The following is a 112,373-nucleotide window of genomic DNA, read 5'->3' on the forward strand; positions in this document are numbered from 1 at the left end:
CGGCCGCCTTCGCGGATAGCGAAGCGCAGCTTTTCTTCCATCGCGATCGGAACGATCAGCTCGACGTCAACGGTGACGTTGTCGCCAGGCATAACCATTTCCGTGCCTTCCGGAAGCGTAACGATGCCCGTTACGTCCGTCGTGCGGAAGTAGAACTGCGGACGGTAGTTCGTGAAGAACGGCGTATGACGGCCGCCTTCTTCCTTCGTCAGGATGTAGGCTTCTGCCTTGAACTTCTTGTGCGGCTTGACCGAACCCGGCTTGCACAGGATCTGGCCACGCTCGACGCCGTCACGGTTAACACCGCGAACCAGCGCACCGATGTTGTCGCCAGCCTGGCCCTGGTCGAGCAGCTTGCGGAACATTTCAACGCCGGTAACAGTCGTCTTCGAGGTCGGACGGATGCCGACGATCTCGACTTCTTCGCCAACCTTGACGATACCGCGCTCAACGCGACCCGTCACAACCGTACCACGGCCCGAGATCGAGAACACGTCTTCGATCGGCATCAGGAACGGCTGGTCGATCGGACGCTCAGGCGTCGGGATGTAGGCGTCAACAGCAGCCATCAGCTCGCGGATCGCGTCTTCACCGATCTTCTTGTCAGAATCTTCAAGAGCAGCAAGCGCCGAACCCTTGATGATCGGGATATCGTCGCCCGGGAAGTCGTAGGACGACAGAAGTTCGCGAACTTCCAGTTCAACGAGCTCGAGAAGCTCGGCGTCGTCAACCTGGTCGACCTTGTTGAGGAACACGACGATTGCCGGAACGCCAACCTGGCGGGCAAGCAGGATGTGCTCGCGGGTCTGCGGCATCGGGCCGTCAGCTGCAGAGCAAACCAGGATCGCGCCGTCCATCTGGGCAGCACCGGTGATCATGTTCTTCACGTAGTCGGCGTGGCCGGGGCAGTCGACGTGCGCGTAGTGACGGGCAGGCGTCTCGTATTCAACGTGTGCCGTCGAGATCGTGATACCACGAGCCTTTTCTTCCGGAGCCGCGTCGATCTGGTCATACGCCTTGAACTCGCCGAAGAACTTCGTGATTGCTGCCGTCAGCGACGTCTTGCCATGGTCAACGTGACCGATCGTGCCAATGTTGACGTGCGGCTTATTGCGCTCGAACTTGCTCTTTGCCATGTGAATTGCTTCCTGTGAACGTGAAGTAGTTTCCCCGGCGCACCGGTTTGGTGTCGCCGTTTAAGGCTTTGTAAGCGAATGCGCAAGACTTAATTATGAAAGCGTCTTCGCGCGCGCCTTAAGCGTGCCTTGAGGCCTGCATATGGTATCTGGTTTGCGACATTTAAACCCTCGTGGGGTGAGGCAGACGTCGGCCGGGAGAGCCCCATCCGTCAGTATGGCTGATCACTAAACAAGATATTTCTATCACAACTTCTTTACCTGCACCGGCATGATGGCTTAAGTGCATTCCATCGCCGGGGGGAGACGGGCGATGGAATCCGGCGCTGGCGCGCCATCCCATGCCATATCTCGATCCGTCGCCTTTCCCTCGCGACCTCTCTATCCGTTTCAGGACTATCCCATGGAAATCTTCACAGCCGCCGGTTTCACGGCATTTTTACAGGTCATAGCAATCGACCTCGTTCTGGCGGGCGACAATGCCATCGTCATCGGCCTTGCCGCCGCCGGCCTGCCCGCTCATCTTCGCCGCAAGGCGATCCTGGTCGGCATCATCGCCGCCACGGTCCTGCGCATCGGTTTTGCCGCTATCACCGTCCAGCTTCTTGCCATTGTCGGCCTGCAATTGTTCGGCGGACTGCTGCTCGCCTGGGTGTGCTGGAAGATGTGGACGGAACTGCGTGAGGCCGCAGGTTCCATCGAAGACGAGGTGACCGACGAAGAGGCCGACCTGACCAAGGGTCACAAGACCTTCTTCCAGGCCGCGACCCAGATCGTCATCGCCGACGTCTCCATGTCGCTGGACAACGTCCTTGCCGTCGCCGGTGCTGCGCAGGAACACGTGACGGTGCTGATCATCGGCCTCGTCGTGTCTATCGCGCTGATGGGCCTCGCCGCCAACTTCGTCGCCAAGCTCCTGCACCGCTATCGCTGGATTTCCTACCTCGGCCTCATGGTCATCATCTATGTGGCGCTCAACATGCTCTACCACGGCACGCTCGAGGTTCTGCCCTATATCCAGGCCCATCTCGGCTGACACCGCCGGTCAAAACGCTGTTGCACAAGGCCCGGAAACGCCAGTTTCCGGGCCTTTTTCGTAACCTGTGACCGTCAAATCCTCCACCCGGTTTTGCCGTTGCAGAATAGGAAGAATCAATCGCCGCACTTGCTGCAACATCAGGAGAAGACAGGGAAATCGTGAATTCTCGCCGGTGGATTCTGACAATTGAGGTCAGCCACGGGCAAGCCTAGGGAGCTAGTCAATAAGTCATAATAATAAAAAGAAAGGTAAAGCTGCCAATGGCTTATGACTGGAGCGGCGGTCGTACCCGCCGCCTTCGCAGGGTGAGGCTCGGTGTTGTCGCCAGCTCTCTTATCCTGCTGGCGCTTCTTGCGTCGCTCGTTCTTGGCTGAACGCGCCGCGCGCGCACTCCCACGCTGACCGGCGGCATGGCAAGGTTTTCAAGAACCGCCCTGCCGCCGCTCCTTTGGGGGGAAAGTCCAGCGCTCAGGATTTCTTTATCTCCACGCAATGAACCGGCTTTTTCATCTCCGGGTCCGCCATCAGGTTGTAAAGATCCGCCGCATCACCCTTCGACCACCAGACATAAATACCGCCCTGATATTTGGCGCCCGAGCCCGAAATGACATTTGCGGCGACTGTCACGCCATCCTTCAACCCCAGCCGCACGAGGCTGACCTCGCCAGCATTGAAATAGACGGCCTCCACCTTGTCGGCGGCGCATTGATAGACGGTCTCCACCTTTTCGACCGTCGTGTCCTTCGGAAGCGGAATCACCAGGTCTTCAGCCATGACGCCGGTGGCGAGCGATACGGAGAAGGCTGCAACAGATATCGCGGCAACGGTTTTATTCATGATGATCCTTTCCTGATGTCACCGGATCATACGGTCATGCCAGCAAAGCCGAAATGGGGCCGCCGCCTCGCGCCTATCAAATTTTCGGGAAACCCGGCCTCGCAAACATGCGGCAGATCAACGCCGCACCGGACCATGCGGCACTTTCATTCCGTCCGGCAAGCCGGGGCAAAACCTATCGAAACAGCCAATAAACGACGCCAAGGATCACCGTCCACATCAGCAGCGATATGGCCAGCACCGTGAGATAGTTTCGAAATCGTCTGGTCATCCGCCCACATTGCCGGCGAGCCGTCATCAGACAGCCGTATCCGTTGAATTGCTGGATGCGGATCAAGCCGCAGGGTCAATTCGTTCTATCAAGAGATTGAATCTCAAGCCATTCGCAGTTTTTACCCGTCCTAAAACGTGGTTGCCCGTCTAGGGAGTTTCACCCCATCGAGAAACAGGTCCATCCGCGAACAGGTCCTGATCGCGGATGGGACGTCATATCCTCACATGCCGGCGACGGCAGCAAAGGGCCATGGGCGAGGAGGCACAGGCAAAGACGATGCGGGACAGTCGATCGCGACCGAGACCACACGCGTTATCCGAATCTATCTCGGATAACGCGCCAATACCGAAGCAGCGGTCATCGACTCGCCGCCCTGCCTCAGCTCTTCAGGGCGGTGTTGCACAGGCTCCAGTAACCGCCGCCCTTCTGGATCCATTTCAGATCGCCGAGCGTGCCGTCACTCTTGTTCTTGTGGTAGGAGTCGACGCAGGTTTTCAGGCGGGCCTTGCCGGGCGTCTCGCTTGAATATTTCTTATCGACAGCGCTCGGGAAAGCGACGCCCTTCGGGGCTTTTATCGTCGCTTTTTCGGGTTCTTTTTCGGTGGTGGCCGCGACCTGCTTGTCGTCGGCCGCATCCTCAGCGGCCGCCTCGCTGCCGCAGAACTTGGCGCGATAGTCGTTCCACTTGACGTCCTTGGCGGACCCGTCGGCTTTCGCCGCCTGATATTTCACGCTGCACTCCTTCATGGTGAGTGCGGCTGCGGGGGAGACGAACGCCGCCGATGCCAGCAGCGCAAAGGATGAGAGAATGACAACCCTATTAAACATTGAAGACTCCCGTGTGCATGATTGCCGGCCGACTATCTGACCGGATTTTCCGCTTGTCAACGAGCAGTGCGGTAAGGACGGAAACTCAGGTCAACGGGCACGGCACTTGCTCACCGGGCGCACCATATTCGTCGTCAAGCCGGCAAAGCGCCGTCATTTTCAACGCCCGTCGCAGGAACCGGGTGCACCCGCAGCACCCAGCCTCAAGAATCACGTGTTCGTGTGAAGTCAATCCTTCACCGGAACGAATTTCCTAAGTCTTCGTTAGCATACCGAACGAATAACGAGGATTTATCGATGTTGAGGATGCCGAAGACTATCTCCGCGCTCGCTCTTGGCGTCGCAATATCTGCCGCTTTTGTCGTGCCCGCCCATGCTTTCAGCCTCATACAGCCGGCCTATGAGACACAGCAACAGGCGCAGACCTCAGACCAGCGGGGTTATCCTGCCTCAGCCTTTGCGGCAGGAAAAGGCGAAGACGCCACGCCTAACGGTTACGCCCTGTCGCAGGCCGAGATCAACCATGTAAAATGGTGTGCGACGCGTTACACATCCTACCATCCCACCGACAACAGCTATATGGCGGCTGGCGGCACACGGATGCAATGTCTCTCGCCCTATTGATTCGGCTGCGGCCCGGGCCGCGCCGTTTCCGACAAGATAAAATTTACCTTAAATTCTACCGATTTGAACCATTCCCCCAACTGGCCGTTTGAGCCGCGTGCCAGCGGGGAAAATGCGATGTTGTGGAATCTGGAAAAGCTTGAGCAGGAGCGACTTGACCTGATCGAGGTCATTACAGCCTTGCGTCGCGTGGAGCGCCTGTCGCAAACGGATCGCACCTCGATCTTTGATGAAATCACGGCGCATATGGCAAGGCTGAGCGAACTGGATGCGGAGAAACTGCGAATCCAGTCAGCGCTCGATGTAGTCTGAACGCTCGCCACGCCAACCGGCTTATCGCCTCGGCGTCCCCCAATTCGGCGTCTGCTGATCACTCGTCTTCCGGAATAAACCCGCCGATCTGGCGTTTCCAAAGGCGCGCAAACAGCCCGCCCTGCTCAACCAGTTCCTCCGGCCTGCCCTCTTCGATAATCCGGCCTTGATCCAGCACGATGATCCGGTCCATTCGTGCAATGGTCGACAGGCGGTGCGCGATGGCGATCACCGTCTTGCCCTCCATCACGAGATTAAGCTTGTCCTGAATGGCGGCTTCTGACTCGCTATCAAGGGCGGAGGTGGCTTCATCGAGGATCAGGATAGGCGCGTCTTTCAACAGCACGCGCGCAATGGCGACCCGCTGCCGCTGCCCGCCGGAAAGCTTGATGCCACGGTCTCCGACAAAAGCGAGATATCCTTTTCGCCCCTCGCTATCGGCGAGATCGGCAATGAAGGCATCCGCCTTCGCCACTTTCGCCACCTGCTCCACCTCCTCCCGCGTCGCTTCTGGCCGCCCGTAGCGGATATTGTCGCCAACCGACCGGTGCAGCAACGCCACATCCTGTGCAATCACCCCGATATTGCGGCGCAGGCTCATCTGCGTGACCTCGCGAATATCCTGACCGTCGATGCGGATGGCGCCATCCTGAATGTCGTAGAACCGCAGGAGCAGATTGACCAGCGTCGTTTTTCCAGCACCTGACAGACCCACAAGGCCGACCCTCTCTCCCGCGCGGACCTTAAGCGACAGATCATCGATCACCGGTCTGCCGGACTTGTAGGCAAAGCGGATGTGGTCGAAATCAATGTCTCCACGCGCGACATTCAGTTCAGCCGCGCCGGCCCTGTCGGTAATGGTCGGCGGCGTCGTCATGACAGGCATGGCGTCCTTGATGGTGCCGATCGCCTGAAATATCTGCTGGCCCATCTGCAGGAAGGTGAATGTGTGCCCTGACAGCCGCTGCAATATATAGACCGCGCCGACGAATTCTCCGACCGTGATGAAGCCCTTCACCAGACCGGAAAACCCCACCGACAGGATTGCCAGCCACAACGCCATGTTAAGCGCAACCACGACCAGCTCAGACGCGCGGTAGACACGCTGCTCCCTGTGCTGCGTCTGCACCGCCTTCATCAGAATGCGGCGGATTGCGCCCGCCTCGCTGTCTTCGGCTGCAAATTGCTTGATCATCTGCATGTTGCTGTAGAGATCGGTGATCGCCCCCGAGACAAGGCTCTTTTGTTTCGCCGACCGGCGTGACCGTTCCGTGAAGACGGGAGCCAGTTTGACGGCGAGAACCACATTCAGCACGATCCAGATGAACACCGGCAGCGCCAGCTGCCAGGACAGGGCGGCAAGAAGCGCAAGGGAGCCGATCATTTGCAGCAGAAAACGCGGTCCGGTCTGGAATGCGTTGATGATCTGCTGCTGAACGGCTGACGAGACCTGCGAAAGCCGCGAGGCGACCTGCCCGGCATAAAGCTCATGGAAAAACGCCAGATCCTGCCGCTCCACGGCCTTGTGGCCCTGCCACTGGATGGCCGCCGGCATCGCGATGCCAAGCGTGTGCGAATTGAGTGTGTTGAGAAGAAACGATGCCACTGGCATCGCGGGAAAGATCAACAGCCCAAGAACGGTCAGCAGCGGCCATTCATTGCGCAGGAAAGCCTCCGCACCCTGCGCCGTCACGCCATCGACGATCACGGACAATCCCCAGATGATCGACAGGTTGATGGCCTCCACCGCCATGGACGACAGGGCAAGAGCAATGAGGACGCCGCGAAACATCGCAATGAAATGCAGCAGCACCGCGACGGGGCCTTTCGACGGCAGCGGCCGGAAGGGAATGTCGAGCGGCTGTATCAGCGTTTCGAAAGGGCGAAAAATCGTATCTGAAATCGACATGGGCCTCTCGGATCGCAGTTTGGCATCGACGGGGAGGAATCAGCTACGCGTCCGGCATGGAACCATGACCGGCCCTTGACCTCAATTGTAAAGAATAGCTGGTGCGCGCCTTGGCGCGCGCCCTGAACATGGCGTGAAATGAAAGGTTCGCACGATCGCGCCGATCATCGGCAGGTCGAATCAGCGAAAATGATTGCGGGTGAACATGCCTGCAATGGAGAGCAGACAAGGCAAAACGGCGCAAAATCAACGTTTAACGGTGTCTTCGATTTTCAAGGGCGAACACAGCGCCTCTTTTAGTGTTTCGACCTTAACTGGGCATCAGAAGGTAATGTCCGACACCCCAGACCTCCCCACCCTGATGCCCGAACAGCCCGGCGGTTGCGAGGAAGAAAAGTCGCCAGCGGCGTTCCCACAGTCGCGCGTCGTTTCCGTAAACGCGCTTCAGGATCGGCCGGACACGGTCAATCTCCCGGTCAAAATTCGCCAGCCAATCAAGAGCTGTCCGTCGATAATGTAGACCGGACCATCGCCAGTCCTGTTCTACAGTGAAAATCTTCCCAAAACGATGGGGAAGATCGAAGGCAGGCATGATACCGCCGGTGAAGAAATGCCGGGCGATCCAGTCTGCCGGATTATTGTGGTCAAAACGGTAGGATCGGTCACGGTGGTTGAAGACGTGCAGGAAGAACCTGCCTTCCGGCTGCAGCCAGGAACGAACCCGCTCGAATAACATCTGCCAGTTCGACATGTGCTCGAACATCTCCACCGACACGACACGATCGAAACGATTGCCTGTCGTGAAATCATTCATGTCGGCGGTTACCACCGAAAGGTTGGAGAAGCCGCGCTCCCGGGCGCAGCCGATTATGTAGTCACGCTGCGATGCTGAGTTCGAAACGGATGTGATCCGCGCATTGGGAAATCGGCCCGCCATATACAGGGAAAGCGAACCCCAACCGCAGCCGAGTTCCAGAATATCCATGCCATCAAGCAGCCCGGCATGGGCCACTGTCTCGGAAAGCGCCACGGTCTCGGCTTCATCCAGCGTCGTCGTGGCGTCGGGATAATAACAGCAGGAATATTTGCGCTGCGCTCCGAGAACCAGCGAGAAAAACTCCGCTGGGACTTCGTAATGTTGTCTGTTCGCCTCGTCGGTGTGGCTGGCGATGGGAAACGTCGCCATATCCCTCGCAAAGGCCAATTCGGCATCATCGGAAATATTTGCAAGCCGCCGTTTCGTTCGTACACAGAGCATATCTATACCTGCCAGTGTGACCGCGTCAGTGAGCGGCGCGCGTTCTGCGGCATTGATGGCGAAGGCGAGCATATTCATGGCGTTTCCTCGTTCTTGCGCGGCCCCGGAAAGAAGGCGTTGACGCGGCGTTGCAGGACGCGGAACCTCTCTCCGCGCGATTTCAACATGTGCTCTTCAAGCGGCGGAATGCCGGAGACGTGGACGAGCAGCCAGTACATCATGATGGGTGCAACAAGCGACGCCCAGGACAAGACCTGCTCCTGAACGGCGAGCAGCGGGAAACTGCACCAGAAAAGCCATTCGAAGAAATAATTGGGATGGCGGGAATAACGCCAAAGGCCGGTTTCACAGACGCCGGTTTTTGCTTCCGGCGTTTTCCTGAATTTTGAAAGCTGTGCATCCGAGAGCGCTTCACCAGCCAGTGCGGCAAAAGCGACCGCCGTGGCGAAAATATCGATGAGACGCGGAAAACCCTGGCCGTTGCCGGCAGCGAGATAAACCGCAAGAACGAGCACGAAAGCGGCAATGGCCTGTATCTGGAGGAAGATGAAAAGTCTGAGAGGGGCTGCGCTGCCCCATTGCCTGATGAGCTTTGCATAACGGGGATCTTCTCCGCCGCCCTGCGTGCGCATGCCTATATGCCCGGCAAGTCGCAACGACCAGACGACGACAAGGGAAAATACGACCGCGCGTCGCCAGCCTTCTCCTTCCGCGAATAAAACTGCCAAAACTCCGCCAAACCCGACACTCGCCGACCAGACGGTGTCGATCCAGCCGCTCGAACCGGTTGCTCTTTGCAGCGCCCACGCACCTGCCATCAGAAGCGACATGAGAACGGCAAGCGTCAGGATCACAGACAACATCACTACTTCGCTCACGGTTTGAACAGATGGAGACCGGGTTTCGTGATGGCAAATACGACCGAACCGGCAAAAGAGTTTCAGATTTCGGAAAAGACTCCAAAAAAACACCCGCCGCTGAAACTTATTCGCCCCCTGCCTCGTATCTGCGCTGTCCCACGGCAAATTTCTGTAATGCGATGGCGAGGATAGATGACCGACACGGAAACGAGACAAAAAGATAGGCGGCACCGCATCGCAATTGTGGGAACGGGAATTTCCGGCCTGTCAGCAGCGTGGCTTTTGTCGAAACAACACGATGTCACGGTCTTTGAGGCGGCTGATCGCGTCGGCGGCCACAGCAACACGGTGACATTCGATACGGATAAAGGACCGGCTCATGTCGATACCGGGTTCATTGTCTATAACGAGTGGACCTATCCCAATCTCACCGCGCTTTTTCGAACGCTTGACGTACAGACCGCAGCGTCGAACATGTCTTTTGCCGTTTCTCTCGACAATGGCGACTTTGAATATTCCGGTGGAACCGGTCTTGGCCTGCTGGCACAGAAGAGAAATGTGCTCAGACCACGTTTCTGGGCGATGCTTGCGGACCTCCTTCGGTTTTACCGCAATGCCCCTCGCGACCTGCATTTGATGGGCAATATATCGCTCGACGAATATCTCACGCACAACCGGTACGGATCGGCGTTCCGCGACGATCATCTTTACCCCATGGCGGCAGCCATATGGTCTACGCCGGCCATGGAGGTCGGCCGTTATCCGGCTGCGCATTTTATCAAATTCTGCCGCAATCACGGCCTGCTGTTGCTGCGCGATCGGCCGGTCTGGCGCACCGTTGTCGGTGGCTCGCGCGAATATGTGAAACGCATCACAGCGCCATTTGCGGATCGAATTCGCCTCTCGACACCGGTGACACGCATTCGCCGCCTTCCGCGCGGCGTCGAACTCACCACGGGGGACGGAGAAACTGCCCGCTTCGACGACGTGTTGATGGCAACCCATGCAGATCAGACGCTGGACATGCTCACGGACGCCTCGCCCGCTGAACAGCGCATCCTCGGCGCCTTTGGCTACACGAAAAACCGCGCCGTGCTTCACACCGACAGCAGTTTCATGCCCCGTCGCCGCGCCGCCTGGTCAAGCTGGAACTATGTTGCCGATACGCGCATTAAGGCGGGCCAGCCAAGCATCACATACTGGATGAACAGGCTTCAGCCGCTGGGAGAAACCCCGGACACTTTCGTAACGCTGAACCCGGTCCGGGAACCGGATCAAGGAAAGATCATCGCCGAGGAAACCTATCACCATCCCGTTTTCGACGCCGGCACAGAGCAGATGCGTCAGGAGCTTTGGGCTTTGCAGGGCCTGCGAAACACCTGGTTCTGCGGCGCTTATTTCGGATCGGGTTTTCACGAGGACGGGCTTCAGGCCGGGCTTGCGGTTGCCGAAGATTTAGGCGGGGTGACACGGCCATGGAAGGTTGCCGACGATAGCGGCCGGATCATTCGCCTGGATTTGAAAACCATTGCGACGGACACGACACTCATGGAGGCGACAGCATGACGTCTCCCTTCACGTCAGCGCTTTTTCCGGGCAATGTGACCCATGCGCGCTTCAAGCCGAAAATCCACAAACTGGCCTACCGGATTTATTCGCTGCTTCTCGATCTCGATGAACTTGAGACGCTCGACCGGAAATTGCGGTTTTTTTCCGTGGACCGCTTCAACCTCTTCTCATTTCATCGCAGGGACCGTGGCGACGGCAGCGCGATTGGTCTGCGCCGGCAGATAGAGACGGCGATGACGGCGGCGGGTATCGCCGTGGATGGAGGGCCTATTCGCCTTCTCACCATGCCGCGCCTGCTCGGCTGGGCTTTCAACCCTCTGAGCGTGTTCTTCTGCTATGGGCGCGACACGTCGCTGAAAGCCATCCTCTGGGAGGTGGATAACACCTTCGGGCAACGGCATTCCTATCTGATCCCGGTGGAGGCCGGCAAAGAGACCGAGATCGTCCAGCGATGCGACAAGGCTTTCTATGTCTCGCCCTTCATGGACATGGACCTACGTTATGTTTTTCGCGTCGTCCCGCCAGGTGACAGGCTGAAGATCGTCATCGAAACTTTCGACGATGACGGCGTGGTCCTGACGGCCCGCCATCTTGCCCGGCGCGTCGAGCTGACCGATCGCGCTCTGCTCAAAGCCTTCGTCACCATCCCGTTCCTGACGCTCAAGGTCGTTCTCGGCATTCACTGGGAAGCCCTTAAAATCTGGCTGAAAGGCGTGCGGCTCAAAAAACGTCCGCCGCCGCCCGCCGAGCCCGTCTCATTCGTTCATCCTTCATCATCGCAAATCGAGGCCAGAATTCATGACCCCGTTTGAAAATCTCTCTGAATTATCGACGCAGGGCACTCGCCTCAACGGTCGTGCCGGCATGGGCACATGGCTCATCAGCCGGATGCTGAACAATATCGAGCGCGGCCGGCTGCGCGTAACCCTTCCTGGCGGTGGAAACATCGAAAAATCGGGCGATTCGGAAGGTAACGAAGCCATTCTCGTGCTGCATAACTGGCGGGCCATCCGCAGGCTGCTCGTCAACGGCGATATCGGCTTTGCGGAAGGCTTCATCGAAAATGACTGGTCCACGCCTGACCTGACGGCGCTCATCCGTTTCGCTGCTCAAAATCGCGAGGCATTTGCAAGGTCGATGCGCGGCAGCCTGCCCATGCGTCTCATCAACCGGCTTGCACACGGGCTGAATGCCAATACCAGACGCGGCAGCCGCCGCAATATCGAGGCGCATTACGATCTCGGCAACGAGTTCTACCGGCAATGGCTCGATCCCACGATGCTCTATTCCTCGGCGATTTTCGACGAAACCACCACCAGCCTTGAGGCCGCGCAACGCAAGAAACTCGAGCGCATTGCGGAGAAGCTGCAGCTGACCGGAAATAACAACGTACTCGAAATCGGCTGCGGCTGGGGTGCGCTCGCCATCCATCTCGCCACGCAGCACAATACGAACGTGACCGGCATCACCATTTCCCCCTCCCAGTTGCGCTGGGCAGAAAATGCGGCGGAGAAAGAAAACAAGGCGGGCCGGATCGATCTCAGGCTGCAGGATTACCGCGACGTACAGGGTCAATTCGACAATATCGTCTCGGTGGAAATGTTTGAAGCTGTCGGCGAAGCCTATTGGCCAAGCTATTTCGAAACGCTGAAACGCTGCCTGAAACCCGGCGGCCGTGCGGTGCTGCAAATTATCTCCATTGAAGAAAGCCGCTTCGACACCTATCGGCGCAAGGCCGATTTCATTCAGAAATACATCTTCCCGGGCGGTTTTCTACCCTCCGATTCCGCGCTTGAAAAAGCCATGGGACAAGCCGGCCTGAAACTCACGGAGACGGAGCTTTTCGGCCAGTCCTATGCGCTCACACTGTCGGAATGGCGCCAGCGTTTTCACGCCCGATGGCAAACGATTTCCCTGCTTGGCTTCGATGAGTGCTTCCGGCGGCTGTGGGACTATTACCTCTGCTACTGCGAAGCGGGTTTTGCCGAGGGAACCATAAATGTCGGCCTATACACGATAGAACACGGATGAGGCGGGGCGAACAAGCGGAGAAAGACAATGAAAATCAGCAGATTGGCAATTGTACCCGCCCTCTTCCCGACGCTGGCAGGCCTCGGTGCGGCAGCAGGCGAGATTGACGGAAACTGGGCGCGTGGCGACGGCAAGGCGAAAGTGCTGATCGCGCCGTGCGGCGAGAAAATATGCGCCACGAACACGTGGATCAAACCCGGCACCGCAAAAGAAAAGACCGGTGATCGCCTGATCATGGACATCAAGCAGAGCGATGCGGGCAGCTATTCCGGCACCGCCTTCGACCCGCAACGGGAAAAATCCTACAAGATAACGGTGACGGTCGCGGGCAATAACATGACCACGAAAGGCTGCATCGTCGCCGGCCTGCTGTGCAAGGGCATAAGCTGGACCAGGATCGACTAGCGCATACTCAAATCGCTTCTCTTTATTCTCGTCATCCCGAAAAAACGTCGCCTGATCAAAGGCAAAGGAAAACACCGATGAAGACATACCTCGCCGCTTATTCCTTCACCCTCATCGCATTTCTGGTGATCGATTTCATCTGGCTGAGCACCATGGCGTCGCGTCTTTACCGGCCAGCCATCGGCGATCTTCTGGCGGAAAATTTCCGCCTTGCTCCTGCAATCGTCTTTTATCTCATCTACGCCGCCGGCCTCACTTTTCTCGCCGTTCGTCCGGCTCTGATTTCGGGCGAATGGACCACGGCTCTGCTTTATGGCGCAGCGGTCGGCTTCATGGCCTATGCTACCTATGATCTGACCAATCAGGCCACGCTGAAGAACTGGTCCACCACCCTGACTGTTGCCGATCTACTGTGGGGAACCTTCGTCTCCGCGGCAGCGGCCATCATCGGTTATCTCGTCACGGTCCGCCTCATCGGCCCGCTTGAAAACTCGGCGGGTCTGTCATGACACTTGTCATAACCTGCGGCTTGCGCCCGACGCTCAAAGGGAGTGCATGTAGCGAACGCCCCAAGCATCTCTTGTCTTCTTCCGAAAGACGGCCCTATAAAGGAAGGACAGCAAGGAAGGTTCGAATGCAGGGCAAAGAGATCGCAACGCTTATCAACCGCGTCGGCATGGGTGATCGTTCAGCATTCGTCTCGCTTTACCAGGCAACAAGCCCGAAGCTTTTTGCGATCTGCCTGAAAATCCTGCGGGACAGAATGGAAGCCGAAGAGGCGCTGCAGGAAATCTATATCAAGGTCTGGCAGCGCGCCCGAACATTTGCCGTAAGCGCCGGCAAACCGGCGACATGGCTTGCCACCATCGCCCGCAACCACGCGATAGACACCATCCGCGCGCGTAAACCCGCAGGCGATGACATTGACGAGGCCTATGATCTCGTGGATGAGAGCATCCGCGATCCCGAGCAGCAGGTCGTTCTGGTGGATGAAGGCCGCAGGATCGATGACTGCATGCGGGAACTTGAGACTGTGCATGCACAGGCGGTACGTCGCGCCTATGTCGAAGGTTTGAGCTATCTTGAACTCGCCGACGAATTGCGCGTGCCTTTGAACACGGTCAGAACCTGGCTCCGGCGCAGTCTTCTCAAACTCAGAGAGTGCATGCAGCGATGACAACGGGCGACCAGAGTGGCGGAATGCACGCGCGCGACGAAATCCTCGCCGGCGAATATGTGCTGGGCGTTCTGCCGCTCGAAAAGCGCCGCGAGGTGGAAAGGCGCATCCAGGACGAGGAAGCCTTCGCGCAACTCGTGCAGCGCTGGGAAACGGAGTTTTCCGACTTCAACGCCGAGTATCAGGAACAGACACCGAGCCCGACTGTCCTTACCCGCATCGAAGAGCGCCTGTTTGGCAGCAGGGCTGTCAATACCAATGGCAGTCTCTGGAACTCCGCGTCTTTCTGGCGCTGGATATCAGTCGCCACCAGCGCAGCCGCCGTCGCTGCCGTGGTCTATGCTGCGTTCCCCGACCAACGGCCGGGCACCACCCCGCTTGTGGCCGAGCTTGCGACAACCGACAGTCAGGTCAATCTCCTCGCATCCTACGATGCGGAATCGGGCCGGATGCGTATCGTGCCAGTCGCAACCGGCAAGACGGACGAAAAATCATTGGAATTGTGGCTCGTTATGGATGGCGGCAAGACCCGCTCGCTTGGCGTTTTCCAGCCCGGCACGAACGGCGACCTCATCATTCCCGCCGACATGCGCGGCACCATAACGGACGGCACGACCTTTGCAATCAGCGTGGAACCCTTCGGGGGCTCGCCAACGGGTCAGGCAACCGGTCCGGTGATCGCCGTCGGCACCGCGCGGCATCTGTGAGGTTTCAAACCGGTATTTAGCACCGCTTGAGAGAAGCCTTTTCGCCACTCTCATCACTGGCGCTGATGAGGACGGAAGATCAATCCTTACCGCTTCTCATGCCAGGTCATCGTAAAAGAGTTTGGCAAGAGCGTGCCCGAGAAACCCACCAGGCGGGGCCGAAAACAGAACAAATCAGACTCACGGCCCGACTGAATCCGCACACGAGAGGGACGAACGCCGCAAAATCAGTATTTGTTGAGCGCCATTGATTTTGTTGGAAAGGTCGCTGGAGCGGGTAGCGGGAATCGAACCCGCGTATTCAGCTTGGAAGGCTGCTGCTCTACCATTGAGCTATACCCGCGGCGGCGATTTCGATCCGTGCAGAATGGTGGAGGGAGTTGGATTTGAACCAACGTAGGCGTAGCCAACGGATTTACAGTCCGTCCCCTTTAACCACTCGGGCATCCCTCCAGCTTTCTGCTAGGATCGAGCGACCAAGCTCTTCAGATTTCGCTGCGGCGAAGCGCCATTGCGTCGTCTGTGGCGCGTATATGACGGCCTCGTTCGTTTCTGTCAACACGCCCTTTCACGAATTTTCGGGAAAAAATTCAAACCTCTTTACAGCCCTGTGGATTATCGCGGGGGCTGGTGCGCGGCTTCCGGCGGAGATATAAGGCGCCATGAGCAAAGACGATCCCAATAATAAATCCACCCGCGACACGCACTACGCCAACCTGCGCCGTGCCGTGCGCGACGCCAAGCGCGAGCGCGGCGAAATTCCGACCCCGCAGCAGCCGAAGCGCCGCAACCGCGGCGCCGATGACTGGAAGCCGCCGCAGCTTGCGCCAGATCAGGTGCATCTTTACGGCCTTCATACCGTGCGCGCGGCCCTTGCCAATCCCGAACGGCAGATCGTCAAGCTCTCCGTCACCCAGAACGCCTTTGCGCGACTGGATATTGGTGAGGCGGATGCGCAGCCTTTTCCGGTGGAGATGGTCTCCCCTCAGGATATCGACCGGGTGCTCGGCCCCGAGGCCATCCATCAGGGCGTGATGCTGGAAACAAGGCCGCTGCCGGTCAAGAGACTTGGCGCGCTGAAGGACAGCCCGCTCATCCTCGTGCTCGATCAGGTCACCGATCCGCACAATGTCGGCGCCATCATGCGCTCGGCAGTCGCCTTCAACGCCGGCGCGGTTATCACCACCATGCGCCACAGCCCGACCGAATCAGGCGTGCTGGCAAAATCGGCTTCCGGCGCGCTGGAACTCATTCCCTATATCCAGATCACCAATCTGGCCGATGCGCTGGGCGAGCTCCACAAGCTCGGCTTCTTCTCCGTCGGCCTGGATTCTGAAGGCCCCGCCCCCATCGAACAGACTTTTAGCGGTGAAAAAATCGCGCTGGTTCTGGGCGCCGAAGGCAAGGGGCTGCGCCAGAAGACGCGCGAAACCGTCTCGGCGCTCGCCCGTCTCGACATGCCGGGCGAGATCAAATCGCTCAACGTTTCGAATGCGGCGGCCATCGCTCTTTATGCAACGCAGCAATTTCTGGGCAAAGCGTCGTCCTGACGCTTTGCCTTCCTTGCGAAATGGCAAAGCGCAACGCATGCTGCGCCTTTGTCATTCGCATGGAGCAAATCTCAACATGACCAACCCGACCATCAAACCGACCGGCGAGCTGACGCTCAGAACACTCGCCATGCCGGCCGACGCCAATCCGGCCGGTGATATTTTCGGCGGCTGGGTCATGTCACAGATGGACTTGGCGAGCGGCATCCGCGCCGCGGAACGCTCCCGCTGTCGTGTGGTCACGGCGGCGGTCAAGGAAATGGCCTTCGAACTGCCGGTGAAGATCGGCGACACGCTGTCCATCTATACCGATATCGCCCGCGTTGGCCGCACCTCCATCACGCTCACGGTGGAAGCCTGGGCGCAGCGGTCGCGTTATGACAAGCTGGAGAAAGTCACCGCCGGAACCTTCATCATGGTGGCGATGGACGAAAACGGACAACCCACGCCCATTCCCGCAGCGGAATAATCGCGTTGCGGCACTGGGATTCAGTGCCGCTCTCGGCTCCCTGTTGTCTCCCCCGTCGTCATTGTGTCGCGGTGACATCTCGCCGCAAATATGACATTCCAATTCCATGGGATTCATTCGCAGGATCATGCAGGACAGGAGTTCGGCTGGCGCCATCGCCATGCTGGCGGTTCTGCTTTTCCTTTTGCAGGGTCTCGCCAATGGCCTGACCAGCGGCAATATGGCGATGGCCGCGCTGGCGGCGGATGACATCATCTGTTCCAGCCATATGCCTGAAGGCGGCTCGGATAAACAGGACCCGGCGGGCAAGATCGCCGATGACTGCTGCGGCACGCTCTGCCGTCTGGCCTCGGCCACAGTCGCCGCTCTTCCGGTTATTCCCGTCGAAGGCGCGGACAACATTCTCCCTGCGGTCGAAGTCGCCTTTCAGAATTTCGACGCAGTGTTACCGCCATCACCGCCCAATCTGGAATCGCGCCCACGCGCGCCGCCCTTCGCTCCGCAGCGCTAGAACATTGTCCGGCCAGCCGGAAAATCAATTCTCTTGCGGAGACATCCATGTCCGTTACGACCTCTTTCGAGGGCGAGCGTGCGCCTGCGCATTCCTCGTCCGCCAATCTTTACCGCGCCGTGTGGCGTTGGCATTTTTATGCCGGTCTCCTCGTTCTGCCCTTCATGATATCGCTCGCCGTCACCGGCGCGCTTTATCTCTTCCGGGACGAATTCGACAACCTCATCCATTCGGACCTGAAACGCATCGAGGTGGTGCAAAACGCGCCAAAAACCCTGCCCTCCGAGATCGTGGCCGCAGCGCTCGCGGCCGTTCCCGGCACCGCCGTCAAATACACGACACCGACCGATCCGGGCGCTTCGACGGAAATCACCGTCAATACGGCAGATGGAAAGCGGGCCGTCTACGTCAACCCCTACACTGCTGAGGTGGTCGGCTCCCTGCCGGATCGAGGCACAATCATGTGGACGATCCGTTATCTCCACAGCCTGAAATACTTCGGCGCCTATGCCCGCTATCTGATCGAGATCGCCGCCGGCTGGTCCATTCTTCTCGTCGCCACCGGCGTCTATCTCTGGTGGCCGCGAAAGCAGACAGGCGGTGTCGTGACCGTGCGCGGCACCCCGGAAAAGCGGGTCTTCTGGCGCGACACCCATGCCGTCACCGGCATTTTCGTCGGCTTTTTCATCGTCTTTCTTGCGGTCACCGGCATGCCCTGGTCGGGTGTATGGGGTGCGAAGGTCAATGAATGGGCGAATGGCAGCAACTTCGGATATCCGGCGGGCATCCGCACCGATGTTCCGATGTCCGGAGACCATCTCGATCATGTGGCGAAGACAAGCTGGTCGCTGGAGCAGGCAAAAATACCGGAATCCACCACCGCCTCCGAAGGCCAGCCGATCGGAATCGACGAGGCGATCGCACGTTTCGACGCACTCGGCCTTGCCGCCGGTTATACCGTCGCCCTGCCGGGAAAACCGACCGGCGTCTATAGCGGCTCGGTCTATCCCGATGATCTCGGTCAACAGCGCGTTGTGCACCTTGATCAATATAGCGGAGAGCCGTTGATCGACATGAGCTACGCCGATTACGGCCCGCTTGGCAAGGCGCTGGAATGGGGCATCAATGTACATCTGGGCCAGCAATATGGCCTCGCCAACCAGATCGTGCTTCTGGCGGCCTGTATCGGCATTGTGCTGCTTGCCGTGTCCGCCGGCGTCATGTGGTGGAAACGCCGTCCGAAAGGGTCGCTTGGGGTCCCACCCCTGCCGCAGGAAAAACGCGTGCTTCGCGGCCTGCTCGTCATGCTCGCCATCGGCGGCGTCATTTTCCCGCTGGTGGGCGCGAGCCTGCTGGTCATGCTCGTGCTGGACCTGATCATACAGTCCCGTCAGAAACGGCGCACAATCTGAAAACGGAAACAGCCGGGCGAAAATCCCGGCTGTTTCCCTGTCATCGGTGAGGCGTCAAGAGACTGGCCTCAGAACATCGTATTATTGTTCGCCGCCGTTTCCGGAACGGGCTGGATCACGTCCCAGTGCTCGGTGATCTTGCCGTCGGTGACGCGGAAGATATCGACGATGGCCGTACCGCGATCGCCGTCTTTTTCGGTCGAATGAATGTGCAGATAGACGAGATCGCCATCCGTGGCGCTGCGCACGATGCGCGCCTTCGACTGCGGGTTTTCCTTGAAGTGGCCGGTGAAATAATCCACGAACGGCTTCTTGCCATCCGGCACCATGGGGTTGTGCTGCTTGTAGCTGTCGACAATGACGGCAGCCCCCTTTTCCACTTCATGCTTGTTGAAGACGGTATCGTAAAACTCGATCACCAGTTTGCGGTTGGCCTCTTCCCGGGCGAGATCGCGCGTTGCGGTTTGCGCCAAAACCGGTGCGGCCATCAGCGCGGGTGCAAGGGCAAGGGTGGCGATGGCAAGACGACGTGTCACGAAATTCATGGGCGATACCTCTCAATAACCGACGGTGAAACGCTGGCGGGAATGCTGCGGCTTCTCGATTTCATCGACAAGCGCAATCGCATAGTCTTCGAAGGAAATGCGGCTGCCCTCACCATTGCTGAGGAGATTATCCTTGCCGATGCGGAACTTGCCCGTTCTTTCACCCGGTACGAATTCGGCGGATGGCGACAGGAAGGTCCAGTCGAGCTGCTTTTCCTGCTTCAGCAGGTCCAGGAACTCCGCACCCTTGGTGGCTTCGGCCTTGTAGGCGGCCGGGAAATCCGGCAGGTCGACCACGCGCTGGCCCGGTGCGATTTCAAGGCTGCCGGCGCCGCCGACCACGAGATAACGCTGAACGCCGGAGGCCCGCACGGCCTCGATCAGCGTTGCGGGATCGCTGGCGGTGAAATGGACCGAGCTGATCACGGCATTGTGACACTTCAGCAGGTCAGAAAGCCCCGCCTGATCAAAAACATCGCCCTTCTTTGCCACCACACCAGGCAGGCTGGCGATCTTTTCGGGATTGCGGGCTATCGCCGTCACCGGATGCCCCCGGTCGGAAAGTTCCTTCAGAATACGGGACCCGGCATTGCCGGAAGCGCCGATGAGCGCGATTTTAGCCATGGCTTCTTTCCTTTATCACTGACGTTAACGGTCTAAATTATAGACCGCAAAGAAGAGCTATGGTATCGCAGCCTTAGCCGCAAGAAGTCAGCGGCGGCTGATCTGGTCACATGGCGATGACCTGCAGGGGTAAAACGGGTAAGGGGATAAGGACATGGCGGATACGCAAACGAAAGAAGTTTTTGCCTTCGATCAGCCCTGCCCCATCCGCGACGTGCTGGACCGCATCGGCGATCAATGGAGCCTTTTGGTTCTCGAAGCCCTGCAGGGCGGCGTGCTGCGCTTTAACGAACTAAACCGCAGGATCGACGACATTTCCAAGCAGATGCTGTCGCGCACGCTGAAGCGGCTGGAAGAGGATGGCTTCATCCGCCGCACGCTTTATGCCGAGGTGCCGCCGCGCGTGGAATATGAACTGACCAATCTCGGCCGCTCGTTTCTCGTGCCGATGCAATTGCTGGTGCAATGGGCGGACGAAAACCACGTCCGCATCTGCAAGGCCCGCCTGCAATATTCCGAAAACGACAATCGCAGCTGACTGGAAGCAAGGCATCCAGAGCATTTCCAGTAAAAGTGCGTAGCGGTTTTACGTCCGGATAATGCGATAAACAAAGAGATGGAGCACGTCCGACGCTTCCGTTAAACCGGACGTGCCCTAGCCCAGCCGGTAAATCTTGCAGACCAGCCCTTCCGGCTGGCGATAGGTCGTGAAGCCCATGGCGTCGTAATAACCCTGCCCGAGCATGTTGTCCGCGCCGATGCTGGCATCGATATTCTTGAGGCCCCGCGCCTCTGCCGCCCTTCGTGTTGCCGCGAAGAGGGCGGATCCTACTCCTCTTCGCGCCGCCTGCGGGCTGACATGGGTGCCGATGATGCCCCAGCCTTCCGCCACGCCATAGGGATTGTCCGTCCGCGCACAACGCAGCGACTGGAACCCCAGAATGCGCCCGTCATCGTCCTCGGCGACCGAACATTCGATACGATCGGCGTGCTGGATATAATTCTCCAGCACCGCCGTAATATCCGTCGGCGCTTTTCGGAGGCCGGCCGAGAATATCTCGTTCTGGACCGCCGCCATTCCCATCGCATCGTCAACTCTTGCAGGCCGTATTTTCATCGATACATCACCTCATACCCGTTGCGACTGGTTTCGGGCCGGCAAAGCGCCGGTGTCTTTCGTTTGTCTTCAGGAGCGGAAAATGAAGGAAGCGCCGAAAGCGATCAGCGCAAAACCGATCACGTGATTGATGGTGATGCTTTCCTTCAGCCAGAAAATCGAAAACAGCGCGAAGACCGCGAGCGTGATGACTTCCTGAATGGTCTTGAGCTGCGCGGTGGAATAAACCTCCGAGCCTATGCGGTTCGCGGGAACGGCCAGCACATATTCGAAGAACGCGATACCCCAGCTGGCGACAATAGCCAGGAAAAGCGCGCTGCCCTTGTGCTTGAGGTGGCCATACCAGGCGAAGGTCATGAAAATATTGGAGGCGATAAGCATCAGGACAGGCCAGATGTGGGCAGGGCTGATTGAGAACGGCATGATGGGTCCTGAAAAAAGGGAGGGATGTCATGAAATGCAGTATAAAAAGCAGTCTGAAGGTAAACGTCATTCTGCCCGTATGGATTTGCTCTAGCGCATCCGCCCGAAAACCGGAATCGATTTTCTGCAGATTTTAGCAAAGCTGTTTTCAGCCGCTACGCAACGCATCCGGCCGAATTTTGTTCCGTACGCTTCGTTTCCTTTTTGTACTCATTTTTTCGCGGCATCCCCTTCACTTTGTGCGTGACTCCCTCCATATTTCGCCCATGGCCAGATCACCGAAAAACTCCACCTCCTCGCCCTCAGGCTTCGAGGAAGCTCCGCAATCGTCATTCGAAGGCGCGCCGCTCAGCGGCAGCGTCTCCGATTGGGTGAAGCAGCTCGAGGCGGAAGCGGAGGCATCCTCCGTGGAAACCCAGCGCGAAATCGCCTCGAAGGCGGGCAAGCACCGCAAGAAGATCGAGATCGAAGCGCGCAAGGACGCGGAGAAGGCCGCCTCGAAGACGGCCAAGAACACCACGGCCTCCAAGACCGCGCGCGGTGTTTCCATCGGCGCATCGAGCGATCCGAAAACCCGCGCCGCCGCCGGCCTCAATCCGGTCGCCGGTATGGACGTATCGCTGGAGGATGCCGCCAACCTCGCGCCGGGCGCCGTCACCGCAACGGTGGACGCGCTGTCGAAGCTGATCGAGAGCGGCAATCCGCTGTTCAAGGACGGCAAGCTCTGGACGCCGCACCGCCCGGCCCGTCCGCCGAAATCGGAAGGCGGCGTTGCCATCCGCATGGACTCGGAGTACCAGCCCGCCGGCGACCAGCCGACGGCCATCAACGACCTCGTGGAAGGCATCAATTCCGGCGAGCGCAGCCAGGTCCTGCTCGGCGTCACCGGCTCCGGCAAGACCTTCACCATGGCCAAGGTAATTGAGGCGACGCAGCGCCCGGCTGTCATTCTCGCGCCTAACAAGACGCTGGCCGCGCAGCTCTATTCGGAGTTCAAGAACTTCTTCCCCGACAATGCGGTGGAATATTTCGTCTCTTACTACGATTATTACCAGCCGGAAGCCTATGTGCCGCGCTCCGACACCTTCATCGAGAAGGAATCCTCGATCAACGAACAGATCGACCGGATGCGCCACTCCGCCACTCGCTCGCTTTTGGAACGCGACGACTGCATCATCGTCGCCTCGGTTTCCTGCATCTACGGTATCGGTTCGGTGGAGACCTACACCGCCATGACCTTCCAGATGCAGGTGGGCGACCGGCTGGACCAGCGCCAGCTTCTGGCCGACCTCGTGGCCCAGCAATACAAGCGCCGCGACATGGATTTCCAGCGCGGCTCGTTCCGCGTGCGCGGTGACACCATCGAAATCTTCCCTGCCCACCTTGAAGATGCCGCCTGGCGTATCTCGATGTTCGGCGACGAGATCGATTCCATCACCGAATTCGACCCGCTGACCGGCCAGAAAACCGGCGACCTGCAATCCGTCAAGATCTACGCCAATTCGCACTATGTTACCCCGCGCCCGACGCTGAACGGCGCGATCAAGTCGATCAAGGAAGAGCTGAAGGTCCGCCTCGCCGAACTGGAAAAGGCCGGACGCCTGCTGGAAGCCCAGCGGCTGGAGCAGCGCACCCGCTATGACGTGGAAATGCTGGAGGCGACCGGCTCCTGCGCCGGCATCGAGAACTATTCGCGTTATCTCACTGGCCGCAATCCCGGCGAGCCGCCGCCGACGCTGTTCGAATATATCCCTGATAACGCACTGCTGTTCATCGACGAAAGCCACGTCTCCGTCAGCCAGATCGGCGGCATGTATCGCGGCGACTTCCGGCGCAAGGCGACGCTGGCCGAATACGGCTTCCGCCTGCCCTCCTGCATGGATAACCGCCCGCTGCGCTTCGAGGAATGGGATGCGATGCGCCCGCTGACGGTGGCGGTTTCGGCCACCCCCGGCTCGTGGGAGATGGAACAGGCCGGCGGCGTCTTTGCCGAACAGGTCATCCGCCCGACCGGCCTTATCGACCCGCCGGTGGAAGTGCGTTCCGCCCGCAGTCAGGTGGACGATGTTCTCGGCGAAATCCGCGAGACCGCCGCCAAGGGTTACCGCACGCTCTGCACCGTGCTGACCAAGCGCATGGCCGAGGACCTGACCGAATATCTGCACGAACAGGGCGTTCGCGTGCGTTACATGCACTCGGATATCGACACGCTGGAACGCATCGAGATTATCCGCGACCTGCGCCTCGGTGCTTTCGACGTGCTTGTTGGCATCAACCTTCTGCGCGAAGGTCTCGATATTCCCGAATGTGGTTTTGTGGCGATCCTCGATGCCGACAAGGAAGGCTTCCTGCGCTCCGAAACCTCACTGATCCAGACAATCGGCCGCGCCGCCCGTAACGTCGACGGCAAGGTCATCCTTTACGCCGACAACATCACCGGCTCGATGAAGCGGGCGATGGAGGAAACCTCCCGCCGCCGCGAAAAGCAGATGGCCTATAACGCCGAACACGGCATCACGCCGGAATCGGTCAAGGCGAAAATCTCGGATATTCTTGATTCTGTTTATGAGCGCGACCACGTAAGGGCCGATATATCAGGCGCTTCCGGCAAAGGCTTCGCCGATGGCGGCCATCTGGTCGGCAACAATCTGCAGGCCCATCTCAACGCGCTGGAAAAATCCATGCGCGATGCCGCCGCCGATCTCGACTTCGAAAAGGCCGCCCGCCTGCGCGACGAAATCAAACGTCTCAAGGCCGCCGAACTCGCCACCATGGACGACCCCATGGCGAAGGAAGAGGCCCGCGCCATCGAAGGCGGCGGAAAAAACAACAGACGCAGCCACTTGTCGATCTCCCCGCCTGAGGGGGAGACATCCGGCAGGACGGAGGCGGGCGCCGCGCCGAACGAAAGCGGCAAATCCCTTTTCACCAAACCCTCACTGGATGAAATGGGCCCCGGCTCAGATGCGGGAAAACCGCTGTTCCGCAGGAACACGCTGGACGAGATGACCGTGGGCAGAACCGAAAAGCCCGTGCGCAGCGCAGTACCAGACAAGCCCGAGACCGAATCCGGCAAACGCTTCTCACCGCTCATGGAAGGCCAGCCGGAGCGTGCTACCGATGATCCGCGACCACTGGTGCGCGGCAAGATCGGCGCGGGGTCCTATGAAGACGCCGGCGAGCAGAAGCGCAAAAGCCGGACGAAGGGCAAGACGGGCCGACCGGGGCGCTAACGCGCCCCGGCAACGGCGATCAGTTTTCGCACTGTCTGATCCGCGCCGCGACCTGGCCCGCACCAAACACTTTCGTCAGATCCGCATCCACGGTCATGGCAATGTAGTCTTCATTTTCCGCAGGCTTGATGTAAGTCGAGAAATAGACCGGGCCGGTCGGGAGAACGCCTGTGACACAGGCGCGCAATATCTCGATCTCCGTACTCCCCCTGATGCGCGGCCCCTCGATGCGGGAAAGGCGCACCTTCTCCTGCAATGTTGCAAGCCTTGAAACCTCCTCAGGCTTTATTCTCCACACGCTTGTGGCGGTTCCCTCCCGCTTTTCCGCGTGGAACTGCGCGCGGGCGGCGGCGTCCTTATCCTCGATCAACGCAAACGGCTCGACAGTCTCGCCCTTTACGCCGTCTGTAACGCTGCGAATAATCATCACCGCATCACCGGAACCCAATGACAGATGGGCAGGAAGCTGCAGCCCTACACGCACATGCTCGAAATTCATCGTCAGAAAGTCGAGCCGCATCAGCTTGGGAATACTCGAGATGGGCGTGGTCATGCAGCCGGTAAGGAGAAAAAGTAAAATAAGCGAGCGTGTGAAACGCGATAATATCAATGTCACCATGTTTTAAATCCAAAATTATCAAATGTGCGCAATGGCCTTGGCGGGAACAATCCTTCCCGGACCTGAGACCGTCATACCGGTCCGCAGATGTGAGGGAATGACATTGCAGCAGCGTTACGTCTTCCGGAACTCACGGTTCCCTTGAACGTTGACCGCCCTTATGGAATGGCAAGCAGTATGGAGACACGGCATGCATCTCAGAAATCTGGCGCTCTCATACCTTTTCCTCTCCTGCGCCCCGAGCTTTGCCGGCCAGATCGAGGATGCCACCTTCCACAGCGCGGCCCTCAACGCGCCGCTTCCCGTCAACATCTACCGCCCGGATGGCGCTCCACCGGAAAACGGCTGGCCGGTGCTCTACCTCCTGCACGGCCATGATGGTGACCAGAATAGCTGGCGCGATCTCGGCAATATCGAAAAGACGCTCGATACGCTCATCGAGGCCGGCGCCATACGCCCGCTTGTCGTCGTCATGCCTGGTGTCAAGAACAGCTGGTATGTGGATTCCACCGCCGTGGGCGGTCCCGGCGATTACGAAACCGCCCTGACCGGCGATCTGCGCCACCAGATCGAAAAAACACTGCCGGTGCGGAAAGATCGGGAAGGCCGCGCCATTGCCGGCCTCTCCATGGGCGGCTTCGGCGCCCTGCATCTCGCCTATGGCCACGAGGACCTCTATGGCGCCGTCGCCAGCCTGTCGGGCGCCATCTGGCAGAATGTCCCCGCCTCCGATCTCGACAAGACACCCGCCGAACTCAGGCTCATTCAGGACAGCGCCTTTTTTCACCGGGTCGACCGCACCACCGTCACAAGCGGCATCGTGCTGCCCTCAACCGGCGATCATTTCTCCGGCGCCTTCGGCACGCCTTTCGATGCAAGGCTCTTTAACGAAAAGAACGTCTTCACCCTCGTGGCGCAGCATGTCGCCGAAAGTCAGGATCTGCCCGCCACCTATCTGACCGTTGGCGACGATGACGGCTTCTTCCTCTGGCGCGGCGCAATCGCCCTGCATGAGACGCTGCAGGCCGACAAGCGCAAATCCGAACTGCGGGTCACCGACGGCGATCACGTCTGGTCGGTATGGAAAGTTTCGATCATCGATGCACTGAAGTTTATCGATGGGGAGTGGGACAAGGCCGCAGACATAGCCCGGGACTGAGGCATCGCCCTCCCACCACCGGTTTCATCACTTTCCGGCCCGTTTCTTCCCGCTTGCCACCGCCACATTCAACGCCACCGCCGCCCGGATCAGCGCCGCCAGCGCCTTCTCATCCACGACATCTCCCTCGTGAAAATCGATCGCCCGCCGGGTATTGCCCTCCAGACTTGAATTGAACAGCCCCGCGGGGTCCTCCAGCGAAGCGCCCTTCGCAAATGTCATCTTCACGGCGCTTTTGTAGGTTTCGCCCGTGCAGAGAATGCCTGCGTGTGACCAGACCGGCACGCCGCGCCATTTCACTTCTTCGATAACATCGGGATCCGCCTTCCCGATCACCGCACGGATATGCGCAAGCGTGTCGCCGCGCCAGTCGCCCAGCTCTGCAATTTTCCGGTCGATGACCTCGGATGCCGCAGCCTCTTCCGCCGCTTTCTCCGTCACAGTTTTTGCCATTATACCCTCCCGATTTCGCCGCTCCGCCGCTCCCGGCCTGCTGCACATCTGTTCCGGTTTTCAGCATAAACCAAAATTTCCTGCGCTCCCATGCGGAACCAAATCCGCCCCTCGCCGTTTCTTCCCCGAACGCAACGTTCAGCATACAAAGGGAAGAAACATCATGAAAATCAATGTTATCGCTCTCGCTGCCGCAGCAGCGCTCTCCTCTTCCGTGGCTTTTGCCCAGACGGCAACCACGGCTCCTGCTGCCGGCGCGGACGCCACTTTGTCCGGCCCTGGAATCACCATGGGCACCAAGGCCACCGGCCCGCTGAAGTTCGTCAATGTCCAGAAGACCGATCTCACCGCCTCCCAGCTTGATGGCATGGACATCTATAACGCCCAGAACGAAAACATCGGCGAAATCGAAGATGTCGTCATCGGCGACGGCAAGTCGGTGATTGGCCTTGTCGCCAGCGTCGGCGGCTTCCTTGGCATCGACAAAAGCTATGTGGTTCTCGACCCCGCTTCCGTCGCCGTCCACAACGACAACGGCACCTGGAAGGCCTATGTCGACACCACCAAGGACGCACTGCAGAACGCGCCCAAGCTCGATTACGACAAGCTGGACGACTGATTACCCCTGCAGTCGTACGCTTGTCTCCCCCGCGCCGAGGCGCGGGGGTTTTCGTGTGGATTATTCCACGCAGGAGCCGGCAATCCTCGTCCGGCAGCCCTTGCCTGACCGCCTGCCCCTCGCCTATCTTCGGCGCGCAAACCACCAAGGATCGATGCGTGCCCGCCCATAGTCTTTTTCCACTTTCCGTCAGCGCCGCCCTGTTGCTGAGCGCCCTTCCGCTGTCAGCGCAGTCCGCCGGCTGGAAACCCACCGAGCAGATAAAGACCTATGCCATCACCGGTAATTCGGGTGGTGCGCTTTACCAGTCGATCGGCGAGCGCGGCCCCACTGCCGGCGTGCAGGCCATTGCCCACACCACCTTCAAGCTGACATGGCGGCGGGATTACCGTCCGCAGCCGGATGGCGCCTGCATTCTCGCCACGGCAAGACCCAATCTCACCATCATCTACACCTGGCCGAAAGCGCCGGCCAATTTGCCGCCGGCCGTCGCCACGAGCTGGAAGACCTTCATTTCCGGCGTGGAAACCCATGAGCGCGTCCATGGCGAGCACATCCTCGACATGGTGAAGAAGATCGAAGCCTTCAGCACCGGCCTGAGGGCGGAAAACGACCCAAAATGTCAGAAGGTGCGCGTCGTGCTGCAGCAGCGGCTGGGCGAGCTCTCCAACGAGCAGCGCCAGCGCGGCCGCGATTTCGACCGCGACGAGCTTTCCCCGGGCGGACGGGTGCATCAGCTCATTCTCGCCCTCGTCAACGGGCCGTGACAGGCGGTTATTCCGCCGCCTCGCCTTTCAGCAAGGGCTCGGCCAGCATCACGCTCTCCAGCTCATAGGAATAGCCCTCGAGCATCGTATAGGCCTGTTCGATCGCCTCGATCTGGGCTTCGGCATTGCGGATCGCTTCAGCGATGGATTGGCTGCGGGCGCGCAGCATCGAACTCAGCACATCGGTTTCCGGCTTGCGGCCGAGACGGTCCATATGTTTGCGAACACGGGTGCGGTGCCGTTCCAGTTCGAGAATATGGAAACGGCTTTTCAGAATATCGTCGGTCAGCTTGCGGCGCATGGCGGCCACGGGGTCGAAACTGCCGGGCTCGCGTTCGTCCAGAATGAACTCGTTGACCAGCGTTTCCAGCATCAGCAGGCCCTTCAGGTCCTTGGCGTCGGCAAGCTGCGGGTCATAGCCGGTATCGTCGAACACCTTGCGGCGCACCGGATCCTTCAGAAGCTCATAGGCGGTTTGCAGGCGCGCGAACTGCTCGGCGTCGCCGCCGCTATCGGGGTGGGCGGCCTTGGCCACCTTGCGGTAAGCCGATTTGATCGCCGCCTCGTCGGCATCGCGCTCCACGCCAAGCAAAACATAGGGATCAATCACAAAAACACCTTCAAACGCAAACTGTTACCCGCACACCTGATGCCACCCTCATAAGGCCTGCGGGTGGATCATAGGCCAAATCCGCCCGGCACGGCACCCCGCCCCGGCGGTTAAACCGGCAAAGCCCACACAAAAGCCTTGCCGCAGGCGGCAGGAAGACCGGCGGAAAGCCCTTGAGGCCGAAATTTGTCGGACCCAAGGCGACTATAATGACGGGCAGGACAAAATTGTGGAAAGCGGCGGCAAAACATGCCGCCCCCTGCGACGCCGCATTTGCCGCAGCCCGCCGCAAACCGTTCTGAAAAAGCGTAACCGGCACGTTTTCAGGAGGTTATGGTGGAACCTCGCCAACGGGTGTAAGCTTGGCTTTTGGATCCTGAGGGAGGACGATCCGATGCCGCAAACCATCACCCAGACCGTCACGGACTACATTCACGCCATGGCCTATGCGGATGAAAGCCTGATGCGTGACGTTTTCGACCCGCGCGCCAGCATCGTTGGAACCTTCGAAGGCGAAATCGAATGGTTGTCCCTGGAGGACTTTGTTGACCACATGCGCAAAAGCGAACGCGGCCTCCCCGATCATGATCCCGCTTTCGAAATCATGGGTATCGACAAGGAGGGCGACAGCGCCTCGGTGAAGCTGACGACTCGTTTCGACGGCATGGATTTTTATGAATATTTGTCCCTGCTGGAACGCGACGGCAACTGGTCGATCGTGCACAAGCTTTATCACGTAAAGCCATAGGGATTTTTAAAACCGCCACCCCGTATTGTGCGCTTCCGCCCGCTCGCGTTCCACTCTCAGCGACGGGCCATAGTTGCGATTCTGGTTACTTTGCCGCTGGAAGAACTAAAACAGATCGCTGTAGATCGCCGTTATCCAGAGCGCGTTAACGAAGAGCCAGACAACACCGAGCCACATGATTTTGCGGCTGCTATCGGTTCTCATTGCCACAACAGCAATCAGCAGGCCGCCGACTATCCTTGCCAGATACCATGGCCCGAGCTGTTCAAAGTGCTCCTTCCCCTTGATGTAGGTGTCCATCAGATCGAAGACGAACGAGGCGGCAAACAAGGCAAAAAACGCATGCCGCCTGCGCACGAAAAAACTTTCCCGCTCGGACAACTCCTGAATGTGATCGGGATAAAGCAGCGTCGACATCAAAAAGAAGAGCGACGTGTAAACCAGAACGAAGATGTAAATCCAGAAATTCCAGTTATGGATGAGCCGCAGGGCAAACTCCCACCACCAGAAGTGGACCGCTCCAAGAAGCAGGACAATCGACCAGACGATCTGCGCGTGCATGCGATCGGTTTTTTGCGGCTCCTGCAGCCTTCTGGAAAGACCGGACAACACTCTGGTGATTGCAAGGCCGAGGATAAGGCTAACCAATATCCGCAAATGACCGTATGCATCCATGGGAAGCGCCCGCTGTTGCTCAACTTATCGCTGAACAATATGCTTAAACCCGCAGGCTTTACAATCATCCTGAAAGACCAGGCAATAAAGGGGCCTGTCTCGCGCCACAGACTAAGCGGCAATCCAGTCGCCCTGTTGGGCGAATTGCCGCCGCATCACTGGATCGGCAGCCCAATCCGAGGCGCCAACGGCATATTCGGCGGACGCTTACGATCCGCCGTTTTTCTTTTCGTTCTTCGCTTGATCGTGATGCCATTTAATGGCGAAGAACATGCCCGTGCCTAACACGAGAATCTTGAGCGGAAAGACGACTATAGGGAACCAGTCTACCCAATCCCAATCCATCATTTTGCATATTTCCAGGCTGTTGCTTGACACTATCTGTCGTGAGGATCGCTACCTCAAAACTGCTGCTGCAACAACTTCATATGCGCGGTCCTTTTGACGCAGCCCCGCCGGTCAACTTCATCTGGGGCTGTCGTATCGGCCGCTCCCGCCACTCGAAAAGCGCTTCCCCTGGCGAAAACCGTGCCCGCGCCCTGCCCGAAATTCTTGTCTTTCTTAATTGGCGCATCCTGGTGAATTCATTCAGACAGAACTGGACGCCGAGCGGCTTCACATCATCATGGCGCAGGGAGACGCGCTGGCGACGGACTGTAAAATGCGCCACGCAGTAAAACGGATGATTTTGAAGGGAAAGATAAAACGTTGATAAACAACGAGAAAACTGGTGCCCCCGACAAGGTTCGAACTCGTGACCCCCTGATTACAAATCAGGTGCTCTACCAACTGAGCTACAAGGGCAAGCCAGTGCCTTGCCAACTATCAGATTCTGACTTGGTGTAAAGTAAAAACTGTCGGCGGGCTGCCAGTCGACTACTTTTCCACACCGTGACGGCCCGCTTGTCAGCATGATCACTATTAAAGCAGAAGGCTCACAAAATAAGCGAAGTATTTACGCGGCGAAGATAAAATGGCCATGAACCATAACCATTCCAGCGAGAATAACGCATCAGATGCGCGCGAGCATACAGAAAATCCAACTGACAGGCACAATCGTCATTGCCGTAAGCTCCATCCTGCTGGCTACCCTTGCCGCGCTGCCCAGCGTCTCCAACTATCTGCGTTACCGGACGAATGCGCAGCAGCTTGGCCGCTTTGAAACCGCGCTGCAATCCGCATGGCTGGTTTCGGCCGAGCGTGGTCCTGCCAACAATCTGATGGCGTCGTCTGCCGTGGACGCAAGGCTGGTCGAAGCCCTCGCCGCGGCGCGCAAGGCGACGGACGACAAGCTGCTCCAGGTCGAGACCTCCTTCGCCGAGGAAATCAAAGCGCAACCCGGCCTGGCGAAATCGCTTGCCGAAACCCGCCAGAAGCTGGCGGAGTCGCGAGAGGCGGTGGACGATGTTGCTGCCCTTTCGCCTGAAGCACGCAGCTACAGCGCCATGGCCAACGCCATTCAGTCGATGTTCAAGGCGGCGGATAGTGTCAACCTGCTTCGCGGCAGGGCTGCGCGCGCCATCATAACGAAGACGCCTGACGTGGCGATCGACATCGCCATGACCGGCACCGCCGGCGTGATGCGCGACAGGATCGGCCGCCTCGGTTCCTATGTCATCATGAGCATGCAGGCAAACAGGCAGGACACGTTAAGCTATCGCGCAAAGTTCGACACCGAAATGCAAAGCCTGATGCTGGTGAAGTCATCATTGTGGAACTATACCGCCGCCTATCTGTCGACCCCGCGTCTGGACGCCGCATTCCGTGAGTTTGAGGCCTATTATTTCGGTCAGGCGCTTCGCTATGCGCAGAATACGATCGCCATCGTTGTGCCGTCTGCGCGCCCAAGCGTGCGTGAGTTTTCCGAAAGCTACATTCAGGGCATGCGATCGTCAGACAAGCTGCGCGATCTCATTCTTGCCGAAACACGGGCGAGGATCGAGAGGAACAAGCAGGAAGCGCTCATCTATGGCGCCGCGTCTCTCTTGATCGCCTTCATTGCCGTTCTGGTCCTGCTTCGCCTCACATCGGTCTACAAGACAGCGCTGTTCCAGCCCATGCAGTCTGTCCGGGCGCAGATCGCCGCGATAGCGGCAGGCGACCTTTCCGAGGCACACTATAAGGATGGCGTGGCTCCGGAAGTGAAGAAGATGTTCCAGGAACTCGATTTCCTGCGCGAACAGCTTCGCCAGAAAGGCGAAATGGAGGACCAGCAGCGAGCGCTGGCCGAGCAGTTGCGCAAGCTTTCCGAAACCGACGCCCTGACGGGCGTCTTTAATCGCCGCGCACTGGAAAAGGCCGTTCGAACCATCCTCAGCGGCAACGAGCAATGTCAGGCGCTGGGCGTGATGATTATCGATATCGACCACTTCAAGTCGATCAACGACCGATACGGCCACGCCATGGGCGACCTTGCGCTGCAGAAGACGGCGAGCCTTTTGAAGGGCGCATTGCGCAAGGACGACATTCTTGCCCGATATGGTGGTGAGGAATTCGTCGTTGTGCTGCAGGATGTCAGCCACGCCACGGCGACGGCCACCGCCGACCGCCTTCGCCGCCTGATCGAGGCCCAGATCATCGATGAGCAGAGCGGCCTGTCGCTGACGGCAAGTTTCGGCGTGGTCTGGCAGGAAGCGCGTGCAATCAACAGCTGGGACGAATTGATCGCCATTGCCGACGACCGGCTTTACGAGGCCAAGCGCGCGGGCCGCAACCGGGTCTGGGCAACCTATTACCCCAAGGTGGCGAACGGCTGAATACATTGCCGGCGGCGGGTTTCGCCTCGCCTAGATCAAATCCAGCGTCATGACCACGGGGCAATGATCGGAAGCCTTCGGGCGATCCCAGCCGGTACGCGGATAGCGCTCGACCTCCTGCCCCGGCGGAAATACCGTCCGGAATGGCTGTCCATTGCGAATGATTTCCGGCACATGCGACGCGTTCGTTTCGGCGAGACGCGGCGAAAGCCAGATGTAGTCGAGCTGGCACAGATGCTGTTCCTGCGGGCCGCGCGAATGGTAAAGCGTCCAGCGGTCCATGACGTCACGGCGCGTCATCGGATTGACCACGAAGCCATCAGCCGTGAAAACATCGAGCGCGCTGCGCTCCTCCTCGATCGGCGCAAAGCTGTAGCCGCTGCGCCGGTCGCCGGAAATCGCAACACGCTCCTGATAATCGTTCATATCACCGCAGATCGCGAAGTTCTTGTTGCGGCTATTGCCGACACCCCAGCGGTTTTCAATGATGCGGCGAACGGCCATGGCCTCCGCCTCGCGGATCGGCATGGTCGCGAGCCGCGCATCAACCGCATCGCGCGCATTGGTCATGGATTTGAAATGCGTAACGTAGAGCGTCAGTGGTTTGCCGCCGATCCTCAGATCGATTTCCAGACAATCCCGTTTAAAAATCTTGTCGTCGATCTGGTTGGTCGCGGCCAGCGCAGGATTGAAAAGATCGAGATTGCGATAGGTCAGCGCCGCATGGCTCTTGATGTCGACCACCTCGATCTTGTCGCCGTCCCGCGTTTCCTCACGCATGACGACGGCGACATCGATGCCGCGGCTGTCATTGCCCTCGACCAGATATTTCTGCAGGTAGCCATTGCCGACCATGCGATAGAGATAGCCATATTCAAAGGCCTGCAGCGCGGCCATGTTGTCGACTTCCTGCAGGCAGAGAATGTCGGCATCCGCATCCGCAATGGCGAGCGCAGAAAGCTGGCGCGTATCGTCGGTGGACGAGACCATCCGCGCGCTTTCCAGCGCCTGATACGTTGCCTCGTCCCTGATATCGAAAAGCTGGATCGCCCTGTCGCGCCGCGTCTGGTTGCGAAAGCCGGTGAAATCGAAACGGGTGAGGAGATTTTCGATATTGAAGGTGGCAAGCCGAAGCGACATGAATCAATCCTATTGCTGCCGGGAAAGCTTAGCCGGTGTCGCACCGCATCGCCAGTAGCCTGAAACACATCGCGTTTGGCCAAAGTTTCCGACAGAGATGTCGTCAGGACACCATGCGCCAATACATCATCCACCCTCATTCCTGTGCCTGTCACGGGCGTGAGGAAGACGTCATTTCATGCTAAAGCCGCCACGCTGCACGAATGGCGACCGGCAACCGATCACCAACAGCCGCCGCCTCGCGCGAATAAGCCCGAAGCGCCTGCCCGTCCGGCAGATCGAGACGCAGGGCATAACGCTCACCCTCGTAAAGAACCGAAGTGACGATGCAGGTAACGCCCTCCGCATCCCGCACCACGTCCTGCGGCCGCACGAGAATATCCATCTGCGACGCTGCTGCTCCGCTCTCCATCGCGGCACGAAGCTCCGGCCAGTCGAGATCCCGTGAAGCACCTTCCTGCAATGGCAATGTCAGGATCGCCCCCTGCCCCACCAGCGAACCGACAAGCCTGCCCTCCGGCCGAGCATAAAGCTCCGCCGGCGGCGCAACCTGCAGCAGCTTGCCATGCGACATGACCGCGACATCGGTCGCGAGCGCCATGGCTTCAGCCTGATCGTGTGTGACATAGATCATCGTCGCGCCGGAGCGGGCGTGGAACTCGCGAAACGTCTCCTCCATCTCCTGCCGCAAATGGCGGTCGAGATTGGCGAGCGGTTCGTCAAGCAGCACCACATCGGGCTCGGTGACGAGGCAGCGGGCGAGCGCCACACGCTGCCGCTGCCCGCCGGACAATTCGGCGGGACGACGATCAGCAAAGCTTTCCAGGCGAACGGCGGCCAGTGCCTGTCGTACCTTCTCGCGATATTTCTCTCCCGAAATACCGCGGACCTTCAAGGGATAACCGGCATTGTCGGCGACCGACATATGCGGCCACAGCGCATAGGACTGGAACACCATCGCCATATTGCGCCGCTCCGGCGGCACCATGCTGCCGGCATCGGCCAGCACCCGCTCGCCGAGCAGGATGGAACCATCAGTCGGTTGCTCGAAACCAGCGATCATGCGCAGCACCGTCGTCTTGCCGCAGCCGGACGGCCCGAGCAAGGCGAGGAAACCGCCTTCGCGCACGGTCAGCGACACGTCATCGACGGCGGGCTTCGAACCGGCTCCAAAGCTTTTCGTCAGACGATTTAGGATCAGTTTCGCCAAGGGACGACTCCTTTCGGCAGATAGCGCCCCAGAATTTCGAGCAGCAGCATGAGAAAAATCACCATGATGACGACGAGCACCGAAAGCGCTGACGCGAGATCGAAACTGCCGCTGTCATCGAGGTTGTAGATGAGGACGCCGAGCGTCTGTGTGCCGGCCGACCACAGCAGCGCCGAGACCGTCAGCTCGTTGCAGGCGATCAGGAAAACGAGAATGACGGAGGCGCCCGCCGCCGGCCCGACCAGCGGCAGGATGATGTCCTTGAGCCGCCGCCAGAACCCCGCGCCGGAGAGCCGCGCCGCCTCTTCCAGCGATGGATCGAATTGCAGGAAGGCGCTGACCATCGGTTTCAGACTGACCGCCAAGAAGGAGGAGAAATAGGCGAGCAGGATGATCCAGATCGTGCCGTAGAGCGTTACGCCGAGAAGCGGGATTGGGGCCGCGAAAAGCAGCACGAAGGAAACGGAAATAACCACGCCCGGAAGCGCATAGGGAATATCCACCAGCGCCGAGAGCAGGAACATGAAGCGGCTCTTGCCGCGCACGAGGAAGTAGGCCGTCAGCACCGTCACCGCCAGCAGGCAAAGCGATGTGGCGGTTGCCAGAAACAGCGAATTGCGGAAGGCGGTGCGGGTCACGCTCTGCCGGTAAAGCAGTTCCTCATAGGCATGCATCGTCGCGGTCTTGAGGCTGAGCGGCACGCCATAGGCAGGCGCGAGCGAACTTGCCACCAGAGCCGCAAGCGGCGCCACCAGCATGAAGAACAGCACGAGCCACAGGGCAAGCTCCGCCGGCAACCGCCACCGCGCCAGGCCGAAGGTCGCCGCCTTGCCGGAGAGGCCGATGATGCGATAGTCCCTGCCCTTCATCGCCCGTTCCTGCAAAGCAAGCCCGGCCACGGAAATGATGGCGATCATGGTCGAGAGAATGGCGATATCGCCGAAGGTGCTGGTGCCGAAACTGGCAAAGCGGCTGTAGATCAAGGTCGGCAGGGTGAAGATCGAAGCCGGTATGCCGAGGATCGCCGGTATGCCGAAATTGCCGACATTGGACACGAAGGAAATCGCCGCGCCGGCGATCAATCCCGGCGTCGAAAGCGGCAGGATGATATCAAACAACACGCGCCGCGGCGAAGCACCCGAGAGCTTGGCGGCCTCTATGCCATCCTGCGGCAAGGCCAGCAGACCGGCGCGCAGCGACAGATAGACGAGCGGCGCATGCTGCACGCCGAGCAGAAGCGCAATACCTGCGACGGAATAAAGCGGCTGCGGCGATCCCATCGCCGGCGCAAGGCCGATGGCCTTCAACAGCGTGCTCGACGGCCCTGTCATGCCGATCCACGACAGCGCCGTCACCTGCGGCGGGATCATCATCGGCAGCATGAAGAGGAAGCTCAGGATCGACTTGCCGCGTATGTCGCAGAGCGTCAGCGAAAGCGCGAAGGCGCCGCCGATGCCAAGCGAGATCAGCATGCCGAAAAACGAGGTGGAGAGCGTGCTCAGCGCCGCATCCCACAGGGCCGGATCGGCCAGAAGCCGCCATATGTCACCATTGAGTGACGAAATGATGCCGGTATAGGCGAGCCGCCCGAGCGGCAGGGCGCTGAGTGCAAAAACAACACTCACCACAAAAGGAAACAGCCAGCGCGGCTGGCTGCTTCCATAGGCATTGGAACGGGTCATTCCGCGTTATCAGCCCTTGGAGCCGAAGATGTCGGAGAAGGTCTTCAGGTCCTGTTCGGAATTCTTCAGGGCATCGGCGGCGTTGAGCGGCAGAACCTTGAGCTTGTCGCGGGCCGGGAAACCTTCCGGCATGCCGGCATCGGCGCGCGCGGGAATGTAACCGAGCTTGACGAAGCCCTGCTGGCCCTTTTCGGAAAGCACGTAGTCAACGAATTTCTTGGCTGCTTCCTCGTGCTTGGTGCCCTTGATGATCGCGACCGGCTCGGTGACAGCAGAAACGCCTTCTTCCGGGAAGACGAACTCGACCGGCGCGCCCTTGGCCTTTTCGCGGATCGGCATGTAATCGACAACCACGCCATAGGCCTTTTCACCAGATGCGACGGACTTCAGGACCGCGCCGTTGCCGCCGCCGGCAATGGCTTCATTGGCCTTCAGCTGCTTGTAATAATCCCAGCCAAGATCCTTAACGGCGGCGAGCGTCTGCGCGTGGATCAGCGCGGCACCCGAGGTAAGCGGGCTTGGCATGGTCACGAGACCCTTGGCTTCCGCCTTGGCCAGATCTTTCCAGCTGGTCGGCTTCATCGCAGCGGCGGTGTTGTACATGATGCCAGTGGTGATGAGCTTGGTGGAGTAATAATAGCCATCCGCATCGTAGAGCGAGGCGTCGATATTCTTGGCTTCCGCAGACTTGTGAGCCAGAAGCTGGCCGGCCTGCTTCATGCGCTCGAGCGTCACGGTATCGGCGATCAGCAGCACGTCGGCAACCGGATTGCCGGCATTGATCTCGGCCATCAGCTTGGCCATGATCTTCGGCGTTCCGTCACGCACCCATTCAACTTCGAGACCCGGATTGGCGGCCTTAAAACCGTCAACGGTCGCCTGCGCGTCCTCGTTCGGCTGGCTGGTATAAAGCACCAAATCGGCGGCATTGGCGGCTGTGGCGATGAAGCCGAGCGATACGATGGCGGTGAAAGCGGAGAGCAGCGTTTTCATGGGTCCAGTCCCTGTTGTTCGGTGGGACCGCTAAAACATGATTGCATAACATGTATGTGACAGGCAGGATTTTAGGGGTGGGATCCGTGGGGGTCAGTGGGATTGAGGGGACCAACGCCCCTTCGCACTTGCGGCTCACCCCCCTCTGCCCTGCCGGGCATCTCCCCCTCAATGGGGGAGATCGGCAAGAGGCGCTGACAGCACTTCATTTTCAACCGTTGCGATAGGCGATAACTTAACCGCGAGTCGATCTCACCCCTTGAGGGGGAGATGTCCGGCAGGACAGAGGGGGGTGAAGCCGCAACCTCCGTCGCTGCCGGAAAGTCACTCAAATCGCCGGAACCACCTCGCCCGACGTTGCCTGCGCCGTCGCGATCAACCGCCCAAGCCGCTTCATGCCCTCCTCGATCATCGCCTCGTTGGCGCAGGAGAAGCTGATGCGCAGCGTATTCGTACCGGAGCCATCCGCAAAGAAGGCGCGGCCGGGAACGAAGGCGACCTTTTCCGTGGCGATGGATTTCGCCAGCAACGCCGCGCCATCCATACCCTCAGGCAACGTCACCCAGATGAACATGCCACCTTCCGGCTTCGTCCAGCGCGTGCCCTTCGGCATGTACCTGTCGAGCGCGGCCAGCATCGCATCACGGCGGGCGCTATAGGCTGCCTTGATCTTGGCGACCTGCTTGTCGAAACCGCGCGAGGCGACACGTTCGATGGCGATCTGGTTGATGGTGGAGGAATGCAGGTCGGCGGCCTGCTTCATCAGCACCAGCTTGCGGATAACAGGCGCAGACGCGACGATGTAACCGACGCGAAGGCCGGGTGCGAGCGTCTTCGAAAAGCTGCCGCAATAGATGGTGCGGGTATTCTCGATGCCGCCCGAGCGAGCGATATCCAGCGCCATGATCGGCGGAACCGCTTCGCCATCGTAACGCAGCGACTGGTAAGCGGCGTCTTCGATGACGGCGATGTCAAGCTCGTCGGCCAGTTCCAGAACCTTTTCGCGGCCGGCGAGATCGACAGTTTCCCCGGTCGGGTTGGAGAAATCGGCAGAGAGATAAGCGAACTTCACCGCGCCGCCGAGCTTGGCCGCGGTTTCGCGGTAAGCCTCGGGCGTGCGGTTGCCGCCCGGATTGAGCTGGTCGTAATTCGGCTCATAGGCGTTGAAGGCGGACAGCGCGCCGAGATAGGTCGGCCAGGTCACCAGCGCCGTATCCTTGGGCGACAGGAACAGCTTGCCGAGGTAATCGAGGCCCTGCTGCGAACCGGAAACGATGAAGACGTTGTCGGCGGTGCATTCGATGCCGATCTCGGCCATCTCGCCCGCCAGCCATTCGCGCAGCGGCTTGTAGCCTTCGCTCACAGAATATTGCAGCGCCGCGTTGACCTGCGCGCCGGAAAAAATTTCCGCGTAAGCCTGCTGGAACTCCTCTGCGGGGAAGAGAGCCGGGTCCGGAATGCCGCCGGCAAAGGAGATGATATCGGGTTGCTCGAGCAGCTTCAGCAACTCGCGGATTTCAGACGCTTTCATCCGCGAAGAGCGCGTGGCGAAAATTTGTTCCCAATCAAGCATGGGTACGTTTCCTCTTGTGTCGTTTTTATGCGTGCATCTTTACAGAAATGTCGATACGTCAGCAATACTGACTTATCAGTTTTTCGAATTATTTCTGCCTCCCTGCACATTGCCCGCAACCGGCCCCTCCTGAGGCCCGATTTTGCGGACAAAGCCAAATACACCCTTGCGCAAAGCTTCACAATCACACCTTTGCGATTGACGCGACATGGTTTTCCGGCTGGATTGCGCGCGCGCCGCAACGCGGCGAAAGCATCATGGGAGTTTGACGACATGCTGAAAAATATCGACCCGGCGCTGAATGCCGATGTCCTGCACGCGCTGCGCGCCATGGGTCACGGCGATACGCTGGTAATCTCTGACACCAACTTCCCCTCCGATTCGGTTGCCCGCCAGACAACCGTCGGCAAGGTGCTGCATATCGACAACGTCTCGGCAGCCCGCGCCATGAAGGCGATCCTCTCCGTCCTGCCGCTCGACACGCCGCTGCAGCCCTCGGTCGGCCGCATGGAAGTGATGGGCGCGCCCGATCAGTTGGAGCCGGTGCAGGCCGAGGTGCAGAAGGAAATCGACGCGGCGGAAGGAAAATCGGCCCCCATGTACGGCATCGAACGCTTCGCCTTCTACGAAAAAGCCAAACAGGCCTATTGCGTCATCACGACAGGCGAGGCCCGGTTTTATGGCTGCTTCCTCCTGACGAAGGGTGTCATACCTCCGGCCGAATGAGGCCGGGAACGGGAAATTTCGCCATCCGCCGGCCTTCATGACAATTTCAAGTTGTTGTGGCAAAAACTTCCACTAGGCTTGAAAAACCAACCGGAGGTGTGCGGATCATGGCCCAATATGTCCTGGCGTTCTGGAATGTGGAAAACCTGTTTGCGCCGGAGGGTTATCCGGCGCGCGAGCCGTGGATTGCCGAGCGGCTGAAGAATGATCTGAAGGGCTGGACCGAGGATCTGTTCAAAACCAAGATCAGGCAGCTCGGTCAGATCATAAGCCAGATCGGCGGTGCGGGGCCGGATCTGCTCGGTGTGTGCGAAGTCGAGAATCGTTTCGTTCTGGAAACGCTGGCGGAACATCTGAACGATCTCATGCCCGGGCGCTCCTACCGCGTGGTGCATGCCGATTCCAGCAAGGATCAGCGCGGCATCGACACCGCCTTCATCTATGACAGCGAAAAGCTGCTGATCAACGAGAACGAGATTTTCAGCCATTTCGTGATGCGCCGCACCGGCACGCGCGACATTACCCAATGCACCTTCATCACCAAAGGCGGACGCCAGCTCATCGCGCTCTCCAATCACTGGCCGTCGCGATCCGGCGGCGCGGTGGAAAGCGCCGGTTTTCGCATGACCGCCGGTGAGACGCTGGGTTACTGGCACCAGCGGATCAGGGAAGAGAAAGGTAACGACATCGCCGTCGTCGCCTTCGGCGATTTCAACGACGACCCCTCGGATGCATCGCTGCGCTACCACGCCAATTCCACCCGCGAGCGCGACGATGTCGAAAGCTCGCAATCGGCCATGTTCTACAATCTCACTTGGAATTATCTGCGCCAGTCGGTGGTGGATTCAGTCGGCACGGCAAGGACGATCTACGGTACGCTCTATTTCAACGGAGACGCCAATATCTTCGATCAGATCCTCGTTTCCCGATCGCTTCTGACCGGCAGCAGCGGCTTCAAGGCGCGCGAGGAGACGGCAAAAATCGAAGCCATTGCCGCCATGGTCAGCCACAGCAAGAATGAGGGGCCGATCCGCTTCGGCCTGTCGAAAGGCGATGCGGTCAAAAACGTCAACCTTGGTGGGTTCTCCGATCACTTCCCGGTTTCCGTTATCGTCGAGGAAGACGACGCCATCGTGTGATGGCACATCGAAAACAAAAAGGCCGGAGCTTTCGCTCCGGCCTTCCTATTCTCTACCAGTCAATGAAGCTTAGTTGACAGCCTTGTCGACCAGCTTGTTCTTGCCGATCCAGGGCATCATGCCGCGCAGCTTTGCGCCGACTTCTTCGATCTGGTGGGAGTCGTTGTTGCGACGGATACCCTTGAAGCGGGCGCCGCCGGCCTTCCATTCCTGCATCCATTCGGAGGTGAACTTGCCGGTCTGGATGTCGTGCAGAACGCGCTTCATCTCAGCCTTGGTGTCGGCGGTGATGATGCGTGGACCGGTGACGTATTCGCCCCACTCGGCCGTGTTGGAGATCGAGTAGTTCATGTTGGCGATGCCGCCTTCATAGATCAGGTCGACGATCAGCTTCACTTCGTGCAGGCACTCGAAATAGGCCATTTCCGGTGCGTAACCGGCTTCGACCAGGGTTTCAAAACCGGCGCGGATGAGTTCGACGAGACCGCCGCACAGAACGACCTGTTCGCCGAAGAGGTCGGTTTCGCACTCTTCCTTGAAGTTGGTTTCAATGATGCCCGAACGGCCGCCGCCAACGCCGCAGGCGTAGGAGAGAGCGAGTTCAAGCGCGTTGCCGGAAGCGTTCTGATGAACGGCAACGAGGCAGGGAACGCCGCCGCCCTTCTGGTATTCGCCGCGAACCGTGTGGCCGGGGCCCTTCGGTGCGATCATGACGACGTCGAGCGATGCCTTCGGCTCGATGAGGCCGAAGTGAACGTTGAGGCCGTGTGCGAAAGCGATAGCAGCGCCATCACGGATGTTGCCGGCAATGTCGGCCTTGTAGATGTCAGCCTGGAGTTCGTCCGGCGTCGCCATCATCAGAAGGTCGCCCCACTTGGCGGCTTCGGCAACGGTCATGACCTTGAAGCCATCGGCTTCGGCCTTCTTGACGGTCGGCGAACCGGCCTTCAGAGCGATGACGACGTTCTTGGCGCCGGAATCCTTGAGGTTCAGCGCATGGGCGCGGCCCTGGGAACCGTAGCCGACAACGACGACATTCTTGGACTTGATGAGATTGAGATCGGCATCACGATCATAATAAACGCGCATTTTATGGTCCTTCCCTAATGCTTGTCTCTCAGTTGTCTGAACCGGAATCTCAGGCGGGTTTGCCGCTGAGTTCCGAATGTACCTTTTCCGTGCCGTAGAGGGTCAGAAAGGCGACGACCGCCTTCTTCGCCCGGGCGGAAAAATCCTTGTCCGGCGCCTCGCCCAAAAGCATGCGCACATGCAGATCTGAAACGATGAGGCCGTAAAAACTGCGATATGCCTCCTCGGCATCATCGAAACGCAAGTAACCCGAACGGCGACCCGCCTCGATCAACCCGCGGGCGCGGCGGTCGATCTGGCGACGGCCACGTTCCAGAAGAAGATCGCCAAGCTTGGAACCATCACGGCTCGCCTGCCCTATCGCCAGACGGTTGAGCGCCAGCGAAACATCGCCCGCCAGCACGTCAAGCAGATCATGCGCGAAAACCTCGAGGTGATCGGCAAGCTGCGGCGCAGACACGCGGTCGCCCGCCTTTTCGAAGGTGCGAACCTTGCTCTGCTGGAAGGTGATCATCGCGGCCAGCAGGCCGTCCCGGTCGCCGAACCACTTGTAGAGGCTTTCCTTGGAACAGTTGGCCGCACGCGCCAGACCGGATGTGGTGAGCGCTTTCTCGCCGCCCTCGACCAATAGACGCAATGCCTGATCCAGAACGGCGTTCTGGCGCGGCGAAAATTCCTGCGCTGTGATCGGGTCGGAAGCCAAGTCTTTTCCACTCCAGGGGCTCGATTAATGTACCGTACGGTACGGTTCGAGCGCCATTTAAGCGGAGGCAGCGTTGGGGTCAAGCGGATTCTTCGGGGAGAATGAGAATTGACGCGGTGCGGTGAAGCGTGAATGCCGGCCTGGGAGCTTTACTAGGAAGTTTTGTGTTGATGGCGGATCGATGACGGGTGTGGCTATACCCCCCTCTGCCCTGCCGGGCATCTCCCCCTCAAGGGGGGAGATCGACTCGTGGTTGGGTCTCGCCCATCTCAACGTTTGCGAATGGAGCGCTGGTAGGGCCTCCTGCCGATCTCCCCCCTTGAGGGGGAGATGCCCGGCAGGGCAGAGGGGGGTATAGCCACACCCACCATCAATCCACTAACCGACGCAGAACCTCCCAACCTACCCAGCCACGCTGATCTCACGCGAGGCATCGATATCCCGCGACGGCGACAACCCGTAAAAGCGACTATATTCACGGCTGAACTGCGAAGGGCTCTGATAACCGACGCGATGGCCGGCGGTGCCCGCATCCAGCCGCTCCAGCAGCATCAGCCGGCGCGCCTCATGCAACCGCAATTGCTTCTGGTACTGGACCGGCGTCATGGCCGTAATCGTCTTGAAATGGTGATGGAAGGACGAGACGCTCATGCCGATATGCTCCGCAAGATCCTCGACGCGCAGCTGGCGCGCGAAATTCTCGCGCAGCCAGGCAATGGCGCGGGCGATCCGGTTGCCGTGGCTGCCGGCCGCGATGATGTTCATCAGCTGCCCACCCGCCGGTCCGGTCAGGATGCGATAAAGGATTTCCTGCTCGATCAGCGGCGCCATTGCCGCAATGTCCGCCGGGCGGTCGAGCAGGCGCATCAGCCGGATGGCCGCATCGAGCAGCTCCGGCGTGGCGGCATTGACGACGATGCCGCGCTGCGCGTTCGCCGGCTCCGCAGGCGGGTCGATGGGCACACGCCGCATGAGATCGAGCAGCTTTTCACTATCGATCGCAAGCGCGATGCAAAAATGCGGAACCTCCTTGCTCGCCTCCACCACGCGCCAGGCAACCGGCAGGTCAAGCGATGTCAGGAGATAGTCGCCCGCACCGTAATTGATGGTGTCCGTTCCCAGCTGGACGCTTTTCGATCCCTGGATCACCAATGCGAAACAGGGGCGGTAGCTGCCGTGGCACGGCGCGCTGGGCGTTGTGCGGCGGCTGATGCCGAGAGATTCGATCGCCGTCTGCACCTCGCCGTCGCTTTTGGCATATCGCGCGGCGATGGAGGCGATCTCCTGATAGAGATTAAACGGCAAGGACATAGGGGAATTCCCTTAACTGAAGGAGGAAATGCAGCGGATGTCATTTATCTAGAAAGCCTCCCGGCCCGCGCAAAGAGCACGCCTGCATATTTTTGCAGGATCGTGCAAAAAGGCTGGAGGATCGCTCTAACGCCTTCCCAAGCTTCCGTCGCATATTCCGCCGTCACTTCCCACCCCCGAAAGGATATTCAGATGGCTATAGCAAGAGGTTACGCTGCGACCGACGCGTCAAAGCCGCTTACCCCGTTCACCTTCGAACGCCGCGAGCCGAATGATGACGACGTCGTCATCGACATCAAATATGCCGGCATCTGCCACTCGGACATCCACACCGTCCGCAACGAGTGGAAGAACGCCGTCTATCCGATCGTTCCCGGCCATGAGATTGCCGGTGTCGTGAAAGCCGTCGGCTCCAAGGTCACGAAGTTCAAGGTCGGCGACCACGTCGGCGTCGGCTGCTTCGTCGATTCCTGCGTCGGCTGCGCAACCCGCGATCTCGACAACGAACACTACATGCCCGGCCTCGTCCAGACCTATAACGACGTCGATCCCTTCACGAAGACAGCCACCCATGGCGGTTATTCCGACTCGATCGTCGTCAAGGAAGGTTATGTCCTGTCGATCCCGGACAACCTGCCGCTCGATGCTTCCGCACCGCTTCTCTGCGCCGGCATCACGCTTTATTCGCCGCTGCGCCGCTGGAACGCCGGTCCCGGCCAGAAGGTCGCGATTGTCGGCATGGGCGGCCTCGGCCACATGGGCGTCAAGCTCGGTGCGGCCATGGGCGCGGATGTCACCGTTCTTTCCCAGACACTGTCGAAGAAGGAAGACGGCCTGAAGCTCGGCGCAAAGGACTATTACGCCACCAGCGACGCCTCGACCTTCGAGAAGCTGGCCGGCACCTTCGACCTGATCATCTGCACGGCAGGCGTCGCCATCGACTGGAACGCCTATCTCGGCCTCCTGAAGCCCAAGGGCAGCATGGTCGTGGTCGGTGCGCCGGAACATGCGATCCCGGTTCACGCCTTCTCGCTCATCATCGGCGCGAAGAGCCTGTCGGGTTCGATGATCGGTTCGATCAAGGAAACCCAGGACATGCTGGATTTCTGCGGCGAGCACAACATCGTCTCGGAAATCGAGACGATCAACATCCAGGACGTCAACGAAGCCTATGAGCGCGTGCTGAAGAGCGACGTGCGGTATCGCTTTGTCATCGACATGGCCTCGCTCGACGCTTGATGGACGTCAAATCGACGTCGTGATTTAAAAGGGCGGGGAGTAATTGCTTCCCGCCTTTTGATTGGGGCAAACCTCTCCTTCCACGCAAGTCATCCTCGGCCTTGTGCAGATGATCGGGACAGGCCCGAGCATGACGACGGAGAGGTTGTCACCCTAAGGACAAGAAGCGGCGCGGGCTCCCCGCCCTTTCCGCCTGCGCCTCACGCCTCATCCTTCAGCGTCTCTTTCTGGGTAATCAGCCGCGCACTGTGCTGGCCGCTCAGATAGATCCACAGCCAGCTCCACGCCACCGCAAGCCTTGAGCGCGTTCCAATCAGGAAGTAGATATGGGCAAGCCCCCAGATCCACCATGCCAGCACGCCCTTGAGCTTGAACCGGCCGAAATCGATCACCGCCGCACGTTTGCCTATGGTCGCCAGATTGCCCTGGTGGCTGTAGCGGAACGGTGATGGTAACGGCTGGCCGGAAAGCCGCGCCTTGATGACCTTCGCCACATAAGCGCCCTGCTGCTTTGCCGCAGGCGCGATGCCCGGCACCGGCTTGCCGTTCTCCTGATTGACGGCGGCCGTATCACCGATGACGAAGATATTGCCGTCGTCTTCCAGATTGAGATGCGGCCCGACGATGGCGCGTCCCGCCCTGTCGGCGGCGGCATTGAGCCACTTCGCAGCGGGCGATGCCTGCACGCCGGCGGCCCAGACAACGGTGCGGCAGGGATAATAGGTCTCGCCCACCGTCACACCCTCGTCGCTGCAGGCCGTCACGGGTGTTCCGAGCAGAACCTCGACGCCGAGCTTTTCGAGCGCCTCTTTGGCATAGGCTGAAAGATCTTCCGTGAAGACCGGCAGGACGCGAGGGCCGGCCTCGACGAGCAATACCCGCGTCTTGCGGGTATCCACATTGCGGAATTCCGGCGGCAGCGCCTTGTGGGCAAGCTCGGCGATCATGCCCGCCATTTCCACGCCCGTCGGGCCTGCGCCGATGATGACAAAGGTCAGCAGCGCCTGGCGTTCCTCTTCACTGGTCGCCAGTTCGGCGCGTTCGAAGGCCAGCAGCAGGCGGCGGCGAATTGTCGTTGCATCTTCAAGCGTCTTGAGGCCGGGGGCGGACCGCTCCCACTCGTCACGGCCAAAATAGGCGTGGCGCGCGCCGGTGGCCAGCACCAGCGTATCGAAGCCGATCACCTGACCAGAACTCAAATGCACGGTCCGCGCGGCCCGGTCTATGCCATTCACCTCCGCAAGCAGGGTCGTGACCTCCTTGCGGTCACGATAGAGATGGCGGATCGGCCAGGCGATTTCGGATGTCGCGAGAGCCGTCGTCGCAACCTGATAAAGCAACGGCTGGAACAGGTGGTGATTGCGACGGTCGATCAATGTGATGAGGACAGGGATCCCCTCCAGCCCGTGTACCAGTTGCAAACCGCCGAAGCCTCCACCCACGACGACAACATGATGTTCTTGCATATGTCTCTGCCTTCAAAAGCTCGCGCACGGAGCATGCGCCAGCTAACTATAGGCAAAAAAATTGACTTTGGTTATGAAATAGCCTGACCGCAGGCACGGCAAAAACGCCGGACCGTTTCAGCCATGCCATATTCCAGCGCATCCGCCGTCAACCCGTGACCGATGGAAACCTCGGCCAGATAAGGGATACGTTTCATCAGCTTTGGTAGGTTTTCGACGGTCAGGTCATGGCCGGCATTGACAGCAAGCCCGAGCGCTCTCGCATGGTCCGCCGTCTGTCCGAGCTTTTCAAGAAGCGCGTCGCCCTCTTGCGGATCGTCATAACAGCCGCCATAGGGGCCGGTGTAGAGTTCGATGCGCGCCGCCCCCGTTTCAGCCGCCAGCTCCACCGGCTCACGCTCGCCATCGCCATCGGCAAAAAGCGAGACGCGCATGCCGCCAGCCTTCAGGCGTCCTACCACGTCCTTCAGGAAAACGCCGTGCTTGCGGAAGTCCCAACCATGGTCGGACGTCGCCTGCGACGGGTCGTCAGGCACCAGTGTTACCTGCTCCGGCTGCGTCTGTTCACAAAGGACGAGGAAATCCTCGGTCGGATAACCTTCGATGTTAAATTCCGCAGCGGGGAAACGGTCGTCGATCAGCGCACGCAGCACCGGCAGATCGGAAAAGCGGATATGGCGCTGGTCCGGCCGCGGGTGTACAGTCAGCCCGCTTGCCCCCGCCTCCAATGCAATATGCCCGAAATGCGCGACATCCGGCCACGGAAGATCGCGACGGTTGCGTAACATGGCAATTGCGTTCAGATTGACAGAAAGTTTTGCGGGCATGGCATCGGGGCTCCGGTTCGGAATTGACATCCTGTTTCACGCAGGTTGAGGCCAATCGCAAGGAGGCCGGCAAATTTTTTATTATCGCGGGAACGAAAACAGGCAATACACGTTACGGTTCTGATGTAGCGTTTGGCATGAGGTCTTGATCGGAAAACATGTCCGTCTTGGGGGAACAAGCAACGGACACCTTTAAAAAGGCAGGCACACTGTCAAAGAGCGCGAAGGGGGAGACAATGCAGGATGGCCGGATGCCGTTCGAAAGTCACGGCGACGAGGACAAACCCAATCTAAGGATCAGCAGCTTTCTACCGGATGTAAGCCTGCCCTCCTCCCTGCCCGCGGAACCCGTCCCCATCGCCGACATGGCCAATATCTTCGGGGTGACTCACCGGACGCTGCATTTCTACGAGGAAAAGGCGCTGCTGACTTCCAGGCGCATCGGCCAGATGCGGGTCTATACCCACCGCAACGTCCAGCGCATGGCGGTCATCAACGTCTGCCGCGAAGTGGGTATTTCCGTCGCCGCGATTACCGAGATCATGGAAAAATTCGTCCGTTCGCTCTCGCAGGGCGAGGCGGACGATATATTCCACGCCGCGCTGCGGCAGCGGAAACGCGAATTGACGGCCGAGCTTTCCACCCTTCAGCGCCAGGCCCAGCAGATCGAGGAGCTGCTGGTCACCGACACGGATGCGGACGGCATGGATGGTGCGGAACGGGCGCCGGCAAAGGACATCGCCCTTACCGACACCGAGCGAAAATGTTTGGAACTGATGGCGGAGGGTTATGCGCCGGTGCGCCTTGCCCGCGCCCTTGGTCTTTCGGGCACCGATCTCAATGTTCTCGAGGCGAAGATCATCGGCAAGTTCAATGCCAGCAACCGTTTTCAGGCGGTCGCCAAGGCGGTTCTTCTCGGCGTCATCCGCGCCTGATAACGATCAGCGAACGATTGTCAGGGTCTCTGCCGCACGGGTAATGGCGGTGTAGAGCCACCTCTCGCGCGAGTCCCGGAACGCATAGCTCTCGTCGAAGAGAACCACGTTGTTCCACTGCGAACCCTGCGCCTTGTGCACGGTCAGCGCATAGCCGAAATCGAATTCGTCATAACGTTTACGCGTGGACCACGGAATTTCCGTCTCCACATCCTCGAAGGCCGCCTTCAGCAATTTTATCTTGGCCGCACCGCGATCCATATCGTCGTCTTCGGGCCGGATCATCAGGTTGATGCCGGGCTTCACCGTTTCGCGCGAAGAACTCATCACCTGCCAGAGCGAGCCGTTCAGCAGGCCCTTGGCGGGATCATTCCGGAGGCAGACCAGCTTGTCGCCGGATTGCGGGTAATCGGCGGTAAAACCCTTCAGCTCGCGAAGCCGCTGATTGTAGCGACGGCGGGTACGGTTGGTGCCGACGAGCACCTGATCGGCATCGAGCACCAGCGACTGCGTTACCTCTGACTTTGAGATCACCTGCGCGGAACCATAGTCACCGCGCATGATCTCCCGGCCTTCCCGCACATCCATGGCAAGATGGATGATCGGATTGTCCTTGGCCTGCCGATGGATTTCCGAGAGCAGATAATCCGGTTCCTGCTCGGTAAAGAAGCCGCCGCCCGAAACCGGCGGCAGCTGCCCGGGATCACCGAGCACGAGGATCGGCGTGCCGAAGCTCATCAGGTCCTTGCCGAGCTGCTCGTCCACCATCGAACATTCATCGATGATGATGAGCGCCGCCTTGGCGAGCGGGCTCTGGCGGTTGATGGAGAACATCGGCGCGATCGAGGTCTTGCCGGTTTCCTCGTCTTCCACCGTTTCTTCACCGCGCGGGCGGTAGATCAGTGAATGGATGGTGCGGGCATTGGTTGCGCCACGCGAACGCAACACCTGCGCCGCCTTGCCGGTGAAGGCCGCAAACAGCACCTCGCCATCAACATTTTCAGCGAAATGTTTGGCAAGCGTCGTCTTGCCCGTTCCGGCATAACCGAACAGCCGGAAAACCGGTGTGCGGCCTTCCTTCAGCCAGCGGGAAACAGCCTTGAGCGCTTCGTCCTGTTGCGGTGAAAATAACATGCGCCCTCATCGCAAGATTCGAGCGTTGTGCGCAACAGAAAAAGAACGAAAGATGAATCGCTTGACGAGAATGACGGCCTCAATGGGCCGCCTGCTTCTCGACAAGCTGCGCCAGTTGTTCCGCAACCGTGTTCCATCCGTCAAAGAACCCCATCTCCGCGTGCCTGTCGCGATCCTCAAGATTGTTGTGCATGGCATAGGCCACATATTCCATGCCGTCGGGGTGATCGCGAAACGTCATCACGGCCGTGAGGAACGGCTGGGCGGAGGGGCGAAAACCCGCCGTCAGCGCATCGGTGAAAACCAGACGCTCCTCATGATCCACCGCCAGGAAACATCCGTTGACATGCGGACCGAAGGCCGCGCCATCCTCGCTATAACGCGTTTCGAAGGCGCCGCCGGGATGAAGCTCCATGCGGTCGACACGGCATTGGCCGGGATGCGGCACCCACCATTGTTCAAGACTGGTCCTGTCCGTCCAGGCATTCCAGACGAGCCGGCGCGGCGCCCTTATGATGCGTGAAATCTTCAGGTCGAGATCGGGATTGAAAGTCTCGGTCATCGGTCATTCTCCCCTTTGCTGGACATCCTGTCCTGTTGTGCCATGACGAATTGTTCGAGCCGGTCGGTGCGGCCTTCCCAGATGGCGCGCTGTTGCGAAAGCCAGCCATCGAGCATGGAAAACCGCTGCTTCTCCAGGGAGCAGAACCGGACACGCCCCTGCTTGCGCGTCACGATCAGCCCCGCCTCTTCCAGCTGGCGGATATGTTTCATGAAGGATGGCAGGGCCATATCGAAGGGTTCGGCCAGCGTTCCTATGCTCGCCTCCCCGCCGCCCAGTCTCAGGATCACCGCCCTGCGTGTCGGATCGGCAAGGGACTGAAAGATATCATCGAGCGCATCTGAATAGTTTTCCATAAGGCTAACTATCACATCAAAACACTTAGCTCAATGGATAAGTTTAAAAATGCGCCGAGACAGGGAATAATCCGTCAGCTTGCGGTGTCTCTTGATGTGCTGGCGGCAGAGGCCGCCCGAACCACGGAGGATATGTCCATGAAGATCCGCTTTATCGTTCCCGCCCTCGTTCTGGCTTTTGCCGGAACGGCCTATGCGGCCCCTGCGGTCGAAACGGTCAAGACCGAAAAAGGCAATGTTCTTGCCGGCGAAAAAGGCATGACGCTCTACACTTTCAAGAATGACAAGAAGGGCGTATCCAATTGTTATGACAAATGCGCGGTGAACTGGCCGCCGTTTTTCGCAGCCGCCAGCGACAAGGCCGAGGGCGCCTATTCCCTCGTGACGCGCAAGGACGGCAAGATGCAGTGGGCAAAGGATGGCATGCCGCTTTATTACTGGGTCAAGGACACGAAAAAAGGCGACGCCACCGGCGACGGTATGAACGGTGTATGGGATGCCGCAAAACCCTGATGGCATGAATGGCAAAAAGCGGGGGAGCCACTCCCCCGCAGCCGGCAGCTTCGAAACGGAGATGCTGGCGCTGATACCCATGCTGCGCCGTTATTCCCGCAGCCTTTCCCGTTCCGACGCCGATGGCGAGGACCTCTTGCAGGACTGCGTGGAAAAGGCGCTGGCCAATCAAAGGCAATGGCGCGGAACAGGTTTGAAATCATGGGCTTATACGATAATGACGAATCTTTATCGTAACCGCTACCGCGCCGAAAAACGTCACCCGTCGGAGAGCCTGGACGGCCATGAGAGCATCGCCGGCACGGAGACGCTCTCCGATACGCTGGAGAATGACCGTCTGCACGGCGCGCTCGCGCTTCTTTCGCCTGACATGCGGGCCGTGCTGATGCTGGTGACGGTGGAAGGCTACAGCTATCAGGAGGCGGCCGAGACACTATCGATCCCGCTCGGCACCGTCATGTCCAGACTGTCCCGCGCCCGCGAAACCCTTCGCCAGCATCTGGCGGCGGATAATATCATACCCCTGCGGAGACCACGATGAAACGGCTAGAGGCCATAACCGAAGACGATCTGCACGCCTATGTCGACGGGCTTCTTTCCGACGATGACCGCGCGGCTGTCGAGGCCTGGCTGACGGAAAGGCCGGAAGAGCAGGCCCGCATAGAGGAATGGAGAAAACAGGCCGACATTCTGCGCAATGCCTTCGCCTCCTACGCCGCCGCACATCCGCATGACGCTTCGATGCTCAGCCCGCAAAAGAAGGACCGCGCATGGCGGGCAAAACCGATTCTCCTGCAAATGGCCGCAGCCCTTTTGATCTTCGTGGCGGGCGCTGCAGCCGGCAGGCTTCTGCCGCCGTCTTTTTCCACGCCGCAGGACGTGACCCTGGCTTCGCTGACGACGGATATTCCGGCACAGGCGAAATCCGCCTATCTCATCTATGCGAGCGAGGTGCGCCATCCCGTTGAAGTCGGCGCCGGAGAACAGCAGCATCTCGCGTCATGGCTCGGCAAGCGGCTCGGTTACCCCTTCACCATCCCCGATCTCTCGAAGATCGGATATGACCTCGTCGGCGGGCGCCTTATTCCCGTCAGCGGCAAGCCGGGCGCGATGCTGATGTATCAGGACAAGACCGGCCGCCGGGTAACGGTGCTGATCGGACATAACGAGGAAAACCGCACCACCAGCTTCCGCATGGCCAGCGCCGACGGCATCGAGACCTTCTACTGGATCGACAATGAACTGGGTTACGCCGTATCCGCCGAACTGACGCGCGACGAGGTGCAGGCGATCGCCGAGGAATGTTATCGGCAGTTTCCGACGTGAGGGCTGCTATTTCAACATCGGCCAAAGGCTGATGACGAGAAGCACGGCCATGGTGATATTGAACCATTTGAGCCGGACCGGCACAGCGAGCCAGTCGCGCAAGGCGGAGCCGAAGCCGGCCCAGGTCGAAACGCTGGGAAGATTGACCGCGGCGAAGGCCACGCCGACGACAAGGACGGTGAAGAAATATTGCCGCTCATCCGTATAGGTCGCCATCGCCGTCACCGCCATCACCCAGGCCTTGGGATTGACCCACTGAAAGGCGGCGGCGGCAATGAAACTCATCGGCGCCGATGCGGCAGAACCTTCGCTGAGGCTGCGGGAAGTACCGATCTTCCATGCAATCCAGACGAGATAGAGACCACCTGCGAATTTCAGGCCGGTGTAAAGAACGGGCACCGAATGCAGCAATGCGCCGAGACCGAAGCCGACCCCGATCAGCAGCGACAGGAACCCCGCGCCGATGCCCAGCATGTGCGGGATGGTACGGCGGAAACCGAAGTTCACGCCTGACGCAAACAGCATCATATTGTTCGGGCCTGGCGTGATGGAGGTGGTGAAGGCAAACAGCACCAGCGCGACGAAGGTTTCGGCAGTCATGATTTCTCCTTGAGCAGAAACCCTATCCGTCGGACCATCGTCAAGCCACCCCGCCGGATCGATGGGCGCGGTCAATTTTTTTGATGGATCAATCCTTTCCATGCCGGGTTTGAGAAGTTGGAACAAAGGGCTATTGTCCAATCACCAACCGCTGGAGCAAACCTATGTATGACGACATTCCTTCCGTCACCTTGCCATCAGGAAAAGAGGTTCCAGCCCTTGGCCTCGGCACCTGGAACATGGGGGAAACGCGATCATCCGCGCCGCAGGAGGTCGAAAGCATCCGCAAGGCGATCGATCTCGGCATGACGCTGGTCGACACGGCGGAAATGTATGCGGACGGCAGATCGGAGGAAGTGGTCGGCGCGGCAATCGCGGGCCGTCGCGACGAGGTGTTTCTGGTCAGCAAGGTCTATCCCTGGAACGCCAGCGCCAAAGGCACGGCGGAAGCCTGCGAGCGCAGTCTTGCAAGGCTCGGCACCGACCACATCAATCTCTATCTGCTGCACTGGCGCGGCGAGCACCCGCTTGCAGAAACCGTGGCGGCTTTCGAAAGGCTGAAGCGCGACGGCAAGATCGGCGACTGGGGCGTCTCCAATTTCGACAGCGACGACATGGAGGAGCTTTTCGCGGTTCCTGACGGCAAAAACTGCGCCGCCAATCAGGTGCTATACAACCTGTCCCGACGCGGGCCGGAATTTTCACTGCTGCCGTGGTGCCAGGAGCATGGCGTGCCGCTGATGGCCTATTCCCCCATCGAACAGGGCCGCATTTTGAAGAACCATGAACTCATCCGCATCGCCAAGGCCTATCAGGCAACCCCGGCCCAGCTGGCGCTCGCCTTTCTGCTGGAAAGGGACGGCGTCATCGCCATTCCGAAATCCGCCAGCATCGCACGGGTCGAGGAAAACCGCGGTGCGACGGATCTTGAAATAACCGATGAAGACTGGGCGGCGCTCGATGCCGCCTTCCCGCCACCGACGCGCAGAACCGCGCTGGAAATGCTTTGATATAACAGTACGTTAAGAGACTGTCCGGAATCTGTCGATCAGGCAGTTGAATCGGAATGTGAGCAAAGCAATTGTGCCAGCGCCACGGCAGGCCGCACTTGAAAAAACGGCGCGGAAAGCCGCGCCGTTGTGTCTAAAAAAGCACCGCTCCGTTACGGTATACGCCGCTCATATTCTTCTTTCAGTCCCAGCCATGTATCCCAGAACGGCCCCGGCTCCTTCTCCTGAAGACGGGCGGCGAGAATGTCGAGATGCACATGCCAGCCAGCGCTGACGTCAAGCCTCGTCCTCCTGTCGGCCAGCCGGCGATGAACCAGCGTCAGCAGCACATCCTTGCCAAGAGCCTGAAGTTCGATCGAGACCTCGCCACCTTCGCCCCAACTAAAGACGAGACGGTGCGGTGGGACCACGGTAATGATGCGGGAAGCCATACGGTCTTCTTCGGAAAAGCCTTCCGGGCGCCTGCCGGGCGGATTGGAAAGCTCATCGTTGCGCCACACCAGCTCGAACGGTGCATCGGGCGCAAGCCGCATTTCGCCGGAAGCCAGCCAGCGGCGGCGAAGTTCGCTTTGTGTCAGATAGGCCCAGACCCGGTCGATCGGTCCCGGCAGCAGCCGTTCGATCTTCAGGGTCGTCGGCTCGACGAGACGGCCATAGGCGTCAGGCATTGCAATATCAGCCATTGTCATTTCCTCCATCTGCAGGGATTTTTCCCTGATCATCCTCCCTGAGCATCTGCTCAAGAATATCGAGGCGACTGCCCCAGAACTGCCGGTAGAAATCCAGCCATTCATGCGCTTCCGCCAACCGTTCCGGCGAAAGGCGGCAGACATGGGTGCGCCCCCTCACCTCGCGGCGGATAAGCCCGGCATTTTCCAGAGCCTTGATGTGCTTTGAAGCCGCAGCGAGCGATATGTCGAACGGTTGGGCCAGCTGGCTTACCGTGCGCTCGCCACGGGACAGATCGCGCAGCATCGTGCGTCGCGTGGCGTCGCCAAGGGCATGAAAGACGGTGTCGAGATGTGAAGCGGATAATTCAACCATGTTGTTGAATATAGACTGCCGATCCAGAAAGTCAACCATACGGTTGAATGTTGGATCGAGCGGAACAACGCCATAAAAAAACCCGCGGCGAACCGCGGGCTTATATTTCAGCATCTGCCCAAATACGGAGATTACATTCCCTGCGAACCGCGATTCATCGCCGCAATACCGGTGCGGCAAATTTCGATCAGGCCGAGCGGCTTGATGATGGCCACGAACTGGTCGATCTTCGATGACTTGCCGGTGATTTCGAAGATGAAATGCTCGACAGTCGCATCCACCACCTTGGCCTGAAACGCATCCGCAAGGCGCAGGGCTTCGGCGCGCACTTCACCGGTGCCGGCGACCTTGATGAGCGCCACTTCGCGCTCGATAGGCCGCTCCTGCCCCAGTTCGCGGGCACGAACAGTGAGATCGAGGACCCGGTGCACCGGCACGATACGTTCCAGCTGCGCCTTGATCTGCTCCAGCACGATGGGGGTACCGCGCGTGACGATGGTGATGCGCGACAGATGCGCCTCATGTTCGGTCTCGGAAACCGTCAGGCTTTCGATGTTGTAGCCACGGCCGGAAAACAGGCCGATGACCCGGGCGAGAACACCCGGCTCGTTGCTGACGAGAACCGACAGCGTATGATTTTCGACGGCAGCCGTTTCCTTCTGGATGAAATAGGCGGAGCCGGTGGGCTGTAGGTGTGCGTTCATGTCCTTTTCCTCTCCCGGCTCAGACTAGCTGACGGCCCTTGGCGTCAATGGCGTTGGCAACAGCTTCATCCGTCGCCTCATCCGGCAACAGCATCTCGTTATGAGCCTTACCAGACGGGATCATCGGGAAGCAATTGGCAAGATTGGCAACGCGGCAATCGAAGATAACCGGCTTGTTGACCGCGATCATCTCGGCGATCTTCTCGTCCAGCTCCTTCGGATCGTCGCAATACATGCCGACCGCTCCATAGGCTTCCGCGAGCTTGACGAAGTCAGGCATCGCTTCGGTATAGGAGTTGGACAGGCGGTTGCCATGCAGCAGCTGCTGCCATTGGCGCACCATGCCCATGTACTGGTTGTTGAGGATGAAGATCTTCACCGGCAGACCGTACTGGATGGCGCAGGACATTTCCTGAATGCACATCTGGATCGAGGCGTCACCGGCGATATCAATGACGAGCGCTTCCGGGTGTGCAACCTGAACGCCGATGGCTGCCGGCAGGCCGTAACCCATGGTGCCGAGACCACCTGACGTCATCCAGTGGTTCGGCTCCTCGAAGCCGAAGAACTGCGCCGCCCACATCTGATGCTGCCCGACTTCTGTCGTAATGTAGGTGTCACGCCCCTTCGAAGCCTCATAAAGCCGCTGCAACGCATATTGCGGCATGATGACATCGTTGGAGTTCTTGTAGGCGAAGGAGTTGCGGGCACGCCAGCGCTCGATCTGCGCCCACCAGTCGGCGGTCTGCGCCTTTTCCGGTTTCTTCGGCAAGGCGCGCCACAGGCGGACCATATCTTCGAGAACATGGCCGACATCGCCGATAACAGGCACGTCGACGCGAACCGTCTTGTTGATCGAGGACGGATCGATGTCGATGTGGATCTTCTTGGAATTCGGCGAAAACGCGTTGATGCGGCCGGTAATTCGGTCGTCGAAACGCGCGCCGACGCAGACCATGACATCGCAATCATGCATCGTCATGTTGGCTTCGTAGGAACCGTGCATGCCCAGCATGCCGAGCCAGTTCTTGCCCGATGCCGGATAGGCGCCGAGACCCATCAGGGTCGAGGTGATCGGGAAACCGGTCAGCTCTACCAGTTCACGCAGCAGACGGGTGGCCTCCGGGCCGGAATTGATGACGCCGCCGCCGGTGTAGAAAACCGGCTTCTTCGCCTTCGACATCAGCTCGATGGCCGCATGAATGGCATTGAGGTCGCCCTGGACCTTCGGCTTGTAGCTCTCATGCGGGATGGCGGCGGAAGGCGGCGTGTAGGTGCCGGTGGCGAACTGGATGTCCTTCGGAATATCGACAACAACAGGTCCGGGACGACCCGTTTGCGCGATGCGAAAGGCTTCATGGATGATGCCCGCCAGCTCGTTGACGTCCTTCACCAGCCAGTTGTGTTTGGTGCAGGGGCGCGTGATGCCGACGGTGTCGCATTCCTGAAACGCATCGGAACCGATCAGCGATGTCGGAACCTGGCCGGAAAGGCAGACGAGCGGGATGGAATCCATCAGCGCATCCTGCAGCGGGGTGACCGCATTCGTCGCGCCGGGGCCTGACGTGACGAGCATGACACCGACCTTGCCGGTGGAGCGGGCATAACCTTCGGCCGCGTGGCCGGCGCCCTGCTCGTGGCGCACGAGAATGTGCTGGATGTCTTCCTGCTGGAAAATCTCGTCATAGATCGGAAGCACGGCACCGCCGGGGTAACCGAAGATGTGCTCGACGCCGTTATCCTTCAGCGCCTGCAGAACGATCTCCGCACCTGTCATGCGATTGCTGTTTTCCGTATTGTCCTTATCCGTCATTGCCTGTTTCCATCCCGCTTTGGCTTTGGATATCGAGGAGCCCGAGGGCCTGTTTGAAGACATAAAAAAAGGCCCCTAGAGGAGCCTCGTTCAGCGCATGGGTGCTTTCGCCGGATGGTTACACCATCCTGCCCATGCGCCGTCCCACCACGATAAGTACGTTAAGATTTTTCATGGGCCGGAGTGTTAGCCACAAAAGCCCCAGCCGTCAACGCATATTGCAGGAAAAAATCACCGCCGCCTTCTTTTATTACTCGAAAGCGGGCTTCCGCGAAATTTTCGAACGCAGCCGATACACCTGTTGTTAAGCATAATCTTTTATACCGGGATGGCAGATGCTGCCCGAACCACCGCGATCATCCGCATGTACCGGGAAAAAATGTGAATAACGACACGTTTCATAACGCGTCCCGCATGGACGAAAACGAACGGCGGTCCGGCCAGCAGCCGGCGAACCGCATGCTCGGCCGCGTCATCGCCTGTAACGGAGCACATGCCACCATTGCCGCCGAAACCGAACCGGGCACCACCGATGTGTCGCAGCTCTGGTCTGTCGGACGCCTGATCTCGATCGAAATGGGCACGAGCCGTGTCGCCGCACTCGTCTTCGCCATGCGCACGGGCGAGGACTATTGGGCGGCGGACAGGCCGAACAGGCTGCTGATCGACGTTGAACTCGTGGGCGAAGTTTACCGCACGGAAGACGGTAGCGAACGCTTTTCCACCGGCATCTCGCGTTACCCCTATCTCGGCGCGGTGGCGCACCGCATCCGCACCAGCGACCTCGCAAAGATCTACGACAGCGGCAAGCGCGACGCCTGTGTGATCGGCAGGCTGACACAGGACGACACGATCGGCGCCGCCATCAGCATTCCGCAGATGCTTGCCAAACATTTCGCCGTCGTCGGCTCGACGGGCGTGGGCAAGACCACCGCCGTTTCACTGCTGCTGAACAAGGCGATCGAGACCGACCCGAAACTGCGTGTCCTCATTCTCGATCCGCACAATGAATTTGCGGCCGCTTTTCCCGATCATTCCGTCGTCATCGATACCGATACGCTGGACCTCCCCTTCTGGCTGATGCGCCTTGAGGAATTTGCCGAGGTGATCTTCCGCGGCCGCAAACCGGTGCCGGAAGAAATGGACGTCCTTCGCGACATCATTCCAGAAGCGAAGAAGGCGTTTCGCGGCACCGAAGGTTCCGCCGTCCGCCGCACGTCCGACAAAAGCGCCATCACACCGGATACGCCGGTGCCCTACCGCATGGCCGATCTTCTCGCCCTCATCGACGAGCGCATCGGCCGGCTGGAAGGACGCGGCGAAAAACCGGCGCTGCGCACGCTGAAAGGCCGCATCCTCTCGGCCATTAACGACACGCGCTACAACTTCATGTTCTCCAGCAATACGATCAGCGACACCATTCTGGAAACGGTGGCGCATATTTTCCGTATTCCCGGGGAAGGAAAGCCGATTTCGGTATTCCAGCTGTCAGGCATTCCCTCCGAAGTGGTGAACTCGGTGGTTTCGGTCCTCTGCCGCATGTCCTTCGAACTGGCGGTGCTGGCGCGCGGATCGCTGCATATGCTCGTCGTCTGCGAGGAAGCGCACCGTTATGTGCCTGCTGACCCCGAGCGCGGTTTTTTCCCCACCCGGCAATCCATTGCCCAGATCGCCAAGGAAGGCCGCAAATACGGCATTTCGCTCGGCGTCATCAGCCAGCGGCCGAGTGAGCTGGACCAGACCATCCTGTCGCAATGTTCGACAGTGTTCGCCATGCGGCTTTCGAACGAGATCGACCAGAAGATCATCCTGTCCGCCGTACCGAACGCATCGACATCAACCACCAGCTTTTTATCGTCCATCGGCAATGGTGAGGCCATCGCCTTTGGCGAGGCCGTCAATGTGCCGATGCGCATGCGTTTTGACCGCGTCGTCACGGCCAAATTGCCGAAGGCAAGCGGCATCACCAGTCATGTGAACCACGAGACCCCCGATACGGTCGACCTGAACAGCATTGTCACGCGCATGCGCGCCACGCCAAAACCCGTTATCACCGGTTTCCAGCAAAGCGTTGAAGCGGCCTTTTCCGATCTGCCGGAACAAGCAGCACCGAACCGGTCAACGGATGAGGTCGATAGCTGGAAGCAGGAACTGGGCACAGCAGCAATGGAGGGATATGAACCCTATCGCCCGGATATGCTGCCTGGCCGCACGCTCCCTGCATCAACAAATCCGGCGGCACCCGATACCGCCTCTGGCGCCGTCAACGAATTGCGCAAAGCCAGTTTCCAGATGCAGGCGCAAAATGGCCCGCCGCCCGGCGATGCACGCCCTTCGCTCCGCGAGAGCCTCCTGAAGAAGCCGCTCGGCAGCCTCTACCGGAAAGACTGAGCCCCTTCACGGCTGGATGCGTGTCCAGTCGTCTCCCATCTGGTTGCGGAACCAGGTCATCTGCCGTTTGGCATATTGGCGGGTCGCGGCCGCTGATTTTTCGATAACCTCCGCCTCGCCCATGCGCCCGGCCAGCATATCGGCGATCTGGGCAACGCCGATCGCCTTCATCGCCGTTGCATCAGGCGCAAGATTGAGCGCGAGAAGTGCCCGTACCTCCTCTACCGCGCCGCTTTCCATCATGGCTTCAAAGCGACGATTGATGCGATCATGCAGCACCGGCCTTTCCGGCAGGACGACGAATTTCTGCGCCCGGTCGGGATCGACGATCATAGGGCCCTTGGCCTGCTGGAAATCCCGGATCGATTTTCCCGTCGCCTCAAGCACTTCAAGCGCCCGGACGATACGCTGCCCGTCCCCCGGTTTGAGCGTGTCCGCCATGGCCGGATCGCGGCGGGCGAGTTCAGCGTGAAGGACCGCCGCTCCCTCCTCGACCAGCCGGGCGCGCAATCTATCGCGGATATCCTCTGGAATGTTGGGCATGTCAGAGAGACCGCCCGTCAACGCCTTGAAATAAAGCCCCGTGCCGCCGACGATGACGGGGAAACGCCTCTGCGCATGTAAATCCGAAAGCAGGGCGGAGATGTCCCGCAGCCATTCGCCCGTTGAATAGAGGCTGCTCGCCGGCACATGGCCGTAAAGAAGATGCGGCACACCCTCCATTTCGTCCTCGGATGGCCGGGCGGTCAGCACCCGCAGCGTGTCGTAAACCTGCATGCTGTCGGCATTGATGACGACGCCGTCCCGCTCCCGCGCCAAACGAAGCGCAAGCGCGGACTTGCCGCTTGCCGTCGGGCCGGTTATCAGGATCGCATCAAAATTCTCATCAAGGTTTTTCATCATGGCTCTCGTTGCCACGCTTATCGCCAATCCGTCAAATCCTGTTCTGACACCGTCCCTCGGCGAAGCGGCCGCGAAGGCCGTCAACGCATCGGGCCTCTACTGGCTGGCCGATGGCGTTGCCTGCGATATCGCCCTGCCCTCCGGCACCGCCGCCGAACAGGCGCGCAGCGCGATTGCCGCCGCGCTTGCCGGAAAACCGATCGATATCGTCATCCAGGAACAGGATCAGCGACGCAAGAAGCTTCTGATCGCCGACATGGATTCGACCATGATCGGCCAGGAATGTATCGATGAACTGGCGGCCGAAGTCGGTCTGAAGGACAAGGTCTCCGCCATCACCGCCCGCGCCATGAATGGCGAGATCGCTTTCGAACCTGCGTTGCGTGAGCGTGTGGCGCTGCTGAAGGGCCTGCCGGTCTCTGTCATCGATGACGTCATCGAAAAGCGCATCACGTTGACCCCGGGCGGCAAGGAACTGATCGCCACCATGAAGGCGAAGGGTTATTACGCCGCCCTCGTGTCCGGCGGTTTTACCGTCTTTACCGGCCGCGTCGCCGCCATGCTGGGTTTCGATGAGAACCGCGCCAATCTGCTGGGTGAGGCCAATGGCGAACTTGATGGCACCGTTGCTGAACCCATCCTCGGCAAACAGGCCAAGGTGGATGCACTGAACGATATTGCCACAAAACTCGGCATTTCGCCGGAAGAGGCAATGGCGGTTGGCGATGGCGCCAACGATCTGGGCATGCTGCATCTGGCCGGCGCCGGCGTCGCCCTGCACGCCAAGCCCGCCGTTGCGGCAGAGGCACAGATGCGCATCGACCATGGCGATCTGACCGCGCTTCTTTACATCCAGGGCTACCGCAAGACGGATTTTGTCATCCCATGATCATCCGTGAGACACAAAGGCTCATTCTGCGCGAGTGGAAGGAGAGCGACCGCAATCTGTTCCGCGAAATCAACGCCGACGAAAAGGTCATGGAATTCTTCCCCTTCCGCCGCAGCCATGCGGAAGCGGACGCCGTGCTGGAAACCATCAACGGCATGATCCGCGGCAGCGGTTACGGCTTTTACGCCATGGAACTGCGCGAGACCGAAGAAGTCATGGGCTTCTGCGGCATTTCTCCCGTCATGAACCTCGACCCGCCCTTCCCGCTCGGAACCATGGAAATCGGCTGGCGGCTCGCCACCCGTTACTGGGGGCACGGCTATGTCACGGAAGCGGCGCAATCGCTGCTCGTCATGGCCTTCGATGAAAAGGAGACGCCGGAAATCGTCTCCTTTGCCGTGCACAACAACCAGCGTTCAACGCGGGTGATGGAACGCATCGGCCTCAAGCGTGACCCTTCACGCGATTTCGACCATCCGCGCGTGCCGGAAGACACCCATCCGCATCTGCGCCCGCATGTGACCTATGCATTGACGCTGGAGGAATGGCGGGCGCGATAAGCCCCCCTGCCCGCCAGTCCCAGACATTACTTCACCGCCGCATTGCCGCCATCGGCAAACAACGCCGCTCCGGCGACGAAGCTCGCCATGGGGCTCGCGAGGAAAAGTGCTGCCTGCGCAATTTCTTGCGGCTCAGCGATACGTTTCATCGCATGCAGGCCAGCGGCCCATTCCTTCTGCGCCGCATCGCCGGCTGCCGGTGTATCAACCCCGCCGGGCAGCAGCGCATTGGCGCGAATGCCGTTGATGGCATAATCGGCGGTTATGCCTTTCACCAGCCCCATCAACGCCGCCTTCGCAGCCCCATAAGCCGCCATGCCTGGTATGCCGACGCTGGTGCCGACGAAGCTTGAGGTAAAGACGATGGAGCCGCCGCCACGCATCAACATCAGCGGTATCTGGTAACGCGCGCCCAGAAAGGCGGAGGTAAGATTGACGTTGAGTACATCATCCCATTCCGCAGGCGAAATCTCCGCCAGCGGCCTCATGGCTCCCACCGCACCGGCATTGTTGACGGCGATATCGAGACCACCGAAAACGCTCACGGCCGCCTCTGCCAGCCGGGAATGGGTTTCGGCAAGACCAGCATCACCCGCGACCGCGTGGACGCGGCCGCCGGTCTCACGAATGTCGGCGGCAACCTCCTGCAGCGCCTTTTCGCCGCGCGCATTGAGAACGACAGCCGCGCCGTGAGCGGCAAACAGCACCGCCGTCGCCCGGCCTATGCCGGATGACGCACCGGTGATGATGGCAACCTTGTTTTCGAGCAATTTCATATCCTTGGCCTCCGTTTGATGGAGCCCAAGGATTAGAGAGCGGCCGGAATGACAGCCACCCGATTCCTGACGGAACAGACGAAGGGCGTTTATTCCAGCGGCAGCGCCACAACGCGCAGATTGCCCTGGGCATCGGCCACCATCATATGCGCATTCTTGCGGCCTTCGGATTTCAGGCCGTTGACGCGCACCAGCACGTCGCCTGGAACCTCCATGAAGTCCTGCCCGACCTCGACGATGATATCGCCGGCCTTCATGCCCTTCTGTTCGGCGGGGGAGCCCGGATCGACGCTGGCGACAAGCACGCCTTCGACGCTTTCGGCAATGCCCTTTTCGGTACGCAGCTCGTTGCTCAGCACCACGAGATTCATGCCGAGCACGCTCTGCGGCGCCTCACGCACTTCCGGCGTCTGGTCCTGCGCCTGATCGTCGGCGCCGCCATCATCTTCCGGTGCGACCACGCCGCCATCGCCGTCTTCGCTCTGCTGATCCTCGGCCGAGGCCTTCTCATCCGTCGCATCCTGCAACTGGCCGAGCTTGACCTTGACGGTCTCCTCCTTGCCGTCACGCAGGATCACCACATCGACGTCCTTGCCGACAGGGCTTTCAGCGACGATCCGCAAAAGATCGCGCATCTCGTGAATATCCTTGCCGTCGAATTTCAGCACGACATCGCCGGCCTGGATCGGGCCATTTTCCACCGGGCCACCCTTGGCGACGCCGGAGATCAGCGCCCCCTTGGCGCTGTCCATGCCAAGGCTTGCCGCCACATCGTCGGTGACGGGCTGGACACGAACACCGAGCCAGCCGCGGCGCGTCTCACCGAATTCGATGAGCTGCTGGACGATATTCTGGGCAAGCTCCGTCGGTACGGCAAAACCGATACCGATCGAACCGCCGCTCGGCGAAATGATCGCGGTATTGATGCCGATCACCTCGCCCTTCATGTTGAAGAGCGGGCCGCCGGAATTGCCCTTGTTGATGGCAGCATCCGTCTGGATGAAATTGTCATAGGGGCCGGCATTGATATTGCGGCCCCGCGCGGAAATGACGCCCACTGTCAGCGAGCCGCCAAGCCCGAAGGGATTGCCGATGGCCATCACCCAATCGCCGATGCGCATGCTGCGCGAATCGCCGAATTTGACGGCCTTCAACGGCGTTTTCGGCTCCACCTTCAAGACGGAAAGGTCGGTTTTCGTATCGGTGCCAACCAGCGTCGCCTTGAGCTTCGAACCGTTAGGGAAAATCACCTCGATGGCGTCGGCGCCCTCGATGACGTGGTTGTTGGTGACGACGTAACCGGCCGGGTCGATCACGAAACCGGACCCCAGCGAATTGACCTTTTCACCGCCTTCCGGCTTCTGGCTGTCGAAATAATCCTTGAAGAATTCCTGGAAGGGCGAACCCTCCGGCAGTTTCGGCGGAACCGGGCCCTTGCCGTCGGTCTTGACGTTCTGCGAGGTGGAAATATTCACCACCGCGTCCAGAAGCGGCTCGGCAAGATCAGCCACCGATTCCGGCCCATGGCTCTGCGCCCATGCCGCAACCGGTGCCGAAAGGCTACCCGCCACAAGCGCGATGCCCGCGACTGCGGCGATGCTGCTGCGAAAAGGCGAAAGAAGGGTCACGGCCATAAGCGTCCTCGCGTTTCAAATAGTCCTGCCCTGCATATATCGGCAAAGCATAAGGCGGAATGATGAAGTGTAAAAATACCTTTTCGTGAACAGGCGGAGACGCCTTGCCCGTAACCACAGCTTTGGCACGAAAACGGACCAAAAAGAAAGGGCCGGTAAAACCGGCCCCTCCAAAATCATTTTATCCGTTATCAGTTCGCCGGTGCCGGCGCAGGCGCGGCAGGCGCCGTGGACGGAACACCGTCGATGTTGTTGAAATAACGGAAGAAGGTCGAGTCCGGAGACAGGACCAGCGTCGTGCCGGTTCCGCTGAGCGAGCTGGAATAGGCCGCCATCGAGCGATAGAACTCGAAGAAGCTCGGGTCACGCTGGAAAGCCTCGCCGAACACCTTGTTACGCTCCGCATCGCCCTCACCCCGAAGCACTTCGGACTGGCGACGCGCGTCGGATTCGAACTCCACCACCTGACGATCGGCGATAGCGCGACGGCGCTGCGCTTCTTCGTTACCACGGGCGCGGATCAGTTCGGCCTCGGCCAGACGTTCCGACTTCATGCGCTCGAAGGTCTGCTGCGAGACTTCCTGCGTCAGGTCGGTACGGCGGATGCGCACGTCGACAATGCTGATGCCGAGCGATTCCGCATCGGGACGCAGATCGTCACGCACTTCCTGCATCATCGATGCACGCGCATCCGAGAGCGCGGATTCGAAGCCACGCAGACCGTAAACCCGGCGCAGCGATGCGTCGAGACGGGTGCGCAGACGCGATTCCGCCGACATCTGGTCACCCGAGACCGTCTGCCGGAAGCGGCGCGCATCCGTGATGCGATAGACCACGAAGGCATCGACCTCGTAGAATTTACCGCCGGAGACCTGAACACGGATATTGTCGTGATCGAAGCGCAGCGCGCGGTTCTCGATATATTGCACACGGTCAGCGTCCATGAAGGCGAATGGCAGCTTGAAATAGAGGCCCGGCGCGGTTTTCACATCCTGAATTTGACCGAAGCGCACGACGATCGCCTGCTGGCGCTCGTTGACGACGAAGATCGACGAATAACCGAGGAAAAGCACGACGGCGAGGCCGACGAGAATGGCCGTAAGACGGTTGCCCATATTAGTTGCCTCCCTGCTGTGCCGCGCCCGGATTGCCGCGCATGATCTCGTTCAGAGGCAGATAAGGCACCACACCCTGTTTTTCGTCGATGATGACCTTGTTGGAGCCCTTCAGGACCTGTTCCATCGTTTCCAGGAACATGCGCTGACGGGTTACATCAGGCGCGGTACGATACTGGTCGTAGATGGAGATGAAACGCTGCGCTTCACCCTGCGCCTCGTTGACGACACGCGACTTGTAGGCGTTCGCTTCTTCGAGGATCTGCGCGGCCTGACCGCGGGCGGCACCGAGCTTCTGGTTGGCGTATTGGTTGGCTTCCTGAACGAAGCGGTCTTCGTCCTGTTCGGCGCGCTGCACTTCATCGAAGGCGTCGGCCACTTCGCGCGGCGGCGCCGCGTCTTCGATAGCCACCGCATTGATGGAGATGCCGGCGCCATAACCGTCCATGGTGGACTGGATGATGGTGCGCACATCCGCTGCGATCGCCTGACGGTTATCGCGGAAGATGTCCTGTGCCGGACGACGGCCGACGACTTCGCGCATGGCGCTTTCGGAAACCTGCTGCAGGGTCTCGGCCGGGCTGTCGACGTTGAAGAGGTAGGATTTCGGATCGGAGACCGTGTAGAGCACCGAGAACTGCACGTTGACGATGTTCTGGTCGCCGGTCAGCATCACGCCGCTCGACGAGGAAGACGAAGCGCGCGAACCGATATTCTGCTGCTGCTCGGTCACCTTGACGATTTCCACCGTCTCGATTGGCCACAGATGGAAATGCAGGCCCGGCATCGAAATTTCGTCCTTCGGACGGCCGAAACGCAGCTCCACGCCGCGCTCGTCCGGCTGGACGGTGTAGATGGACTGGATGCCGAGGAAAACCAGAACGACGAGAACGACGATGGCGACCGCACCGCCGTTGAAGCCGCCGGGCAGCACATTCTTGAAACGGTCCTGGCTGCGCCGGATGATCTCTTCCAGATCAGGCGGGCCGCCATTGCCGCCGCCACCGCCGCGAGGCCGGTTAGGCCCCTGCCCCCATGGGCCGCCACCGCCGCCCTGGTTGTTTCCTCCACCGCCGCCGCCCCAAGGGCCGCCGCCGCCATTCTGATTGCTCCAGGGCATCAATACCTCTTTATAAAAGCCTCTCCCGGTTCCGTTCGAAAGCGATTGCTCGCGTGCGGCGGGAATATCGACCCGTTATAAGAAGGAGAAGCGTCCGTTTCAACGCAGAGGTGGTAACTAAATACCCAATCAGGGTAAATAGTTCACTTTGACGCGGCTCTTCGCACATAAGTGGTAAACAGAACCGGATAATTGTCCTTTTCCCCTGCGGGAGCGGGGATTTCCTCGGTTTTCTCAAAAACGCCGGGATCGATTTCCGGAAAAAAAGTGTCCCCATCCAGCTTTACCGCCACATGGGTGACGGAAAGTTGATCGGCAAGGGGCATGGCCTGACGGTAAATCTCACCACCGCCCGCAACGAAAACCTCGTCCACACCCAGTTCCGCAGCCTTGGTTTTTGCAAGCTTCATGGCCTCGTCCAGCGACGAGACGACATCCACACCTTCAGGCCGGTATCCGGCATTGCGGCTGACGATGATGTGCGGACGGCCCGGCAGAGGACGCTCGCCGACGGATAAAAACGTCTTGCGGCCCATGATGAGCGGCTTGCCCATCGTCATCGCCTTGAAGCGCTTGAGATCGGTGGAAAGCTTCCACGGCATGTCGAGGTCGCGGCCAATGACGCCGTTTTCCGACACCGCAACGATGATGGTGACGCGCGGCTCACTCATACCGCGATCGGCGCCTTGATGCTTGAATCAGCCTCGTAGTTCTCAAGCGTAAAGTCTTCGAACTTAAAGGAGAAAAGGTCCTTCACATCAGGGTTGAGGCGCATCGTCGGCAAAGCCTTGGGCGTGCGCGTCATCTGCAGCTGCGCCTGCTCGAAATGGTTGGCATAGATATGCGCATCGCCGAGCGTATGGACGAAATCCCCCGGCTTCAGCCCCGTCACCTGCGCCACCATCAGCGTCAGAAGCGCATAGGAAGCGATATTGAAGGGCACGCCGAGAAAGATATCGGCCGAGCGCTGGTAAAGCTGGCAGGAAAGCTTGCCGTCGGAAACATAGAACTGGAACAGGCAATGGCAGGGCGGCAGCGCCATCTCGTCCACCAGCGCGGGGTTCCAGGCCGAGACGATGTGGCGACGGGAGTTGGGATTGGTTTTAAGGGCCTCGATCAAAAGTGTGATCTGGTCGATATGGCGTCCGTCAGGCGCGGGCCAGGAGCGCCACTGCGCGCCATAGACGGGGCCGAGATCGCCGTTTTCGTCAGCCCATTCATCCCAGATGGAAACGCCGTTTTCCTTGAGATAGGCGATATTGGTATCGCCCTTCAGGAACCACAGGAGTTCATGGATGATGGAGCGCAGATGCAGTTTCTTGGTGGTGAGAACCGGAAAACCTTGCGCAAGGTCAAAACGCATCTGGTAACCGAAAACCGAGCGCGTGCCCGTGCCGGTGCGGTCTCCACGGTCGGAGCCGGTTTCCATGACATGCCGGAGAAGATCGAGATATTGTTTCATGCGTTCTGCCGCCGATTCCCTGATATCGAGGGAATATAATAGCACAGGGCGGCAGAACCAATCACCTAATGCGGGCTATCCCCGGATCAAATCAAAGCGACTGAAGCTTACCCAGTTCCTTGGCGACCAGGTAATAGAAAGTCACGCGCGACTTGGAGCGGTCCGCGGCCATCGCCTTGGCGACAGCATCGATTGCCTGATCGGCCGTACCGTCAGTCACGCCGAGCTTCTTGCCGCACCAGCTCGCCTTCACGCGCGCAAGCTCCTCCGGATCGGAAGCGGACACCAGCGAGGAATCCCGGTTGCGCAGGGCAATGCCGAGATGCTTGACGATCTTGCCGACAATGGCTTCGTCGGCTGCGGCGTCGTATTTCTTCACATCTGCGAGATAGTCAGTCATGTCCACTCCTTCGTGTGTCCCCGGCCCGGTGTTGCTTCTGGTGACCGGTTGCATGGAGAATGGGACAGCAATCACTCGTCGTCAAGAATTGTCTAAAGTGCGGGCGGCAATCACGAAACCTTTTCATGGAATTGTCATCACCCCCCTTTTCTCGGGCGGTCGAAACGCCTATATGAGCCTTGCCGGGGCAACCCGGCTATGGCGATAAACGGTCGGTGTAATAAACCTATTGGACCCGGGGGCGGTACCCGGCGCCTCCACCAAAAACCGGCGGACTTTCATGAAATGAAGGCCGGCTTTTGATGGGGGCGAAATAGGATCGACAAGGGCGTAAAGATCGAACTTTTGCTCGGCATGATACCGCCGTTATCGGGTCACAAGTGTAGTTGCAAATGACAACAACGCTAAGGAATACGCTCTCGCTGCCTAATGGCGGTGCGGGAATTCCGCTCTAAGTCCTCACGGTTAGCCCCGTGAGGCGGGGTTCGGAGGTACCTGGCAACAGAAACCTCCACCTTCTCCATTTTGCCTGAATTGATTATATGATAGCTGACTTGCGAACGGCGTCGGCTTTTCCGTTGCTGCCGTTCAGGACATTGCGTATACTTGGGCAACGCGTGAGCGTCAGGATCGGAAATGATCCCGGCTCGAGGATTACGCTAAGATTCAAAGTGTTACAGCGTCCTTGGCGCGCAGGCCGCGCCACACATGAAAAGACGTTTGAATAAGGGAAAGACAGGACCGCATGGGGCAGGATCATATCCGTTACGACATTCTCGCACAGGATGCCCTTCGCGGCGTTATTCGTAAGGTTTTGGGTGAAGTGGCCGCAACCAGCCGCCTGCCCGGCGACCACCATTTCTTCATCACATTCCTGACCGGCGCGCCGGGCGTGCGGATTTCCCAGCACCTCAAGGCGAAATATGCCGAACAGATGACCATCGTCATCCAGCACCAGTTCTGGGACCTGAAAGTAACCGAAACCGGCTTCGAAATCGGCCTCTCCTTCTCCGATACGCCGGAAAAGCTGGTCATTCCCTATAACGCCATCAGAGGTTTCTACGATCCTTCCGTCAATTTCGAACTCGAATTCGACGTGCCTCTGGCCGAAGAGGAAGAGATGGAAGAGGCCGAAATCACCGCTTATCCCGTTTCCCATGAGCCGAAACCGGCTGCTGCTTCCGAAACGCCCAAGGCCGGCGAAGAAAAGAAGGAAGGCTCGGTCGTTTCGCTGGATGCCTTCCGCAAGAAGCAATAACGGCTTTTACCCAGAGCTTACGAAACCCGAGGAGACATATCCCCATGGCGGCCGATATCGTCAATCTGCGTCAGTTTCGGAAACAGAAAGCCCGTAGCGAAAAAGAAAAGCAGGCGGAGCAGAACCGCCTGTCCTTTGGCCGCACCAAGACGGAAAAAAATCTCACATCAGCCCTGAACGAAAAAGCCGAAAAGGCGCTCGATCAGGGGCGGCTCGAAAAAACCGATGACGGGGTCGGCAAAGACTGACAAGCCGACGGACCGCCGCTGATTTCGGGACCATCGGAAAAGAATCGCAAAACAGGGACTTGCGGGGGAGATATGATTCAGACCTCCAACCGGATCCACCGGAGACCGATCTGATGATCCGCAAGCACTCCGCGACGTTGCACGGCCACCGCACCAGCATTTCACTCGAGGATGCCTTCTGGGACGAGTTGAAAATCATTGCGGACAGACGCAAGATCAGTTTCGCGGCCCTGCTTGCCGAAATAGATGACAGCCGCTCCGCCGACAGCAATCTGTCCTCGTCGCTGCGGGTTTACGTGCTGAACTGGCTGAAGAACCGCTGAGATGTTGTGACGTGCGGTAAAGACGCGCAATCGATCACGACCTGCGATGCCTCTATCCGGATTTGTCGTCCCGGACTACAAAAATTACTGCCGAAAACTCGTAACGCCGTGAAAGCATTCATTAAACATTAGCGGCCTAGTCTGCGCTGCAAGGCATTTCCCGTATTGCGTAGCCTTGCTTTCAAATACTGTTTCCAGACCTTTCCCATCCCCCACATCCACCACGAGGCGTTCCCGGGTTTTCCCCGTTAGGGAACGAGTTTGCCGTCATATTCTCGGCGCAGCCTCGAGGATGATGCAACGTTCGGGGACAGGTTTCCGCACTTTCGCAAGGCCGATCAGTTTCCCCCGCCCGCAAGCTTACGGCGTGGCGGGAGCGTTTTCTGGCGCCAGTTGCCGGATGGCGTTTTCTGTGGGAGGCACCACCAGAACCGGCGCGGATTGCCGCTCGGGTACCGGCTGCCCCTGTTCCTGCTGTTGTTGTTGCAACCGCTCCTGCTGTTCCTTTTCCTGGCGCAGACGTTCTTCGGCTGCCGCCTTCAAACGAGCCTCTTCTTCAGCCTTGGCCTTGGCTTCCGCCTCTGCCCGCTCCTTCTCGGCCTGCCGCTCGGCCGCCTGAGAGCGATAAAGCGCAACTTCGCGACGCAGGCGCTGCTTTTCAAGAACGCTCGCCTGCATGGCCTCCACCCGGCGGCGTTCCTTTTCGAAAGCCCGAAGCGAGAGGTAATTGCTGAGCGCCGAAACATCGGTCGTCAAAGCCGGCGCGGCAAGCGGACCGTTATAGTTGAGACGCACAGACGGCTCGGCCCCTGCAACTGTTTCAGTGCCGGGATTGAACAGAAGATCGAGGTCGCCATTCACGGTCGCGGCGGCAATATCGACAGTCGCATCAGCAGTAAGCGTGACACGATCGATCCCCGCACGCAGATTCTGGAAATGAAGCGCACCGCCATTCAGCGAGAACGGCAAGGCCACATCGCCAAGCCCGATTTCACCCTGCCACAGGTTCTGGTCCACCAGCGGCCGCACTTTGGGAGCGTCGATCGGCTGCTGCAAACCATCGGCCGCCTGCAGGATCGGCGGCAAGGCTCCGGGATTAAGCCCCTTCACCACGAGCCCGCTGGCCCTGATTTCACCCGAGCCACCCGCCGATTTCAGCATTTCACCAACGCTTTTACCCGTCGATTCGGCCGTCAGGTCGATGGCCGCCCGGCCTGTCGCAACCGGCCCGTTGGCATTGGCCCACAGGATCGGCTCCGGATTGGCGTCGGTAACCGCTATCTTGGTGCGGAAAATGCCCGCACCTTCGCCCGTCGACATGGCAAGCCGCCCCGTAAGCTTGCCGCCCATGAAGGTGCCGGCAACATCGTCGAGCGAGAGACTGCCCGCATCATGCGTGACCTTGGCCGAAACGCCGGTGACGGTACCGAAGGGACCGGCCTCGAAACTCTCCGCTTTCAAGGCCAGTGAAGCCTTGAGCTGCGGGAAAGCGGCCATGGCCAGAGGCTTTGCGTTGAGCGCGCCGGTTTCCGGATCGATCACCGGCCCATAGATCGCATCACCCAGCCAGGCGAGATCGGCCGTTCTGACAGAGAGATCACCAGCCACAGGATAGGGTGCGGCACGCTGAACAGTCAGATTGCCCGAGAAAGGGTTTCCGCCCGCCTGCCCGCCGATAGAAGAAAATGCGATCTTTTGTCCATCGACAGCCACTTTCGCATTGGCCTTCAGCGCCATGCCGCCGCCAAGCTGCGGCAGACCGACGGCGTTCATGATGAGGTATGGCTCGATATCAGCGCTTTCGAGCGCCACATCGGCGCTGCCTTCGCCGAAATTGGCGGCCGAAACGGCAAAGGAACCGTTCATCGAAAAATGCGTGCGTTCCGTCGAGAAGCGCAGTTCCGTCTGGGCGGGCGAGCCGAGCGTGCCGTTGAGCTTGACGGAGAGAAGTCCCTCGCCATCCGCATCGAAGGGCAGCGGATCGAGCCCCGCCTGGCCGAACAGGATCGCCGTCGACTGGTTCTTCAGGACGGCTTCCAGCGACATGGCCGTATCATCGGTGATCGACAGGAAATCCGGCATCTTGGCAACGGCCGAGAGCCGGCTGCCGTTGACGGTGCCGGAGACGGCGACATTGGCCCCGCCATTTTCGCTGTTGACGGAAACATCCATGGCAAGGTCGGAATTGGCGTACCATGGCGCGCTCGCCGCCAGACGGCTGAGGAATGGATGGTTTGGCAATTTCTGCTGCAGCATGGTGAAGAACGGCTGCATATCCGCTGCATGCAGGTTCACCGTGCCCTTGCCGGCATATTTCAGCAGCGAACCCTGCAATTGCCCTCTGGCTTTCACCTCCGCGCCGGCAATATCACCGGCCGTCATGTTTTCGAGCGAGAGAACCCCACCAGCCATGGTGAAGGCGGTTTCGACGTGATTGGCGGTCACACCGGCCATGTTGAACCGGTCGGCCTTGAATTTCGCGGTAATGCGGTGGTCGAGGACGGAACTGCCGACCTGATCGCCAAGCGCCAGACTGCCGAGCGCCCTCAGCGCATCGAGATCGATTTCGTTGCCCGAGAGATCGATGGAGAGATTGGAAGTCTTGCCGTCGGAGCGCCGCTCCAGCTCGCCCTTCAACGAGGCATCGCCGATTGCAAGCTCCAGTTTGTCGAAACGCTGATTGAGCGTCGTCAAAGAAACATCGGCGGAAAAACCGGCGGCATTGAGCTGGCGGATCGCCGGATCGACGGAACCGGAAAGCCAGTTCGCCAGCCCTGAAGGCTGGTTGGAGGCGAGCAGCAGATTGCCGTTGAAAGCGGGCCCGCCAAGCAGCGTCAGCGATCCCTTGGCTTCAAGCTGCGTCCTGCCCGGCAACGTCGCCACGGCATTCACCACCTGCCAGCCGCTGCCTTCCGGGCGCACATCCAGCCGGATGTCGCGGATGGTCGTATCGTCAGAAACAAGCGCGGGAAGGCTGATGCTCGCCTTGCCCGGCACCGGCGGCACCGGAATGCGGGCCACCATGGCCGCAAAGGCCTCGATGCGCTGGCGCACCGAGGCGGTGGGCTGGCGCGAGGTCTTGCCCGTTTGCACGACAGGCGGCGCGAAGCGGGCGACATCGATCTGCTGGCCATCGGCCGTCAGCAGGAATTCCGGCTTGGCGCCGGTATCGAGCGTCGCTTCACCGGTCACGACATAGGGATTTTCGCTACCGCCGAGTTCCATGCGGTAACTCGGGATACGCACGCTTTCATTGGTGAGCTCAAAACTGCCGCGGGTACGCGGCGAAGAAAACAACGATTGCCCCGCCTGCTGCTTCTGCTTTTCATCCTCACGGAAACTGAAGGAGAAGGAACCGCTATAAGCGGGCTTCCCCGCCGTTGCAGCAATCGCGCCATCGAGATCAACCTCGACCGGATGCTCATCCGGCACCACGCGGACCCGCAGCCCCATGCGGCCGGCGGCGTAATCCGGCTCGCTGCTGGAGAGGGAGAAGGAACCCGGATGCCCGTCAATGGCGGCGCGCCCTTCGGCCTTCCACGGCCCGGCCAGCGAATTGGCGGACATGTCGGCGTTGAGACCCGTCACCACGCGATTGCGGCCGGATTGCTCGTCGATGAATTCGATCTGCCCGCCTTCAATCTGCACGCTTTCCAGAACGACGGTGCGGGCGGGAATTTCCGCCCGGCTGCCGCGCATCCAGTCCAGCGTGCCGTCTTTCAGCAGCCTGATCTTCGCCTTGGGCTCCTCGATGCGCATGTCGAAGATACGCGCCTCGCCGGAAAGGAAAGGCGCAAGCTCGGCATCCATGGAAAAACGCGCGACCTGAATGAGCGGCGATCCATCCGCATCCGTGCCGGCGCGCACATCATGCAGCGTTACCGAGGGGAAAGGCAGAATGCGGGCCTCAACGCGGCCATGCACAACCACCTTCTTGCCGAGAATACGGCTTGCCTGGTCTTCAAAATCGCGGCGGAAATCCGTCCAGTCGACGAAATAGGGAATAAGCAGCGCCGAGAACAGCACCACGGCCAGCAGTCCGCCCAGAAAAACCAGAATACGCCCGAGCACTGACCTGCATCTCCCTTCGCGAACGCTGCAAACCTATTCTTTTCTGCCTTAACGGCAAGCAGCCTTTTGTACCAATCAATTGTGAGGATGATCAGACAAGCCGGAACAACTTGCCCGGATTGAAGATATTATCCGGATCGAGCGACGTTTTGATGGCGCGCATCACATCCAGTGCATTGCCGGCCTCTTCGGCAAGGAAACTCATCTTGCCCTGGCCGATACCGTGTTCGCCGGTGCAGGTGCCGTCCATGGCGATGGCGCGGCGGTTGAGACGGGCGACAAAGGCTTCGGTCTTCGCGACGCTTTCGGCATCCTTGCCATCAAACAGAATAAGGACGTGGAAGTTCCCGTCACCCGCATGACCGACGATCGGCGCGAGAAAACCGTTGTCCTCAATATCCCGCTGCGTTTCCACCACGCAGTCGGCAAGGCGCGAAATCGGCACGCAGACATCGGTGGACAGCCCATCAAGATGCGGCGCGAGCGCCCGGGACGCCCAATAGGCGTCATGACGCGCTTTCCAGAGCTTGTTGCGCTCGGCGGCATCGCTCGTCCAGCGGAAATCGATGCTGCCGCATTCGGCCGCGATCTCGGCAAACTGCTGCGATTGCAGCGCCGCCGTCTCCTCGGTGCCGTGGAACTCCACGAACAGCGTCGGTCTTTCCGCATAGTTCAGGCCGGAATAGGCGTTGCACGCCCGCACCTGCACCTCGTCAAGCAATTCGATGCGAGCTACCGGAACGCCCATCTGGATCGTCATGATGACGGCATCGCAGGCCGCCTTGATCGTGTCGAAGGTGCAGACACCGCCGGCGATCTTTTCCGGAATGCCCTGAAGCCGCAGCGTCACGGAGGTGATGACGCCAAGCGTCCCCTCGGCCCCCACGAAAAGCCGCGTCAGGTCGTAACCGGCGGAAGACTTGCGGGCGCGGCGAGCCGTGCGGATTTCCTCGCCATTGGCGACAACAGCGGTGACGGCCAGCACATTGTCCTTCATCGTGCCATAACGAACGGCGTTGGTACCGGAGGCGCGCGTCGAGGCCATGCCGCCGATCGAGGCATTGGCGCCCGGATCGATCGGGAAGAACAGGCCGGTATCACGCAGATAAACGTTGAGGTCCTCACGCGTAACACCCGGCTCCACCGTCACGTCAAGATCTTCGGCATTCACCTCAATGATGCGATTCATCCGGCTGAAATCGATGCAGATTCCGCCGTTGGGCGCATTGACCTGCCCTTCAAGTGAAGACCCCGTTCCGAAGGGAATGACCGGAACCTTGTATTGGGCGCAGGCCTTCACAACAGCTTTCACATCATCGGCGCTTTCGGCAAAAACGACTCCGTCAGGCGCCTGCAGGGTCAGATAGGTGGTGGTGTGGCCATGTTGCTCGCGAAACGCCTGGCCCGTCTGGACCTTGTCGCCGAGCTGCTGCTTCAGCACCGCGAGCGCAGACGCAATGCCCTCTTCATTCCGCTCACCCGCCACAACGTCTTTCAGCGCCATCATCCATCTCCACCGCAACATCTGCCCGTAACGGATTCGATCCGTTACGAAATTCCGTCAGGTGGTATGGGATAAGGTTAACGCTTTGTCCAGCATCGCGATTGCGCCGAATGTGGTTTGGCGACAACCCCACCTTATTCCGCTGCGAGCAACGGCTTGTCCTCCTCCAGCGCCTTGCGGCGGGCGGCAAGTTCGAGTTCGCGGTGGAGGCGGATTTCCTCATCCGCCTGCGGCTTGGCAAAGCGGGCGATGAGCAGATAGGAGACCGGCGTGATGTAAAGCGTCACCAGCGTCGCGAAACCGAGACCGCCGACGATGACCCAGCCGAGCGCGATGCGCGCTTCCGCGCCCGCGCCCTGCGCCAGCACCAGCGGCACGCCGCCAAGAATGGTGGCGATCATCGTCATCATGACAGGGCGCAGGCGGATGCTGGTGGCCTTTTCGATGGCTTCCCGCACGGTCGCACCCTGATCGCGCAGATGGTTGGCGAATTCCACGATGAGGATGCCGTTTTTGGCCATCACGCCAACAAGCAGCACGAGACCGATCTGGCTGTAAACATTGAGGCTGGAACCGGTAACCAGCAGCGCGATGACGGCGCAGGCAAGGCCGAGCGGCACCGTCGTCATGATGATGACCGAACTCAGGACGCTTTCGAACTGCGCGGCGAGCACGAGGAAGATGATGACGATCGCGAAACCGAAGGTCAGCAACATGCCGCTGGAATTCTCCTCAAGCGTCGCCGCCTCACCAAGAGGCAGCAGGCGCGCGCCGGGCGGCAGGACGGATTGCGAAAGCTCATTCACCTTTTCCAGGGCCTGGCCGAGCGAAACGCCGTCCTTCAGGTTGGCCGTGAAGCCGACGGAGGGCAATTGCTGCTCGCGGTTGAGCTGCGGCGCAACCGCATTTTCCTTCAGCGAAGCGATGACCGACATCGGCACGATCTTGCCGTCGCCCGTTTTCAGGAAGACATTTTCAAGATCGGTCGGATCGTTGATCGGCCGGGTGGAGGACAGGAGCCGCACCGGGATTGCATCGCCATCGACGAAAACGTCAACGACCGAGCGTCCTTCGAGCAGCGACTGCATGGCGCGTGAGAGCCCGGTGATATCGATGCCGAGATCGGAGGCGCGCTCGCGGTCGATCGAAACGGAAAGCTGCGCCTGATTGGGCTCATTGTCGAAACGCGGCGTATCGAACAGGCCACTTTCCTCCATGGAAAGCAGCAGTTTCTGCGTCGCCGCCGTCAGCGCCGCATAATTGCTGCCGACCATCGCCATCTGCAAACCGTTACCGGCGCCACGAATACGCAGGCTGTTCGGCTGCATTGCACTGCCGCGCAGCGCCGGCACCTTGTTGGCGGCGGAAGTGACGTCAGCGGCGATCTGGTTCTGGGTGCGCTCGCGGTCGGCCCATGGGGCGAGCGTCAGCACCATGAAACCGGTATTGGAGGAACCGTTCATGCCGGTGATGGAATAGATATTGCGGATTTCACCACTGTCGCGCAGCGGCTGCAGGTTTTCCTCAATGCGCTGCAGCTGGTCGCGGGTATATTCGAGACTGACGCCCTGCGGCGCGGTGACCCGCATCATGATCGAGGCACGGTCCTCGCGCGGCGTCAGCTCGTTCTGGATCATACCGAACGCAATCCACGACAGGCCCGAGAAGATCAGCGCCACGATAATCACGATCAGCGGATTGTTCAGGCAAGCGGAGAGCGTTGACTTGTAGGTGGAGGCAAAGACATTGCCGAACCAGGCGAGCGGTCCGGTCGGTTCCTTCAACCCCTCCTTCAGCATGCGGGAAGCCAGCATCGGGCAGAGCGTCAGCGCCACGATGGAAGACAGGCCCACGGCGAAGGCCAGCACGAAACCGAATTCGCGGAACAGGCCGCCCAGCTGACCCGGCAGGAAGGAGAGCGGGATGAAGACGGCCGCAAGCGTCGCCGTCGTTGCGATGACGGCGAAAAAAACTTCCTGCGTGCCGAGAACGGCAGCGGCCCGCGGCCCCATGCCTTCCGCCCGGCGGCGCACGATATTTTCCAGCACCACGATGGCGTCATCGACCACCAGACCGGTGGCAAGAACGATGGCAAGAAGCGTCAGAATATTGACCGAGAAGCCGACCATGTAGATGGCGACAATGGTGCCGATCAGCGCCACCGGCATGGTAATCGCCGGAATGAGGGTGGCGCGCCAGTCGCGCAGAAAGAGATAAAGCACAACGACGACGATGATCGCCGAAAGCCCGAGCGCCAGCTCGACTTCGTGCAGCGCGCCCTCGATGAAGACGGCGTCGTCGCTGGTGACGATGATGCGTGTACCATCAGGCAGATTGGCGGACATGGCATCGACGGCGGCCTTCACGCCGGTGGAAATATTGAGCGTGTTGGACTGCGCCTGCCGGATGACGCCAAGACCGACACCCTGCACGCCATTGGATCGCAGCGAGGTGGATTCGTCATCCGCACCGAGCATGACTGTCGCCACATCGCGAAGGCGGATATTGTTCTTGATGAGGAGGTTGGAAAAATCCTCGGGCTTCGTCAGGCTCGCCGTGGCGCGCACGACGATGTCCTGCGTCGTGCTTTTCAGCGATCCCGCCGGCACGTCGAGTGCCGCGCTGGCCAGCGCGTTGGAAACATCGGTGACGGTCAGACCACGGCTGGCGAGTGCTGCCTGATTGAGATCGACGCGAAAAACCTTTTCCTGATCTCCGTAAAGCTCGACATCGGCAACGCCGTCGACAGCAGCCAGGCGGTCGATGATCTCGTCATCCACCAGCTTGGTCAGATCTTCCATGCTGAGCGTCGACGAGGTGACGGCAAGACGCATGATCGGCTGGCTGTCGGAATCCGCCTTGATGATCTGCGGCTCGTCGGCATCGTCGGGCAGCTGATTGGTAACGCGGCCGATGGCGTCACGCACATCGTTGGCCGCAACGGCCATGTCGACATTGTCACCAAATTCCATCGTCACGCGGCTGGTGCCGAATTGCGAGTTGGAAGCGATGGATTTGATGCCGCTGACACGCGCCACCGCACCTTCGATGGTCTGTGTCACTTCCTGGTCGATCGTCTCAGGCGCAGCACCTTCATAGGTGGTCCTGACGCTGATCGACGGCCGGTCGACGTCAGGCAATTCGCGCACCTCGACGCCAACCAGAGCGGCGAGACCAGCGACGACCAGCAGCGTGTTGAGGACCGCCGCCAGAATAGGCCGGCGCACGAACAATGCGGTGAAAGCGAGCTTGGAATCCTGACCGGAAGGCGGCTGCGTCATTGGCTTGCGATCTCCTCCGGCTTCGGCTGTTCGCCGACGCGGACAGCACCGCCTTCACGCACGCGCTGCAGGCCCTCGATGACGACCGGCTCGCCTTCCGCCAGCTCCGCCTTGACGAGAACCGCATCGGGGTTGCGCTGCACGATCTGTACGCGAACCTTATTCGATTTGTTGTCGGTGACGCGCCAGACATAGGAGCCTTCCGCATCCCACTGCACGGCCAGAGGATCGACCGAAGCATAGGTCTCCCCGGCAAAACGCATGGTGACGCCAAAGGACATGCCGGCCCTTAGCTCGTCCTTCTCGTTACCGAACTTCGCCCGGATGCGGATCGTGCGGCTTGCCTCATCGACACGGTTGTCGACCGCTTCGATTTCGCCCTTGAAGGTTTCGCCGGGACGCGAAATGGAGGTCGCCTCCACCGGCATTCCCACCTTGATCACGGTTGCAAACCGCTCGGGCGCCCAGAAATTTACGAGGATTTCCGACCGGTCGTCGATGCTGACGATGGTTGACTGCGTGGTGACGTTATCGCCAATATTGGCGGCGACGATACCGGCCACGCCCTCAATCGGCGCGACAATGTCACGACGCCTGAGATTGAGTTCGGCGGTGCTGAGCGCCAGCTTGGCGGATTCTTCGGCAATCTGCGCATCCATCACATCGAGGCGGGAAACGGATTTGAGGTTCTTGTAGGAACTGGATTTTTCAATCGCGCTGCGCAGCGCGACCTGCGCCTTGTCGCGTTCGATCACCTGCTCTTCGTCATCGAGCCGCGCAAGCACCTGCCCCTTCACGACGCGTGCGCCGGCGGCCGTGCGGATTTCTGAAAGCGTGCCGGAGGTCTGCGGCATAACGACAACCGACTGGATCGCCTGGCCGTTGCCGATTGCGTTCAGCCGGTCATTGACCGTGCCTTTTTTCACCGGAGCCGTCACCACCAGGGTGGCGTTGCCGTTGCGCCGCGAACCAGCATTCTGACCTGTGGGCGAACCGGCCGCTGCGACCTCTATCGCGCCTGCCGGCGTTTTGCCGAGCCGGATGCTGGCGAGCACATTGCGGGCGTCGGGCGAATAAAAGCCCCAGAGACAGAGCCCTGCCCCCACCACGGCCAGACTGACACCCACCTGTTTCCAGACCCGCATATAGTTCTCCGGTTGATCATCGCAGCATAAACCAGCCCCTGAAGCGAAGGCTTTGGGACAGCAGCAGTATTCCCCCTCGTTTAGAACGAGGCAACGCACAAATCCGTTTCTTACGTAATTGTAATTTGTGATGGATTCTCGTCGAACACACGACGAGGGCCATTTTTATCGCAAATATTCTTCAGCGCGGTAATCTGCCCCCAGGAAAAGAGCCGGAGAAAGCCATGAGCACCGTCACGAAAGCACAAAATCCCGAAGCCGATCCGCGCGTGAAGTCGGTGTTTGACGACATCCGCACCACCCGCAAATCTGACTTCATCAACAATATGTGGCTCTACCTTGCCTTCGATCCTGATCTTCTGGAAAAGACATGGGCCGAGGTCAAGGCGGTGATGGCGACACCTTCGGCGCTCGACCCCGTGGTCAAGGAAATGCTTTACATCGCGGTGTCCGTCACCAATGGCTGCTCCTATTGCGCCCATTCCCACACGGCCGCCGCCAAAGCCAAGGGCATGACGGGCGAACAGCACGCCGATCTCCTGCGGGTCATCGCGCTGGCCGCCAAGACCAACCAGCTTGCGGTGGCGCTGCAAGTCCCGGTGGATGCCGCTTTTGACACTGACAGGCAGGCATGATGCAAAAAATGCCTTGGAATAGGCGTTTTGACCGACGATACCGGAATAAAAGCAGAACGCGGTTCTGGCCTTTATATCCCGAATCACTACATTGGGCCGCATGAGCAACAGTTTCGACGATATGCCGTTCTTCGATGAAGAACCCGTGACGCCGCGCAGGGCGACGAATAATGCAGGCGCGGAAAGCGGCGGCGGGCTCGGCATTGCCGCCCGCGCCATGGCTGCGCGCGATCAGACGCGTGCCGCGCCCGATTATCTTTCCGGCCTCAACCCCGAACAGCGCGATGCCGTGGAAACGCTTGACGGACCCGTTCTCGTCCTCGCCGGCGCCGGCACGGGCAAGACCCGCGTTCTGACGACCCGCATCGCCCATATTCTCGCAACCGGCCGCGCCTATCCCAGCCAGATCCTTGCCGTGACCTTCACCAACAAGGCGGCCCGCGAGATGAAGGAACGTATCGGCGTTCTGGTCGGCGGCGCTGTCGAGGGCATGCCCTGGCTCGGCACCTTCCACTCCATCGGCGTCAAGCTTCTGCGCCGCCATGCCGAACTCGTCGGCCTGAAATCGGATTTCACCATCCTCGATACGGACGACGTGGTGCGGCTGATCAAGCAGCTTATCCAGGCCGAAGGTCTTGATGACAAGCGCTGGCCCGCCAAGCAATTCGCCGGCATGATCGACGGCTGGAAGAACAAGGGGCTGACCCCGCCGGATATTCCCGAGGGTGACAGCCGCGCTTTCGCCAATGGCAAGGGCCGCGAACTTTACACCGCCTATCAGAACCGGTTGAAAACGCTGAACGCCTGCGACTTCGGCGATCTTCTGATGCACCCGATCAGCATCTTCCGCCGCCACACGGATATTCTGAAGGAGTATCACCAGAAGTTCCGTTACATTCTGGTGGACGAATATCAGGACACCAATACGGCGCAATATATGTGGCTCAGGCTTCTCGCGCAGCGCGCCAAGGGTGAGCCGCAGAACGTCTGCTGCGTCGGTGACGACGACCAGTCGATCTATGGCTGGCGCGGCGCGGAAGTGGACAATATCCTGCGCTTCGACAAGGATTTTCCCGGCGCCAAGGTCATCAAGCTCGAACGCAACTACCGCTCCACCGAGCATATTCTCGGCGCAGCCGGCCATCTCATCGCCCATAATGAGGGCCGCCTCGGCAAGACGCTGTTCACCGAGCGCAGCAGCCCTGACGATGAAAAGGTGGTGGTGCATGCCGCCTGGGATTCCGAGGAGGAAGCCCGCGCCGTCGGCGAGGAAATCGAACAACTTCAGCGCAAGAACCACAAGCTGAACGATATGGCCATCCTCGTTCGCGCCTCCTTCCAGATGCGCGAATTCGAAGACCGTTTCGTGACACTCGGCCTCAATTACCGCGTCATCGGCGGCCCGCGCTTTTATGAGCGTCTCGAAATCCGCGACGCCATGGCCTATTTCCGCCTCGTCTGCCAGCCGGCCGACGATCTCGCCTTCGAGCGGATCGTCAATACACCGAAACGCGGCCTCGGCGATACGACCATCCGCAACCTGCACGACTATGCCCGCGCCCGCGATATCCCGATGCTGGCAGCAGCGGCCGACATCATTGAGACCGACGAGCTGAAACCGAAGGCCCGCAAGGCGCTGTTCGATGTGGTGCAGGATTTCCGCCGCTGGCAGGGCCTCTTGGAAAACACCGAACACACCACGCTTGCCGAGCAGATCCTCGACGAAAGCGGCTATACCGCCATGTGGCAGGCCGACAAGACGGCCGAAGCGCCCGGACGCCTTGAGAACCTCAAGGAACTCATTCGCTCGATGGAAGCCTTCGAGAGCATGCGCGGTTTCCTCGAGCATGTCGCGCTCGTCATGGATGCCGAGCAGAACGAAAATCTCGATGCCGTCTCGATCATGACGCTGCATTCCGCCAAGGGTCTGGAATTCGACACCGTCTTCCTGCCCGGCTGGGAAGAGGGCCTCTTCCCGCACCAGCGGGCGCTGGACGAAGGCGGTCGCTCCGGTCTGGAGGAAGAACGTCGTCTTGCCTATGTCGGCATCACCCGCGCCAAGAAGCTCTGCCATATCTGGTTCGTCTCGAACCGCCGCATTCACGGGCTGTGGCAATCCACCCTGCCCTCGCGTTTCCTTGATGAACTGCCGCCCGCCCATGTGGATGTCGCGGCATCCGACAGCAATTACGGCGGTTATGGTGGGCGCGGCGGCTACGGCCAGTCGCGTTTCGACAAGGCCGACCCCTTCACCAACAACTATTCCACCCCCGGCTGGAAACGCGCGCAGCAGAACCGCAGCGACGCCACCCGCGACAATTGGGGCACCCGCTCCGGCCATGCGGTGGAGCGGATCGGTTACGGCGAGAGTGGCCCGCGCACCCGTACGATAGAGGGCGAGCTGGTGGCAAAATCCGTCGCGGACAAACCGTCGAAATTCTTTGTCGGCGACCGCGTCTTCCATCTCAAATTCGGCAACGGCAATATTTCCGCCATAGAAGGCAACAAGCTGACGATCGACTTCGATCGCGCCGGCCAGAAGCGAGTGCTGGATGGATTTGTGGAAAAGGTTTGATTCGACAACTATGAGTGCCCGCAGACCGCTTTTTCCGTAGCCCACGTCATGCCGTTGCAATAAAGGAGTTGCAATGGGGATGTGAAAACCGGGTGAGGACTGCTTTGCATATATTACCGAAAAGCCAGCGCAAGCTTGCGGTTTTCCTGATCAACATGGACAGCGCCACCAAGCGTCTCGCGGATATGAACGCGCGCCTTGACGCCATGGGGCTGAAGGCGGAGCGCGTCCCCGGCGTCAATGGCAGGGAACTGAATTATCCGATCCCGGAATTCAGTGAGATTTCCTACATGCTCATGCATGGCCGCCGAACCTCTCCACCGGAGATCGGCTGCTATCTCAGCCATGTCGCCTGCGCCCAAAAATTCATGGAAGGCGACGCCGATATAGCACTCATCCTCGAGGATGACGTGGTCTTCGATAATGATTTTCTCAACGCCGTCGATGAGGCGGTGCTAAACGGCAGCGACTGGGATCTGCTGCGGCTGACGACAGTCAGCAATGGCCGGAAATTTCCGTTCCGCCCGCTTTCCAACGGTCGCTCGCTCGCCATTGCGATCACGCGGGAAAAAGGGTCTGGAGCCTATCTCGTCAACCGCCGCGCCGGAAAATGGATATCGAAACTGATCCCCATGCGGCTCGCATACGACATCGCATTCGATCTGGAATATCTCGCTGGCCTCAAGGCCGCCTTCATCTACCCGCTTTGCGCCACCCAGGATGCGGACGGGGAAAGCCAAATCCAGAACAATCTGCGCATTTACCGCCTTCCGCGCTGGCGCTATTTCACCGTCCTGCCCTATCGCGCCTTTCTGGAAACCAGTCGTTTCCTGCTGCGCGGCATCCGCTTCGCCATAGCGAAGGCGAAGGTGGTTATGGGAGGCGGCAAGGGCAAGACCGCTCCAGCCGCTCATTGAATTATCTATCTTACACTTCGCCGGGCGTGAATCCGACAAGATAGACGGCCGCGACCACGGCTGCGAGAACGAAAATCGAAATGACGAAAATCGTCATCCGGCTCAATGGTTTGCGTGTCGTTTTCTTCATGGTGGAATAATGCGCGGCAGGGTGGCTTGTTCCGCAACGCACAGGATAATGTCGCGTGAAGTAGCAAAGCGGCGCAATTCGATTCCGCTTCAGGTACATATCGGCTAAAGCTCGGGTTCCTCTTCAGCTTTCCGGCCCGCCATGACAGACACGACGCATCCTCGCCTCAACCCGCTGCATCTTGCCGCCGCTTTCGCCAGCGGCTGCCTTTTGACATTGATGGTGCATTTCAACGGTCAGCTTGCCCATTACGGCAACGCGCTTTTTTCCTCCTGGACAGCGCATGGAACCGGCACGGTGGCCGCCCTGATCTATCTCGCCATCATGCGCCCGAAGAAAGATCCCGCAGCACCGGCAAAACCGAAAGCGCCGCTCTGGGCTTATTGCGGCGGGGTGGTGGGTGCCGCCATCGTCATCCTCACCTCCACCGCCGTCAATTCGCCGCTGGCGCTTTCCGGCACCATTGCGCTTGGGCTTGGCGGACAGGTGATCTTCAGCCTCCTGGCTGATCTTTTCGGCCTCTTCGGCCTGCCCAGAAGAAAGCCGGACCTGCGGGACATGGCGGCGGTGGCGCTGATCCTGTGCGGCAGCGCGCTTATCATCCTTGTGGGGAGAACGGCATGATACTCTGGATCGCCATGGCCTTTACAGGCGGCGTCTTCGTGGCGCTGAGCCGCCAGATCAACGGCCGCCTCAGCCTGTCGAACTCGCCGCTCATCGCCTCCTTCTGGAACCACATTGTCGGTTTTGGTGTGCTGACCGTCATAGGCCTCATCGTCGGCGGCCTCATTCCGCCGGGCGCGGCCGATGCGCCATGGCTCGCCTTTATCGGCGGCCCGATCGGGGTCGTCTTCATCGCTTCGGGAAGCTGGCTCATCCCGCGCATCGGCGCGGTCAATACCGCCCTTCTGGTCATCAGCGGCCAGATGGTTTCAGGCGTGGTTCTTGATCTTTTCAGCGATCATCCACCGAAAATCTGGGCAAGCGCACTTGGGATTCTGCTGATCCTGGCCGGCATGATGCTGACACAGCGGCGCAGTCGCTAAAGCATTTTCAGTAAAAATGCGCAGCGGTTTTACGTCCAGAAAATGCGTAGAACTTAAGAAAGCTCAGGAGTCGCTGCCGCGCGAGAACATGCCGATCAGGGTCTTGCCACCGCTTTTACCGCCGCTGCTGGCAAGTGTCGGCCGGTTGCCGTTCAGCTTCGGCACCACCACCATGCGCTTGACTTCGCCGCGCTTGAAGGCCGCAAGGAAGCGCGAATAATCACGGAATACAACGCAGCCATTCGATTCGCCGCGTTTCGCCAGCATGTAGGTGTGCGCCAGAAGACCGTCGCGGCCGTGCGGGTTGACGCCGTTTTCCGGTGTCAGGCGAATGGCTTCGACTCCGTGGAACCGCGCCTCGCGCATCGTCAGACGATAGCTGGAGGGCGGCGTCGAACCGCGCATTCTCACATGCACGTAATCGGGGTTGTCGCGCATCTTGCCGATGCCGGAATGTGCTTCCAGCTTCTCGCCGTTCGGCATGTGCACGACACCGGAGGAAATATCGTAGATCGCCGTGCCGTTGCCGCGATCCGGCCACGGAACCGCATCCATCTTGCTCGGTTCGCGTATCGGATTATCAGGCTTTGCAAAGGCGAGCATGGCGCCGGTGCTCTGCTTGGGCGGCGCAGGTGCGCGCAGGGGAACCGGCGCATCAAAAGCAGGCGCCGAAGCAACCTCGACCCTGGAAGGTGTGGCAGGGCGCGGTGACGGCTCGACCGCCTGAGCCGTCGCGACTTCAGGACGGAAACTCGGCAGCGGCACATCATCGGGCAGCAGGCTGCTTGCTTCTTCCTCGATCTGCGGCCGCGCCAGCGCCACTTCAAATGCCGGATGCTGCGGAACGGCGCTCTGATAGGCGACCTCGGAGGTGCGTCCAAGCGCCGAATCGACGATTGCCGAAGGCTTGAGCGCGGCAAGTTCCTTAACGGTTGCCTGCCCTTTCGCGTTCGCTGCCGCGCCGAAGCGCTCGCCGAATTCCTTCGCACCAATCTCGGGCATGATGCCGGCAAGGCGAACAGCCTTCTGCTGGCCGTGGCTATGGTCGCTCAAACGGGAAAACTTGCGGATGTGAATATCTCGCGCGGCCGTGCGAACAATCGCCGTCTCAGCCGAATCGAGCCTCGTCACCAGGGTCTTTTCAAACTGTCCGACACCATGCGAGGCAGCGGCCATGCTATGCAGCGAGGCAAAGGCTGCGACTGCGAAAAGGCTGGCAAAAACGCCGCCGCCGAGAAGCGCGGACATCCGTCCGAGCGAAGAGGATTTGCCTCTCTTGGCGGAAGACGAACCGGTAAAGCCGGCACCATTATAGGCCGCAGCAGAAAACGCCATGATACTCGTTACTCGAACCGTTCACGCATACCCGGCCGACGCCGGAGGGATTTTGGGACATCCGAAGAGCGGGCAGACACCACGCCGGTTTCGGAATTGACTGGCTCGAAGCATGACGAATTATGGTAACCAAAGTGTTTACGAGTCCCTGCAAAAATATTTCGTTAAGGTCTGCGCATTGTAAGGCGAAGGCAAAACAATGACTTGCGCGGGTACTGCGTGCATCCGCACTGCATCGTCCCGGGAAATGCCCCTTAAAGAGGCGTCATCGGCCTTAAAATTTCCGTCGCCGCACTGTCAGGTAAATTCCGACTTGGCCGGAAATTTGCTGCAAATGCGGCAGGACTGCGACAGGGCGAGCCCCTGCCGGAAAGACGCGTGCCTGCAGGATAGGTCGAAAGGGGCTTGATCCGCCAAAGCCGGCTTGGCATCCTGCCCTCAAAAGGGAGGCACATCATGAAGGCGCTGCTGCTCATCGATATCCAGAACGGGTTTTGCCCGGGCGGCAACCTGGCCGTTGCCGATGGCGACCAGGTCGTGCCCATCGCCAATGCCCTGATCGACAATGGCGGTTACGATCTCATCGTCGCCTCGCAGGACTGGCACCCGGAAAATCACGGCAGCTTCGCCTCGCAGCATCCCGGCAAGAAGCCCTTCGACATGGGCGAACTCTCCGGCAAACCGCAAATGATGTGGCCGGACCATTGTGTGCAGGGCACGTCGGATGCGGAATTCCACCCGGATCTGAAGACGGAAAACTTCGATTACATCCAGCAGAAGGGCGAAAACCCCGCCGTCGACAGCTATTCCGCCTTTCGCGACAATGACCAGGGCGCGACGACGGGACTGGCCGACTATCTGAGCCGCCAGGGCGTCACGCAACTCGACGTCTGCGGCCTCGCCACCGATTACTGCGTCAGCTTTTCGGTCCTCGATGCCCTCGACATGCTGCCTGATGTGAAAGTGCGTTTCATCGAAGATGCCAGCCGCGGAATCGATTCCCAGGGCATCAAGGCCGCGATTACCACCATGCGGGAAAAGGGCGCAATCGTTCTCAAAAGCCGCGACATATTGCGGGATTAGGCCCCGTTCCTGTGCTCGTCACAGGGATGAGGAAGGAGAGTGCCGTTACCGCGGCTTCGCCTTCTCCAGCACGTCGATATCGCCCGCCGCATCCTCAAGGCGTCTCAGGATCGCCGCATGCGCATCCCGAAGCCCTTGATTGTAAAACACGTATCCCATTTCTTCGGCCAGAAAATCGACGAATATCTCCGCCTGTAGATGGCCGATCTCGGTTTCGGTCTCACGGGCAAGATAATCCCTGATACGTGCGGCCAGCGCGGCCTTTTCCTGCTTTTCCAGCATCGATCTTCCATCGTCTGACTGTTGAGGTGCGCGGGAAGACGGCGGTGAAGCCGCCCGGCACCGGCCATATGGGGCGATACCGTAACGGAAGCTTCAAGTTAATCAATCGATCCATTCATGCAATTCGTTTGCCAGCCGGCCGGCACGGCGATAGAGCGGCGGGCAAGGAGTTTCCAGACATGTTCAATGCAGATTTTCGCGAGGGATTGAAGAGCGGTTTCCCGATCGCCCTCTCCGCCGCCCCCTTCGGTGCGCTGTTCGGCGCGGTCGCAGTCGATAACGGGCTGAGCGTCACCGAAGCCACGATCATGAGCGGCACCGTCTATGCGGGCGCAAGCCAGCTTGTCGGTATCGAACTGTTCGGCCAGAAGGTTGCACCCTGGCTGATCGTTCTTTCCGTCTTCGCCGTCAATTTCCGCCATATCCTCTATTCGGCTGCCATTGCCCGGATGATCTCGAACTGGTCTTTCCTGCAGAAGGCCGCGGGTTTCTTCGTGCTGGTGGATCCGCAATTCGCCGAATCGGTCAGGAAATACGAGAATACTGGCACGGTGGGCTTTTCCTGGTACATGGGCTTTGCCGCGCCCGTCTATGTGCTGTGGCTGGCCATGACCATCCTCGGCGCATCGCTCGGCAATATGGTCGGCGATCCGAAAGCCATTGGTCTCGATGTGCTGCTGCCGATCTATTTCATGGGCATGGTATTGAGCTTCCGCCAGCGGGAGAATTTCTACCCTGTCATGCTGGCAAGCGCGGTTGGCGCAACGGTTGCCTATCACATCGTCGGTTCACCGTGGCATGTGAGCCTCGGCGCAGTCGCCGGAATTCTCGTCGCGGTCCTTTATCCGCCGAAACCGAACGGCGGGACGAATTCTGAAAGCGGGGTGGAAACGCCATGAGCGATATGCTGCACACCGATACGCTGATCCTGATCGCGCTCGCCGCCATCGCCACCTACCTCACCCGCATCGGCGGTTATGTGCTGATGATGCGGATGAAATCCATCCCGCCGCGCATGGAGGCGGGACTGAACGCCGTTCCGGTCGCGGTTTTGACCACGCTCGTCGCACCCGCCTTTTTTGAAGGCGGATACGAGGTCAAGATCGGCATGGTGGCGGCGCTTCTGGTCTGCCTGCGGTTTCCGGGCCTGACGATGCTGGCCGTCGGCTGGGCCATCGTCATCGCCATCAGGCATTTCGGGCTGCTTTAAGCGACCCGCTCCAATGGCTTCGTGGCGGCAACGAGCCACGCCTTAACCTCCTCGTCGGTGATCAACGGAGAAAGCTTCTCCAGAACCCCGGCGTGATAAGCGTTCAGCCAGTTGAGTTCTTCTTCGGTCAGGAGAGCGGTGACCACCAGCCTGCGGTCGATGGGGCACCAGGTCAGCGTCTCGAAGGAGAACATCGGCTGGTCCCCGCCAGCCACCTCTTCCGCCTCGCGCACATAAATGAGGTTCTCGATGCGGATACCAAAAGCGCCGGGCCGGTAATAGCCCGGCTCGTTCGACAGGATCATGCCGGACAGCAGTTCCTGCGTCGAAAGCCGCGAAATACGCTGCGGGCCCTCATGCACCGAAAGATAGGAGCCGACGCCATGGCCGGTGCCATGGGCGTAATCCGCTCCCGCTTTCCAGAGCGCGATGCGCGCGAGCGGATCGAGGTCGCAACCGCGCGTTCCCTTGGGAAACCGTGCGGTGCTGATGCCGATCATGCCCTTCAGCACCAGTGTGAAGAAACGCTTCTGCTCGTCCGGAACGGCGCCGATAGCAACCGTGCGGGTAATATCAGTGGTGCCGTTGACATATTGCGCACCGGAATCGACGAGAAACATCTCCCCATCAGCAAGTGTGCGGTCGGTATCCGTCGTGACGCGGTAATGGATGATGGCGGCATGTTCGCCGGCGCCTGAAATCGTGTCGAAAGACACGTCCTTGAGCGGGTTTTGCAGCCCCTGCCCCACCTTGACGCGAGCGGCCTCCAGCGCCCTGACGGCGGCGATTTCGGTAACGCTGCCGGGCTGCTGGCGGTCCAGCCAGCAGAGATATTCGACCATGGCCGCCCCATCCTGCACATGGGCGGCTGCCGAGCCGGCCAGCTCCGCCTTGTTCTTGCGCGCGCGCGGCAAGCGGACAGGATCAGCCTCCTCGATCAGGGCGCCACCCGCCGCGGTGATTGCACCTGTCAGCGCCACCGGCGTCAGATCGGCATCGACCATCACCCGCCCCTTGGCGCTGGCAATGGCGTGCAGGCGATCTGCGATCTTCGACGGCGGCAATTGTGTCGCGAGCTGCGCCAGATAGGCCTCGGCCTCGATGCCGGTCTTGCGCTTGTCGAGAAAAATATCCGCCCTGCCATCCGCATAGATGATGGCACGAGCGAGCGGATGCGGCGTATGCGGCACGTCATTGCCGCGAACGTTGAAAATCCAGGCGATGGACGACGGATCAGTAACCAGCAGGGCATCCGCGCCCTTTGCCGAGACCGTTTCCGCCAGCGAGGCGATCTTTTCCTTCGCCAGCTTACCGGTAAAGGCCTCGGGCTGGATAACGACAGGCTCAAGCGGCTCGGATGGACGATCCCGCCACAGGGCATCGAGCGGGTTCTTCTCCAGGAGAACGATCGAGCCGCCCTTGCCGGCAAGCACCTTTTCCAGCCGCTTCAACTCCGCGCCGGTGTGCAGCCACGGATCGATGCCGAGCCGGAAACCCTGTGGCGCATGTTCGGCCAGCCAGACGGAGGGCGGCGCGCCAACCAGATCGCCGCCGCTGAAGACCGATTGATCGACCTGCGACTTCAGCTGCGTCGTATAACGGCCATCGACAAAAACCACCGCCTGCGTGCGTGTCACCAGCGCAATGCCGGCGGAACCGGTAAAGCCGGTCAGCCATGAGAGGCGCTCGGCGCACTCAGGCACATATTCTCCCTGATATTCATCGGCGCGCGGCACCAGAAAACCGTCGATGCCGAGGGCGTCGAAACCGGCGCGCAGCGCCTCGACACGGGCCTTGCCGAATTGTGGCGCGGATTTGTTTTCGAAGGTCTGGAACATGAGCGTCTTTCGGGAACTGTCATGAGAAAAACTGGACGGTCGCGCCATCAAATCATTGGCGCGCAACGACAATGCCATGCGGACAAAGCCGGTTTCAAGCCATATATGACAGATGGGATTGCGGCGATAAATTGTGCATATTTCGCGAAATAAGTAATACTCAAGGCAATATGATATGCGAAAAACGCATATCTACCCTGAGATATCCCCTCTAACCAAACAAAAACACATCGCTTATCTTCAGGGCAACACAGCGAGAGAGACACTCTCCTGGCAAACAAGGATTTGAAGCAATGGCAAAATCTTTCCTCCGCACCGCCTTCGATCGCGTCGTTGAAGCACGCGAGCGTCAGGTCAGCCGCCACGTCAACGCCGCCCTTCTGAACCTCGACGACAAGTCGCTGGAAGCGCTCGGCATGAACCGCGCCGATCTGCGTCGCAAGGCAAATTCCAGCTACGTATTCTGATGACGTCCGGCGCGGCTATCCTCCCTCCACTGCGCCGAACAGGAATACGTCGACCCGCTTGAGCAAGCTCCTCCCATGCTCGCGGGTTCCCAGGCGGCGCGAAAGCGCCGCCTTTTCTTTTGCCCGAAAGGGATGTTGCCGCTGGTTCAGTCCCTGCGCAGATGCAGCGTGACCCAGCCATTGCGCCAGATGGTGCGGACATGGGAAAGCCGGGCGCCATTATAGGCGGAAAGCACCCTCCAGCGCTGCGACGCCAGAATGCCGGACAGGATGACGGTGCCGCCGGGCGCCAGATGCGTGACGAGCTGCGGCGCCATCTTGATGAGCGGCCGGGCCAGAATATTGGCGATGATGAGATCGAACGGGCCGTGCTTGCGGAAGGCGTCCGAATGGAAGCCCGGCGCGGTTTCCAGCGCCAGCCCGGAGACGATACCGTTCAGCCGCACATTCTCCTTCGCCACCTTCACGGCGATGGGGTCGATGTCTGTCGCAAGCACGGGAATAGGACGCATCTTGCGCACCGCAATCGCCAGAACGCCGCTGCCGGTGCCGAGATCCAGCGCATTGCGCACCGTCCGCGCCCGCAGAACTTCCTCTATCATCTCAAGGCAACCTGCCGTCGTTCCATGATGGCCCGTACCGAAAGCTTGCCCCGCCTCGATTTCGATTGCCAGATCGTTCGCCTGCACCTTATCGCGATCATGGGCGCCATACACGATGAAGCGCCCTGCCCTGACCGGCTTCAGCCCCTCGAGCGACTTGGCGATCCAGTCAACGTCAGGAACGGTCTCCTTCTCGATGACGAGACCGGGAAAGGCAGGAGCAAGCAGGGCGCTGACACGCTCGCGGAACTCTTCTTCCTGATCGGCCATGAGATAGACCGAGGCTTCCCAGATATCGCGCTTCTCATCCACCTCGGTGGTGGCGATCGCGACATCCTCCTCGCCGAAATAGTCCGACATGCGATCGAGGATTTCACCCGCCTGGATTTCGGTCGTGGTGACGTAAAGTCGGATTTCGCTCACGGCGGGCTGCTTTCTCTGGCTAATAGTTCTGTGTCTGCCTTTGCCACAAAACCGCAGTCAGTCCAATAAGCCGCGCGTAATTAAACCTTCGTACCCTTCAGAAGATTTTGAAGTTTCTGCTCGGCGACATCGGGATTTTCACCATAGGCAATCGTCCCCGCAAAGCGGCCATTGGCATCGAGCAGGATGACGGACGCCGTGTGATCCATGGTGTAATCGCCATTCGGATCCTTCTCGTCCACCGGCACCTTCTTGGCATAGATGCGGTAACCCTTCAGCGTCTCGGCAATCTTGTCGGCCGGGCCGGTGATGCCCGTGATCCGCTTCGAGACGTTGGAGACATATTGCTGCATGATCTCAGGCGTATCGCGCTCGGGATCGACAGAGACAAAATAGGCCTGCAGCTTGTCGCCGGCCGGGTCCACCTTCTCCATCCAGCCGTTAAGCTCGAACAGGGTTGTAGGGCAGACCTCCGGGCAATGGGTGAAACCGAAGAACAGCGCTGTCGGCTTGCCCTGAAAGGCCTTTTCGGTGATCGGCTGGCCGTTTTGCGCCGTGAGTTGGAAAGGCACGCCATAGGCCGTCTCCACCATTTCATTACGCGTCTTCGTCATTTCGATCGTCAACCAGCTGACGACGCCGGCGAGAACGAGCACGACGGCCCACAATACGATGCGAATATTTCTCATTGTCCAATCCTACCCCGAAAGCCGGCGGCATATCGCAGGCCCTGGCAGACAGATAACGAAAGGCGACGGGGACGGCAAATCAACTGGGCGTATTTGCGGGAACCGCGCTGATTTGTCACAAATCCGCAGCTGGAAAACGCGTCACAGGCACCAGGCGATGCCGCTCTGTACCGTGGACAGGAAAATATCCGTGCCGTGCCGCACCCAGCCGTCAAAGGCAAGAAGCACAATGGCAAGCGAGGCCACAGCGGCAAGACTAGCCAGAATAAACTTCAGCGGATGGGAAACGAGCGCGTTCATATGCCCATCATAACCTGTTTGCGTGAGCGCGAAAACCGCCAAAATACTGGGTTTTGCCGGCGGGGCAGCAGCAATTGTTAGGGAAAGTTTAAAATCTTGCTGTGCATTATGACCATAGCGGTTTTTAAAGCCTCGACATGATGTCTCCCGGTCCATTCTCCGGCCACCGCATAAAGCTCAATCCTGCGCGGGCCTGTTAGAGAGCCATCAGAGGAAACCTGCCGTCATGTCCAACGCCATCAAGCAATCCGGCGCATATCTCGAAATCGTTTCCTTCCATCTGGGCGATCAGGAATTCTGCATCGACATCATGGCGATCCGCGAAATCCGCGGTTGGGCGCCGGTCACCCCGATGCCGCACACGCCGCCTTATGTTCTCGGCCTCATCAACCTGCGCGGCGCCGTCATCCCCGTCATCGACATGGCCGGTCGTCTCGGCATGAAGATGACCGAGCCCTCCGAACGCTCCGCTATCATCGTCACCGATATCGGCGGCAAACTGGTCGGCCTTCTGGTGGAACAGGTCTCCGATATGATGACCATCCGCTCCGAAGACCTGCAGCCCGCGCCCGATATCATTCCGGAAGAACAGCGCAGCTTCTGCCGCGGCATCGTGGCGCTGGAAAAGAGCATGGTCTGCTTCCTCAACCTCGACACGGTCATTGCCGACGAACTGGCGCGCGAAGCAGCCTGATCCAAGCATCGATAGGGTAATTGCAGGGGCGAGCCTTACGGCTTGCCCTTTTCCCATGTGACCTGCTGGTTATAGAGCGGCACCGTGGAAATCGCCATCTTGGCCGAACCGTCAGTCAGCTCCCGTGCATGCACCAGATAGATAAGCGTGTCATTGGCCTTGTCATAGACGCGGCTGACGACCAGCTTCTTCCAGACCAGCGACATGCCCTGTCGGAACACTTCTTCCCCGCCCTTCGAGAGATCGATATCGCCGATCTCCACCGGTCCCGTCTGGCTGCAGGAAATGGCGTTGTTTGATGGGTCTTCAAACCAGTTGCCGTTCTTCAGCCGGTCGATGACGCCGCGCTCGAAATAGGTCACATGGCAGGTCACGCCCTTGATCTTCGGATCGGCAATCGCCTCGATGACGATGTCGTTGCCGATCCAGTCGACGCCAACTTCACCGACAACCTGCGAATGCGCGGCAGTGACCGGAAGCAATGCCAGAAAGCCCGCAAACAAACCCGACAGAGTTTTCATCGTCATCGCATCTTCTCCGTTACGCTGCTTCAAACATAAGTGCGCGGAACGGTTACGCAACCCGGGAGACGGCGCGTTTTTTCATGCTGCAGGGCTGGTAGCCGGTGGAGGTGAGACGGCCTGCGACCATGCCGATCTTCTCCGGCAGGTCGCGGATATGGGTGACACGCAGCGCCTTGGCCGCCGCAATCGACGCCGCCGCGCAGACAACGGCATCTTCGGCGGCATTATGGTGCACGAAACGCAGCTGGAGGTGATGGGCAATGACATTCAGCTTATGCGATTCAAGCTGCGGCCAGACGTGCCGGGCGATCTTGACGCTGCACAGATAAGAAAGATCCGGATAGGACTGCCGGTACTTGTCGAACGACGCCCGCATGACGCTGAAATCGAAGGCGGCATTATGGGCGATCATCGTCGCACCGTGGAAGTCGTCGATGAACTCCTCCATCACCTCAGGGAATTCCGGCGCGTCCTCGACATCGGCAGGGCGAATCCCGTGTACGGCGATGTTGAAGGGCGAAAACCGCATGTCCTTCGGCCGGATGAGACGCTCCTCGACGCGAACGATCTCGCCGTCCTCTATCCAGGCAAGCCCGATGGAGCAAGCGCTGCCCCGCTCCTCATTGGCGGTCTCGAAATCGATGGCGATGGTTTTCAAGAGTGATTCCCGTTGTTTCATTCCGGCATAAACCAGATTGACCTCAAAGAGAACCGGCCTCGGCTGATCGCGCCTCCGAAAGCATCCAGTCGATGAGCGTCACCAGATCGGGATTATCGAGCATACGCCTGGGATAAACGAGGAAATAGGCAAGCGTGCTGGCCATGTCCTTGCCAAAGGGGGCGATCAATGCGCCTTCCGCAAGCTCGCGGGAAACGAGCGAACGCCGGGTCAGCGCAATGCCGTGCCCGGCCTTGGCCGCATCCAGCGCGCCATTGCTGTCGATGAAGACGGTGCCGCCGGTGGCATCGACATCAGATGCCCCCGCCGCCTCCAGCCACCGCCGCCATTCATTGCGGTTTTCATCATGCAGCAGGGGAACGGACTTCAGATCACCCGCCTCCTGAAGCGGCCCGTATTTTTCAAGAAGCTGCGGCGAGCAGACCGGCAGCGTGCTGTCATCAATGAAGCGGATACTCTCAAGCCCTTCATACCGGCCAAAACCATGCCGCACCGCCAGATCGACGTCGTCCCTTGAAAAATCCACCAACCGGTTCGTCACGCTGATGCGGACATCCACATGCGGGTGTTGCTGCTGGAAGGCCGGCAATCGCGGCATTAGCCATTGCACGGCGAAAGTCGGGGTGCAGCTGAGCGTCAGAACGGTGATTTCGGAGCGCGCCGTCAGTTCAGCCGTCGCCTCGCGCATCATCCGGAAGGCGGTGCGAAGCGCGCCGTAATAACGTTCCCCTTCACGCGTCAGTTGGATGCTGCGCGGTTTGCGGGAAAAAAGCTGCACACCGAGCCGTGCCTCCAGCTCCCGGATTTGCAGGCTGACCGCGCCCGGTGTGACATTCAGCTCATTGGAAGCAAGCGTGACGCTGCGATACCGCGCTGCGGCCTCGAAGGCCTGCAGTCCTTTCAAAGAAGGAAGTTCGGTTGCCATAATTTAGCTCATCTCAATTATCGCACGAGAAACAATCGTTTGAAAACACCATAAAACAGGGAGTAAATAGACGCAATAAGACCTGAAACGCATTAAAAACCGCCCATCTTCGGTTTGAGGTAAACTCAACCGATATCGGGTGGATGGCGGCGATCCCGCCTGCGATCATGTCGATGCTCATGCTTTGGGAGATGATGATGGCGATACAGAAACAGATGGATGCCAGTGAATGGGCGATGCTTGTCGCGCTTTCGCTCCTGTGGGGCGGATCATTCTTTTTCATCGGTGTTGCGGTCAAGGAATTGCCGCCCGTCACCATCGTCACGCTGCGTGTCAGCCTTGCGGCGATCGCGCTTCTGTTCGTCTGCCGCATCATGGGCCTTCGCCTGCCGCGAGAATGGACGGTGTGGCGTGCGTTTTTCGGCATGGGCCTGCTGAATAACATCATTCCCTTCTGCCTGATCGTCTGGGGTCAGACCCATATTGCCAGCGGGCTTGCCTCGATCCTCAATGCCACGACGCCACTTTTCACCGTCATCGTCGCCCATTTTCTGACCGCCGACGAGAAGATGACCGGCAACAAGCTCACCGGCGTGCTGATCGGCTTTGTCGGCGTGGCGACCATGATCGGCCCGGCCGCCTTTACCGGCTCATCCGGTCTCTGGGGCCAGATCGCCATTCTTGGCGCGGCCGTCTCCTATGCCTTTGCCGGCATTTTCGGCCGCCGCTTCAAGGCCATGGGCGTGCCGCCACTGATGACCGCCACCGGCCAGATTTCCTCTTCAACGCTGATGCTGATCCCGGCCGCCCTTCTCATCGATAAACCTTGGACACTCGCCATGCCGAGCCTCGGCACATGGGGCGCGCTGATCGGCATCGCCCTGTTGTCGACAGCGCTCGCCTACCTCATCTTCTTCCGTATTCTTGCCAGCGCCGGCGCCACCAACCTTGCCCTCGTCACCTTCCTCATCCCCGTCAGCGCCATCCTGCTCGGTTCGCTGCTGCTCGGGGAGCAACTGGAAATGAAGCACTTCGCCGGCATGGCAATGATCGCCGCCGGTCTTGCAGCGATCGACGGCAGGCTTCCGGCAAAACTCAGAAGCCTGCTGCGCAACGCACCGGCTTGACAGCGCTACACGGCAAAAGCATTCTGCGCGCATGATCGCGAAACAGAACACCACCCGTCGCCATACCATCACCGGCCACCCGGCAGGGAAAGGTATGGCATCGCGTTAAGCGATCCATTTCCACCCTGCCAATAGAGCAGGGTTTGCAAGCCTGCTCCCATACCACCCAAGGAGACAGGCATGCAGAACGTGAAATTTGCCGATAATGAAGATGATCAGTTCCAGTTACGCGACATCCTCCTACGCGCGCCGCGTCTGGATGATGCCGAAGCCCTGACCGAACTGTTCAACCTGCCGGGCGTCCGTCACGGCACGCTGCGGCAACCTTTCCAGTCTGTGGAAAAGACCAGGAAGGCGATGGAGAACCGCGGTCCGAACGATATTTCGATCATAGGAGAATGGCGCGGAAAGGTCGTCGCCAATGGCGGACTGTTTCGCAGGGCCGGACGACAGGCCCATATCGCCGATCTGGCGATCAGCGTTCACGACGATCTCGCGGGAAAAGGGGTAGGGTCGCACCTTCTTGGGGCGCTGATCGACACCGCCGATAATTGGCACGATATCCGCCGCATCGAACTCAATGTCTTCACCGACAATCTTCCGGCAATCCGGCTTTACGAAAAATTCGGTTTCGAACGCGAAGGCACCCTGCGCAACGATGCCTATCGTGATGGAAAATTCGTCGATGCCCATGTGATGGCACGACTTCGATAGGCGCTTTCAGCGTAGTAAGTGATCCGCAAACACTTCCCGAATGGTCCGTCGCGACCATTCGGCCATTCTTTCGTTCCGGTCGCGCTCGGCATCCAGCACGATCAGCGCCTTCCACAGCGCCCAGCCGCGCCCGCGCTGCCATGTGGCATCATCAAGCTCCAGCGCCCGGCGAAAAACGGCGCGGCTTTCGGCATTGAGTACATTCCAGGCGAGAATGAGATCGGAAGATGGATCGCCGACGCCCGAACTGCCGAAATCGATGACGGCTGAAAGGCGGCCGTCCTGCATCAGCAGATTGCCCTCGGCAATGTCGCCATGCACCCAGACACCCCGCCCCTGCCAGCGGCTGGAAAGCGCCAGCTGCCAGATCTCCATCGCCAGCGCATGATCCACCTCATCGGCAAGGCGTGCTGCCGAGGCCCGCACCTCCCCGTCATAGACCGAGAGCAACCCGCCGCGATGAAAGTTATGCGCGCCCGCGCGCGGGCCATCCGAAGCATCCACGCCGTGCAATGTTTTCAAAAACGCGGCGACATCAATGGCGACAGTCGAAAGATCGACGCGCTCCAGATGCCGTGCCAGAGGTTCGCCTTCAAGCCAGCGGTAGACGGACCAGCAGAACGGATAGTCCTCTCCCGGCTTTCCCAGCGCCAATGGTGCAGGGATCGGGAAAGGCAGGAGCGGCGCAAGCGCCGGCAGCCACCGTTGCTCCTTTTCCACCTGTGCAACATAACGGGCGGCACTCGGCATGCGGATCAGCATATCGTCACCGAGACGAAAACTGCGATTATCCCAGCCGCTCAGTTCGACCGGCCGGACATCGAGATCAGCCCATTGCGGAAACTGGCTGGTGACCAGCGCCCGGACCTGCTGTGGGGTGACGACAATACGGTCATCCATGCTGTGCTCTCCGTCTCAGGCGCAAAGCTTTAGCGGCAGAGGACAACATTGCCATGACGGCGCATCAGCCACCGATCAGCGCCAGCCACTCGTCCTCGTCCATGGTCTGCACGCCCAGTTCAGTCGCCTTGGCAAGCTTGGAACCGGCCCCCGGCCCTGCCACCAGAATATCGGTCTTTTTCGAGACGGAGCCTGCAACCTTGGCACCGAGGCTTTCGGCCCGGGCCTTCGCCTCATCGCGGGTGAACTTTTCCAGCGAACCCGTAAACACGACCGTCTTGCCTGCCACCGGGCTGCCTTCGGTAGAGGGCTTTTCGGCCTCCTTCGGGCGAAGCTCCCGTATCAGACGGTCGATGACATCGAGATTGCGCGGTTCCTTGTAGAACTCGATGATGGCGCGGGCCACCACCTCGCCAATGCCGTCGATGCTGTTGAGTTCGGCCCAGGCATCGCTCGCCAGATCGGCCGCCGCCTTCATGCTCTCTTCGAAATGTTCGTAAGTGCCATAGGATCGCGCCAGAAGCTTCGCCGTGGTCTCGCCCACATGACGGATACCGAGTGCGAAGATCAGCCGGTGCAGGTCGATCTCGCGGCGGGCATCGATGGCGTCGAACAGCTTCCTGACACTGACCTTGCCGAAGCCGTCGATATTTTCGAGCTTGGTGAGCGTAGACGCCTCCTGCCGAACCTTCAGCGTAAAAATATCCGGTGCGGTCTTGATCGACAGGGTGGGATCGTCGCTTTCGAAGAAGAAGTCGATCTGCTTGGTGCCAAGCCCTTCGATATCGAAGGCGTTGCGCGAGACGAAATGTTTCAGGTGCTCCACCGCCTGCGCCCGGCAGACGAAACCGCCGGTGCAGCGCGTGACCGAATCGAGCTTGCCGGTCTTTTCGTTGCGCTCCCGCACCGCATGGCTACCGCAAACCGGACATTTCTCTGGGAATGCATATTTCACAGCCTCGGCCGGGCGCTTTTCCAGAAGCACATCCAGCACTTGCGGAATGACGTCGCCGGCGCGCTGCACAATGACCGTGTCGCCAATGCGTATATCGTGGTCCTCCGGGCGGATGCGCTCGCCGCTATTGCCGATACCTTCGATATAATCGGCATTATGCAGTGTCGCATTGGTGACGACGACACCGCCGACGGTGATCGGGGTAAGTCTGGCAACCGGCGTCAGCGCCCCGGTGCGTCCCACCTGGATTTCAATATTCTCAACCGTGGTAAAAGCCTGTTCGGCCGGAAACTTGTGCGCGGTCGCCCAGCGCGGGCTGCGCGAGCGGAAGCCCAGTCTCTCCTGAAGGTCGAGCCGGTCGACCTTATAGACCACACCGTCGATATCGTAGTCGAGATCCGGCCGGGCGACGCCGATTTCATTATAATGTTCAAGCAATTGCTCGGCCGAGGTGAATCGCTTCATCAGCGGATTGACCGGAAAACCCCAGTCCCGGAATTTTTCGACAATACCATATTGCGTATCGGCGATGCGCGTCGGCTGGCCGCCATTCGAGACCTCGCCAAGCGCATAGGCAAAGAACCTGAGCTTGCGTTTCGCCGTCACATTGGCGTCGAGCTGGCGCAGCGAACCGGATGCCGTGTTGCGCGGGTTCACATAGGTCTGCTTGCCTTCGGCCTCCATCTGGGCGTTGAGCGCCATAAAGTCGCTCTTGGCCATATAGACCTCACCACGAACCTCCACCACATCGGGCGCGTCCGAAGGAAGCTCGTTCGGGATTTGCTTGATGGTCATGATATTGGCGGTGACGTTTTCGCCCGTCGTGCCGTCACCACGCGTCGCCGCGGTCTTCAGCCTGCGGTTCTCGTAGCGGATCGACATGGAAAGCCCGTCGATCTTCGGCTCGGCGGTAAAGGCGATGGAGTCATCAGGCAGATGCCCGAGGAAGCGATAGACGGAACTGACGAAATCGCGCAGATCCTCTTCCGAAAACGTATTGTCGAGCGACAGCATCGGCCGCGCATGCACGATGGGCGCAAAGGTCGGAAGCGGCGCAAAGCCGACTTTCTTCGATGGGCTGTCGGCCCGCACCAGCGCTGGAAAAGCCGTCTCGATGGCATCGTTGCGCCGTTTCAGCGCATCATAGTCGGCGTCCGAAATCTCCGGCGCGTCCTTGCCGTGGTAAAGGGCATCATGGCGCGCAAGCTCGGCCGCCAGAAATGCGAGCTCGGAAGAGGCTTCAAGCTCGGTGAGGTTTTCGACGGATTTCTGGTCTTGCGACATGACGGCCTCTTTTCGGAATTACCGAACGCTTTTAGCCGAAATAACAAACATTAAAAACAGTTTTGCCGCTGGACTCACAACACCGAACGACGCTCCCACGGCATTGTCGCGAAAGGTCAGTCCTTGGCTGCGAGCAGACGAGCGGCCGCAGCCCTCGCCTCGTCCGTTACCGATGCGCCGGCGAGCATACGGGCGATTTCTTCGGTGCGGTGTTTCGGCTCCATGGTGGCCACGCGCGTCGCGATACGCTCGCTGCCGTCGCCGGATGGGCCCTTGGAAATGAGGAGATGAGTGGCCGCCCGTGCCGCCACCTGCGGCGCATGGGTGACGGACAGGACCTGCACGGTTTTCGACAGTCGGCGCAGCCGCTGGCCGATGGCATCCGCCACAGCGCCGCCAACGCCAGTATCGATTTCATCGAACACCAGCGTCGGCGCCGAACCGCGATCGGCGAGCGCCACTTTCAACGCCAGCAGGAAACGGGACAGTTCGCCACCTGATGCGACTTTCATGATCGGACCGGGACGCGTGCCCGGATTGGTCTGGACGTGAAACTCCACGGTATCGATACCGTCGGCCGTCGCCTGCTCAGGATCGGAGGTCACCTCGACGGTAAATCGCGCCCGCTCCAGCTTCAGCGCCGGAAGCTCGGCCATGACAGCGTTGGAAAGCGCTTCCGCCGCATTGCGGCGTTTGTCGGAAAGCGACTGCGCGGCACGGTCGAAGTCGGCCTTTACGACGCCGAGATTGGCCTCGAGCTTGCCGAGCTTCTCTTCACCGGCATCGAGATCAGCGAGATCGGCCACCATTTTTTCGGCGAGAGCCGGAAGGTCTGGCACGGCGACATTATATTTGCGGCCGGCGGCGCGCAGCGCAAAAAGGCGCTCTTCCACCCGCTCCAGCTCGCGCGGATCAAATTCGGTGCGGCGCAATGCCGCCTCCACTTCCATCTGCGCATTGGAAAGGTTGTCCAGTGCTGCATCCAGCAATTGCACGGTGTCTTCGAGCAGGCCGGGAGCCTCGTGGCTCTTGCGCTCAAGCCGGCGCATCATGGATGCAATGACAGGCACGGGAGAGGCATTGCCGTTCAGGAATTCGCTGGCCTCGGCAATATCGCCGGCGATGCGTTCGGATTTCTGCATCACCGCCCGGCGCTCTGCCAGTTCTTCCTCTTCACCGTCACGCGGCGAGAGCGTTTCCAGTTCCTCAACGGAAGAGCGCAGGTAATCCGCCTCGCGCGCCGCCGCCTCCACCTTGGCGCGGTGCGTCTTCAGAGCCCGGTCAGCATCTTTCCAGGTGCGGTGGAGACCCTGAACAGCGCGAGCCTCATCGCTCAGCCCGGCAAAGGCATCCAGCAGCGTGCGGTGGGCATCGGTGTCGACAAGCGCGCGATCATCATGCTGGCCGTGGATTTCGACCAGGAATTGGCCGAGCTGGCGCATCATCTGCACGCTGATGGCCTGATCGTTGATATAAGCCTTGGTGCGCCCGTCGGAGGATTGCACGCGGCGGAAAATCAGGTCGCCGTCGTCATCGAGACCGTTTTCGCGCAGGAGAAGCCGGGTCGGGTGATTGCTCGGGACCTCGAAAGTGGCGGTAACCTGTCCCTTTTCTTCACCGTGGCGCACAAGGCCGCCATCGCCGCGGCCGCCAAGCGCCAGCGAGAGACTATCGAGAAGAATGGATTTGCCCGCACCCGTCTCGCCCGTCAACACGGAAAGGCCTGCCTCGAAACCGAGGTCAAGCCTTTCGATCAGAACGATATCGCGAATCGAGAGCTGGACCAGCATGGCCTATGCCCCGTCTCAGGCGCCGATAAGCTTCTTACCGGCGCGCGAAATCCAGGACCCCTTGTTTTCACGCGGCTCCAGCCCCTGACCCTTCAGCAGCTTGTAGGAATCCGCATACCATTGGCTATCAGGATAGTTGTTGCCGAGAACGGCGGCCGCTGTCTGCGCTTCGTCCACCAGGCCCATGGCGTAATAGGCTTCGGTCAGACGCGCCAGCGCTTCCTCGATCTGGTTGGTGTTCTGGTACTGCTCGACGACGATGCGGAAACGCGAAACGGCGGCGAGATATTCCTTGCGCTCAAGGTAATAACGACCAACCTGCATTTCACGGCCGGCGAGCTGGTCGCGGGCGAAACGGATCTTGGCCTGTGCGTCGGCGACATATTCCGAATCGGGGTAGTCGTTGACGACCTTGTTCATAGCCTCGACGGTGCGCTGTGCTGCGCGCTGATCCTGCGTCACGTCGGAAATCTGCTTCGAATAGGCAAGGCCGATCATGTACTGAACATAAGCGGCGTCCTTCGAGCGCGGATATTGTCGCAGGAAGCGGCTGCCATTCGTGATGGCCACATCGTTCTTGTTGGTGCGCGTAGCAATGAAGGTCTGCATGACAAGCGCCTTCTGGCCCCATTCGGTAAAGGGATATTGCTTGTCGATCGCCTCGAACTTGCGTGAGGCCTCCGTCATGTTGCCGGCGTTCATGTTGGCAAGCCCCTGCTTGTACAGAACATCAGGCGGATCGGATTCGAAGCCGAGCTTGGTAATGTCGATATCCGGATCGGACTGGCAGGCCGTGACGACAACACTTGCGCCGACCAACATCAACGAAACGGCGATCCCCCGCATCGTACCCTTCATTGCACCAGACCCTACATGCTTCATTCGACAGTTCCCACTTCCCGCGCAAATACATAAGCATCGGCTTTGCACTGGCGTTCTAGCCATAAAAGCATCCGCAGGGCAACGCAATGATGACGCATTAACGCATTTTTATGGCATCGACCCATGCAATCGCATGAATATCAGACGATATAACGCAACTTCTTGTTCGCATCACGAAAAAGCCGCCCCAAGGGGAGCGGCTTTTTCTGTCAATTGATAGCCTGCGAAGGAACTCAAGCAGACCAGGGTGCGAATTCCGGCATGTTGACCGCAACGAATTCGCGGGCGCGCACCATCTGGTTGCGGGCAGCCGGAGCCTCGACGATCTCGTAAGCGGTGCGGTCGCTCAGCAGGGCCTTCAGCGCATTCGCATTGACCTTGTGGCCGCCGCGATAGGACCGGTAGCAACCGATGAACTGCGCGCCGGCAAGCGCCAGGTCGCCCACGGCGTCCAGCGTCTTGTGACGGACGAATTCATCCTTGGCGTAACGCAGGCCTTCCATGTTGATGACGCTGTTGTCGTCGGAGATGACAACCGAGTTCTCAAGCGAGGAGCCGAGTGCGTAACCGGCAGCCCACAGGCGCTCAACATCACGCATGAAGCCGAAGGTGCGGGCGCGCGACAGTTCGTTCTTGAACGTATCCGCCGTCAGGTCGCCCTTCCAGGACTGCTTGCCGATCAGCGGCGTGTCGAAATCGATGTCGACTTCAAAACGCGTGCCGTCATAGGGACGGAACTCCGCCCAGGACGCGCCCGAATCGATGCGCACCGGCTTGGTGACGCGAATGTAACGGCGCTTCACGCCGAGGTTCTTGATGCCAACAGATTCGATCGCTTCGATGAAAGGTGCGGAGCTGCCGTCCATGATCGGCGCTTCCGGACCATCGACCTCAACGACAAGGTTATCAAGACCCATGGCGTAGATGGCAGCCATGACGTGCTCGATCGTCGCTACTGACTGGGAGAGCGAACGGCCGAGCACGGTGCACAGATCGGTATTGCCGACATTGGCCGAAACCGCCTTAAGCTCTGTAACGCTGCCATTATCGTGAAGGCGGTGGAAGACGACGCCCGTTCCGGCTTCTGCAGGCTGGAAGGTCATCGAGACCGGATTGCCGGAATGCACGCCAATGCCTTTAAGCTGAACAGCATGTGCGATAGTTGTCTGAAATCCGAGCAGTCCGATAGTCATGCGTCTATGCCTTGTTTTGCAAACCGCGCTGCTTCAGCCAGCGCCGTTCAAGTTTTTCAAGCCGGTTTTTAACGACCGGAAAAGTCAATGTGTTCCTTCACCCAGCCTCATACATACGCACATGTAGGTGCCACGACAAATCACTGTTCGTTTCGGATTGTTACATGCGCAAGCCATTGAAAAAGCGAATTAATTTAGTGTTAATAACGTAAAATAAACAAAACGCCCGGATCGTGTGATCCGGGCGTTTCAAGGGGCTTATGGAATCGCCTTTAGTTGGACTGGCGGCGCAGGAAGGCCGGGATTTCCAGCTGGTCATCGTCGTGATGGCTGGACGAGGCAGGCGTTGCACGGCCGTGGTCGTCAAGCTGGCCGCGACGCGGTGCGTAGAGGCTTGCTTCCGGCGAAAGCGGTGCGCGGCGCTGCTGAGGAGCCATGCTCGGCGCATCCATCATGTCGGACGGAACTTCTTCCTCTTCACGGCGACCAAGCGAGTTGGTGATGCGCTTCAGAAGACCCATCGGGCCACGCTCTTCCTGTGCGGCAGGAGCGGCATGGGTGCGGTGGTCCAGCTCGGCCTTCACGACCGGCGGGAAGTCTTCGACCTTCGGCATGCGAACCGGCTCGGGCTGACGGGCAACCGGAGCAGGCTCCTGGTAAACCGGTGCCTGCGGCGGCTGCATCCGCGGAGCCTGTGCGGCAACCTGTTCCGGAGCGTGATAGACCGGCGCCTGCGCAACCGGTGCCGGAGCGGCCTGCTGAACCGGCTGGGCCGGACGGAGGGCAGCCGGTGCTTCAGCCGGAGAAGATGCGAACAGCTTGCTCTGCGGACGGAAATCCTGGGCGGGCTGCTGGTGTGCGGCGAAACCGAGTTCACGTTCCATTTCGGCTTCCGCCGAACGGATGGTCTGGGCGATCGGGTCTACGGCCTTCTGTGCCTGCGAGACTGCTGCAGGCTGTACTGCGGCCGGAGCGGGAGCAACGGCCGCGGAAGGACGGATAAGCGGCTTGGCAACAGCAGCTGCGGCGCGCATATCGGCAATGTTCTGTTCGCCAACGCCAGCAACGCGGTCGATGCCGGTTGCGACGACGGAGACGCGGATGAGGCCTTCAAGCGCTTCGTCGAAGGTTGCGCCGAGGATGATGTTGGCATCCGGATCGACTTCTTCGCGGATACGGGTCGCCGCTTCGTCGACTTCGAAGAGGGTGAGGTCGCGACCACCGGTGATGGAGATCAGGAGGCCCTGCGCGCCCTTCATCGAGGTTTCGTCGAGCAGCGGGTTGGCGATCGCCGCTTCCGCAGCCTGCATTGCGCGGCCCGGACCGGAAGCTTCGCCGGTGCCCATCATTGCGCGGCCCATTTCGCGCATGACCGAACGGACGTCGGCGAAGTCGAGGTTGATAAGACCTTCCTTCACCATCAGATCGGTAATGCAGGCAACGCCGGAGTAAAGAACCTGGTCGGCCATGGCGAAGGCGTCCGCAAAGGTCGTCTTGTCATTGGCAATACGGAAAAGGTTCTGGTTCGGAATGACGATCAGCGTATCGACGGACTTCTGCAGTTCCTCGATGCCCTGTTCGGCAAGACGCATGCGGCGGCCGCCTTCGAAGTGGAAAGGCTTTGTGACGACGCCGACCGTCAGGATGCCCTTGTTGCGCGCAGCCTGTGCGACGACCGGGGCAGCACCCGTGCCGGTGCCGCCGCCCATGCCGGCGGTGACGAAGCACATGTGGGTACCGTTCAGGTGATCGATGATCTCGTCGATGCACTCTTCAGCAGCCGCGCGGCCGACTTCCGGCTGGGAGCCGGCGCCGAGGCCTTCGGTGACGTTGACGCCGAGCTGAATGACCCTGTCTGCCTTCGTCATGGTCAACGCCTGAGCATCCGTGTTGGCGACGACGAAGTCGACGCCCTGGAGGCCGGCCGTGATCATGTTGTTGACAGCGTTACCACCACCGCCACCGACACCGAAGACGGTGATGCGTGGCTTCAGCTCTGTGATATCAGGCTTCTGCAGCTGTATCGTCATTTTAACATTCCTTCTTTCTCTGGCCGCATCGCCCCGCTGGCCGATTCTTGAAACTCAACTCTGAAACCTCCGGCTTGCGCCACGAGGCCACTCAAAAACTCTCTTTCAGCCATTGCCCCACCCGGGCTATCCGGCCGCTACCGTTACCAAACGGCGAGAACATTCCGCCTTGCGCCGCATGAATTTCGATGTCCGCCACCTGCGGGTAGATCATCAGTCCGCAGGCGGTTGAAAATGCCGGTCCCTTCGCCGCCACCGGAAGACCGGCAACGCCCATGGGGCGGCCGATGCGAACGTTGCGGGCGAGAATGCGCCGTGCCGTTTCCGGCAGCCCCGTCAGCTGGCTTGCGCCGCCGGTCAGGACAACGCGCTTGCCGACGATGGGACTGAAGCCGGACTTCTGGATACGATCACGGATCAATTCCAGCGTCTCTTCGATACGCGCCCGCACGATGCGGGTTACAAGTGCTCTTGAAACTTGCGATGGTTGATCGCGATCATCTTCGCCAATCGGCGGGATCGAAATCATGTCGCGCTCATCCGCGCCATTCAGCAAAGCCGAACCATGCACCACCTTCAGTCTCTCCGCATCTTCGATTCGTGTCGAGAGGCCTCGTGCAAGATCTGTCGTAACGTGATGGCCGCCAAGGCCGATCGCGTCGGTGTGAATGAGACGGCCTTCGGCGAAAACCGAGATCGTCGTGGTGCCGCCACCCATGTCGATGGCCGCGCAGCCAAGCTCGACTTCATCGTCCACCAGAGCGGCAAGACCGCTGGCATAGGGCGTCGCCACCATGCCTTCGACGGAAAGATGCGCGCGGTTGACGCAAAGCTCGAGGTTCTTCAGCGCCGTGCGCTCGACAGTCACCACATGCATGTCGACACCGAGAAGATCGCCATACATCGACAGCGGGTCACGAATGCCGCGCTCGCCATCCAGGGAATAACCTGTTGGCAGCGAATGCAGGATCGCCCGGTCCTGACGCATGGACTGCTGGCTCGCCGCCACCAGAACCTTGCGCAGGTCGCTTGCTTCCACTTCCTGGCCACCGAGATCGATGCTCGCGGTATAGATATCGCTTGCCAGTCTTCCTGCCGAAACATTGACGATCAGGCTGTCGACGGTAAGTCCCGCCATGCGCTCGGCCGCATCGACCGAAAGGCGGATGACGCCTTCCAGCGCGTCGAGATCGGCGATGACGCCGGATTTCACGCCGCGCGAACGTTGGTGGCCAATGCCGATGATTTCCACCTTGTGGGTACGGCCAGGCAGGATTTCACTCTCTTGACGCGGCGTCAGCCGGCCGATCATGCACACGACCTTGGTCGAACCGATATCCAGCACCGAAACGATGTGGCTGCGCTTGGAAGACAGCGGCTTCAGCCGAGGCAGGCCGAAATGGGAAGAACCGAAAAAGCTCATGTGTTCTTCTCCGCTTTCTTGAGAGCCTTGGTGCGCGCGTCGACAGCAGCCTGACGGCGCTCCGTCGCACCTTCGGTCAGCTGGATCGTGGTGCGATCCGCCAGTCTGAGATCGACTGCGGCGACATCTCGCGACAGGACCTTTTCTTCGAGATCAAGCCGCGCCAGCAATTGCAGCGCCTGCGGCAGGTTTTCTTCCGGCAGCTTGACGACGATGCCGTTGTCGAGGTGCAAATCCCAGCGGCGGCCGGCAATGCGTACATAGGCGCGAACGCGGTTGCGGATTTCCGGCCAGTCGGCCAGCTGCTCGACGAAACCGGCAGCGCCCGTTTCCGCGTCGCGTCCAACGAACAGCGGCAGGGAAGCGAATTTATTGTCACGCAGCGGCGCGATGACGCTGCCGCTCTTTTCGATCAGCGACAGTTCCGAGCCATGCTGCCAGATGCCGAAGGCCTGGCGTTCCTTCAAGCGAACCTCGATCGTCTTCGGGTAGACCTTGCGGATATCCACGTCTTCCACCCAGGGAAGCTGCACGAGCTTGCGGCGCGCCGCATCGATGTCGAGTGCAATCAGCGAGGTGCTGCCATCAAGGCCGAGAAGCTGGAAGACATCGATTTCGGAGGTCTGCAGATTGCCGGAGACCTTCACGTCCTCAACGGCGAAACCCGCAGCAGAGGTCGTCGCCTGCGTAACGATATTCGTGTGGCCGCCGAGCGACATGCCATAAAGGCCAGTCACCGCGTAGAAGGCGACGGCCGAAATCGTGCCGGTATGGGCGGGAATGTGGATGCGTCCGGTCGCAAGGCTGACGCAGAAGCGCACAACACGACGCAGCGGGCGCGGCAGCACCATGCGGTCGTCGGCATTTGCCGTCGCTGCGAATTGCTCGCGCTTTTTTGCCGTCGACTTTTTGCCGGTCACCGCAAACACGAAGCGTCCTCCACCATCCAGCTGACAAGGTTACCAAAGGAGCGGCCAGCATGGGCCGCCATTTCCGGCACCAGGGAGGTCGGCGTCATGCCCGGCTGCGTATTCACTTCAAGCCAGATAACTTCGCCATCTTCTGAGAAGCGGTCGTCGTAACGAAAGTCTGAACGGCTTACGCCACGGCACCCGATCGCCCGATGCGCCATAACCGCCAGTGTTTGAATTTTTTGGTAAATTTTCGGTGAAATTTCTGCCGGAATGACATGTTTCGAGCCACCAGCAGCGTATTTAGCGTCAAAATCATAGAAATTGTGACCGAGCGGCACCACTTCGGTGACGCCAAGCGCCTCGCCGTCGAGCACGCCGCAGGTCAATTCGCGGCCATGGATGTAGCGTTCAACCATCACCTGGTCACCATAACGCCATTCCGACGAAGTGAGGATTTGCGGCGGATGCGACTGGTCTTCCTTGACGATGACAACGCCGAAGCTCGAACCTTCACGCACCGGCTTCACCACATAGGGTGGAGCAAGCGGATGTTCGCTGGTGAAATCGAAGCGGTTCATGACGCGCTCGGCAGCAACCGGCACCCCGGCAGCCGCAGCGACTTTCTTCGCCTGCGCCTTGTCCATGGCGAGTGCGGAAGCCAGCACGCCGGAATGTGTATAGGGAATGGCCAGATATTCGAGAATACCCTGAATGGTGCCGTCTTCACCGAAAGGACCGTGCAGCGCATTAAAGGCGACATCCGGGCGCAGCTCATCGAGTACGGCCGCGACATCGCGCCCCACATCGACCCGGGTGACCTTGTAGCCCTCGCCCACAAGCGCGAGCGCGCAGGCATTGCCCGACGACAGGCTGACTGGCCGCTCCGACGAAAACCCACCCAAAAGAACAGCTACGTGCTTGCCGCCCATCGATACCTCTGACACCAACTCTCCGTTACGAACCACGCTCCGAACCGACCGAATTTGAAGAACGGTGATTCTGGTACATGACCCTTGAGATCAGTTAAACGCCATTAAGGTTAATGAATCGTTTACTTTCGTTAACCACCGCGCTCAACGTGCCAAGTTCCGTTAAAGAATCAGCACCGATCCGGATTCCCTCCTTGGAATCAGAGAGTTGCATGGATTGCAACATGCAGGTTTTCAATGATCGGAAATAAAATCGCACGAGCGCACCTGCTGCTCCGCGATAAAGGCAAGATCGAAACGTTAACGGACGGGATTATTCCCCAGGGAAAATTATCTGGCGTTTCAGCGTTTTAAAACCGCAGCCTGAATCAGTCTCTCAATCGCCGAAGCGCATCCGGCAGCACGCAGCCGAGCCTGTCGCATTCATCAATCACATTATTTGCATTA

At 59.7% G+C, this 112,373-nt stretch carries 109 protein-coding genes, 3 tRNA genes and 1 other RNA gene; 49 read left to right on the forward strand and 64 right to left on the reverse strand.

The window, feature by feature from the left end; genetic code table 11:
* Positions 1-1,136 (reverse strand): elongation factor Tu (gene tuf, locus CFB10_RS20100; protein ID WP_020009395.1); only part of this gene is annotated, 1,136 nt, incomplete at its 3' end.
* Between the two features lie 403 nt (positions 1,137-1,539).
* Between tuf and CFB10_RS20105 the strand changes: the two genes are divergently transcribed.
* A complete protein-coding gene (locus tag CFB10_RS20105; protein ID WP_020009394.1) occupies positions 1,540-2,172 on the forward strand; it encodes a TerC family protein in 633 nt (210 codons plus the stop codon).
* A gap of 471 nt (positions 2,173-2,643) precedes the next feature.
* Here the strand turns inward: CFB10_RS20105 and CFB10_RS20120 are convergent, their stop codons facing one another.
* Positions 2,644-3,012, reverse strand: a complete 369-nt coding sequence (locus CFB10_RS20120) for an MliC family protein (RefSeq protein ID WP_020009393.1) — start codon at positions 3,010-3,012, stop codon at positions 2,644-2,646.
* Positions 3,013-3,664: 652 nt separating this feature from the next.
* Positions 3,665-4,114: a hypothetical protein gene (locus CFB10_RS20130; RefSeq protein WP_020009392.1), complete on the reverse strand. Its 450-nt coding sequence runs from the start codon at positions 4,112-4,114 to the stop codon at positions 3,665-3,667.
* A 297-nt stretch (positions 4,115-4,411) separates the two neighbouring features.
* Here CFB10_RS20130 and CFB10_RS20135 point away from each other — a divergent pair, with 297 nt between their 5' ends.
* Both CFB10_RS20135 and CFB10_RS20140 read left to right on the forward strand, forming a co-directional pair.
* A complete protein-coding gene (locus tag CFB10_RS20135; RefSeq protein ID WP_026363434.1) occupies positions 4,412-4,738 on the forward strand; it encodes a BA14K family protein in 327 nt (108 codons plus the stop codon).
* 117 nt (positions 4,739-4,855) lie between these two features.
* Positions 4,856-5,050 (forward strand): hypothetical protein, encoded by a 195-nt coding sequence (locus tag CFB10_RS20140; RefSeq protein WP_026363433.1) that lies wholly within the window; start codon positions 4,856-4,858, stop codon positions 5,048-5,050.
* 58 nt (positions 5,051-5,108) lie between these two features.
* Here the strand turns inward: CFB10_RS20140 and CFB10_RS20145 are convergent, their stop codons facing one another.
* From CFB10_RS20145 to CFB10_RS20155, 3 genes are all read right to left on the reverse strand, one after another.
* Positions 5,109-6,959, reverse strand: coding sequence for an ABC transporter ATP-binding protein (locus tag CFB10_RS20145; RefSeq protein WP_020009389.1), 1,851 nt, complete (start codon positions 6,957-6,959; stop codon positions 5,109-5,111).
* A gap of 310 nt (positions 6,960-7,269) precedes the next feature.
* On the reverse strand, positions 7,270-8,295 hold the full coding sequence (locus CFB10_RS20150) for a cyclopropane-fatty-acyl-phospholipid synthase family protein (protein ID WP_020009388.1): 1,026 nt from the start codon (positions 8,293-8,295) through the stop codon (positions 7,270-7,272).
* Positions 8,292-9,080, reverse strand: coding sequence for a DUF1295 domain-containing protein (locus tag CFB10_RS20155; RefSeq protein ID WP_020009387.1), 789 nt, complete (start codon positions 9,078-9,080; stop codon positions 8,292-8,294). Before CFB10_RS20155 ends, CFB10_RS20150 begins: the two co-directional genes overlap by 4 nt.
* A gap of 189 nt (positions 9,081-9,269) precedes the next feature.
* Between CFB10_RS20155 and CFB10_RS20160 the strand changes: the two genes are divergently transcribed.
* From CFB10_RS20160 to CFB10_RS20190, 7 genes are all read left to right on the forward strand, one after another.
* Complete coding sequence (locus CFB10_RS20160; RefSeq protein ID WP_020009386.1) at positions 9,270-10,643, forward strand: NAD(P)/FAD-dependent oxidoreductase; 1,374 nt, start codon at positions 9,270-9,272, stop codon at positions 10,641-10,643.
* Positions 10,640-11,458 carry a DUF1365 domain-containing protein gene (locus CFB10_RS20165; protein ID WP_020009385.1) on the forward strand — a complete coding sequence of 273 codons (819 nt, stop codon included), beginning with the start codon at positions 10,640-10,642 and terminating at the stop codon, positions 11,456-11,458. Before CFB10_RS20160 ends, CFB10_RS20165 begins: the two co-directional genes overlap by 4 nt.
* On the forward strand, positions 11,445-12,677 hold the full coding sequence (locus CFB10_RS20170; RefSeq protein WP_020009384.1) for a cyclopropane-fatty-acyl-phospholipid synthase family protein: 1,233 nt from the start codon (positions 11,445-11,447) through the stop codon (positions 12,675-12,677). Before CFB10_RS20165 ends, CFB10_RS20170 begins: the two co-directional genes overlap by 14 nt.
* Positions 12,678-12,704: 27 nt before the next feature.
* Positions 12,705-13,082 (forward strand): DUF2147 domain-containing protein, encoded by a 378-nt coding sequence (locus CFB10_RS20175; RefSeq protein ID WP_020009383.1) that lies wholly within the window; start codon positions 12,705-12,707, stop codon positions 13,080-13,082.
* Between the two features lie 77 nt (positions 13,083-13,159).
* On the forward strand, positions 13,160-13,591 hold the full coding sequence (locus CFB10_RS20180; protein WP_003507662.1) for a DUF2177 family protein: 432 nt from the start codon (positions 13,160-13,162) through the stop codon (positions 13,589-13,591).
* 125 nt (positions 13,592-13,716) lie between these two features.
* Entirely contained in the window at positions 13,717-14,259 is a 543-nt protein-coding gene (locus CFB10_RS20185; protein ID WP_020009382.1) for a sigma-70 family RNA polymerase sigma factor, read from the forward strand.
* Complete coding sequence (locus tag CFB10_RS20190) at positions 14,256-14,966, forward strand: anti-sigma factor domain-containing protein (RefSeq protein WP_020009381.1); 711 nt, start codon at positions 14,256-14,258, stop codon at positions 14,964-14,966. Before CFB10_RS20185 ends, CFB10_RS20190 begins: the two co-directional genes overlap by 4 nt.
* Positions 14,967-15,235: 269 nt before the next feature.
* Here CFB10_RS20190 and CFB10_RS20195 read toward each other — a convergent pair.
* Both CFB10_RS20195 and CFB10_RS20200 read right to left on the reverse strand, forming a co-directional pair.
* Positions 15,236-15,309 (reverse strand) — tRNA-Gly (locus CFB10_RS20195).
* A 25-nt stretch (positions 15,310-15,334) separates the two neighbouring features.
* Positions 15,335-15,419 (reverse strand) — tRNA-Tyr (locus tag CFB10_RS20200).
* Between the two features lie 209 nt (positions 15,420-15,628).
* Between CFB10_RS20200 and rlmB the strand changes: the two genes are divergently transcribed.
* The 4 genes from rlmB (at position 15,629) to CFB10_RS20220 (ending at position 18,908) form a co-directional block, all read left to right on the forward strand.
* Positions 15,629-16,516 carry a 23S rRNA (guanosine(2251)-2'-O)-methyltransferase RlmB gene (gene rlmB, locus CFB10_RS20205; RefSeq protein WP_020009380.1) on the forward strand — a complete coding sequence of 296 codons (888 nt, stop codon included), beginning with the start codon at positions 15,629-15,631 and terminating at the stop codon, positions 16,514-16,516.
* A 76-nt stretch (positions 16,517-16,592) separates the two neighbouring features.
* Entirely contained in the window at positions 16,593-16,985 is a 393-nt protein-coding gene (locus tag CFB10_RS20210; RefSeq protein ID WP_003507645.1) for an acyl-CoA thioesterase, read from the forward strand.
* A gap of 106 nt (positions 16,986-17,091) precedes the next feature.
* Positions 17,092-17,496 carry a DUF2946 family protein gene (locus tag CFB10_RS20215; protein ID WP_020009378.1) on the forward strand — a complete coding sequence of 135 codons (405 nt, stop codon included), beginning with the start codon at positions 17,092-17,094 and terminating at the stop codon, positions 17,494-17,496.
* A gap of 47 nt (positions 17,497-17,543) precedes the next feature.
* The gene (locus CFB10_RS20220) at positions 17,544-18,908 is read left to right on the forward strand and encodes a PepSY domain-containing protein (RefSeq protein WP_020009377.1); all 1,365 of its coding nucleotides are present in this window, start codon (positions 17,544-17,546) and stop codon (positions 18,906-18,908) included.
* Between the two features lie 68 nt (positions 18,909-18,976).
* Here CFB10_RS20220 and CFB10_RS20225 read toward each other — a convergent pair whose 3' ends face one another.
* Together CFB10_RS20225 and CFB10_RS20230 are read right to left on the reverse strand one after the other, a co-directional pair.
* Complete coding sequence (locus CFB10_RS20225) at positions 18,977-19,453, reverse strand: nuclear transport factor 2 family protein (protein ID WP_020009376.1); 477 nt, start codon at positions 19,451-19,453, stop codon at positions 18,977-18,979.
* 12 nt (positions 19,454-19,465) lie between these two features.
* Positions 19,466-20,077, reverse strand: coding sequence for an NAD(P)-dependent oxidoreductase (locus CFB10_RS20230; protein ID WP_020009375.1), 612 nt, complete (start codon positions 20,075-20,077; stop codon positions 19,466-19,468).
* 154 nt (positions 20,078-20,231) lie between these two features.
* Here CFB10_RS20230 and CFB10_RS20235 point away from each other — a divergent pair, with 154 nt between their 5' ends.
* Positions 20,232-20,615 carry a helix-turn-helix domain-containing protein gene (locus CFB10_RS20235; protein ID WP_003522442.1) on the forward strand — a complete coding sequence of 128 codons (384 nt, stop codon included), beginning with the start codon at positions 20,232-20,234 and terminating at the stop codon, positions 20,613-20,615.
* Positions 20,616-20,732: 117 nt separating this feature from the next.
* Here the strand turns inward: CFB10_RS20235 and CFB10_RS20240 are convergent, their stop codons facing one another.
* Both CFB10_RS20240 and CFB10_RS20245 read right to left on the reverse strand, forming a co-directional pair.
* Positions 20,733-21,155 carry a GNAT family N-acetyltransferase gene (locus tag CFB10_RS20240; RefSeq protein ID WP_020009374.1) on the reverse strand — a complete coding sequence of 141 codons (423 nt, stop codon included), beginning with the start codon at positions 21,153-21,155 and terminating at the stop codon, positions 20,733-20,735.
* A gap of 108 nt (positions 21,156-21,263) precedes the next feature.
* Positions 21,264-21,617 (reverse strand): DMT family protein, encoded by a 354-nt coding sequence (locus tag CFB10_RS20245; protein ID WP_020009373.1) that lies wholly within the window; start codon positions 21,615-21,617, stop codon positions 21,264-21,266.
* A gap of 266 nt (positions 21,618-21,883) precedes the next feature.
* On the opposite strand from CFB10_RS20245, the gene uvrB reads away from it, so the two are divergent.
* Positions 21,884-24,850 (forward strand): excinuclease ABC subunit UvrB, encoded by a 2,967-nt coding sequence (gene uvrB, locus CFB10_RS20250; protein WP_020009372.1) that lies wholly within the window; start codon positions 21,884-21,886, stop codon positions 24,848-24,850.
* 19 nt (positions 24,851-24,869) lie between these two features.
* Here uvrB and CFB10_RS20255 read toward each other — a convergent pair whose 3' ends face one another.
* Complete coding sequence (locus tag CFB10_RS20255; protein WP_244559881.1) at positions 24,870-25,403, reverse strand: hypothetical protein; 534 nt, start codon at positions 25,401-25,403, stop codon at positions 24,870-24,872.
* Between the two features lie 256 nt (positions 25,404-25,659).
* On the opposite strand from CFB10_RS20255, the gene CFB10_RS20260 reads away from it, so the two are divergent.
* A complete protein-coding gene (locus CFB10_RS20260; RefSeq protein WP_020009370.1) occupies positions 25,660-26,628 on the forward strand; it encodes an alpha/beta hydrolase family protein in 969 nt (322 codons plus the stop codon).
* A gap of 27 nt (positions 26,629-26,655) precedes the next feature.
* Here the strand turns inward: CFB10_RS20260 and CFB10_RS20265 are convergent, their stop codons facing one another.
* The gene (locus tag CFB10_RS20265; RefSeq protein WP_020009369.1) at positions 26,656-27,081 is read right to left on the reverse strand and encodes a DUF1801 domain-containing protein; all 426 of its coding nucleotides are present in this window, start codon (positions 27,079-27,081) and stop codon (positions 26,656-26,658) included.
* 163 nt (positions 27,082-27,244) lie between these two features.
* Here CFB10_RS20265 and CFB10_RS20270 point away from each other — a divergent pair, with 163 nt between their 5' ends.
* Positions 27,245-27,700, forward strand: coding sequence for a PRC-barrel domain-containing protein (locus tag CFB10_RS20270; RefSeq protein WP_020009368.1), 456 nt, complete (start codon positions 27,245-27,247; stop codon positions 27,698-27,700).
* 158 nt (positions 27,701-27,858) lie between these two features.
* Positions 27,859-28,467, forward strand: a complete 609-nt coding sequence (locus CFB10_RS20275) for a DUF922 domain-containing Zn-dependent protease (RefSeq protein WP_026363432.1) — start codon at positions 27,859-27,861, stop codon at positions 28,465-28,467.
* 7 nt (positions 28,468-28,474) lie between these two features.
* On the opposite strand, the gene CFB10_RS20280 is transcribed toward CFB10_RS20275, so the two are convergent.
* Positions 28,475-29,077 (reverse strand): J domain-containing protein, encoded by a 603-nt coding sequence (locus CFB10_RS20280; RefSeq protein WP_003507613.1) that lies wholly within the window; start codon positions 29,075-29,077, stop codon positions 28,475-28,477.
* 394 nt (positions 29,078-29,471) lie between these two features.
* On the opposite strand from CFB10_RS20280, the gene CFB10_RS20285 reads away from it, so the two are divergent.
* Together CFB10_RS20285 and CFB10_RS24085 are read left to right on the forward strand one after the other, a co-directional pair.
* Positions 29,472-29,825 (forward strand): nuclear transport factor 2 family protein, encoded by a 354-nt coding sequence (locus CFB10_RS20285; RefSeq protein ID WP_003507612.1) that lies wholly within the window; start codon positions 29,472-29,474, stop codon positions 29,823-29,825.
* Between the two features lie 90 nt (positions 29,826-29,915).
* The gene (locus CFB10_RS24085) at positions 29,916-30,785 is read left to right on the forward strand and encodes a hypothetical protein (RefSeq protein WP_170940906.1); all 870 of its coding nucleotides are present in this window, start codon (positions 29,916-29,918) and stop codon (positions 30,783-30,785) included.
* Between the two features lie 443 nt (positions 30,786-31,228).
* Here the strand turns inward: CFB10_RS24085 and CFB10_RS20295 are convergent.
* A tRNA-Thr gene (locus tag CFB10_RS20295) sits at positions 31,229-31,304 on the reverse strand.
* Positions 31,305-31,516: 212 nt separating this feature from the next.
* On the opposite strand from CFB10_RS20295, the gene CFB10_RS20300 reads away from it, so the two are divergent.
* Entirely contained in the window at positions 31,517-33,256 is a 1,740-nt protein-coding gene (locus CFB10_RS20300) for a GGDEF domain-containing protein (protein WP_020009364.1), read from the forward strand.
* Positions 33,257-33,286: 30 nt separating this feature from the next.
* Here the strand turns inward: CFB10_RS20300 and CFB10_RS20305 are convergent, their stop codons facing one another.
* The 5 genes from CFB10_RS20305 to CFB10_RS20325 all read right to left on the reverse strand — a co-directional run bounded on the left by CFB10_RS20305 (position 33,287) and on the right by CFB10_RS20325 (position 39,854).
* Positions 33,287-34,396: an endonuclease/exonuclease/phosphatase family protein gene (locus CFB10_RS20305; RefSeq protein ID WP_020009363.1), complete on the reverse strand. Its 1,110-nt coding sequence runs from the start codon at positions 34,394-34,396 to the stop codon at positions 33,287-33,289.
* Between the two features lie 181 nt (positions 34,397-34,577).
* Positions 34,578-35,606 (reverse strand): ABC transporter ATP-binding protein, encoded by a 1,029-nt coding sequence (locus tag CFB10_RS20310; RefSeq protein WP_020009362.1) that lies wholly within the window; start codon positions 35,604-35,606, stop codon positions 34,578-34,580.
* Positions 35,594-37,288: an iron ABC transporter permease gene (locus CFB10_RS20315; protein WP_020009361.1), complete on the reverse strand. Its 1,695-nt coding sequence runs from the start codon at positions 37,286-37,288 to the stop codon at positions 35,594-35,596. Before CFB10_RS20315 ends, CFB10_RS20310 begins: the two co-directional genes overlap by 13 nt.
* Positions 37,289-37,297: 9 nt before the next feature.
* Complete coding sequence (locus CFB10_RS20320) at positions 37,298-38,281, reverse strand: ABC transporter substrate-binding protein (protein ID WP_020009360.1); 984 nt, start codon at positions 38,279-38,281, stop codon at positions 37,298-37,300.
* Positions 38,282-38,609: 328 nt separating this feature from the next.
* Positions 38,610-39,854 carry a PLP-dependent aminotransferase family protein gene (locus CFB10_RS20325; protein WP_026363430.1) on the reverse strand — a complete coding sequence of 415 codons (1,245 nt, stop codon included), beginning with the start codon at positions 39,852-39,854 and terminating at the stop codon, positions 38,610-38,612.
* Positions 39,855-40,127: 273 nt separating this feature from the next.
* Between CFB10_RS20325 and CFB10_RS20330 the strand changes: the two genes are divergently transcribed.
* Positions 40,128-40,580 carry an RbsD/FucU family protein gene (locus CFB10_RS20330; protein ID WP_026363429.1) on the forward strand — a complete coding sequence of 151 codons (453 nt, stop codon included), beginning with the start codon at positions 40,128-40,130 and terminating at the stop codon, positions 40,578-40,580.
* A gap of 107 nt (positions 40,581-40,687) precedes the next feature.
* Complete coding sequence (locus tag CFB10_RS20335; RefSeq protein WP_020009357.1) at positions 40,688-41,719, forward strand: endonuclease/exonuclease/phosphatase family protein; 1,032 nt, start codon at positions 40,688-40,690, stop codon at positions 41,717-41,719.
* 69 nt (positions 41,720-41,788) lie between these two features.
* On the opposite strand, the gene ilvC is transcribed toward CFB10_RS20335, so the two are convergent.
* The 3 genes from ilvC to CFB10_RS20355 form a co-directional block, all read right to left on the reverse strand.
* Positions 41,789-42,808 carry a ketol-acid reductoisomerase gene (gene ilvC, locus CFB10_RS20340; protein WP_003495030.1) on the reverse strand — a complete coding sequence of 340 codons (1,020 nt, stop codon included), beginning with the start codon at positions 42,806-42,808 and terminating at the stop codon, positions 41,789-41,791.
* A gap of 49 nt (positions 42,809-42,857) precedes the next feature.
* Positions 42,858-43,511 carry a TetR/AcrR family transcriptional regulator gene (locus tag CFB10_RS20345; protein WP_003507581.1) on the reverse strand — a complete coding sequence of 218 codons (654 nt, stop codon included), beginning with the start codon at positions 43,509-43,511 and terminating at the stop codon, positions 42,858-42,860.
* A 402-nt stretch (positions 43,512-43,913) separates the two neighbouring features.
* On the reverse strand, positions 43,914-44,822 hold the full coding sequence (locus CFB10_RS20355; RefSeq protein WP_020009356.1) for an AraC family transcriptional regulator: 909 nt from the start codon (positions 44,820-44,822) through the stop codon (positions 43,914-43,916).
* Between the two features lie 192 nt (positions 44,823-45,014).
* Here CFB10_RS20355 and CFB10_RS20360 point away from each other — a divergent pair, with 192 nt between their 5' ends.
* Positions 45,015-46,061, forward strand: a complete 1,047-nt coding sequence (locus CFB10_RS20360; protein WP_020009355.1) for an NAD(P)-dependent alcohol dehydrogenase — start codon at positions 45,015-45,017, stop codon at positions 46,059-46,061.
* 200 nt (positions 46,062-46,261) lie between these two features.
* On the opposite strand, the gene CFB10_RS20365 is transcribed toward CFB10_RS20360, so the two are convergent.
* Positions 46,262-47,527 carry an NAD(P)/FAD-dependent oxidoreductase gene (locus CFB10_RS20365; protein ID WP_020009354.1) on the reverse strand — a complete coding sequence of 422 codons (1,266 nt, stop codon included), beginning with the start codon at positions 47,525-47,527 and terminating at the stop codon, positions 46,262-46,264.
* Between the two features lie 71 nt (positions 47,528-47,598).
* Positions 47,599-48,354: a pyridoxine 5'-phosphate synthase gene (locus CFB10_RS20370; protein WP_020009353.1), complete on the reverse strand. Its 756-nt coding sequence runs from the start codon at positions 48,352-48,354 to the stop codon at positions 47,599-47,601.
* A 236-nt stretch (positions 48,355-48,590) separates the two neighbouring features.
* Here CFB10_RS20370 and CFB10_RS20375 point away from each other — a divergent pair, with 236 nt between their 5' ends.
* Complete coding sequence (locus CFB10_RS20375) at positions 48,591-49,289, forward strand: MerR family transcriptional regulator (RefSeq protein ID WP_026363428.1); 699 nt, start codon at positions 48,591-48,593, stop codon at positions 49,287-49,289.
* A 6-nt stretch (positions 49,290-49,295) separates the two neighbouring features.
* Here the strand turns inward: CFB10_RS20375 and CFB10_RS20380 are convergent, their stop codons facing one another.
* From CFB10_RS20380 to CFB10_RS20390, 3 genes are all read right to left on the reverse strand, one after another.
* Complete coding sequence (locus CFB10_RS20380) at positions 49,296-50,423, reverse strand: ATP-dependent RecD-like DNA helicase (RefSeq protein WP_003507572.1); 1,128 nt, start codon at positions 50,421-50,423, stop codon at positions 49,296-49,298.
* 79 nt (positions 50,424-50,502) lie between these two features.
* On the reverse strand, positions 50,503-50,985 hold the full coding sequence (locus tag CFB10_RS20385) for an SRPBCC family protein (protein WP_020009351.1): 483 nt from the start codon (positions 50,983-50,985) through the stop codon (positions 50,503-50,505).
* The gene (locus CFB10_RS20390; protein WP_020009350.1) at positions 50,982-51,341 is read right to left on the reverse strand and encodes a helix-turn-helix transcriptional regulator; all 360 of its coding nucleotides are present in this window, start codon (positions 51,339-51,341) and stop codon (positions 50,982-50,984) included. Before CFB10_RS20390 ends, CFB10_RS20385 begins: the two co-directional genes overlap by 4 nt.
* Before the next feature lie 132 nt (positions 51,342-51,473).
* Between CFB10_RS20390 and CFB10_RS20395 the strand changes: the two genes are divergently transcribed.
* The 3 genes from CFB10_RS20395 to CFB10_RS20405 are packed head-to-tail and all read left to right on the forward strand — an operon-like array spanning position 51,474 to position 53,180.
* Entirely contained in the window at positions 51,474-51,854 is a 381-nt protein-coding gene (locus CFB10_RS20395; protein ID WP_081629446.1) for a hypothetical protein, read from the forward strand.
* Positions 51,838-52,395: an RNA polymerase sigma factor gene (locus CFB10_RS20400; RefSeq protein WP_020009348.1), complete on the forward strand. Its 558-nt coding sequence runs from the start codon at positions 51,838-51,840 to the stop codon at positions 52,393-52,395. The genes CFB10_RS20395 and CFB10_RS20400 overlap by 17 nt, the downstream gene beginning before the upstream one ends.
* Positions 52,392-53,180: an anti-sigma factor gene (locus CFB10_RS20405; protein ID WP_020009347.1), complete on the forward strand. Its 789-nt coding sequence runs from the start codon at positions 52,392-52,394 to the stop codon at positions 53,178-53,180. Before CFB10_RS20400 ends, CFB10_RS20405 begins: the two co-directional genes overlap by 4 nt.
* A 6-nt stretch (positions 53,181-53,186) precedes the next feature.
* On the opposite strand, the gene CFB10_RS20410 is transcribed toward CFB10_RS20405, so the two are convergent.
* A complete protein-coding gene (locus tag CFB10_RS20410; protein ID WP_026363426.1) occupies positions 53,187-53,780 on the reverse strand; it encodes a LysE family translocator in 594 nt (197 codons plus the stop codon).
* A 164-nt stretch (positions 53,781-53,944) separates the two neighbouring features.
* Between CFB10_RS20410 and CFB10_RS20415 the strand changes: the two genes are divergently transcribed.
* Positions 53,945-54,790 (forward strand): aldo/keto reductase, encoded by an 846-nt coding sequence (locus CFB10_RS20415; RefSeq protein ID WP_020009345.1) that lies wholly within the window; start codon positions 53,945-53,947, stop codon positions 54,788-54,790.
* A 152-nt stretch (positions 54,791-54,942) separates the two neighbouring features.
* Here the strand turns inward: CFB10_RS20415 and CFB10_RS20420 are convergent, their stop codons facing one another.
* From CFB10_RS20420 to CFB10_RS20435, 4 genes are all read right to left on the reverse strand, one after another.
* Complete coding sequence (locus CFB10_RS20420; RefSeq protein WP_020009344.1) at positions 54,943-55,473, reverse strand: SRPBCC family protein; 531 nt, start codon at positions 55,471-55,473, stop codon at positions 54,943-54,945.
* Complete coding sequence (locus CFB10_RS20425; RefSeq protein WP_026363425.1) at positions 55,466-55,834, reverse strand: helix-turn-helix transcriptional regulator; 369 nt, start codon at positions 55,832-55,834, stop codon at positions 55,466-55,468. The genes CFB10_RS20420 and CFB10_RS20425 overlap by 8 nt, the downstream gene beginning before the upstream one ends.
* A 131-nt stretch (positions 55,835-55,965) precedes the next feature.
* Positions 55,966-56,538: an acetolactate synthase small subunit gene (gene ilvN, locus CFB10_RS20430; RefSeq protein ID WP_003507555.1), complete on the reverse strand. Its 573-nt coding sequence runs from the start codon at positions 56,536-56,538 to the stop codon at positions 55,966-55,968.
* Positions 56,539-56,557: 19 nt separating this feature from the next.
* Positions 56,558-58,351 carry an acetolactate synthase 3 large subunit gene (locus CFB10_RS20435; RefSeq protein ID WP_020009343.1) on the reverse strand — a complete coding sequence of 598 codons (1,794 nt, stop codon included), beginning with the start codon at positions 58,349-58,351 and terminating at the stop codon, positions 56,558-56,560.
* A gap of 381 nt (positions 58,352-58,732) precedes the next feature.
* On the opposite strand from CFB10_RS20435, the gene CFB10_RS20440 reads away from it, so the two are divergent.
* Positions 58,733-60,742, forward strand: coding sequence for an ATP-binding protein (locus CFB10_RS20440; RefSeq protein ID WP_026372358.1), 2,010 nt, complete (start codon positions 58,733-58,735; stop codon positions 60,740-60,742).
* 6 nt (positions 60,743-60,748) lie between these two features.
* Here CFB10_RS20440 and miaA read toward each other — a convergent pair whose 3' ends face one another.
* Positions 60,749-61,645 carry a tRNA (adenosine(37)-N6)-dimethylallyltransferase MiaA gene (miaA, locus tag CFB10_RS20445; protein ID WP_020009341.1) on the reverse strand — a complete coding sequence of 299 codons (897 nt, stop codon included), beginning with the start codon at positions 61,643-61,645 and terminating at the stop codon, positions 60,749-60,751.
* Between miaA and serB the strand changes: the two genes are divergently transcribed.
* Positions 61,644-62,534 (forward strand): phosphoserine phosphatase SerB, encoded by an 891-nt coding sequence (gene serB / locus CFB10_RS20450; protein ID WP_020009340.1) that lies wholly within the window; start codon positions 61,644-61,646, stop codon positions 62,532-62,534. The two genes, miaA and serB, sit on opposite strands and share 2 nt — an antisense overlap.
* Entirely contained in the window at positions 62,531-63,094 is a 564-nt protein-coding gene (locus tag CFB10_RS20455; protein WP_020009339.1) for a GNAT family N-acetyltransferase, read from the forward strand. The genes serB and CFB10_RS20455 overlap by 4 nt, the downstream gene beginning before the upstream one ends.
* 26 nt (positions 63,095-63,120) lie before the next feature.
* Here the strand turns inward: CFB10_RS20455 and CFB10_RS20460 are convergent, their stop codons facing one another.
* The 7 genes from CFB10_RS20460 to CFB10_RS20490 all read right to left on the reverse strand — a co-directional run bounded on the left by CFB10_RS20460 (position 63,121) and on the right by CFB10_RS20490 (position 69,601).
* Positions 63,121-63,870: an SDR family oxidoreductase gene (locus CFB10_RS20460; RefSeq protein WP_020009338.1), complete on the reverse strand. Its 750-nt coding sequence runs from the start codon at positions 63,868-63,870 to the stop codon at positions 63,121-63,123.
* A gap of 89 nt (positions 63,871-63,959) precedes the next feature.
* Positions 63,960-65,504, reverse strand: coding sequence for a Do family serine endopeptidase (locus tag CFB10_RS20465; protein WP_020009337.1), 1,545 nt, complete (start codon positions 65,502-65,504; stop codon positions 63,960-63,962).
* 191 nt (positions 65,505-65,695) lie between these two features.
* Entirely contained in the window at positions 65,696-66,619 is a 924-nt protein-coding gene (hflC, locus tag CFB10_RS20470) for a protease modulator HflC (RefSeq protein WP_020009336.1), read from the reverse strand.
* 1 nt (position 66,620) lies between these two features.
* Entirely contained in the window at positions 66,621-67,739 is a 1,119-nt protein-coding gene (hflK, locus tag CFB10_RS20475) for an FtsH protease activity modulator HflK (protein WP_020009335.1), read from the reverse strand.
* 143 nt (positions 67,740-67,882) lie between these two features.
* Complete coding sequence (locus CFB10_RS20480) at positions 67,883-68,410, reverse strand: dihydrofolate reductase (RefSeq protein WP_020009334.1); 528 nt, start codon at positions 68,408-68,410, stop codon at positions 67,883-67,885.
* Positions 68,407-69,201, reverse strand: a complete 795-nt coding sequence (locus CFB10_RS20485; protein ID WP_020009333.1) for a thymidylate synthase — start codon at positions 69,199-69,201, stop codon at positions 68,407-68,409. The genes CFB10_RS20480 and CFB10_RS20485 overlap by 4 nt, the downstream gene beginning before the upstream one ends.
* A gap of 91 nt (positions 69,202-69,292) precedes the next feature.
* Positions 69,293-69,601, reverse strand: a complete 309-nt coding sequence (locus CFB10_RS20490; RefSeq protein ID WP_026363424.1) for a DUF2853 family protein — start codon at positions 69,599-69,601, stop codon at positions 69,293-69,295.
* A gap of 142 nt (positions 69,602-69,743) precedes the next feature.
* Here CFB10_RS20490 and ssrA point away from each other — a divergent pair.
* The 4 genes from ssrA (at position 69,744) to CFB10_RS20510 (ending at position 71,430) form a co-directional block, all read left to right on the forward strand.
* Positions 69,744-70,117, forward strand: a transfer-messenger RNA (tmRNA) gene (gene ssrA, locus CFB10_RS20495).
* Between the two features lie 229 nt (positions 70,118-70,346).
* Positions 70,347-70,859, forward strand: coding sequence for an SspB family protein (locus CFB10_RS20500; RefSeq protein WP_020009331.1), 513 nt, complete (start codon positions 70,347-70,349; stop codon positions 70,857-70,859).
* Between the two features lie 44 nt (positions 70,860-70,903).
* A complete protein-coding gene (locus tag CFB10_RS20505; RefSeq protein ID WP_020009330.1) occupies positions 70,904-71,107 on the forward strand; it encodes a DUF4169 family protein in 204 nt (67 codons plus the stop codon).
* Between the two features lie 113 nt (positions 71,108-71,220).
* Positions 71,221-71,430 carry a ribbon-helix-helix domain-containing protein gene (locus tag CFB10_RS20510; protein WP_020009329.1) on the forward strand — a complete coding sequence of 70 codons (210 nt, stop codon included), beginning with the start codon at positions 71,221-71,223 and terminating at the stop codon, positions 71,428-71,430.
* A gap of 360 nt (positions 71,431-71,790) precedes the next feature.
* On the opposite strand, the gene CFB10_RS20515 is transcribed toward CFB10_RS20510, so the two are convergent.
* The 4 genes from CFB10_RS20515 to CFB10_RS20530 all read right to left on the reverse strand — a co-directional run bounded on the left by CFB10_RS20515 (position 71,791) and on the right by CFB10_RS20530 (position 81,431).
* The gene (locus tag CFB10_RS20515; RefSeq protein ID WP_020009328.1) at positions 71,791-75,501 is read right to left on the reverse strand and encodes an AsmA-like C-terminal region-containing protein; all 3,711 of its coding nucleotides are present in this window, start codon (positions 75,499-75,501) and stop codon (positions 71,791-71,793) included.
* Positions 75,502-75,592: 91 nt separating this feature from the next.
* Positions 75,593-77,005 (reverse strand): FAD-binding oxidoreductase, encoded by a 1,413-nt coding sequence (locus CFB10_RS20520; RefSeq protein ID WP_026363423.1) that lies wholly within the window; start codon positions 77,003-77,005, stop codon positions 75,593-75,595.
* 134 nt (positions 77,006-77,139) lie between these two features.
* Entirely contained in the window at positions 77,140-80,286 is a 3,147-nt protein-coding gene (locus CFB10_RS20525) for an efflux RND transporter permease subunit (RefSeq protein ID WP_020009326.1), read from the reverse strand.
* A complete protein-coding gene (locus CFB10_RS20530; protein WP_020009325.1) occupies positions 80,283-81,431 on the reverse strand; it encodes an efflux RND transporter periplasmic adaptor subunit in 1,149 nt (382 codons plus the stop codon). The genes CFB10_RS20525 and CFB10_RS20530 overlap by 4 nt, the downstream gene beginning before the upstream one ends.
* Positions 81,432-81,655: 224 nt before the next feature.
* On the opposite strand from CFB10_RS20530, the gene CFB10_RS20535 reads away from it, so the two are divergent.
* The 5 genes from CFB10_RS20535 to CFB10_RS20555 all read left to right on the forward strand — a co-directional run bounded on the left by CFB10_RS20535 (position 81,656) and on the right by CFB10_RS20555 (position 86,734).
* Positions 81,656-82,066, forward strand: coding sequence for a carboxymuconolactone decarboxylase family protein (locus CFB10_RS20535; RefSeq protein WP_020009324.1), 411 nt, complete (start codon positions 81,656-81,658; stop codon positions 82,064-82,066).
* 100 nt (positions 82,067-82,166) lie between these two features.
* On the forward strand, positions 82,167-84,641 hold the full coding sequence (locus tag CFB10_RS20540; protein WP_020009323.1) for an ATP-dependent helicase: 2,475 nt from the start codon (positions 82,167-82,169) through the stop codon (positions 84,639-84,641).
* Between the two features lie 104 nt (positions 84,642-84,745).
* Positions 84,746-85,558, forward strand: coding sequence for a glycosyltransferase family 25 protein (locus tag CFB10_RS20545; RefSeq protein WP_020009322.1), 813 nt, complete (start codon positions 84,746-84,748; stop codon positions 85,556-85,558).
* A 271-nt stretch (positions 85,559-85,829) separates the two neighbouring features.
* Positions 85,830-86,312: a DMT family transporter gene (locus tag CFB10_RS20550; protein WP_020009321.1), complete on the forward strand. Its 483-nt coding sequence runs from the start codon at positions 85,830-85,832 to the stop codon at positions 86,310-86,312.
* The gene (locus CFB10_RS20555) at positions 86,309-86,734 is read left to right on the forward strand and encodes a DMT family transporter (protein WP_020009320.1); all 426 of its coding nucleotides are present in this window, start codon (positions 86,309-86,311) and stop codon (positions 86,732-86,734) included. Before CFB10_RS20550 ends, CFB10_RS20555 begins: the two co-directional genes overlap by 4 nt.
* 63 nt (positions 86,735-86,797) lie before the next feature.
* Here CFB10_RS20555 and CFB10_RS20560 read toward each other — a convergent pair whose 3' ends face one another.
* Positions 86,798-88,069, reverse strand: a complete 1,272-nt coding sequence (locus tag CFB10_RS20560; RefSeq protein ID WP_020009319.1) for a DUF2778 domain-containing protein — start codon at positions 88,067-88,069, stop codon at positions 86,798-86,800.
* A 456-nt stretch (positions 88,070-88,525) separates the two neighbouring features.
* On the opposite strand from CFB10_RS20560, the gene pncA reads away from it, so the two are divergent.
* Positions 88,526-89,152: a bifunctional nicotinamidase/pyrazinamidase gene (gene pncA, locus CFB10_RS20565; RefSeq protein WP_020009318.1), complete on the forward strand. Its 627-nt coding sequence runs from the start codon at positions 88,526-88,528 to the stop codon at positions 89,150-89,152.
* Positions 89,153-89,197: 45 nt separating this feature from the next.
* On the opposite strand, the gene CFB10_RS20570 is transcribed toward pncA, so the two are convergent.
* A complete protein-coding gene (locus CFB10_RS20570; protein WP_020009317.1) occupies positions 89,198-89,434 on the reverse strand; it encodes a DUF2164 domain-containing protein in 237 nt (78 codons plus the stop codon).
* 179 nt (positions 89,435-89,613) lie between these two features.
* On the opposite strand from CFB10_RS20570, the gene CFB10_RS20575 reads away from it, so the two are divergent.
* The gene (locus CFB10_RS20575; RefSeq protein ID WP_020009316.1) at positions 89,614-90,333 is read left to right on the forward strand and encodes an AzlC family ABC transporter permease; all 720 of its coding nucleotides are present in this window, start codon (positions 89,614-89,616) and stop codon (positions 90,331-90,333) included.
* Positions 90,330-90,644 (forward strand): AzlD family protein, encoded by a 315-nt coding sequence (locus tag CFB10_RS20580; RefSeq protein WP_020009315.1) that lies wholly within the window; start codon positions 90,330-90,332, stop codon positions 90,642-90,644. The genes CFB10_RS20575 and CFB10_RS20580 overlap by 4 nt, the downstream gene beginning before the upstream one ends.
* On the opposite strand, the gene CFB10_RS20585 is transcribed toward CFB10_RS20580, so the two are convergent.
* Positions 90,641-92,482 carry an aminopeptidase P family protein gene (locus CFB10_RS20585; RefSeq protein ID WP_020009314.1) on the reverse strand — a complete coding sequence of 614 codons (1,842 nt, stop codon included), beginning with the start codon at positions 92,480-92,482 and terminating at the stop codon, positions 90,641-90,643. The two genes, CFB10_RS20580 and CFB10_RS20585, sit on opposite strands and share 4 nt — an antisense overlap.
* Positions 92,483-92,775: 293 nt before the next feature.
* On the opposite strand from CFB10_RS20585, the gene CFB10_RS24090 reads away from it, so the two are divergent.
* Positions 92,776-92,949 carry a hypothetical protein gene (locus tag CFB10_RS24090; protein ID WP_020009313.1) on the forward strand — a complete coding sequence of 58 codons (174 nt, stop codon included), beginning with the start codon at positions 92,776-92,778 and terminating at the stop codon, positions 92,947-92,949.
* Positions 92,950-93,095: 146 nt separating this feature from the next.
* Here CFB10_RS24090 and CFB10_RS20595 read toward each other — a convergent pair whose 3' ends face one another.
* The 3 genes from CFB10_RS20595 to CFB10_RS24225 form a co-directional block, all read right to left on the reverse strand.
* Positions 93,096-93,974, reverse strand: coding sequence for a 50S ribosomal protein L11 methyltransferase (locus tag CFB10_RS20595; protein ID WP_020009312.1), 879 nt, complete (start codon positions 93,972-93,974; stop codon positions 93,096-93,098).
* A gap of 80 nt (positions 93,975-94,054) precedes the next feature.
* Positions 94,055-94,663, reverse strand: coding sequence for a cytochrome oxidase assembly protein Sco (gene sco / locus CFB10_RS20600; protein WP_020009311.1), 609 nt, complete (start codon positions 94,661-94,663; stop codon positions 94,055-94,057).
* A gap of 141 nt (positions 94,664-94,804) precedes the next feature.
* The gene (locus CFB10_RS24225) at positions 94,805-95,119 is read right to left on the reverse strand and encodes a hypothetical protein (protein ID WP_081629440.1); all 315 of its coding nucleotides are present in this window, start codon (positions 95,117-95,119) and stop codon (positions 94,805-94,807) included.
* A gap of 70 nt (positions 95,120-95,189) precedes the next feature.
* Between CFB10_RS24225 and CFB10_RS20610 the strand changes: the two genes are divergently transcribed.
* Complete coding sequence (locus tag CFB10_RS20610; RefSeq protein ID WP_003522339.1) at positions 95,190-95,657, forward strand: chemotaxis protein CheW; 468 nt, start codon at positions 95,190-95,192, stop codon at positions 95,655-95,657.
* A 35-nt stretch (positions 95,658-95,692) separates the two neighbouring features.
* Here the strand turns inward: CFB10_RS20610 and CFB10_RS20615 are convergent, their stop codons facing one another.
* From CFB10_RS20615 to gcvA, 3 genes are read right to left on the reverse strand one after another with little or no spacing between them, the layout of a single operon-like run.
* Positions 95,693-96,184 carry a CreA family protein gene (locus tag CFB10_RS20615; RefSeq protein WP_020009310.1) on the reverse strand — a complete coding sequence of 164 codons (492 nt, stop codon included), beginning with the start codon at positions 96,182-96,184 and terminating at the stop codon, positions 95,693-95,695.
* A gap of 46 nt (positions 96,185-96,230) precedes the next feature.
* Entirely contained in the window at positions 96,231-96,839 is a 609-nt protein-coding gene (locus tag CFB10_RS20620) for a 3'-5' exonuclease (RefSeq protein WP_020009309.1), read from the reverse strand.
* 43 nt (positions 96,840-96,882) lie between these two features.
* Positions 96,883-97,785 carry a transcriptional regulator GcvA gene (gene gcvA, locus CFB10_RS20625; RefSeq protein WP_020009308.1) on the reverse strand — a complete coding sequence of 301 codons (903 nt, stop codon included), beginning with the start codon at positions 97,783-97,785 and terminating at the stop codon, positions 96,883-96,885.
* Positions 97,786-97,982: 197 nt separating this feature from the next.
* Between gcvA and CFB10_RS20630 the strand changes: the two genes are divergently transcribed.
* Together CFB10_RS20630 and CFB10_RS20635 are read left to right on the forward strand one after the other, a co-directional pair.
* Positions 97,983-98,912 (forward strand): DMT family transporter, encoded by a 930-nt coding sequence (locus CFB10_RS20630; protein WP_026363422.1) that lies wholly within the window; start codon positions 97,983-97,985, stop codon positions 98,910-98,912.
* Between the two features lie 180 nt (positions 98,913-99,092).
* Positions 99,093-99,626 carry a GNAT family N-acetyltransferase gene (locus tag CFB10_RS20635; protein ID WP_020009306.1) on the forward strand — a complete coding sequence of 178 codons (534 nt, stop codon included), beginning with the start codon at positions 99,093-99,095 and terminating at the stop codon, positions 99,624-99,626.
* 6 nt (positions 99,627-99,632) lie between these two features.
* Here CFB10_RS20635 and CFB10_RS20640 read toward each other — a convergent pair whose 3' ends face one another.
* The 9 genes from CFB10_RS20640 to CFB10_RS20680 all read right to left on the reverse strand — a co-directional run bounded on the left by CFB10_RS20640 (position 99,633) and on the right by CFB10_RS20680 (position 111,926).
* Positions 99,633-100,526 (reverse strand): aminoglycoside phosphotransferase family protein, encoded by an 894-nt coding sequence (locus CFB10_RS20640; protein WP_020009305.1) that lies wholly within the window; start codon positions 100,524-100,526, stop codon positions 99,633-99,635.
* 64 nt (positions 100,527-100,590) lie between these two features.
* On the reverse strand, positions 100,591-102,765 hold the full coding sequence (gene ligA, locus CFB10_RS20645) for an NAD-dependent DNA ligase LigA (protein ID WP_020009304.1): 2,175 nt from the start codon (positions 102,763-102,765) through the stop codon (positions 100,591-100,593).
* Between the two features lie 116 nt (positions 102,766-102,881).
* On the reverse strand, positions 102,882-104,555 hold the full coding sequence (recN, locus tag CFB10_RS20650; RefSeq protein WP_020009303.1) for a DNA repair protein RecN: 1,674 nt from the start codon (positions 104,553-104,555) through the stop codon (positions 102,882-102,884).
* A gap of 15 nt (positions 104,556-104,570) precedes the next feature.
* The gene (locus CFB10_RS20655) at positions 104,571-105,437 is read right to left on the reverse strand and encodes an outer membrane protein assembly factor BamD (RefSeq protein ID WP_004430771.1); all 867 of its coding nucleotides are present in this window, start codon (positions 105,435-105,437) and stop codon (positions 104,571-104,573) included.
* A gap of 233 nt (positions 105,438-105,670) precedes the next feature.
* Positions 105,671-106,630 (reverse strand): UDP-3-O-acyl-N-acetylglucosamine deacetylase, encoded by a 960-nt coding sequence (lpxC, locus tag CFB10_RS20660; protein ID WP_004430769.1) that lies wholly within the window; start codon positions 106,628-106,630, stop codon positions 105,671-105,673.
* 272 nt (positions 106,631-106,902) lie between these two features.
* A complete protein-coding gene (ftsZ, locus tag CFB10_RS20665; protein WP_020009301.1) occupies positions 106,903-108,660 on the reverse strand; it encodes a cell division protein FtsZ in 1,758 nt (585 codons plus the stop codon).
* A 91-nt stretch (positions 108,661-108,751) separates the two neighbouring features.
* Positions 108,752-110,083, reverse strand: a complete 1,332-nt coding sequence (gene ftsA / locus CFB10_RS20670; protein ID WP_004442783.1) for a cell division protein FtsA — start codon at positions 110,081-110,083, stop codon at positions 108,752-108,754.
* Complete coding sequence (locus CFB10_RS20675) at positions 110,080-111,012, reverse strand: cell division protein FtsQ/DivIB (protein ID WP_004430763.1); 933 nt, start codon at positions 111,010-111,012, stop codon at positions 110,080-110,082. The genes ftsA and CFB10_RS20675 overlap by 4 nt, the downstream gene beginning before the upstream one ends.
* On the reverse strand, positions 111,000-111,926 hold the full coding sequence (locus CFB10_RS20680; protein WP_020009300.1) for a D-alanine--D-alanine ligase: 927 nt from the start codon (positions 111,924-111,926) through the stop codon (positions 111,000-111,002). The genes CFB10_RS20675 and CFB10_RS20680 overlap by 13 nt, the downstream gene beginning before the upstream one ends.
* Between the last annotated feature and the right edge of the window lie 447 nt (positions 111,927-112,373).

The organism is Agrobacterium sp. 719_389 (assembly GCF_900188475.1).
GTDB lineage: Bacteria > Pseudomonadota > Alphaproteobacteria > Rhizobiales > Rhizobiaceae > Agrobacterium > Agrobacterium radiobacter.

Excerpts from the sequence above, each read along its gene's own strand:
- CFB10_RS20175 (WP_020009383.1), top strand. The coding sequence starts at position 12,705 with ATGAAAATCAGCAGATTGGCAATTGTACCCGCCCTCTTCCCGACGCTG.
- CFB10_RS20380 (WP_003507572.1), bottom strand. The coding sequence starts at position 50,423 with ATGTTATTTTCACCGCAACAGGACGAAGCGCTCAAGGCTGTTTCCCGC.
- gcvA (WP_020009308.1), bottom strand. The coding sequence starts at position 97,785 with ATGGCAACCGAACTTCCTTCTTTGAAAGGACTGCAGGCCTTCGAGGCC.
- CFB10_RS20585 (WP_020009314.1), bottom strand. The coding sequence starts at position 92,482 with ATGTTCCAGACCTTCGAAAACAAATCCGCGCCACAATTCGGCAAGGCC.
- rlmB (WP_020009380.1), top strand. The coding sequence starts at position 15,629 with ATGAGCAAAGACGATCCCAATAATAAATCCACCCGCGACACGCACTAC.
- CFB10_RS20630 (WP_026363422.1), top strand. The coding sequence starts at position 97,983 with ATGGCGATACAGAAACAGATGGATGCCAGTGAATGGGCGATGCTTGTC.
- CFB10_RS20555 (WP_020009320.1), top strand. The coding sequence starts at position 86,309 with ATGATACTCTGGATCGCCATGGCCTTTACAGGCGGCGTCTTCGTGGCG.
- ftsA (WP_004442783.1), bottom strand. The coding sequence starts at position 110,083 with ATGAGCTTTTTCGGTTCTTCCCATTTCGGCCTGCCTCGGCTGAAGCCG.
- CFB10_RS20365 (WP_020009354.1), bottom strand. The coding sequence starts at position 47,527 with ATGCAAGAACATCATGTTGTCGTCGTGGGTGGAGGCTTCGGCGGTTTG.
- CFB10_RS20455 (WP_020009339.1), top strand. The coding sequence starts at position 62,531 with ATGATCATCCGTGAGACACAAAGGCTCATTCTGCGCGAGTGGAAGGAG.
- CFB10_RS20335 (WP_020009357.1), top strand. The coding sequence starts at position 40,688 with ATGGCCCAATATGTCCTGGCGTTCTGGAATGTGGAAAACCTGTTTGCG.
- CFB10_RS20225 (WP_020009376.1), bottom strand. The coding sequence starts at position 19,453 with ATGAATTTCGTGACACGTCGTCTTGCCATCGCCACCCTTGCCCTTGCA.
- CFB10_RS20180 (WP_003507662.1), top strand. The coding sequence starts at position 13,160 with ATGAAGACATACCTCGCCGCTTATTCCTTCACCCTCATCGCATTTCTG.
- CFB10_RS20525 (WP_020009326.1), bottom strand. The coding sequence starts at position 80,286 with ATGACGCAGCCGCCTTCCGGTCAGGATTCCAAGCTCGCTTTCACCGCA.
- CFB10_RS20370 (WP_020009353.1), bottom strand. The coding sequence starts at position 48,354 with ATGCCCGCAAAACTTTCTGTCAATCTGAACGCAATTGCCATGTTACGC.
- CFB10_RS20680 (WP_020009300.1), bottom strand. The coding sequence starts at position 111,926 with ATGGGCGGCAAGCACGTAGCTGTTCTTTTGGGTGGGTTTTCGTCGGAG.
- recN (WP_020009303.1), bottom strand. The coding sequence starts at position 104,555 with ATGCTGGTCCAGCTCTCGATTCGCGATATCGTTCTGATCGAAAGGCTT.
- CFB10_RS20330 (WP_026363429.1), top strand. The coding sequence starts at position 40,128 with ATGCTGAAAAATATCGACCCGGCGCTGAATGCCGATGTCCTGCACGCG.
- CFB10_RS20235 (WP_003522442.1), top strand. The coding sequence starts at position 20,232 with ATGGCGGATACGCAAACGAAAGAAGTTTTTGCCTTCGATCAGCCCTGC.
- CFB10_RS20375 (WP_026363428.1), top strand. The coding sequence starts at position 48,591 with ATGCAGGATGGCCGGATGCCGTTCGAAAGTCACGGCGACGAGGACAAA.
- ftsZ (WP_020009301.1), bottom strand. The coding sequence starts at position 108,660 with ATGACGATACAGCTGCAGAAGCCTGATATCACAGAGCTGAAGCCACGC.
- serB (WP_020009340.1), top strand. The coding sequence starts at position 61,644 with ATGGCTCTCGTTGCCACGCTTATCGCCAATCCGTCAAATCCTGTTCTG.
- CFB10_RS24225 (WP_081629440.1), bottom strand. The coding sequence starts at position 95,119 with ATGGACCGGGAGACATCATGTCGAGGCTTTAAAAACCGCTATGGTCAT.
- miaA (WP_020009341.1), bottom strand. The coding sequence starts at position 61,645 with ATGATGAAAAACCTTGATGAGAATTTTGATGCGATCCTGATAACCGGC.
- CFB10_RS20325 (WP_026363430.1), bottom strand. The coding sequence starts at position 39,854 with ATGCTTGATTGGGAACAAATTTTCGCCACGCGCTCTTCGCGGATGAAA.
- CFB10_RS20135 (WP_026363434.1), top strand. The coding sequence starts at position 4,412 with ATGTTGAGGATGCCGAAGACTATCTCCGCGCTCGCTCTTGGCGTCGCA.
- CFB10_RS20385 (WP_020009351.1), bottom strand. The coding sequence starts at position 50,985 with ATGACCGAGACTTTCAATCCCGATCTCGACCTGAAGATTTCACGCATC.
- CFB10_RS20575 (WP_020009316.1), top strand. The coding sequence starts at position 89,614 with ATGTTCAATGCAGATTTTCGCGAGGGATTGAAGAGCGGTTTCCCGATC.
- ilvN (WP_003507555.1), bottom strand. The coding sequence starts at position 56,538 with ATGAACGCACACCTACAGCCCACCGGCTCCGCCTATTTCATCCAGAAG.
- CFB10_RS20425 (WP_026363425.1), bottom strand. The coding sequence starts at position 55,834 with ATGGTTGAATTATCCGCTTCACATCTCGACACCGTCTTTCATGCCCTT.
- CFB10_RS20635 (WP_020009306.1), top strand. The coding sequence starts at position 99,093 with ATGCAGAACGTGAAATTTGCCGATAATGAAGATGATCAGTTCCAGTTA.
- CFB10_RS20155 (WP_020009387.1), bottom strand. The coding sequence starts at position 9,080 with ATGTTGTCTGTGATCCTGACGCTTGCCGTTCTCATGTCGCTTCTGATG.
- ligA (WP_020009304.1), bottom strand. The coding sequence starts at position 102,765 with ATGTCGCAAGACCAGAAATCCGTCGAAAACCTCACCGAGCTTGAAGCC.
- CFB10_RS20300 (WP_020009364.1), top strand. The coding sequence starts at position 31,517 with ATGCGCGCGAGCATACAGAAAATCCAACTGACAGGCACAATCGTCATT.
- ilvC (WP_003495030.1), bottom strand. The coding sequence starts at position 42,808 with ATGCGCGTTTATTATGATCGTGATGCCGATCTCAATCTCATCAAGTCC.
- CFB10_RS20415 (WP_020009345.1), top strand. The coding sequence starts at position 53,945 with ATGTATGACGACATTCCTTCCGTCACCTTGCCATCAGGAAAAGAGGTT.
- pncA (WP_020009318.1), top strand. The coding sequence starts at position 88,526 with ATGAAGGCGCTGCTGCTCATCGATATCCAGAACGGGTTTTGCCCGGGC.
- CFB10_RS20615 (WP_020009310.1), bottom strand. The coding sequence starts at position 96,184 with ATGACGATGAAAACTCTGTCGGGTTTGTTTGCGGGCTTTCTGGCATTG.
- hflC (WP_020009336.1), bottom strand. The coding sequence starts at position 66,619 with ATGGGCAACCGTCTTACGGCCATTCTCGTCGGCCTCGCCGTCGTGCTT.
- CFB10_RS20120 (WP_020009393.1), bottom strand. The coding sequence starts at position 3,012 with ATGAATAAAACCGTTGCCGCGATATCTGTTGCAGCCTTCTCCGTATCG.
- CFB10_RS20130 (WP_020009392.1), bottom strand. The coding sequence starts at position 4,114 with ATGTTTAATAGGGTTGTCATTCTCTCATCCTTTGCGCTGCTGGCATCG.
- sco (WP_020009311.1), bottom strand. The coding sequence starts at position 94,663 with ATGAGAAATATTCGCATCGTATTGTGGGCCGTCGTGCTCGTTCTCGCC.
- CFB10_RS20270 (WP_020009368.1), top strand. The coding sequence starts at position 27,245 with ATGAAAATCAATGTTATCGCTCTCGCTGCCGCAGCAGCGCTCTCCTCT.
- CFB10_RS20420 (WP_020009344.1), bottom strand. The coding sequence starts at position 55,473 with ATGGCTGATATTGCAATGCCTGACGCCTATGGCCGTCTCGTCGAGCCG.
- CFB10_RS20535 (WP_020009324.1), top strand. The coding sequence starts at position 81,656 with ATGAGCACCGTCACGAAAGCACAAAATCCCGAAGCCGATCCGCGCGTG.
- CFB10_RS20170 (WP_020009384.1), top strand. The coding sequence starts at position 11,445 with ATGACCCCGTTTGAAAATCTCTCTGAATTATCGACGCAGGGCACTCGC.
- CFB10_RS20215 (WP_020009378.1), top strand. The coding sequence starts at position 17,092 with ATGGGATTCATTCGCAGGATCATGCAGGACAGGAGTTCGGCTGGCGCC.
- CFB10_RS20255 (WP_244559881.1), bottom strand. The coding sequence starts at position 25,403 with ATGACCACGCCCATCTCGAGTATTCCCAAGCTGATGCGGCTCGACTTT.
- CFB10_RS20185 (WP_020009382.1), top strand. The coding sequence starts at position 13,717 with ATGCAGGGCAAAGAGATCGCAACGCTTATCAACCGCGTCGGCATGGGT.
- CFB10_RS20105 (WP_020009394.1), top strand. The coding sequence starts at position 1,540 with ATGGAAATCTTCACAGCCGCCGGTTTCACGGCATTTTTACAGGTCATA.
- CFB10_RS20190 (WP_020009381.1), top strand. The coding sequence starts at position 14,256 with ATGACAACGGGCGACCAGAGTGGCGGAATGCACGCGCGCGACGAAATC.
- CFB10_RS20435 (WP_020009343.1), bottom strand. The coding sequence starts at position 58,351 with ATGACGGATAAGGACAATACGGAAAACAGCAATCGCATGACAGGTGCG.
- CFB10_RS20240 (WP_020009374.1), bottom strand. The coding sequence starts at position 21,155 with ATGGCGGCGGTCCAGAACGAGATATTCTCGGCCGGCCTCCGAAAAGCG.
- CFB10_RS20315 (WP_020009361.1), bottom strand. The coding sequence starts at position 37,288 with ATGACCCGTTCCAATGCCTATGGAAGCAGCCAGCCGCGCTGGCTGTTT.
- uvrB (WP_020009372.1), top strand. The coding sequence starts at position 21,884 with ATGGCCAGATCACCGAAAAACTCCACCTCCTCGCCCTCAGGCTTCGAG.
- CFB10_RS20500 (WP_020009331.1), top strand. The coding sequence starts at position 70,347 with ATGGGGCAGGATCATATCCGTTACGACATTCTCGCACAGGATGCCCTT.
- CFB10_RS20410 (WP_026363426.1), bottom strand. The coding sequence starts at position 53,780 with ATGACTGCCGAAACCTTCGTCGCGCTGGTGCTGTTTGCCTTCACCACC.
- CFB10_RS20165 (WP_020009385.1), top strand. The coding sequence starts at position 10,640 with ATGACGTCTCCCTTCACGTCAGCGCTTTTTCCGGGCAATGTGACCCAT.
- CFB10_RS20305 (WP_020009363.1), bottom strand. The coding sequence starts at position 34,396 with ATGTCGCTTCGGCTTGCCACCTTCAATATCGAAAATCTCCTCACCCGT.
- CFB10_RS20540 (WP_020009323.1), top strand. The coding sequence starts at position 82,167 with ATGAGCAACAGTTTCGACGATATGCCGTTCTTCGATGAAGAACCCGTG.
- CFB10_RS20220 (WP_020009377.1), top strand. The coding sequence starts at position 17,544 with ATGTCCGTTACGACCTCTTTCGAGGGCGAGCGTGCGCCTGCGCATTCC.
- CFB10_RS20460 (WP_020009338.1), bottom strand. The coding sequence starts at position 63,870 with ATGAAATTGCTCGAAAACAAGGTTGCCATCATCACCGGTGCGTCATCC.
- CFB10_RS20485 (WP_020009333.1), bottom strand. The coding sequence starts at position 69,201 with ATGAAACAATATCTCGATCTTCTCCGGCATGTCATGGAAACCGGCTCC.
- CFB10_RS20265 (WP_020009369.1), bottom strand. The coding sequence starts at position 27,081 with ATGGCAAAAACTGTGACGGAGAAAGCGGCGGAAGAGGCTGCGGCATCC.
- CFB10_RS20580 (WP_020009315.1), top strand. The coding sequence starts at position 90,330 with ATGAGCGATATGCTGCACACCGATACGCTGATCCTGATCGCGCTCGCC.
- CFB10_RS20405 (WP_020009347.1), top strand. The coding sequence starts at position 52,392 with ATGAAACGGCTAGAGGCCATAACCGAAGACGATCTGCACGCCTATGTC.
- CFB10_RS20395 (WP_081629446.1), top strand. The coding sequence starts at position 51,474 with ATGTCCATGAAGATCCGCTTTATCGTTCCCGCCCTCGTTCTGGCTTTT.
- CFB10_RS20230 (WP_020009375.1), bottom strand. The coding sequence starts at position 20,077 with ATGGCTAAAATCGCGCTCATCGGCGCTTCCGGCAATGCCGGGTCCCGT.
- CFB10_RS20360 (WP_020009355.1), top strand. The coding sequence starts at position 45,015 with ATGGCTATAGCAAGAGGTTACGCTGCGACCGACGCGTCAAAGCCGCTT.
- CFB10_RS20210 (WP_003507645.1), top strand. The coding sequence starts at position 16,593 with ATGACCAACCCGACCATCAAACCGACCGGCGAGCTGACGCTCAGAACA.
- CFB10_RS20505 (WP_020009330.1), top strand. The coding sequence starts at position 70,904 with ATGGCGGCCGATATCGTCAATCTGCGTCAGTTTCGGAAACAGAAAGCC.
- CFB10_RS20490 (WP_026363424.1), bottom strand. The coding sequence starts at position 69,601 with ATGACTGACTATCTCGCAGATGTGAAGAAATACGACGCCGCAGCCGAC.
- CFB10_RS20530 (WP_020009325.1), bottom strand. The coding sequence starts at position 81,431 with ATGCGGGTCTGGAAACAGGTGGGTGTCAGTCTGGCCGTGGTGGGGGCA.
- CFB10_RS20510 (WP_020009329.1), top strand. The coding sequence starts at position 71,221 with ATGATCCGCAAGCACTCCGCGACGTTGCACGGCCACCGCACCAGCATT.
- CFB10_RS20520 (WP_026363423.1), bottom strand. The coding sequence starts at position 77,005 with ATGGCGCTGAAAGACGTTGTGGCGGGTGAGCGGAATGAAGAGGGCATT.
- CFB10_RS20550 (WP_020009321.1), top strand. The coding sequence starts at position 85,830 with ATGACAGACACGACGCATCCTCGCCTCAACCCGCTGCATCTTGCCGCC.
- CFB10_RS20150 (WP_020009388.1), bottom strand. The coding sequence starts at position 8,295 with ATGAATATGCTCGCCTTCGCCATCAATGCCGCAGAACGCGCGCCGCTC.
- CFB10_RS20400 (WP_020009348.1), top strand. The coding sequence starts at position 51,838 with ATGCCGCAAAACCCTGATGGCATGAATGGCAAAAAGCGGGGGAGCCAC.
- CFB10_RS20480 (WP_020009334.1), bottom strand. The coding sequence starts at position 68,410 with ATGAGTGAGCCGCGCGTCACCATCATCGTTGCGGTGTCGGAAAACGGC.
- CFB10_RS20285 (WP_003507612.1), top strand. The coding sequence starts at position 29,472 with ATGCCGCAAACCATCACCCAGACCGTCACGGACTACATTCACGCCATG.
- CFB10_RS20610 (WP_003522339.1), top strand. The coding sequence starts at position 95,190 with ATGTCCAACGCCATCAAGCAATCCGGCGCATATCTCGAAATCGTTTCC.
- CFB10_RS20160 (WP_020009386.1), top strand. The coding sequence starts at position 9,270 with ATGACCGACACGGAAACGAGACAAAAAGATAGGCGGCACCGCATCGCA.
- CFB10_RS20655 (WP_004430771.1), bottom strand. The coding sequence starts at position 105,437 with ATGAAGCATGTAGGGTCTGGTGCAATGAAGGGTACGATGCGGGGGATC.
- CFB10_RS20260 (WP_020009370.1), top strand. The coding sequence starts at position 25,660 with ATGCATCTCAGAAATCTGGCGCTCTCATACCTTTTCCTCTCCTGCGCC.
- CFB10_RS20355 (WP_020009356.1), bottom strand. The coding sequence starts at position 44,822 with ATGTCCTTGCCGTTTAATCTCTATCAGGAGATCGCCTCCATCGCCGCG.
- CFB10_RS20465 (WP_020009337.1), bottom strand. The coding sequence starts at position 65,504 with ATGGCCGTGACCCTTCTTTCGCCTTTTCGCAGCAGCATCGCCGCAGTC.
- CFB10_RS24090 (WP_020009313.1), top strand. The coding sequence starts at position 92,776 with ATGGCAAAATCTTTCCTCCGCACCGCCTTCGATCGCGTCGTTGAAGCA.
- CFB10_RS20140 (WP_026363433.1), top strand. The coding sequence starts at position 4,856 with ATGTTGTGGAATCTGGAAAAGCTTGAGCAGGAGCGACTTGACCTGATC.
- hflK (WP_020009335.1), bottom strand. The coding sequence starts at position 67,739 with ATGCCCTGGAGCAATCAGAATGGCGGCGGCGGCCCTTGGGGCGGCGGC.
- CFB10_RS20145 (WP_020009389.1), bottom strand. The coding sequence starts at position 6,959 with ATGTCGATTTCAGATACGATTTTTCGCCCTTTCGAAACGCTGATACAG.
- lpxC (WP_004430769.1), bottom strand. The coding sequence starts at position 106,630 with ATGACTATCGGACTGCTCGGATTTCAGACAACTATCGCACATGCTGTT.
- CFB10_RS20570 (WP_020009317.1), bottom strand. The coding sequence starts at position 89,434 with ATGCTGGAAAAGCAGGAAAAGGCCGCGCTGGCCGCACGTATCAGGGAT.
- CFB10_RS20560 (WP_020009319.1), bottom strand. The coding sequence starts at position 88,069 with ATGGCGTTTTCTGCTGCGGCCTATAATGGTGCCGGCTTTACCGGTTCG.
- CFB10_RS20320 (WP_020009360.1), bottom strand. The coding sequence starts at position 38,281 with ATGAAAACGCTGCTCTCCGCTTTCACCGCCATCGTATCGCTCGGCTTC.
- CFB10_RS20390 (WP_020009350.1), bottom strand. The coding sequence starts at position 51,341 with ATGGAAAACTATTCAGATGCGCTCGATGATATCTTTCAGTCCCTTGCC.
- CFB10_RS20640 (WP_020009305.1), bottom strand. The coding sequence starts at position 100,526 with ATGGATGACCGTATTGTCGTCACCCCACAGCAGGTCCGGGCGCTGGTC.
- CFB10_RS20245 (WP_020009373.1), bottom strand. The coding sequence starts at position 21,617 with ATGCCGTTCTCAATCAGCCCTGCCCACATCTGGCCTGTCCTGATGCTT.